Here is a 115,343-nt window from a genome sequence, read left to right as displayed (position 1 = left end):
CTAATTTGCTTTTCATAGTTATTTAGAAGCTATTTTTTATAGCTTTTTAATTTACTACTAATTACAGCATAATTAGCTTGATAAGTAATACGCTTCTCTTTAGCTATAGATCCTACAAATGTTTCTTGAGGAATAAGATTTAATAGATTAATTGACTGTTTCAACCTTGATTGAGCTTTTAACCATACTTCTATAGAATGAGGAGGATTTTGAACAATAACAGCAGCTTCATATGCTGAATCTTGAGCAGTTTTTAAGTTATCTGCTGCTTTCTGTTCGATTAAAATTCTTTGACTAATAATAGAATGATTTTCTTTATAAGCAGTAAGTTTATCTTTTACTTTAATATATGTAGGTGAATTTGGAGGAATTACTTCTAATAAATCGATTGCTTCCTGCCATTTAGATTCTACCTGTTGCCAAACCTCTACTGAATGAGGTGGATTCTGAGCAATAATAGAAGCTTCCATAGCTTTTTTTTGTGCAGCGTCTAGGTTATCAGAAAATATTTCATCATTTATATTAATAGTTTCTGAAGTTCCATTATTAGTAGTTTCTGAATTAGATATTACCTGTTCTGGATTATCAGAGCTTTGGGGTAATATTTTTTGAACTTCAATTTCTCCGATTTCATTTTTATTAGTAGCAACTGTTGGTTGATTTTGAAGTTGCTTTAATTTTGAACCAATGATGTTTAAGCTCACAAAACTTGCAAATATTAAAAATACTATTAACTTTAAGTTTTTCTTCAAAAACTCTTGTCTTAGTTGTTTTTTCTCTAACTGTTTCCTTAATTTGGGGTTTTTGAGGCACTCTTCTGCTAAAAGTTTTACCTTGTTATTTTGAGAAATAAGGAAATTAACTTTCTCAAAAAGAGATTGTAGTAATGAGCGTTCTAACTTTTTTTTACTTTCTCTTTTACTTTTATTGAATAAAGCATCTCCCATGTTACCCAAACCATCTCCAAGTAAGTTTTGACCTACTTCTGAAGCAAAATCTGATATAACAGGAATTGGTTTAGTAAATGCTATTACTTTAAATCCTAATGCAAATTTACCAAATCCAGTAGCAAATTTCCCAGTACGATCAACAGTATTACTAACATTCTCAACTACATTTTCAACTACATTCTCAACTATATTTCTAGATTCAAGTTTTTTAATTTCAGTAATTATCTTATATTTTATATGCATCAACTGATTTTCAATATCAATTAGTTTATTAGCCTGTTGTTTCATCAACTCAAAACTACCAAAAATTAACTTAGGGCTTTCCTGGAGATAATTTCTGTCAATTTGTAATCTATCTATTATCTGATTAAAGATTAATTGTTGGTCTTGAGAAAGTTCCAATAAGTTCTGTTGTTTAACGTCAGACATTTTAAAACCGTAAGTTAGTTAACAGTGGTAATAAAATACAATAGATAAAGAAATTAAAACATTGTAAATTATACTGAAAACTATTCTTTAGTATTTATGAAACACGTATTTTTACGGTTTACACTGTCTTTAAAAGCATCACCATTAAAATTAAGTAAAAGTACCTAGTGTCTATAAGCTCTTTTAAGTGGCATGAAATTGGGTTTAGGTCATCTAGTACCTAAAATGTTTTTAATATGGTTTTATGGCTTTTTATTGTGATAGCCTGGAACCATTGTCATGTGAGGCTTTCAGTCGTTTAGTTGTTCAATCAATTAAATATTCAGCCTTTCTACCTATCAGGACGATCTCTAAAAACCTTGATTTTTCGTTAGTCATCCTTACTTGAATCACTGCTATACCCAAATAAAGCTAACCAGTTACGTAATGAGTATTTATACTTAAGACTTAGTAGTTGTAAGTATTTATCCTTAAAAATTAATTTGAAAATTTTTGAATGATTAATACATCAATTTCTGTTTTGAGTCTATGAAACTGAAAACTTTATTAAATACTGATGTAACCGATTTAACTGATGTGTAACTAAGTATTATTTTCTATAATCTAGTCCTAGTAAGAGTTTCAAAGTTTTGTGTAACTGTAACTGGTGTAACTAATATTTTACTAACGTTTATTTATTTAAATAAGTTTCTATTTTTCAGTTACATGGTTACATGGTTACAAAATAGCTGAAACCCTTTAATGATAAGAGTTCCAGCTTGTAACTGAGTTGTAACTGAACAATTAGCTAGTTACACAAGAGCTAAGTTGGCTAGGATGCCAATATTTACCTGGTTGATCTTTACCTTTAACTCTCGTAGCTTTATCAGGTTTTTCTAATCCCATAGATTCCAAGATAGATGTAACACGAGTCGCATCGGAACGTTTCCAACTCTTAGGTTCTTTACCGATAGCTTGAACTAAAACATCAGATAACGTAAATGGCTCTTGTTGTTCTAATACCCAATTAATTACTAAGTCCTCCCACATATCGGATTCTTGATGATTCATGTTCATAGCATTACTAATCTGCTGTTCAGTTTCATTTAGATAGACAGGATAATTATCTTTATATGCTTTAACTGCTGCTGCCCATATTAAATCTCTATTTTGTTTGATCCACTCAATATCGATCTTTTGGTTAATGTCAATAACCCAGAATCTTCTATTTCCTGTTGGATCTACTAAAAACTGATCTTGATTAGTAGTACCTACAAGAATAAATGAACGTTTTACTGTAATAGGTTTGTCAGCGTAAGGTTTTCTGAATGTATCTTCTTGTTTAGTAATAAAGCTTTTTAATTTACTCATTGAATAAGGTTTGATCGTATCCTCGCATTCTCCTAATTCGAGCATCCATTTACTATTGCAGATCATTAATTCATCTTTACTATAGTTCTGAAGATTAATAGAACTAAAATATTCATTACTAGCTAGTTCTTGAAAGAAGGAAGTTTTAGAAAAACCTTGACTGCCTTTGAGTATTAGTACAGTATCAAATTTGCATCCAGGATCATAAACTCTAGCAACTGCACCTACTAAAGTTGTAGATAGATACTTTGCTTCTAAGTTGTGTGGATCTATATGTAACCCTTTTTCACTTAATTTCTCAAAAACTTTTTGAGAGTCTACATTTGGATGTTTTTTAATACAATCCTCTAAATAATCTTCTAGAGGATTAAAAGGATTATTCTTTGCACATAAGTAAGCTCTTTCATATACATATTTATCGATGTCTAAAAGAATGCTGTGGTTTTCCTCTACTTCTGCTCTAAATTCAGCAATCTTAAAAATTTCATTATCTAGATAAATATCTTTAGTAACGCTATGATATTTTAATCTAGAAGAGAAATGAGTTTCTATAATTTGTTTTGTCTGTTGATACTTGTAGTGATTCATAGCTGATATCATGGAAATGGTTAAAACGCATGAAACACATAAAACACATAAAATTACAACATTTAATAATTCCGTTGAGTATATATTCAACGGTTTTTTTATTTCGGAGTTCGATCTAGAACAGCTTTATATCATCAAAGGATTCTTTCTTAATATGTTCTAGAGCTAGTTTTCTTAGTAATTCCGATAGGCTAATACAAAGTCTTTTAGCAAGTGCTTCTAGGCTTTGATAGTCTTCCTTAGAAAGTTTAGTGGATACTATTTTGTTTAATGGATGATTAACGATTTTTGGCATTTTAATTTAACTTGGAATAATCAGAATAATCGGACACACATAAGGTGAATATGGAAATAGACAACTGAGATTTCTCAGCAGTGTAGTTTCTTATGCAGAATCTCTTTCTTTCCTTTACCTCTCCTGTCCAACAGCCTTGTCAGGGCAATACGTGCTTTCCGTTATCTAGGGATTGAAACCTTCCGGGTCACAACCGTTTACAGGAGCCTCTGGAGGATACGCTTTGAGATTCAGTTGTCAAGGTTCAGGAAGGTAAGCTATGAAGTTTACCTATCTTTAAGTATATCAAAAAAAATATTTTAACTGCAAGTTGTCTATAGATTCTTCATTACATCTATAGTTAGAATTAATTAATATAAATTGAAATTTTGAATGTTTTCAAGAAGGTTTTCTCTCAAACGTTACAAACATCGTTCAGCTATTTCTGTATGCCTAAAACTCTAAAATATTGGCTATTTTGAGTAATAGAAAAGGATAGTAGCGTCTTGTACTATCCTCTCTAGCTTTTAGATATTAGTGAAATTTAGAATTCAGGGACTTGTATTTGTCGGATAGTACCCGCGTAATGCTTCATAATTACTTCCGGCGTATTACCTACCCATTTAGATACCTGTACAACGCTTACACTAGCTTCGAGAGCCATTGTGATGAAAGTATGCCTCGTGTTATATTGAGGGCGATATTCGCTAACTAAACCTTGCTTAACTAATCGTGTAACTACGCCATCGACTTGATTTCCATGTCTGTTTTTGTAACCCTTCCATGCGCGATTTAGGAAATTGTGATCGTCAATTTCTTTACCTTCAGGGCTAGGAAAAACTAATTGTTCAGGATCGCATTTTTCAGGCTTGATACTTTTTAAAAACTCTTGTAATTGACTATTACAAGGAAAAACACGAGGTTTTCCAGTTTTAGTTTCCTTTCTAGTACCTCGAACATAAGCTTCAGCAAAGGTAATCTTTTTACAATCAGGAGAAATATATCCCCATTGTAGTCCAATTGCTTCCGATGTTCGACATCCCGTTAAGAACAAAAACTTAACATAAGAAGTATAATAACTGTAATGAGTGTCGGTCTCAAACGCAGCAATTATTGCATCTCTTTCCTGTTTAGTAAAAGGTTTTATATCTTCTACCTGTTTAGGTATTACCTTGATTTTCTTAGCCATTCCTAAAAAGGGATTAGTAGAGATATGACCATACTCAACCGCCCAATCACAACAAGCTGCAATATTAATTAAGTATTTTCTAGCCGTTTCAGCTTTTAACTTACTGACTAGATAATCTCTGATTTCTAAAGCATTCTCTAGAGATTGTGACGGTAACTTCTGGATATGTGAACCAACAGCCTTATAAGTATTTTTTAGCGTGCTAGTAGAGACACTCTTAGCTTTATATTCAACATATAGCTCCCAAAGCTGCGCTAATGACAAGCCTAGTTTAGGTTTAATTGCTTGTACAACAGTTAGATGATTCTGTATTTTATATTTCTCTAATGAGAGATCCAGATGTCCTGTAGCGATATCTTCCTCAATCTCCCACGCCTTTACTTGGACTCTCTTGCGATTTTCTGGAGTATCCTGCAAACCTGTAGAAATGTATCGGCTATGAGCATCAATAACGCGAGGCAGCCGTAATCGCAGCTTTTCTCGAAATGACTCAATCCCTACTGTCCCTTTAGATGCCTTATTTTTCTGTGTAGCGTTTATCATGGCTATCCTTAGAAAAGTGCTTTACATAGCATGATAGCCAGTTGATAGCCAAAGTGCAAGGAATGTCTAAAAAATTAAGCAGACTTACAAACCTTTAAGTAAGCCTTAATCCTTCTATGTATTGCGTTTGAGCTTTATTTATTGAATGGGCGATACTGGATTTGAACCAGTGACCCCTTCCGTGTGAAGGAAGTGCGCTACCACTGTGCTAATCGCCCCTAGGTTTTTAAGTTTATCACAGGCATTCACAGCCAACAACCCTTCTAGATAAAGGAAGCAGTTATTTGATTCAGCGATCGCTGTCAATCATGTTAAGATTGCCCCACCCATTAAGCGCTGGTAACGATAATCTAACTCAGCTTTTAATAAGGGCGATCGCTCTAAGTTGGCATCTTGTGCCATCACTCTCTCGGCGGCATCCCGCGCGATATTCAAAACTTCCTGATCTTCCACCAAACTCGCCAAGGCAAAATCTGGCACCCCAGACTGGCGAGTTCCCAGCACTTGACCGGGACCGCGCAGCCTCATATCCATCTCGGCAATAAAAAATCCGTCTTGGGATTGTTCTAATACATTGAGCCGGTAACGAGCATCTGCGGTTTTGGTGCTGCTCATTAGAAGGCAGAAAGATTGAGCAGCACCGCGACCAACTCGCCCTCGCAACTGGTGCAACTGGGATAAGCCAAAGCGTTCTGCATTCTCAATCATCATCACCGTCGCATTGGGTACATCCACACCTACTTCAATCACGGTAGTGGAGACAATGATTTGAGTCTGGTTATCGCGGAACCGGGTAATTGCCTCATCTTTTTCCGTTGAACTCATGCGCCCGTGCAGCAATCCGACTTGGAACTGAGGGAAAATACTTTCTGAGAGGCGCTGATGCTCCTCCACTGCCGAACGCACATCCAACTTTTCCGATTCTTCAATCAGGGGCAAGACGATATATGCTTGACGCCCTTGAGCAACTTCGCGACAGATCAAATCGTAGGCATTGGTGCGTTCTTTGCCCGTGAGTACGGTCGTATGAATTGCTTGCCGACCCGGTGGCATCTCATCAATCTGGCTCACATCCAAATCCCCATGAACTGTCAGCGCCAAGGTGCGGGGAATTGGCGTGGCGGTCATGGTTAATACATGAGGTTGTTCGCCTTTTTGCTGCAACAACGCCCGTTGTTCGACTCCAAAGCGGTGTTGTTCGTCAATCACGACTAACCCCAACTTATGAAAATTGACTTTCTCTTGAATCAGAGCATGAGTCCCTACTAATAGAGGCAGTTCGCCTGTTTCTAGATGGGCATGAATTTGGCGGCGTTTGGCAGTTTTGGTGGAACCTGTCAGCAGTTCTACAGGCAAGTACAGAAGATTGAACCAACTGACTAACTTGCGATAGTGCTGTTCTGCCAAAACTTCAGTAGGAGCCATCAGCGCCGCTTGGTAGCCGGATTGAATCGCGGCGAGGATAGCAATGACTGCTACGACAGTTTTACCAGAACCGACATCGCCTTGCACCAACCGATTCATCGGGGTGGATGATTGCAAATCGTTGAGGATGTCGTTGAGTACCCGCTGTTGGGCACCCGTTAATCGAAAGGGCAAGACTTGGTGGAATTGTTCAATCAGCTTCCCTCTGGGAGCCAAGATAGCGCTGGACTGCTTTTGGCGTTGGGCTTGGCGACGGAGGAGGAAACCTAGCTGAAGGTAGAAAAACTCATCGAAGACTAAACGGCGACGGGCGGCTTCCTTGGCGGCGCTGTCGGCAGGAAAATGGATGTTTGCGATCGCATCCGACAACTTCATCAATCCATACCCATCGCGTAAAACCGCGGGTAAAGGATCTTTCAGATGGGTGGCGGCGGGGAGAGCAGCAATGACCGCCTGTCTTACCATATCTGCCGCTACGCCCTCTGTTAGGGGATACACCGGCACGACTCGACCAATGGTGTGGGAGTCAATCGGGTCTCCAGGGTTTGCCAAAACTTCCAGTTGTGGATCGTCCAAAGTCAGACCATATTGACTTTTTTTCACCAAGCCAGAAGCCGCCACGACTGCGCCTTGGGGATATCGATTTTTTATCCCTTCTTGCCAGCCGCGATTGCTGTAGCGAGAACCGGCAAAAAAGCGGCTGAGGCTGATTTGACCCGTGCGATCTTTCAGCACCACCTGCATTATGGTTAATTTCTTGTTTTTTGGGCTACTAAAGCAGGTACAGCGCTTCACCGTTCCTATCAATGTCACCGTTTCACCCGATTCCAGCTCAGAGATATTCACCTGACGCGCATAGTCAATGTGGTCGCGGGGGTAATAAAAGAGGATATCCCGCACCGTATGGAGATCCAGCTTGGCTAAATACCCGCCTTTTCTAACTCCCACATCTGGCAAACTGGTCAGCGGTTGGTCAAGAGAAATCGCTGCGTTGGACTGGACGAGGGGCGTGGTGCGCGGGGCTTGAGTATCGGGGGATGGGGGCGATTTAATTGTCTCTACTTGCTGCTGATTGTCTTCATTTCGCTGATGCGATCGCGATCGCGCTTGCCTCTCCATGACTTGTTGCATCTGATGGAGAAATCGGCGCGTTTCCAAGACCAAGTGTTGTCGCTGGGAGAGGGTGAGGTTCGGGTAACGGGCAAACTGAGACGCCATCTCTTGCCACCGATGTCGCTCTATCAGCGGCAAAAAAGATGGGGTTTTTCCGAACTCCAGACTTAAGAATTCACTGAAACGATATTGTTTCCCCATTAAGTCTGTAAAGCCCCGTTCTGCCTCGACTGAAAGGGCTTTCTGCAATCGCAGCCAATCCGGTGATTCTATTTGCATCTTCTCTCCCCTTTTTTGTTAATTGCTAGTAGCGAATGGCTGATTACCCGCCAATAGCCGTCCTCACCCGGATATTGTCAATCCTCACGACGATTCCCATTATTCTTCAAACCAACAGGCACGCCAAGCCGCTTCTGCCGCAGCCACAGTGCGCTCTCGTTGCTTCTTCTGAAATTCTCGGCGCAGGGTGCTAAGCCGTGCGCTGAGGGTCCGAATCTGGTTGCGTCCTGCCATTACCGTTGAATCAGCAAATTCAATCTCAGATAACCGCAGATGGATGGCGATAATCGGTATTAAAGGAGAGTTTTGTAAAGTCGGGAGATTTGACGTTTCTACCGGCTCATTTTCTATTTGAACCACAAATTTTAAAAGATTGGGGCGTCCCACCACAGGCTCACCAGATGGCTCCGCTCTAACAGCAGCTTCCAGAACAGCTTCCGGAAAGTTTTTCGGTAATATCCCCACTTCCTGTAGTAGACGATTGCTTTGGCAAGAAAGAGCGAGCAAGGTTTCGCTCATGGCGTTTTCCACCGCTTCCTGCCATCGAGCCAAATCCTCTGGGTTGTTTGTCGGGACGTTAGAAAAGGTAAAGCGACTGGTTGAGCGATCGCGATCGCTATTGAGACTTGGGGTGTCGAGAGTGTCTTGTGGTGCTAGCATCTCGATGGCTAAGTCATCAGTCGGGGTAGGGAAATCCTCTTCTGGAGAGGGTTCTTGGGATAGTCCCCCGCGCGATGTTTCAGCAGGACGGCTTCTTTCAAGGTTTCGCAGTTGGGGTTGAGCAAGCCTTGCCTGTTGCTGAAGGTTCTGTTGCAATTGTTGTCGTTCTCTAAGAGACAGACTCAGAAACGCTTCCGGATAGACTTGGGTGCAAAGATAATAACTCGCCACGATCAACTGCTGCCGCATGGCTTGTCCTAAGGCAGTCAGATAATCGTTGTAGGTATCGTGGAATTCTATAGCGATCGCTTTGATTGCTTCTTCCAGCGCTGCCATATCCCGCTCAATTTCCTCTACTCTTCTCGCCATTGCTGCTTACATCTGTCAATCGGGACGGTACGGGCGTACAGATGTACTTCCCTACTTTAGAATACCGATTCCTCGTCATTCGGTCATTCGGTTATTCGTCTATCGGTCAGAAGCAACAGACGAATCCCTATTGACTAACGACTCATAATAACGCGATGTAGAACTAACTTTGAGATCGGCCCTAAACCACTTCCCTGGTATCAAAGAGCCTCTAATCGCCCCTCTCCTTGCCGCCGATACCCTACTCCCCTATAACCTTTGAAATGCCTACCTAAAGAGCTTTAAAGCGATCGCCTTTGTGATAATTTATTCGTGAAACGGTATCCGATAGATAGGCAGTAGTGTCAGGGCGTGGCAAAAAAGCTACCGATTCTCCATTTCCCTCCCTGTCGGTTCGCTGAAATTCACCGATTTAGCCGCCTCTATTCTGATAACGCTGCTTCTCCAATCAACGGCAGCGTCACCGTAAAACTCGTGCCGACTCCGACTTCACTCATCATTGAAATCTCGCCCCCATGTGCCTCCACACACTTTTTGACCATCGCTAATCCCAACCCAGTGCCAGGAATTGTGCCGACGTTTCTAGCACGATTGAAAGGATGAAACAGCCGAGGTTGATCTTCTTTGGGAATACCAATTCCTTGATCTTGAATCTGAAAGATGACTGTTTTCTCGTGGCTTCTTAGTTCAAAACGCACTGTGCCGCCTTCCGGTGAATACTTAATCGCGTTAGCGAGTAAATTATCTAAAATATGCCGCAGTAGGGTTTCATCCCATAACGCCTCTCCCAAGTCCTCTTGACAAGTGAAAATAAGTTGATATTTGTCAAGTGTAAAGAGTTGCAACTCTTCGACCAATTTGTGACAGAATGATTTCAAATCAAGGGGAATCAGTTGGCACTGAAGTTGCCCTGAATCAGCTTTCCCGATAAACGTAATTTCATCTAATAGCTGAGCCAGATTTTTAATTGCTGAACGAATCAGTTTGAGATGAGTATGTTTTTTCTCATCGCTCAGTTTTTGATCGTAGTCTTGGAGCAATCCAGCAGAAAGGAGAATCCTATTCAGAGGATTGCGGAAATCGTGAGAAAGCATAGAAACAAATTCAGATTTAGACTGATTGATTTCTTTGGCTTTCACTAGCTCAGCCGTTCGTTCCTGAACTCGGATTTCTAACGCCTCATTAACTGTTCGTAATGTTTCCGAAACCTGCTTTCGCTCAATTGCATAGCACAAAGAGCGCACTAGCACCTCTACATTAACTTGGCGCTTAACCAGATAATCTTGTGCCCCCTGTCGGACTGCTTCTATCGCTAATTCATCGTCATTCGTATTTGTCAGCACAACAATCGGTAAGCCAGAAGCGTGGCTGTTTAGGGGAGCTAGAGAACACAAACCTTCACTGTCAGGTAGGGTCAGATCCAACAAAATTACATCAAAGCAATCTTCATTGAGTCGATTGAGCGCTTCCCTCAATCGTTTGACATGCACCAGACTAAACTGTTTGAACTTGGCTTGTTTCAGAAGCTCTTGCAGGAATCTGGCTTCTGCCAAGTTATCCTCAATCAACAAGATTTTTATTGAGCTTCCAGGCATAATTTTCTGGGATCTCCCCTCCCCTCCTGTTCCCGCTCGGCAACTGCTTGCATTTTAACAAGATACGAAAATTTCTTGTCATCATTCCGATGGCAGGGTAACAGTTTCCAGCCAAAACTCTTCAATTCCTTTAACAATTTTAAAGAGCTGGCTGAGGTTGCGGGATTTGGTGATGTAGCAATTTACGTGCAAGTCATAGCTGTGGAAAATATCATCTTCATTTTTAGAAGTTGTCAGCACTACTACTGGGATGCGTTTCAGCTTGGGGTCGGCTTTAATTTCCGCCAAGACTTCTCGACCATCCTTCTTCGGCAAGTTCAAATCCAGCAGAATCAGGTCAGGGCGAGGTGCATCAGCATACTCGCCCTCTTGGCGCAAGAAAGCCATCGCATCCACACCATCTCTGACTGTCACGACTTGGTGTGGAAGCGAGCTATTTTTTAAGGCTTCTTGGATTAAGCGGATATCGGCTTTATTGTCCTCGACTAAAAAGATTGTTTTGTGGTTTTCTTCCGTTTCTACGCTCACGATCGCGTCCCCCTACTGGAATCGTAAAGTAGAATGTTGCACCCTGACCTAATTGGGACTCGACCCAGATGCGCCCTCGGTGACACTCAACAATCTTTTTGCAAATTGCTAAACCCATTCCTGTACCTTGATACTCATCCCGCGTATGCAGACGCTGAAAGATAACAAAAATGCGATCGCTAAACTGCGGATCGATGCCAATCCCGTTATCCCGTACTGAGAATAGCCACGCATCCTCTAGTCGAGAAGCTCCTACATGGATTTCTGGCGGTTGCTCGCTGCGGAACTTGATAGCATTGCCAATCAGGTTCTGAAACAGTTGCATCAACTGGGTGCTATCTGCCATAACCGTCGGCAAGGGATCGTGAGCGATCGCAGCTCCCGTTTCCGAGATGCGTCCTCGCAAATTAGCCAAGGCGCGGTCTAAAGCCGTGTCCACCCCTGTCATTTCAAACTCGATAGCCTGCATATCCACCTTAGAGTATGCCAGCACATCATCAATTAGCGTCTGCATTAAGCTGACTCCCTCAACAGTGAAGCCAATGAATTCCTTCGCGTCTTCGTCGAGTTGCTCTAGATAGCGCATCTCCAAAAGTTGCACGTAGTTCGCTACCTGATTGAGTGGCTCTTGCAAGTCATGGGAGGCGACGTAAGCAAACTTTTTCAGCTCAGCATTGGAACGTTCTAAATCTTGAGCTAATTGGGCAAGTTCATCAGCTTGGCGCAGCACAATGTTAATAATTGCCTTTCTGAGTTCAAGTGCAGCTTTAATTTCTACCTGTTTCCAGGGTAAAGACGTTAAGCGAACCGTTTCTTTCCACAGATCAAATGATTTGCGAGGACACAGACGAATATTTCCCTCTGACTGGTTTACTTCAAACGCCTTATTCGGATCGCCACCCCAATTCACGGTTTGAATCACTTCCGGTCGAAACCAAAAAACATAGTTATTCTTAGAAATCGGAATCGCTAATAAGCCACTGGCAACGTTTTTGAAGCTTTCTGCATCTGGATAAATCTGAGGTAAGGAATCGCTATAGAAGACTTCTTCCTCGACGTTATTCTTTAGCCATTGGACTAAAAAGTTGAGTTCTTCTTCTGTGGGAGTCTCACCAACCATCGTGCAATTCCCACCAAAGCACACGGCGGCACCTTTAGCGTTAGCAAGCTCCAGCAGATTCGGCTGGTGTTTAACTAAACCATCAATAAAGTTTTCTTCTTGAGACATATATTCAACCAAGGCTGATTGGATATATGCCAACTTCATGCGATAGCCGTAATCTTCAGTTTCTTCTCTGGTTGAGATTTCTGAAAAGATGACGCGCCCCAAGAATTCGCAAGCTTTTCGCAGCTCATAAGAAACATACTTGGGGGACTGATGATGGCAAGCAATCAGTCCCCAAAGTTTTTGATCTTTCATCAAAGAAATTGTCAGAGAAGCACCCACACCCATATTGTGCAAGTACTGGATATGACAAGGAGACGCGCTTCTGAGAATAGAGTTCGTTAAATCAAGCGGACGCTGATTAACTGGATTAAGAATCGGAAAAAGTTCAGCAGATTGAGAAGTGGCATCCGGGATTAACCTGATCCAATTCGAGGTAAATAACTTTCTAGCTGGTTTAGGAATATCTGATTCTGGGAAGTGGAGACCTAAGTAAGGCTCCATGCTTTCTAGTTTTTCTTCAGCGAGAACAGATCCATGCCCATCGTCATCAAACTTATATAGCATCACCCGGTCAAATCCGGTGACTTTTCGCACCTCTTTCACAATGATTTGACAAAAGTCACCCAGAGTTGATGTTTTTTCTAACTGGTTGATCGAGGCTCTGGCTAGATGATAAAAGCTTAAGAAGGGGATGTTTTCTTGGGAAATCGCAGGTTCTAATTCCAAAATTAAAAATCCATCTGCATTCCGGTGGAAAATGCCATCAAAGACTAAATACTCATCGCCTTTTCTTCTAGCCCAAATCTTGATAGGGTTGATAAAATCAAGATTTTCTTCTAATAGTCCTGCTTTAATTCTGTCTACTTGGAATGGGTCGAGAACTTCTTCTAATTTCTTTTGCAGCATATTTTCGGGGGAGATTCCGAAAACTGTGGATATATTGCTGCTAACTTGTAATATTGTTAACTCAGGTTCTGCGAGAACGAAAATTATTCCGTGAGGCTGAACTTTACTAGCATTATGAATGGGTGCTTCTTTCAAGCTAGTTATATTAATCCCTGGCACTTGTAAATTGATTTCCATTACGATCCTTCCTTTTTTCTGGAACTATCAGAAGTAGATTATCTATAGGATTGAATACCCTAAAAGGATTTCCCGCACCAGCTAAATGTCCCTTTCGTAGCGCTGTATTACTGGCAAATAATCAGCTCGATCCTGAACTCCAAGATACAATGCTTGTCTATTTAGGGGCTGAAAAATTTCGTTACTTTTCTAGTGAGTTTGCACTCCTCAACGGTGTTTCGCAGTGTCCCCTTAATCTGCTCGCGCTCAAAAGTCTAGCACAAGGATCGAGGCAACACTCCTAAGGAGGATGTTAAGAATTCCACCCAAACAAAAAGTTTTTCTGCTTTTAGTGTTTCTGTCTTTATAAAGGGTTTCCAAGGTGTTAATTTGTTGAGATATATAGAATGGGGATATCGTGCCTACAAGCGCTGAAAATCTCTTGAAAATAAAGATAAAAAAAGACAGGTTTCCATCATGGAAACCTGTCCTTCCTAGGGATTCAGCCAGAAAACTTGCTGATTAATTGCCGCCCATTTGAGCTGCAACTTCCTCAGCAAAATTGCTTTCTTTCTTTTCCAGTCCTTCACCGAGAATAAATCGGACGAAGCGACGGACTTGGATGTTTTCACCTAGCGTCGCAATATTTTGCTTGATCAACTCTTCCACCGTGATACTTTGGTCACGAATGTAGGGCTGATCGACCAAGCTCAACTCTTGCAGGCGTTTGTCAATTCGACCCTGAACAATCTTTTCTTTGATGTTCTGTGGCTTGTTGCCTAGGTCATCCCGGCCCATTTCGATTTCTTTTTCCTTCTCAACGATTTGAGCGGGAATGTCGCCAACCTTCACGTATTCAACGTTGGGACAAGCTGCAATCTGCATGGCTATGTTCCGCACCAGAGTTTGGAAGGCTTCGTTGCGGGCGACAAAGTCTGTCTCGCAGTTCACTTCCACCAGGACGCCGACTCGACCTCCGGTATGGATGTAGCTGCCAACCAGTCCTTCTGAGGCTTGGCGATCGCCTTTTTTCCCAGCGCTAACCATTCCCTTTTGACGCAGCCATTCAATGGCTTTGTCCATATCGCCATCGGTTTCTTTTAGCGCTTTTTTGCAGTCCATCATGCCGACACCAGTTTTTTGGCGCAGCTCGTTCACGAGTTTTGCAGATATTTCCGCCATTTCCTCAGTTCCTAACTAAGAATTGATGTTTCTAACGCTGAATTATCCCTCGGTTTCTTCTTCCTCTTCATCAGGAACCGAGTCGATTTCCTCGTATTCGATATCGTCTTCAGCGCCTTCGTAATCTTCGTAATCCTCTTCTGCTTCTGCGTCTAGCTGACCGTGACGACCTTCATAGATAGCGTCTGCCAACTTACCCACTATTAGCTTAATGGAGCGGATAGCATCGTCATTGGCTGGAACGGGAATATCCACTACATCCGGGTCGCAATTTGTATCCAGCAGCGCGACGATGGGAATTCCCAGTTTCTGGCATTCTTGAACTGCATTGTATTCCCGACGCTGATCCACAATCACCACGATGTCGGGAACTTTCCGCATTTGCTTAATACCGCCGAGGTATTTCTGCAATTTGGTCATTTCCCGGCGCAGCATCGAAGCTTCTTTCTTGGGCAGTAAGTCGAGGACTCCGGTTTCTTCCCGGCGTTCCAAATCTTTTAGGCGCTCTACCCGTGTTTTAATTGTCGTCCAGTTGGTGAGCATTCCCCCCAACCAACGTTGGTTGATGTAGTAAGAACCACAACGAGCGGCTTCTTGAGCCACAATTCCTGCGGCTTGACGCTTGGTACCGATGAAGAGAACCTTCTTGCCCTGTTCTGCGGCGGTTCGCATATAGGTGTAGGCATCTTCCATCAGCTGGGCAGTCTGAACCAAGTCGATGATGTGGACGCCATTGCGGGACGTATAGATGTATGGAGCCATTTTTGGGTTCCACCGGCGGGTCTGGTGCCCAAAGTGAACACCCGACTCCATCATCTGAGCCAAAGAAACAACTGACATATTTATTTTCCTTTCGGGTTAATCCTCCATCCAGGCGTATTTCCAGCGGAAACACCCGAAACCCTGAATGTGCGGAATGTACGAATTTAGACAACTCTTCCAGTTTATCAGAGTTATAAGGACTTTGATGGGAAAATTTGCAGGAAAAACATTGAAAAATAGGCTAGCACAGTTGCAGTAGCCGATTTCTAGACATTTGGCAAGGAAAATATTAAAAGATTAGCGATCGCGCAAAATAAATCGCTCGCATCCTTAGCAGTGCAATCATGTAAATTAGGCTTTTTGCCTCGCTTCGGCGTAGGCTGCATAAACACCTTGAACGTTGTACCAATTAAGGAAAATTCGAGCAATTTCTAAGGCTAATTGGGGTTTACCTTGATTAATCAGCCATTGTAAAAAGGGTGCCATTGTGCGCTCGTTGAGTCTGCCACCGATGGAAAGAAGACCCCAGAGGATGCGGTGAAGGAGGGTCATTTGAATCATCATTTTGACATCCCAGGTAGGGTGCTTTTGATAGAATAAAACGCCCATCCGTCCCCGTTGGATTTCTCGATCGATCATGGGGGGAATTTGTTCTAAAGCAAAGGGGGGGTGCCAGTGATAGCCGACTGCGGCTGGACATTTAATCAGTTTTAAACCCAATTGTTTGAGCCTGATGCCGAGTTCTAAATCTTCCCAGCCGTAAAGTTGAAAGCGGGTGTCAAATAATCCAGCTTTTTCGAGCCATTTACGAGCGATCGCTACATTCCCCGTAGCAAAGTAAGCAGCGGAAAAATCCGTGATTTTGTAGGGTTCGGAGGTGGGATTCTCGAAGTTATTGGTATTGATCACCCAACCGTAAGTAAAGAGGCGATCGCTTCCCAGGTTCTTTTCTCCCTCAACTAAGGCGTCGGCGTGTGCTTGGAGAAAATGCTCGGTAACTACTAAGTCGCTATCAATAAAGATAATCGTGTCACCCTGAGCCTGTTCTACTCCCAGATTACGGGCGGCGGCTGGCCCTTGATGGTCTTGCAAGAGCGATCGCACGTGAGGAAATTCAGCGGCGTGTTGGGATAACCACTCCAACGTGCCATCCGTCGAACCATCATCCACCAGCACCACTTCATAGCCGCTGACGACGCTACCAGCACTCAACTGCTGACGTTCCATTGCTCTGAGGCATTTTTCTAGAATCGGCTTGCGGTTATAAGTTGGAATGACAACGCTAAAAAACACGATTTCCCCCGGATGACAACACTTTTAGTATCTCTCAAAGAACTGTAAGCCAATGAACAGAAAGCATTTTCATCTATCCCTTGGTGCCCCAGATGACTATGGCTGTAGATTAATCTGTGCTATTCCTGACAAGACTTGGCATAGATTAGTTGCATAATAAGAACTCGTTGTTTTGCGGAAGTGAGAGATCAATGGGTCGTGCTACCAAAGTTGTGCTGGCATATTCAGGGGGAGTCGATACCTCCGTCTGCATCCCATACCTGAAGGAGGAATGGGGAGTTGAAGAGGTAATTACCCTGGCGGCGGATTTGGGACAGGGAGACGAACTAGAGCCAGTCCGGGAAAAAGCGCTAAAATCGGGTGCTAGCGAATCGCTGGTTGCCGATGCTACAGAAAGTTTTGTCAAAGATTATGCGTTTCCAGCGATTCAAGCGAACGCTCTCTATGAAAATCGCTATCCCCTCCAGACTGCTTTGGCACGTCCGCTGATTGCCAAACTTTTAGTCGAAGCGGCTGAAAAATACGGTGCGGATGCGGTGGCGCATGGCTGCACGGGGAAGGGCAATGACCAAGTTCGGTTTGATGTATCGATTGCAGCGCTGAACCCAGATTTGAAGGTGTTGGCACCAGCGCGGGAATGGGGGATGAGCCGAGAGGAAACCATCGCTTATGGTGAGCGTTATGGGATTCCTTCGCCCGTGAAAAAGAAATCTCCCTACAGTATCGATCGCAATTTATTTGGTCGCAGCATTGAAGCGGGACCCCTAGAAGATCCTTGGACGGAACCGCTAGAAGAAATTTATGCGATGACCAAAGCGATCGCTGACACGCCCAATGAGCCAGAATACGTTGAAATTGGCTTTGAAAAAGGCATCCCGATCTCCCTCAACGGTGAAGCTTTGCCGCCTGTCGCGCTAATTACGAAACTCAACGAAATTGCCGGAAATCACGGCGTTGGGCGGATCGATATGATCGAAAACCGCCTAGTGGGTATCAAATCGCGGGAAATCTATGAAGCCCCGGCTTTAATGGTTTTAATTCATGCCCACCGCGACTTAGAAAGTCTCACCTTAACCGCAGATGTGACCCACTACAAGCGCGGTATCGAAGAAACTTATACTCAGCTAGTTTATAACGGTCTTTGGTATAGTCCGCTCAAAGCCGCCCTGGATGCCTTCATTCAACAAACACAGGAGCGGGTATCGGGAACGGTGCGAGTTAAACTTTTTAAGGGCAACTCGATGACTGTGGGGCGTAAATCTGAGAAGTCCCTTTACAGCCCAACGTTAGCAACTTATGGAGCTGAAGACCAGTTTGACCATAAAGCTGCTGAAGGATTTATCTACGTTTGGGGATTACCGACTCGCGTTTGGTCGCAAAAAGCGAGAGGTTAGTTTGAAAGTTTTGAGTTTTGAGTTTTGAGTTTTGAGTGAGAAAACACATTCTTTTCATTCAAAACTTAATCGCTCATTACTCAAAACTTTTTCTAATCTCCCTCGATTGAACGCTTGGCTTCGCGGGACTCTAGCCACAGAGGAACGGCAATCCAGGCAATCAACAGGAATAACGCGATTAAACCAAATTGAGCGACCCACACAACTAATTGTTCCAGGGGTACCAGTCGCCCTGCGAAAAAGGACAACGTGACCATTACCGATGCCCAAGCAGTCGCCCCAGCTATGTTATAAGCCATAAACTTGAGGAAGGGCATTTGGGCAATTCCAGCGAGAGGACTGGCGACAATTCGCAGCACAGCCAGGAAACGACCGAGAAACACTGTTTTTCCGGCGTTCTCGCTCACTTGTTGCTTGAGTTGTAAGAGTTTTTCTTCGCGGATGCGGAAAAATCCCCCAACTTTCACCAGCAGGGGCCAGCCGCCTTTTCTGCCAATCCAGTAACCGCAAGTACCACCGACAACTGCACCAGCGATCGCACTCCCTAGCACGAACCAGTAACTCAGTTCCTTACTTCCCGCCAAGAAACCCCCGGCGAGAGTAATCGTTTCACCAGGGATGGGAATGCCAAGATTTTCCAGCAAAATCCCCAAAAAAACTGCCCAGTAACCGTAGTGGTGGGCAATTTCTTTGATATTTTCTACAGATACAAACTCTAAAGACATTTATCTGGGTCTTTACATAGATTCATACTTCTATCATAGTGGCTCGATCCGCTCAGGGTGTCAATCAGGGCGGGAAATCTTGAGATTGTTATCGAGACGGCTACGAGCGAGGATTTTGCCCCTAGCACTCAAGGGCGATCGCACTCCTCTTCATCGGCAAATAGGCAGCCCAATATCTTTCTTGAGGAAATAAGGATTAAACAGGCGAGTTTACGTCTTTTTCGATTTGCTGCTTCGCCTTAAAAAACATTTTCAGCAGGTATACCGACGGACAGATGCCAAATTTTAATTTTATTCTTATTAAGACTGTTAAAAAGTAATGCTCGTCAGGACTCAAACCAAAAACCAGTTGTGAGTGAATTTGCAACTGTGGCTGAGTGAGGACTTCTCTAGCTTTACCCTTGAGGAGAGGAACTCTAAGATAGAGGTATTTTGTTTCTAATATTATTTTATGTCTAAAGACTCAATAAAAGTGCTTTTAATTGAGGATGACGAGGATGACTATATTCTGACGCGCGATCTCCTCTCAGAAATTGAGCGAGAAAAGTTTGATCTCGAATGGGTAGATAGTTATGATGCTGCTTTAGAAAAGATTCAGATGCATCAACATGATGTCTATTTAGTGGACTATCGTCTTGGCGCACACAACGGCTTGGAATTGTTACAAGAAGCCATTTCAACTAATTGTAAAGCGCCGATCATCTTGCTGACCGGGCAAGGAGATCGGGAAGTAGACTTTGCAGCAATGAAAGCGGGAGCCGCCGATTACTTAGTTAAGGGGAAGATGGACGCGCCGCTATTAGAGCGGGCGATCCGCTACTCGATCGAGCGAGTCAAAACGTTAGAGGCGCTGCGGGAGAGTGAATCGCGGCTAGAGAATATTCTTGGCTCCCTCGATGACAGCGTATGGTCGGTTTCAGCCATCACTAGGGAGCCGATTTACATCAGTCCGGCGGCGGCGGAAATTTATGGTCGTCCAGTCTCCCAGTTTTTCGAGCGCCCGAACCTCTGGCTGGAGGTGATTCACCCAGAGGATCGAGAACGAATAGAAGCGATGACGCAAGCGTTACTCCAAGTCGGTGCAGCAGACGAAGAGTATCGTATTTTCCGACCGGACGGGGAAGAGCGTTGGATTCGCAATCGCGCTCATCTAGGGCGTGACGCGAATGGGAATGTCATCCGAATCGATGGTTTGGCTGCCGATATTACCAAACGCAAGCAGGCAGAAGAAGCCTTGCGGTCAGCTATGCGCGAAAACAGCCAGCTAGCGGCGGCGATCGCTAACCTGACAACTGGAGTTACAATCACCGATCCAACTTTACCTGACAATCCAATTATCTTTGTTAATCCTGCTTTTACTGCCATCACCGGCTACTCGGCGGCGGAAGTGATGGGTTCTAATTGCCGCTTTCTACAAGGGAAAGATACCGATTTCACTGTTGTGAAAGTGATGCGAGAAGCGATCGCATCAAAGCAACCGATTATGTGTGTAGTCCTGAACTACTGCAAAGATGGGACACCGTTCTGGAATGAACTCGCCATCAACCCAGTTTTTGATAACGAAGGGAAACTCATCAACTTCATCGGGTTGCAGAACGACATCACGGTTCGCAAGCAAACCGAAGAGGCAATTGAACGACTGCGCCACCAAAACGAACTAATTCTCAACTCAGCGGGTGAAGGAATTTATGGTTTGGATATTCATGGAAACGCCACCTTTGTTAATCCAGCTGCTGCGAGAATGCTGGGATGGGAAGTTGAAGAACTCATTGGCAAACCCTTGCATTTTATTTGCCACCATTCAAAAGCCGATGGCGCTCCTTATCCGCGAGAAGCGTGTCCAATTTATGCAGCCTTTAAGGATGGCACAGTTCAACAAATAGAAGAAGAAGTCTTTTGGCGAAAAGACGGTACGAGCTTTCCCGTTGAATACATCAGCACCCCCATTCGAGAAAATGGTCAGTTGGTGGGTGCAGTCGTTACCTTCCAAGATATTACCGAGCGCGTAGGGGCAGCTACCAAGGCCGCCCAGACCCAGGAGGCTTTGCGTGAGAGTCAAGAACGTTATGAACTCGCCGTTTCTGGTGCTAACGACGGACTTTGGGACTGGAATTTAAAAACAAACGAAATTTATTTTTCTCCCCGCTGGAAATCCATGCTGGGCTGCGAGGAGAGCGAAATTAGCAATACGCCTGATGCCTGGTTTGAGCGAGTGCATCCTGAGGATATCGAGCAGTTGAAAGGGCAGATTTCTTTACATCTGGAAGGGCTGACCCCCCATTTTGAGAACGAACATCGCATACTACACAAAGACGGAACATACCGTTGGATGCTAATCCGGGGGATGGCTGTACGAGACACGAATGGGAAAGCCTCTCGCATGGCTGGCTCTCAAACTGACATCACCGAGCGCAAGCAAGTTGAGAAACAACTCCTCCATGATGCTTTTCATGACGTGTTGACAGGCTTACCAAACCGAGCCTTGTTTAGGGATCGGTTGGGACAGGCAATTGAACGGTCAAAACGAACCAGTGACTATTTCTTCGCCGTCCTTTTTCTAGATATTGATCGCTTCAAGGTGATTAATGACAGCTTGGGACACATGATTGGCGATCAATTGCTGGTAGCGATCGCGCAGCGGTTGAAAGCTTGCCTGCGGGGTGGAGATACAGTTGCACGGTTAGGTGGAGATGAGTTCACCATCCTGCTCGACGATGTCAAAAATATCAATAACGCCACTGACATTGCCGAGCGCATCCACTTAGAACTTATGCATCCTTTCAGCCTTAACGAGCAAGAGGTATTCACAACAGCAAGCATCGGCATTGCCATCGGGGGCGGTTCGCAAAGCGCCCCAGCAATCGGATATGACTGTCCGGAAAATCTCCTGCGCGATGCTGACACCGCAATGTATCGTGCCAAATCGATGGGTAGAGCGCGTCACGAAGTCTTTGATACCACCATGCATACCCGCGCGGTGGCACTCTTGCAACTGGAAAACGACTTGCGGCGTGCGATCGAGCGGGATGAATTTCAGCTTCACTATCAACCCATTGTGTCATTGACAACTGGCAGGCTTGACGGGTTCGAGGCGCTTGTACGCTGGCAGCATCCGGAGCGCGGTTTAATCTCTCCAGCGGAATTTATTCCCATTGCCGAAGAAACAGGTTTAATTGTTCCCATTGGGCTGTGGGTACTCTACAATGCATGTTACCAAATGTATGATTGGCAGCAATTTTATCCAGAATTACTATTAACAATCAGTGTTAATCTTTCCAGCAAACAGTTTTTACAACCAGATTTAGTCAAGCAAATCGCTCAAATTTTGCGGGAAACTCGCCTGGATGCCCGAAGTTTGAAGTTAGAAATTACTGAAAGTGCAGTTATGGAAAACGCAGAATCGGCAATCAAAATGCTTTTCCAACTAAAAGCTTTAGGCGTGCATCTGCATATTGATGACTTCGGCACTGGCTATTCATCCTTAAGCTATCTGCATCGGTTTCCCATCGATCAGTTAAAGATTGATCGTTCTTTTATTAGTAGAATTGGGGCGAAAGACGACAGTTTAGAAATTGTCCGTGCTATCGTGACCCTGGCTCATACTTTAGAGTTAAATGTGACAGCAGAAGGGGTGGAAACAGCCGAGCAACTCTCCCAACTGAGAGAAATGGAATGCGAATATGGGCAAGGATATTTTTTCGCTAAACCCTTAACTCAAGAGTCAGCAAAAGAATTAATTGTTACAACACAGCAGCTTACCACCGATTTTAATTATTTTGCCTCAATCTTTGCAAAACCTCAATAATCTTATGTGCGCTGAGTAGATGACTGAAATTTAGTATTGCTTAATGTTAGGTTTTGCCAAGGCGAAACCTAACTAGGAATTCTGCAAAACTATATTTTATAGTGTTGAGTTTTCCGCTTCATTTTCCTTTAGTGGCAATTCAACAATCTCAAACCAGTATTTTCCCAAAGCTTTCATCACAGAAACTAGAGATTCAAATGTGACTGGCTTAGCAATGTACGAGTTTGCGCCTAAACCGTAAGAACGATAGATGTCTTCCTCAGCCTTTGATGTAGTCAGCACGACGACTGGAATAGGTCGCAGTTCGGGATCGGCTTTAATCTCCTGGAGAGCCTCCCGCCCATCCTTTTTAGGCATATTCAGATCCAGCAGAATTAAACCTGGACGGGGCGATTTTCTTAACTGAGTATACTTACCCCGATGGTAAAGATAATCCATCAGATCCTCACCATCTACAACAAAGTGTAGATCGTTAGCGAGTCGGCATTCTTCTAATGCATCCTTTGCTAGCAGCCGATCGTCTTCATCATCGTCAGCCATCAAGATGGTAATTAATTTTCCAGCTTTATTCACAGCGTTTTACTCACACCAAATTCCAGTACTTTCGCATAATTTGCAGTCGCGAAAAAAGGCTTGCTTTCTGAGATTGATCAGCAAAAATCTAAAATTTAAAATTCCAAAATCTATCACCTAGATTGCTTAACAGGTAGCGTGACAATGAATGTCGCCCCCTCCCCTAATATGCTTTTTGCTGTGATAGTACCACCATGACGCTCGACTATTTTACGGCAGATCGCTAAACCAACTCCCGTTCCTTCATACTCGTTACGACCGTGCAGGCGTTGGAAAACTGTGAAGATCCGATCCAGATACTTTTCGTCAAAACCAATGCCATTATCTTCAACCATAATTTGACACATGGGACGAGCTGATAAGTCTTGTGTCCAAAGCTGCTCGTCCTTCTCTAGTAATTGACTCCAAATCTTGACGACGGGTGCTTCTTCCTGACGCCGAAACTTCAGCGCATTGCTAATCAAATTCTGTAATAATTGCCGCATCTGCGACGGATCAGCATCAATTGTTAGCAGCTCGCCAATTTCTACTTGTGCGCCTACCTTCTGGATATGCACCTCCAAATCAGACAAGACCTCTTGTAGCACGTTGGTGATATTGACACGAGTAAAAGGCTGAGCTTTGCTTGTCACCCGCGAGAAGGCTAGGAGGTCATTAATAAGAGTTTGCATCCGTTGCGCCGCTTTTTGCATCCGCTCCAGGTAGTCCTTCCCCTCATTAGTTAGGGATTCTCCGTATTTGAGTTTGAGGCGATCGCCAAAGGCTTGAATTTTCCGCAATGGTTCCTGCAAGTCGTGGGAAGCGACGAAGGCAAAGTCTTGCAATTCCCGGTTGCTTTGTTCCAATTTGAAGGTATAAGCTTTTAATTTTTCCTCTGTTCGCTGTCGTTCGGCAATTTCAGCTTCAAGTTCTGTATTAATGATTAATAATTTTTGAGTACGTTCTTGCACCCGTTCTTCGAGCATTTCGTTGGTGCTTTTGATTTCCCAAAACTTTTGATTAAGGGTCGCAGCCATTGACTTGAAGTTGCGAACTAGAGCGTCCAGTTCTGTCACCGAACTATTAGGCCAATCGATCAATTCTTGCTCTGAAAGTTTATGAGGCAGATTTGTCGTTACTTGCGCTAGTTTTGAGAGGGGGCTAACTAAGCTGCGGCTTAGAAGGGTTGCAAAAATGAGCGCGATCGCTGAAATTAGCATCAAAATCGCTAAACTATTGGTATGAACGCGCTCTATATGGCGGACGTCTGGTGTCGCAGACAATTCTGCAATGAGAGTCCAAGGAAGTTGGCTATCAATCGGAGTCTCTTGCACAAAGAACGAATTGTTCCAACGCACCATGACAAGCCGACTGCCACTTATCGGTAGCCACTGATAAGTCATCGGCGCAATTGGACGAATTTCGCCATCCTTACGACGATCAAATGTTTGCATTGCTACTCGCTCAGACAGAGTACTAGCAATTACAGATTTTCTGCGATCGACGAGAGTAATTTGCAGTCCCCGCTCGTCAACATTTGATTTTAGGAGTTCGTCAATACCGTTCAAATCAAGTTCTGCAATGACTAAACCACGGAAGCGATTATCTCTTAGCACGGGTACGCTGAGAATTACCTTTTGTCCGTTCACTACATCCGATAGAGTAGGTTGCAGAGTATTATTTATTTCCTTAAAGTAGGGTTTAACAGCAAGATTCAATCCAATAGTGGACTCTCCCGCTTCATTCTGTCGTGGTGAAGATGTAATTGCTTTACCTTCGGCATTGACTACATAAATCTCATGGAAATCTGGAAATGTCCGTCTAGCAAATTCTATACTTGACTGCAATGCATCCAATTTGGTAGGCTCATCAGCAGCAATCTGAGCAAATTCTTGAACTGCCTTTAGATGTTGCTGATGCCAAGAACGCATTTCAACAACTAAATCTATAGAAGCCGCCTTGAGTTCTGCATTAGCTGTTGTCTTGATGTTATCAATTACGCGGCGGCTGTCTAAAACCATAAGAATTAGAGTAGGAAAGAAGACAAAAGCTACTAACAAATTAAAAACCGTTTGTTGCAGAGAAAGCGTGCTAACTGCTTGAGGACGACCTAGCCATTTATGAATCGGTAAATGAGTCAGCATCAAGCTAGCAATTAAAGCATTGAAAATCCCGTTTACAGGCTGCTTTAACAAGATAATCAACGCTTGTGTAGTATCTACGTGCAAGATAATGGCATAAAATAGCCAAATGAGAGGCATCCCGATGAACAGCCAGAAAATTCCGTCTAGCAGCACGATATTCTGACGTAGACGATGAAACAATAAACTAACAAAGAATGCTTCAGCGGTAAAGGTAATTACCGTGTAGGGATGATGCCAAATAAAATAGGTACAAATGCCAGAAATGAAGCCTGCAAAAGTACCCCAACCTGTACCGTACAAAAATACTATAATCCAAACGGCAATGCTGCCAAATAGGAAATCTATATCGAAAAATAATGACCAACGGAAATAATTACCTAAATATCCGGCGACGATTAAAATACTTAGTCCAAAAGCGGCTTTGTTTCGGGCGTAAAACGGTGTTATTTTTGGGAGATAAGGACTTAAATTCATAACTACGGCTTGTTTTTCTTGATTGATGTTGAGCCAGATAAATTCTGTTAGAGCCAGTCGCTTTACTCACAAACTGGACTTCTTATTACCTCCCCTTTTTTGAGTGTAGTGGTGAGTGAGGGCGGGGATATAGGTAAGATGATATGTATCTTCGCAAAACTAAAAAGGCATAAGAACTATTAAAGATTCCTAATTATCATGGCTAATATTTCATAAATTAATTCAGATTAATATGCTAATTATTAAGAAATGTGGTTTAGAGCGATCGCTTACCTAATCCCTACTACCATCTCCACCCGTTTCTCACCAGTTCTCTTCATTTTTGCCTACTTGCTAAGGGATCATTGCTGCAAGAAGATAAAAAAGCATTAGTTTATTAATTACTGCAATAACTCTAAAACAGCTCAGATTCTTAGCCAATTGTTACGCGGGTCGTCTGTATTTGAGCAATTATTGACAAGTCAACGATTTCTCTGAGTAAGTTCGACTCTATGCAGTCGCCTGAATTGCCTAAATGCAACAAAACGGCTACTGAGGCAAGCAGTAGCCGTCGCGTTAAAGTTTGTAAAACAGCGTAGCTTAGCGCAATCTGATTTAGATATTTTCAGGTTGGCACTAACTCGCCGGGACGCAACCGCGCCCATTTGCCGGTTTCCCGCTTAAAGCTGAGACAACCCACAACATCCCATTCCATCTCAATCATTTCCCCCTCGGTGCGGATATTGACATTGATGGTGGGTTCAGTGGCTTCAAAATCGGGATCTTCAGTTAGATGAGGCACCTGATGCTGCATTTCTACCGCATGATAGGTGGTGCAGCGGTCTACGTATTGGCAGTTAACACAAATACACATAGGACAGCCTCCAGAGGCTTTTCTGTTAATCTAGCTCAGTCAACACGTCTATTAATTACCTATTGGGTTGATTTTTATTGCAATGTGTCTTTGAGGCGAATAAATTCACAGACACACAAACGCTTGTTCCTGTGCGTGGACTCGGAAAATTATCTAAATGGGGTAAGTATACAGATGCACTTAAACACAGACACCTCTACCCTATCGCCAAAAACTTGGCCTTTTAGCCTGGAATTGCTCCCGGAACCCGCTTATATGGTGGGGGGTGCTGTGCGAGATGCTTTGCTGGGACGCCGCCGCGAGTACCGGGATCTAGATTTTGTCTTACTGGCAGATGCGGTAAAAACAGCGCGGAAGATTGCCAGTCGCTACAAAGCGGGGTTTGTGTTGTTAGATGCCCAGAGACAGATTGCCAGAGTCGTATTTGAGCAAGCAACCGTTGATATTGCCCAAGCCGAAGGGTCAAATTTAGAAATCGATTTGCAGCGGCGCGACTATACAATGAATGCGATCGCTTACAATCCTTACACTGGCGAACTCATCGACCCTCTTAGTGGCTATGCAGATTTGCAACAGGGCATCATTCGGATGGTTTCCCCCAAAAATCTGCAAGATGACCCTTTACGGCTATTAAGAGCGTACCGCCAAGCTGCCCAACTAAATTTTACGATTGAGTCGGATACCCAATCAGCAATTCGGCAACTTGCACCTTTACTGGGGCAAGTATCGGCAGAACGAGTGCAAGCAGAGTTTGCCTATCTCCTTAACACTTCTGAAGGCACTCCTTGGATAATTACTGCCGTTGAGGATGGTTTACTCGCAACTTGGTTTCCCAGTGCCTCAAGTCCCCAACCTCTCCCGAACCTTCCCCTGCAAACGGAGGGAACAATCGCGAGGTTAATAACTCCACCTCTTAGCCCCCTCCCCGTTGACGGGGAGGGGGTTTGGGGGAGAGGTTCCGAAAATGTCTCTACAATCTTGCCAGCAGTTGAACGTTCAGCGGTATTGCTGGGAGAAACATGGCATGAGTTAGCAATCTTTTTATCTAGCTTGGTAGGCGATACCTTAAAAACTTCTTGGTTGGGCATTGCGAAGCTGGCGATATTGTTGTCACCCGTGCCGGAAGCTGCTGAAACCCAATTATTGAATTTAAAATACAGCCGCGCTGAAATTCGCGCCATTACCACTGCACTCAAATTATTGCCGCAGCTGCAACCATCCCAGATGTCTTTAGGAGAGCAGTATTTGTTTTTTCGAGAAGCCGGACAGGTTTTCCCAGTCATCCTCGTTCTGGCTGTAGCCACTGGGATATCTGTCGCAGAATTGACACCCCTCATCAACCGCTATCTGACTCCTGACGACCCTGTTGCTCATCCCGCGCCCCTCATCACCGGCAAAGATTTGATCCAAACTTTCAATCTCCCATCTGGGCCACAAGTTGGTAAATTTCTCACCGCTATCGGACTCGCACGCGCTGAAGGTAAAATCTCTACTCCCGCAGAAGCCATAAAATTAGTTTCGCAACTACTGGAAGAGCCGTAAAACTTTTACAATACTTTTTGAGAATTATTTGGGCGTTATGAGTGGTTTGGTGAAAAATTTGATGTCTTGCAGACTCAAGCAAAAATGTAGGGTGCTAGGAGCAGCACCCTACAGTTCTTGTTGCTAAGGCGATTATTTGTGCCTTATCTTATCTCAGCAACTGTACCTAACGTCCTACTGACGAGTTAGGTTTAGGAGTTCTTTCGGGGACGCCAATAAGTCAACCGCCACGAAGAAAATTTTGCCTTGAGGATCGAGTAAGAACCGCCACGCAATGTTCATGCCAACGCTGGCACCGAACCAAGGAGTTTCTACTTTGCCTGTGACTTTATGCTGGGTATAGCCATCTTCTATGCGCTCAGAGACGCCTTTCTGTGGCATCATCTTGAGTCCCTGACATTCTTCGCGCATATATGCAGAAATCGCTGCACGACCGACAATTGGCTTCTGGAAGGGCGGTTGCAATGCTCCCTTTTCCGCAAATAGAGACACAGCCGCCTCAAAGTCAAATGCGTTCATGTTTTGAATATAGTTCAGCACTGTAGGCTCACTGATGCCATCAATACTGATCTTCGGACGAGAAGCTAGGGCGGTGGGTGCTATATAGGGATCTTCGGGTTTTGCGTAATCGTTGAGAGCCGGATCAAATCCCATGTTGATGACGGTATTCCGCAAAACTGTAATTTGCTGACCCGGATCGAGTTTCTTGATGGTTTCTAGGACTGCTGCGGCTTCAGGCGTCATTTGATATCCCGTTGGGATGGGAGCGACAATACCCTGTGCCATCAACTCTCCTAACTCATACCAAAAACCCAACTTGGTATTGACGCTGAAAGAAGAATAGGAACGGCTGATGGGAGTGTCAGCACGGTTAGCAAGATCCTCCATCACTTTCGTTTGGGCGGCAGCTGGCATCTGCTTAATTTGGGCTAGTAAACCTTCCGCTAGTATCATGCGGGCGGCTCCTGTGGCGGCGCGAGTAATTGAAACACCCATTTCGGTGTAGGCAAACCAGAGTAATGCCAGTTGATCGTCAACGCTGAGCTTATCGAAAGCTTCCGTGGTAGCTGGAACCGCATTAGCAATCTGAGTTCCAGGGAAAATGCCCTGTGCGGACTCAATCGTATAAGTCGTGGATGAAGTCATGGATGCATTATTTAGATTCGTTAAAACTATTAATCCAGAAACTTCTGGGTTACGAATCTTTGTCTCCTGTCTTAAAACATATAACAAAACATTACAAAATGTAAAGTTTTCTTTACATTGGGGGAGACAGAGGTCGCACCATCTAAGGCTGCCAAGAATCGGATTTATCCATACAGGGCCTAGGGTTGATGGCAATTTCCATCCCCCAAATGTTATGAAACGGTTTGTAAATACTGGTGTTTGATGAACGCTCTCGCCTTGAAAATCACTAGCAGCTAATGGCAGACAAGCAGCGATCGCTACTTTGGGCAGTTTGCTCTTTTGCCGTAACAGAGTTGTATTTGGCTGTGTAACGTTAAAACGGGCAATGCTAAGAGATCGCTTCTAAAAAACTTTCGCCGGGTAGCGATCGCTGCTTATCTTAGATAATTTGCCGCCATGCCCTAGCATTTGAGAGTAGCTGCTCAATTAAAGGAGCCTTTGCCTGGACGTAGCCTTCTCGATCTAGCCGGAATTGTACCGCTAACTCGCGCTTCAAAGCATCGTATTGCTTCGCTTTCTCTGGGTGCGCCCTGAGAAAATCGCGGAAGATCAGCTGGTTTTCCCAAACCTGATTTCCTCGTTTCACCAGATGGAGATGGTGAGTGCGGGGCATCCCTTTGCGAAAGAAGTGCCGTCCTGGAACACCCAACTCACCTTGGTAGAGATAGCCGAGTGTTTCGACAGATGTAATCTGATCGACGCTGGGTGGTAACTCCTCCAAGCCTACGAGAATATCAATGATTGGTTTAGCTGCTAATCCTGGCACTGAGGTACTGCCAATATGGTGGATGTCCAAGACAGCATCACCGAGGGCGTGGAGAATTTGGAGTTTTTCCTCCTCAAATTGGATAGGCCAATTGGTATCGTAATCAACCACTTGGATAAAATCTTGCATCGGTTTAAATTAACTCCTTAGCGATCGCTCCTACCGGATATTTGCTGGAGGGCTTCTAAAAAACTTTCCCCCGGCAAGCTTCGCATTTCCATCTGTTGATTAATCTTGACGGCGGCGGCTAATCCAGAATTCATCGCCCCTTCTACCAAGTTTCCCCCGCACCAATCGCCACAACAAATTAGGGGCAATGGTGTCCCAGCGTCCAGCCAATCTTGATGCAAAGGACGACTGGGGAAAGCATAGCGCCAGCGATGAATTTGAAACCATTCGGGAGAATCCAGCCACGGAACGAGTAACTGGGCGGCGCGAGATAACATCTGGCTTGCCGCTGGGTTTAAATCTTCGGCGTCCAGGTAACGGTTTGCAAATTCAGCGGTGCTGTGCAAAACAAAGACTGGTATCTGGGGATTGGGGCGTTTGCTGCTGTCTAAACCAATCCACGCTAAGTCAGAGTCCTGTGTAACATCTAGGTGTAACGGGAAATTTACCGTCTCTGCATTACTTAAATCTTGCTGTCGAGAAGCTGGATAACCCGCCATTACACTGAGACAGGGGTCAAACTCCACAGCGCGTAAACTATCTAGAAATTGAGTTGGTATGGTTTTGGCTAAGGGTTCCAGTAGCATCAAAGCTTGAGGCGCTGGAATTGCCACGACAACAGCTTTAGCAATTAATGGGTCGGCTTTCGGCTCAAAAGTGAAATGCCAAGTTTTCTCATCAGTTGGGGTAATTTCTTGAACCCGTTGATTCAGCCGCATTTCTAAACCTGTGGCGAGGAATTTAGCGATCGCATTCATCCCCATTGGTGCCACATAACGGGGACGGATCGAGGATGAATTCGGCTTTGCTGATTCCCCGCAAATAGTATCCGTCCAGGCTTGAACAATCCCCCAATTTCCTTCAAAATCGCTTTGCTTCACCCGCAAAACATCAATAAACTTCTCAGTTAACTGCCCTTGGGGTTCTAAATAACGCAAGCCATGATCGGCACAAGTCCCCTGCAATCGGCGCGTTGCCACCCTTCCCCCAACGCCACGAGATTTGTCAACGACGACCACTTTATATCCAGCTTGGTGCAACTGTTGAGCAACGGTCAGTCCCGCGATACCCGCACCAATTACGGCGACATCAAACACTACGGATAACCCTCAGTCTTCAAGTATATAGAAGTAGAATAAGGGACAGCACCGAATCTGGGGTCTGGGAGGAATTGAAGTTGGACGAGCTGAGAGCCGCGCTGGAATTAGCCACAGAAGAAGAGTTACAGCAACTGACAGATATTCTATTTCGCCGCAAATTTAACCCCTTAGATTACGTTCAGACACCTGACCCGATCGACATTCAAAGCCAAGATCACGAAGATTGGTTGGATGCGATCGAGCAGAGATTTCGCTTTTTAGCGGCGGATGGAGTGACAGTTTTGCGAGGACGCACGGGTGAAGTCACTTATCGACAAATTTTGATCCAAGTTTGTCGATATCTAAAAATTCCCTATTCTGCAAAACTTTCGACAACTGATTTAGAAGCAGAAGTATTTCTCAATCTGATGGGTCGGGCGTGGAAACAAATGCCTCGACACGAACAGAAAGCGTTAACTGCCAGAGTACAGCGATCGCTAGCAAAGTCTCAACTCTCCGAACCCCTGCCAGTGCAGTTGCAACACGACCCAATGGCTTTACTCGTTAAGGGCGGTAGTGCCCTTGCCGTTAGTTCCATTGTCCAGCCGCTGCTGCTACAACAACTTGCCCGTCAGTTTGCGATTCATTTTGCTAGCTATCAAGTCGCCAAAGAAACTGTTATCCAAGGCAGTGCTGCTGCTGCTGCACAGTTCCAAAATTACGTGGTACTGCAAACAGCTAAGCGTGGGATGGCGATGAGTGCTGCCCGTTATGGTGCCATCCGCAGTGTATTTGCGTTGGTGGGACCTGCGATGTGGGCGTGGTTTTTTGCTGATTTGGGCTGGAGAGCGATCGCGACCAACTACGGTCGGATTATCCCTATTATCGTTGCCTTAGCGCAAATTCGCCTAACTCGTGCCGAATGCTGGGAACCTGCTTAGGAGTTAAAAGTCAAAAGTTAAAAATTAAAAATGAAGAAATCCCCGTTTTTAATTTTTAATTTCCCATTTTTAAGTCGGCATCCCGACCCCAGCTTGCAAGCATCTTGGAACTATGCTCAACTGGGGTTCCTAATTTTTCCCTTGATTCCTATTCTGGGTGCTATTGGAATATTTATCGGATTAGTCGGCACCTGGAGAAAAAAATATCCCACAATTATCCGACGCCCTCTCAATCGCGGATTCGCTATCTTTTGCGCCTGGGTAATTATTTCAGCTAGCTTCGCCCCTTTTCCTTTAGAAGCCTTGCTGGGATTGTTTAATTTCCTCCCCTTTTTCATCTTTTTTGCTGCCTATAGCGAACTCATTCAGACACCAGCACAACTGCGACGGTTAGCTTGGATTTTGGTGCTACCTTCCGTACCCGTGGTGATTCTTGGCTTCGGACAGATATTCATGGGTTGGGCTAGCCCAGCGCTATTGGAAGGTATTGTAGGCTGGGCGCTGCAACCTAAAGGGAATCCCATCGGGCGGATGGCTTCGGTGTTTATGTACGCCAATATTTTGGCAGCCTATCTGCAAATTGTGTTTATTCTGGCGCTGGGATTGTGGATTGAAGAAAGCAAAAAGCGATCGCCCCAATCTCGCCGCTTACGTACCGCCACGCTAGAAAAAAGAGCGGAAGCAAAAGCTAAAACAAAATATATTTTTCCCTTTCCGATTACCTGGCGAATCGGGTTTCTAAGTGTAGCGGTAATTGGAAATGCTGCTGCACTGATTTTGACGAATTCCCGCAATGCTTGGGCGATTGTTGTTCTTAGCTGTCTTGCCTTTGCCTTCTATCAAGGTTGGCGTTGGCTAATCGCAGGAGTGGGGGCGATCGCTACTAGCATCCTCTGGGCAGCTTTTGGCCCTTCACCTGTGCGCGAATGGCTTCGCACGATTGTCCCCTATTACTTTTGGGCGCGACTCACCGACCAAATGTATCCAGATCGACCCGTGGCGTTGTTACGGACAACTCAGTGGCAGTTTGCTTGGTCGATGACTCAGCAACGTCCCTGGACTGGCTGGGGTTTAAGGAATTTTACGCCACTTTACGAGGCACAGATGAAAGTCTGGCTGGGACATCCTCACAGCTTGCTGTTAATGCTAACGGCTGAAACTGGCATCCCCGCAACCATTTTCTTCTGCGGTTTAGTTGGCTGGGTGATGGTTCAAGCTGCCCTACTATTGGCAGAGATGAGACTAATCTCGTCTCCACAAAATAGGTTAATTCTTTTCAGTTATTTAGTCGCTTTTGGTGCCTGTACATTATTTAATGTAGTAGATGTAAGTATATTTGATTTACGGGTGAATACCTTGGGATGGTTGCTATTAGCAGCCATTTGCGGAGCAGTTTATCAAAAGAGAGCGATCGCTACTAATTTTATAGAGAAATCACGATCGTGAATTATAACTATATTACCAGGCAAGAAATAATTATTAACTTTGTCGAAATTGGAACAGAAGTTTGCACCTTGATTGAACAACAAGGAGCTATAGAGACACATCAGTTTATTAGGCAAATATCTAAAACACTTGCAAAAAATTACACAGCAGTTATGGAGTTGGTTAATATTATTACTGATGAACAAGAAATGATAGATAGTTTTAAAATTACCGAAGGTGCACCTAAAATTTATCAATGAATTCAAAGCAAGCTGGGTCAATACAATTGTTATTGGGAAGTTTTTAATCTGTTAGAGGAAAATGAGGTTGTTGTAGGCGATTTAAGGGACGATTTAAGGGATATATATCGATATCTCAAAGAAGGTTTTGTTGCCTTCGAGCGAGGTCACGTTAACTATGCAATCTGGCATTGGAAGTTCCATTTTATTGTTCATTGGGGCGACCATCTAGTGGATGCCCTGCGCGTCCTTCATCGGATAAATAGCAACCATTTAAACACTGATTAGCACCTACCGCAGCACAGGAGAAGGGCGATCGCATCCTTTCCCCATCTCCCTCTATACCCTGCGACGGCAAGCTTTGAACGCAATAACCCCAGGATTATGATTCGGCGGAGCAATGTGGGGGGACCTATGCGATCGCTTAGAATAATTGAAACGCACTCAAAACCCAGGCAGAGTGAAGCTGCGGTGACTCAAAATAGGGAAAATCCGAATAATGAAGGTCGCCGGATGCCGTATCAAACAACCTTGGCGACCAGTCATTACGCTTTGCTAGGGCTGCACCCCTCGGCGTCCCCGATCGAAATTCGACGGGCATATCGAGAATTAAGCAAACACTACCATCCCGATACCACAGAATTACCTGCTAACATAGCAACCGCTAAGTTCCAGCAGCTCAATGAAGCCTATTCCACCCTCAGCAATCCACAACGGCGACTGGCTTATGACCTAAAAATTGGCTATTCCCGCATTAGCGTAATTCAAGCACCGCCAAACTTGAATTCTTCGGTTTCCCAAGCAAAAAAGGCATATTCTTCCTCAGCCTATTTAGATCCAACCGATCGCCCCCTCTCTCCAGGAGAGATTTTTGTCCTATTCATTATGGGTTTAACCTTTGTGGGTTGCCTATTGTTAGCGATCGCCATTGGCTTAACGCGAGGAGAAGCCGCCTTCCAAGTTTCCAGGCTAGAAACCCTGCAACCAGTCGAGCAGCAGGCGACTCCTCATCTTCCTGTTCATCCTCATCATCTATCTAAACCTGTGGCATCTGGGTCGCGCCTTGCCCCACTCATCCCTCAAAACAAGCGAGTTGATTCAATCTACTTGCCGGATGACAGATAATTTGGGACAATCCGCCCCTAACCAAATTAAAACGACCTATGACTCTTCCCACTGCTGATACGCCTCTCTATAACCATCCCTTACCTGATATTGAACAGTGGCTCAAAAAGATGGGATGTCAACAAGACCGAACTCAGCTGCACTGTTGGCACATTGCTAGACCTTTTTGGAAAGCAGAGCTGTCTCTAGATGTGGAGGAGCTAACCGTGCGCTATCTAGAAGCGGGTGAAGGCGGACGAGATATCCTGCGCTCCTTCAAATATTCTCTGACTCGCCAAGATGTAGAAGACGCCGTCTTTGCAGGCCCTTAGAAAGTAGTTTTGAGTTTTGAATCTTAAATTCCAGAAATCAGTCAAAACAGAGACGCGAGCTATCGCGTCTCTACAAATTTACTTATACTTTGCCAATCTTCATACTTTGCCGAAACGGCGATCGCGCTGTTGATAGGCACACAAAGCCCGGTGAAACTCCGCCCGGTCAAAATCAGGCCACAGCGTTTCTGTGATATAGAGTTCCGCATAAGCTAATTGCCACAGCAGGAAGTTCGAGAGGCGCATTTCCCCGCTGGTGCGAATCAGCAGGTCGGGATCGCCAACTTTGGCAGTATAGAGGTGGCGTGAAAACAAAGCTTCATCAATTTCATTAGGCTGTAAAACACCTTCCTGCACCTGAGTTGCGATCGCTCGACAAGCTTGCAGAATTTCCTGGCGTCCCCCATAATTAGTTGCCACAGTAAACTGAATGCTGGCATTGTGCTGAGTTTCAGCCATTGACCGCTCAATTTCTACCTGGAGACTTCGCGGTAAATCGGCTAAATTTCCCATAAAGTTGATTCGCACATTCTCCTGCACCATTTCCCGGAGTTCCTGCCGCAACACCCCCTCAAACAAGGTCATTAAAAAATCAACCTCTTCCAGCGGTCGTTTCCAATTTTCCGTAGAAAACGCATAAGCAGTCAGCGCTGGAATTCCCCAATCCTTACAGCAGCGCAGTAAATCCTTCAGCGCATAGACCCCCCGCCGATGACCCATAATTCGAGGTAGCCCTTGGCGTTTGGCCCATCGACCATTTCCATCCATGATTACTGCCACATGTTTGGGCAGGCGGTCTCGATCGAGGTCAGCAGGCAAATTTTGTAAGACAGTTGATTTTGAAGTCATTTCTTGTCACGAGAACCCGGTGGTGGAAGACGAAGCAAACGCGAAACCAGTGCCTTTCCCCGATCGCTAATCTGACGTCCCAAACTGCGTAGACCGGGGGCGACGGCCCTCTCTTCGCTTGACGTGGAGAATCGCGTCTCTAAGAGTTCTTTCAGTTTACTGCTGGTTAGGGGGCGATTCAGTCCCCCCCTCTCCGCTAAAGAAATAGAGCCGGTTTCTTCAGATACAACGATACATAGGCAATTTTCGACCCGCTCCGTAATTCCCATTGCTGCCCGGTGCCGCGTCCCCAGTTGCCGCGATGCCGTCCGCTCAGAAAGGGGCAAAATCACCCCAGCGGCAACAATGCGGGAGCCACTAATGAATATTGCGCCGTCGTGCAGGAGCGTAGATGTTTGAAAGATAGTTTGTAGGATTTCCTTAGAAACCTCAGCATTTAATTTGACGCCTTGAACGGAAAAATCCCGCTCATCAATTGGCCCGGTCGTTTCCAGTACGATCAAAGCACCCGTGCGGTTTTGGGACAATTCTTTGACCGCATCCACAATTTCATCAATAACACTATCTGCTTTGGGAATCGCTCGTCGGGAGGGTTGCAGCAACTGCATCAGTTCTCCCCTGCCCAATTGTTCGAGAAACCGACGAAATTCTGACTGGAAAATGACAGCCATCGCCACAGCCGAGCCAACTACCAACTTTTCCAGGACAAAACTCAACAGTACCAGCCCCAGGCGATTACTCACGGCTGAGGCTAGCATTAAGACAATCAAACCCCGTACCATCCACAATGTGCGACGCTCCCCGATAAAGAGTAGCACCAGATACGTGAGGATGAGAACTAAAACAATATCAATGCTTTGAAGCAACAAGGTCGAAGTTCCGGGAGGGTCTTGACCGGGACCCAAATTCATTGAACCTTATCAGATTTGCTGAAGTTTGCTGGATACGGGCGAGTTTAAAGGCAGAAGGCAAGAATGTAAAAAGCAAGGAGAGCAGTTAGCTATTGGCTTGAATTATCTGTTTAGAGTCTAAATCTAGTGTACCTGTGGTTACGTCCCAGCTAAACAGTTAATAGCTAATTACTGTTTCTATTTTTTACTTTCTTTTTCCCTTAAAGCTCGATTTTAGCTGAAGCGCCCCCTTGGGTACTAGCGAATTAGGTAGTGAGTCGTAGGATTTTCCGATGACTGACATCTTGCATCAATCGACTATATAGCGTATATAGCGGTTTTCCATTGCGTTCAACACACATGGTAAGAGCGTTTGCGTGAGCTGTGCGCCCCTACATAGCCCTCATGTCAAAGAGCATGAGGGCTATGTATATGTATTCCCCTGCCCTCTCCTTGACGAAAGGGGAGAAAAGCCTCCCTCCTTTGAGTGAGAAGAGACTAAGCGGCAGGGATTTTAGTTGACGCATTGGTGCAAAAAATTTCCAATCTAACTAACTACTAATCGCTCAGGTAGACGATCCTGCCGAATTACATCCTGGTAGGTTTCCCTCTGCAAAATCAGATTAGCTTCTCCTCGACCTACTAAAACCGCTGCTGGACGAGACAGGCGATTGTAATTAGAAGCCATGCTGTAATTGTAGGCACCTGTGCCCATGACGACGAGAATATCTCCCGGCTCAGTTTTCGGCAGCGATGCTTCTTTGATCAGAATGTCTCCAGATTCGCAGTGTTTACCGGCAAGGGTGACAGTTTCTGTCAAGGGTGCCGACATCCGGTTGGCAACAACGGCTCGATACAGGGATTGGTAGGTGATGGGACGGGGATTGTCAGACATTCCGCCATCAACGGATAGGTAGGTGCGGATGTCTGGAACGACCTTTGATGAGCCTACGGTGTAGGCGGTGACGCAGGCAGTCCCAATGAGCGATCGCCCTGGTTCGCACAATAATCTAGGTAAGGGGATTTGTTGAGATTGGCAGGCTGCGGTAATGGCATCGCTGACAGTTTTTACCCACTCGTCAATACTGGGAGGATCGTCTGATTCGGTGTAACGAATTCCTAAGCCACCCCCGACATTTAACTCTTTGACGGGCAGTCCATTGGTGGCTGCTTTTTTAAACCACTCCACTAGAACCCCTGCGAGATCGTGATGGGGTTGGCGCTCAAAAATTTGGGAGCCGATGTGGGCGTGCAACCCGATACAATCCAAAGTTGACTGCTGGCTGATAAAAGCAAAGACTTCCTCTAATTGGTTAGGATCGAAGCCAAATTTGCTATCGAGGTGTCCGGTGCGGATGTATTCGTGAGTGTGGCACTCAATGCCGGGGGTGAACCGCAGCATGATCCGGATTTTGGATTTTGGATGATTAGAGGGGTTAACCTCTGATTCCTTAGGCGCTTGTCCCGATTCCAAAGCCGCGAGGGTGCGTAGCTCTAACCAGTTGTCCACTACAACCGTGCAGCCGGTTTCAACCGCTAGAGTCAGTTCTTCACGGGATTTGTTATTGCCGTGAAAATAAATTTTGTCGGGACTGACGCCAGCTTGCAGCGCCGTGTAGAGTTCGCCGCCAGAGACGACATCGATCCCCAAGCCTTCACTCGCAGCGATCGCGCAAACGGCTAGACAACTCCAGGCTTTAGAAGCATACAGCACCTGAGATTCACCGCCATAATAGCGGCTTAAACCATCCCGATATTGACGACAAGCTGTCCGCAGCGTTTCTTCGTCCAAAATATAAAGGGGCGAACCAAATTGCTGCACGAGTTTCGTAACGTCACAACCCCCAATTTCCAGGCAGTCGCGGCTGTTAACCCCAGATGTCAGGGGCAAAAGTTCCTGATTGGGTGAGCGATCTACACTGACGTGATGATTTGCGTCTGTACAGGTTGTAGGGGTAAGCGGTAAATATTGCCGTCCAGAATTTTGAACCCCGACTGGTTGAGTCGATAACATGATCTAATAGTTGTCCTTGGATGCTTAACAGGCGTGAATGCGTCTTGTTTTTCAGTCTACAATTGAAAACTGTGACTTTTTTGCAACTTCAGCCGCTGACAGCAGAGCAGCTCTTGGCGGTAGTGGAACTAGACCAACTGTGTTTTGGTCAACTCTGGACTCTAGACGGTTACAAGCGGGAGTTAGAAAGTCCCAATAGTGACTTGCTAGTTATAGAAGAATTTAGCGGCAAGGAACGAGAGGTAATCGGTCAATCCACTCAGTACGTGGGGGAAAACGCCGCCCCGACTGCATTGAGTCCGGAAGGAGATCCGCCTCTAGAGCGATCGCTCGTGGGCATCGGATGTCTCTGGGCAATTTTAGAGGAGGCACACATTACGATTTTGGGAGTGCATCCCAACTATCGGGGTCAGGGCTTGGGGCAGGCACTGCTTTATGCCTTGCTCAAAAAAGCCTGGAAGCGCCGGTTGGAGTGGGCAACGCTGGAGGTGAGAGCATCGAATCGACCTGCCCAGTCTCTCTACGAGAAATTTGGGTTTCAGGAAGTTGGTAGGCGTCGGCGCTATTACAAAGATACGGGCGAAGATGCTTTGATTTTGTGGCGTAGCGGTCTTCAAGCACCCGAATTTCCGCAAACCTTAAGCGACTGGCATTCCTCAATTGGCGATCGCTTCCGTTACTCTCATCGGCAGTTCTTGGAAGCCGATGAAGTTAAAGGATAGAAGGTTGACGGTTATAAGGTTCGGTTATAAGGTTGTAGGGGACATAGTGGTTCAACTGGCGTTTTTTGCCAATGTGTCAATTTACTCACTTTTTTGCCCCGTCAATTTTCTAACTTTAGATAGTAGCGAGAGACTAGCGATCGCTGAGTTCTACCAACAAAGTCAGAAAAATCTTGCGGGATAGATTTCATCTATCTTCAATGTGACAGCCGGATAAAAACCCTATGCTAGAATCACCATTACAGGCACGCAGCAGGGGAAACGAAATCCGCCATGTTTGAACGCTTCACAGAAAAAGCCATTAAGGTAATCATGCTGGCCCAGGAAGAAGCTCGTCGCCTGGGACACAACTTCGTCGGTACGGAGCAGATCCTCCTGGGTCTAATTGGAGAAGGAACCGGCGTCGCCGCCAAAGTCCTGAAATCTATGGGCGTCAACCTCAAGGATGCTCGGATTGAGGTGGAAAAAATTATCGGTCGTGGTTCTGGCTTTGTGGCGGTAGAAATTCCGTTCACCCCCAGAGCCAAGCGCGTCCTGGAGTTATCTCTAGAAGAAGCTCGCCAACTAGGGCATAACTACATAGGGACGGAACACCTGCTACTGGGTCTGATCCGAGAAGGAGAAGGGGTTGCTGCCAGAGTGTTGGAAAACCTAGGGGTTGACCTCACGAAAGTGCGGACGCAAGTGATTAGAATGCTGGGAGAGACGGCAGAAGTCTCTGCGGGGCAAAGTAGCGGGCGCACCAAGACCCCGACATTAGATGAGTTTGGCTCTAACCTGACCCAGATGGCATCAGAAGGCAAACTCGATCCAGTCGTCGGTCGGGCGAAAGAAATCGAACGGGTAATTCAAATCCTGGGACGCCGCACGAAGAACAACCCAGTGCTGATTGGGGAACCCGGAGTTGGTAAGACCGCGATCGCGGAAGGGTTGGCGAGTCGCATCGCAAACAACGATGTACCCGACATCCTGGAAGAAAAGCGCGTAGTCACACTAGATATTGGCTTGCTGGTAGCGGGCACCAAATACCGGGGTGAATTTGAAGAGCGCTTGAAAAAAATTATGGATGAAATCCGCAGCGCCGGAAATGTCATCCTGGTAATCGACGAAGTTCACACCCTGATTGGTGCAGGTGCCGCAGAGGGTGCCATCGATGCGGCAAATATCCTGAAACCCGCCTTGGCGAGAGGAGAATTGCAGTGCATCGGCGCAACCACGCTAGATGAGTACCGCAAGCACATCGAACGGGATGCCGCCCTAGAGCGTAGATTCCAGCCGGTGATGGTCGGTGAGCCGACGGTTGCCGAAACGATTGAGATTTTGTACGGGTTGCGCGAACGCTACGAGCAACACCACAAACTGAAAATCTCCGATACAGCCGTAGAAGCTGCTGCCAAGCTTTCAGATCGTTATATTTCCGACCGCTACTTGCCGGATAAAGCGATTGACCTGATTGATGAAGCCGGAAGCCGCGTGCGCCTGCTCAACTCTCAGTTGCCCCCCGCAGCGAAGGAATTGGATAAAGAACTGCGTCAGGTTCTCAAGGATAAGGATGACGCAGTCCGCAGTCAAGACTTCGACCGGGCAGGAGAACTGCGCGATCGCGAAATGGAAATCAAAGCCGAAATTCGCGCGATCGCTCAAAGCAAAAAGACCGAATCCGACAAACGCGATGATGTTTCCCCCGTCGTTACCGAGGAAGACATTGCCCACATTGTCGCCTCTTGGACTGGAGTGCCGGTGAACAAGCTCACCGAATCCGAATCCGAGAAGCTGCTGCACATGGAAGACACACTGCACAATCGGTTGATCGGGCAAGAAGAAGCCGTCAAAGCAGTTTCCAGAGCCATTCGTCGGGCACGGGTCGGCTTAAAGAACCCCAACCGACCGATTGCCAGCTTTGTCTTCTCAGGGCCGACTGGCGTAGGTAAGACGGAACTCGCAAAGTCTTTAGCTACTTACTTCTTCGGTTCGGAAGAAGCGATGATTCGCTTGGATATGTCCGAATACATGGAGCGCCACACGGTTTCCAAACTGATTGGTTCGCCTCCAGGGTATGTCGGTTACAACGAAGGCGGTCAGCTCACCGAAGCAGTGCGTCGTCGTCCTTACACCGTGGTGCTATTCGACGAAATCGAAAAAGCCCACCCGGATGTATTCAATATGCTGCTGCAAATCTTGGAAGACGGTCGCCTGACCGATGCCAAGGGACGCACAGTAGACTTCAAGAACACGCTGTTGATTCTTACCTCCAACATCGGTTCTAAGGTGATTGAAAAAGGTGGAACGGGGCTTGGCTTCTTCGATACCCAAGAGAACGAAGCAGAGGCACAATACACCCGCATTCGCTCGCTGGTGAACGAAGAACTGAAGCAATACTTCCGCCCAGAGTTCTTAAACCGTCTCGATGAGATCATCGTCTTCCGCCAATTGACGAAGGACGAGGTGAAGGAAATCGCCGACATCATGCTCAAAGAGGTGATCGGACGGTTGAGCGAACAGGGAATTATCTTAGAAGTCACGGAACGCTTCAAGGATCGTCTGGTGGAAGAAGGATACAACCCCAGCTATGGTGCCCGTCCGCTGCGTCGCGCCATCATGCGCCTGTTAGAGGATAGCTTGGCTGAAGAAATCCTCAGCGGTCGCGTCTCAGATGGAGACACGGCAATTGTGGATGTCGATGAAACCACGAAGGAAGTGAAAGTGCTGCAAGGTCAGAAGCGAGAATTGCTTCCCCAAGCGGCTGAAAGTTAAAGATTAAAAATTAAAAATGAATTTGTCATGATTCATTTTTAATTTTTAGTGTTATACGGTAGAGAAGCAATAGTTTCTCTACCGTTTTTGTATGTAGCGGGCGTTTGATTAGAGTATTGCCTAATTTCAAGAAAGCTGAAAAATCAACAATAAGCTTCTTGCAAAAATACCGAACTTTTAATTTTCAAACACAGATGAACTCAGATGTAGAAGCGAAGCGGCTTCCCGTTACCCGAAAGATAGGGTAAGCTTTCGGAATGTCTAATGAAAGCAAAAATTCTATTGAAAAAGAGTTCTCTATTTTTAATTTGTAATTGATTACCGTGTCTTACCTTGCCCGCATTCTGGTTTATCCAATCAAATCTCTAGATGGTGTTTCCGTTACTAAAGCAACCATCCTTAAAAGTGGTGCATTACAGTATGACCGAGAGTTTGCTATTTGTGACGATCAAGGTCGATTCGTGAATGCCAAGCGCAATCCGAAAGTTCACTTACTGCGGACTTCTTTTGACATTGATACGGATACTGAGAAGATTACTCGTGTTTGCTTAGAAGTCCAAGGAACAGAACAAACCCACATTTTTCACATCGATCGGGAACGGACTGAACTAGAAGCTTGGTTGAGCGACTATTTCGACTTTCCCGTAAAACTCTGCCAGAACTTAGTCTCTGGCTTTCCAGATGATACCAATGCTTCCGGGCCAACAGTCATCAGTACCGCCACGCTGGAGACAGTTGCCTCCTGGTTCCCTCCCCTGACGGGGGATGAATTGCGGCGACGCCTGCGGGCAAATCTGGAAATTGGGGGCGTCCCGGCATTTTGGGAAGATCGGCTGTTTGGGGCGGAAGAGGACGTGGTGCCGTTTCTGGTGCGAGATGTGCAGATAAATGGGGTCAATCCCTGTCAGCGTTGTGTGGTGCCGACACGAGACTCTCTAATGGGCGAGGTTTACCCTAATTTTCAAAAGTTATTTGTGCAAGCGCGGAAAGAAACTTTGCCCAGTTGGGTAGATTCATCTCGATTCAATCACTTTTACCGACTCTCGGTAAACACGCGCATCCCTGAATCGGAAGCCGGTAATATTTTACAGGTGGGAGACGAAGTGGAAATTCAAACACTTAAAAACTAAAAATTAGAGATTATATGGCAGAGACAGGAAACAAAGATCAACAGCATCCCCTCCAAGGACGCGATCGCCAACTCGTTAACAGCCTCTTAACCGGGGAAATGAATGATTTCAATCTGGCGGAACTCGCCCGTCTACGCATTCGTTATCGTGGCTTTCCAGGGGCAAGGGAGATTCAACAAGACCTAGATACGATTCTCCGCCAGTGGAACTTGACGGAAGATGCCCTCTTTGAAAGAACTCGTCAGATTCATGCCACGAGTGTTGTCTATAAAAGTCGCAGCAAGCGGCAAGATGAAGAAGATTGGAATTAGCGTGCTAGAGCAAATCTCGTTTGGATACAGTATCTTTAAAACCCAAATGTTTTTGCGCGAATGCTTCAGCCCTACATAATTCCAACAGGTGTAGGTGATGCATTGCCTTGTAAGGACGGGGGAATCATTGAAAGCCTCTCTCCTTCCAGGCGAGAGCATGGAACTGAGGCTTGCTAATTCTTATTTTCAGAGTCAGCTAGTGGCTGAATAGATTCTTCCTCCCAGTAAGCAGAAGGTAACGCCTTTCCCATTGGTTCGCGCTGTACAGACTTTAACTGCTTCTTTTGGGCGATGGGTGTCAAGGAAGGCGATGCAAGGGGGAGCAAAGAATTATTCTGCTGTGTTCCGATCCCGGTTCCCTGATTGACTGCTGGCAATCCAGGTTCTAGAACCTCAGCCACTTGAACTTGCTGCTGTAGGTCTTCTGTCGAAGACACCAAATTGCTGAGTCCATTCACCAAATTTCGCAAATTGTTACGGAAAGCTTCATCTCCTGTCAAATCATCCAGGTCAGATGTAATTTTCTGAGCATTTTCAAACGTCATCCGCGCTGAGTCTAAAGTTTGTTGCAATACAACCAAATTCGTTGGACTGTTAAGAGCGGTGGAAAGATCGCGAAAGTTAGCAGATGCTTGCGCTGCATTGATGGACGCCTGCGCCGCATTTGCAGACACGAGTTCTAAGTTACGCCGTAGTTGTCCACCTCCAAACTGGTTGACTTGCCCTGTTAGGTTACTTGCACTCAGGCGCAGCTGTTCGCTGGCTTGGCTAAAGTTGTTCAAGGTACTGACGAGAGTCGAGCGGTTGCCTACGACCAGACTATTCATATTATCGACGAGCCGATTTACCTGGGTGGCAGTCCCGCTATATTGATTCGCAGTCCTAGAAATCTGATTGGCTGCCAAAGCAACTTGATTGCTGGTTTGATTGGCAGCACTCGTCACTGAATTGGCTGCGACTGAGAAGTTTTTAATTTCTTGTTGCACTGAGCGACTCAAACCCGTGAGTTCGCGGGTAAGTTGAGATACCCCAACGGCGGCGACGCTGGTATTTTTAGCAACTGAGTTGAGGTTGGCAAAGAATGCGGGGTCGCTGTAGAGATTGGCGATGCGGGTAGTGCTGCGAAGCAGTTCATCAAAACTGACACCAATTTGACCTTGCAGACGATCCTCGTCACAAACAATCAGGCTAGACTGGCATTGCGGATCGAGCGGATTGGCGACCTTCGCGTCTGGCTGGAAGGGCTTCAGGGGAGTAATGTCAATCGAAGTTTCGCTGAGCAGACCGGATTGATTTGCTTCAACGACGACATCACGGGGAATCAGTAAGTCAGCCGGTGCAATTTCCATCACCACATCGACGCCATTCGAGCCTGGGTTGATGGCAGTAATTTTCCCAACATTGACGCCGCGATAGCGGACGGGTGCGCCAGCTTGCATCCCGCCAGCATTGACAAATTCTGCCACGACTGTGTAGCTACGGCTACCGGGGTTCAGCCCGCGTATCCACAAAATCAGACCCCCAAACAAGAAAAGGGACAGCAGGATTAACAAACCGACGGAGCCTTCTCGAACCGTTCGCGATCGCATCTGTTCTCCTCATACCATTAACAATTAAGAATTAAAAATGCTTACATTAAAAATTCTGCCTTTTTTAATTTTTAATTTTTAATTGATTCTAGCCGATGACGTGAATTGGGCCGGTTACACTTCCACTAAAAAATTGTTGAACGATAGGATTTTGGGTGGTATCAATCTCGCTGACGGCACCTTCCCACTGTACCTGTCCCTGATAGAGAAATATCACTCGGTCAGCAGTGCGGCGAATGGTGCTTTCTTGGTGCGTCACCATGACATAACTGCTACAACTGTCTGGTATTTGCTGCAACTGACGAACTAAATCTTCAATCACTGTGGAAGCAATGGGGTCAAGACCAGCAGTAGGCTCATCATAGAGTAAAACTTCTGGGTTGTCTTGGGGATGGTCTGGATTGGACATAATCGCACGGGCGAAACTCACCCGCTTTCGCATTCCACCCGATAATTGCGAGGGGTAGCGATCGCTAACCCCTGGCAACCCAACCATCTCTAGCTTTTCCTCCACCAATTCTCGTATCCGCCGACGTGACAGTTTAGAACGCTGAAACAGCAGAAAGCCGACATTCTCTTCCACCGTCAGCGAATCGAATAAAGCCGCTTGTTGGAACACCATCCCAATTCCAAGGGGATCTTCGGCATCTTCGATTAAGCCGCGACGTCGCTTTCCCAGGATATAAACTTCACCAGAATCAGGAGCCAGAAGTCCCGCAATAATCCGCAAAATCGTCGATTTACCAGTCCCGGAGGGGCCAATAATTGCCAGCGCATCGTCCCGATAAATTGTCAGATCGACCCCATCTAAGATGACATTGTTGCCAAAGGATTTAGAAATTCCCTTTAGTTCGATGAGTGGCTCTGCCATAGGAAGATTGGGGATTGGTAAAAAGTTTTGAGTTTTGAGTTTTGAATTAAAGAACTCTTTTATAACTCAAAATTCAACGCTCATAAATTAAAACTTTTAATTTTAATTTATGGGCGTTGAATCGAAAAACTCTCTAATCACTCAACACTCAACACACTCTCAGTCCTGATTACCGAACACCCTGACGAACTCCATTCGCTGTAGCTGTGTTGGTTTCTGCTGAGGACGCTTCCAGTCCAAAGACGCGACCAAACACTTTTTCCACCTTGTAGCCGGAATCAATGGACTCCAAGGGGTCTTTGCGGAGCCGGTGACGCAGACACAGGGTGATGACGCGGTGGATATCGTCTACGGTGACTTCAGTGCGTCCTTCTAGGGCAGCGATCGCGCGAGCGGCTCGGTTCGTAACCATATCGCCCCGTAAGCCGTCTACATCCAACTCCGAACAAACTTCGGAGATTTTCACCCGCAAGTCATAGTCCATCGTCACCGAGGACAGGCGTTCTTGAGCGCTGACGAGCTTTTGTTGCAATGCTTGTTGCTGCGGAAGATATTTTTCCAGAAACTTCGGGGGATTTTGGTCAAACTCAGCCCGTTGCTCTACAATTTCCACTCGCAGCGCCGGTTCCTTCACCGTGCGAATTTCTGCGTGCATTCCAAAGCGGTCGAGCAGTTGAGGTCGCAGTTCGCCTTCTTCCGGGTTGCCGGAACCGACTAGCACAAATCTCGCCGGGTGACGGATAGAAATTCCTTCCCGTTCGACGGTGTTCCAGCCGCTTGCCGCTGAGTCGAGCAGCACATCGACTAGGTGGTCGTCAAGTAGGTTGACTTCATCCACATAGAGAATGCCCCGGTTGGCTTTCGCGAGGAGTCCGGGTTCAAAGGCTCTGACTCCTTGGGATAAAGCTTTTTCAATGTCGATAGTGCCGCAGACGCGGTCTTCTGTCGCACCGAGCGGCAGGTCAACCATTGTCACTTTTTTGTGGGCGACGGGAATTTCTTCCTGTTTCGCCAAGCGATCGCGCACGCTGTCGCTCATCAAATCGGGGTCTCTTGGATGACTATTAAACGGGTCATCGGCAACGACTTCGATTTCTGGCAACAGGTCAGCCAAAGCCCGGATCGTGGTGGATTTGCCCGTTCCGCGATCGCCCATAATCATCACGCCGCCAATGTAGGGGTCAATCACATTCAGCAGCAAGGCCAGTTTCATCTCTTCCTGACCCACGATAGCAGTGAAAGGAAAAACGACACGGCGTGCCGTAGGGGACGCTGAGGCTGTCGGACTCACAGAATTGTTACCCATCTTATTATTCACCGCCTTTCATTGTGCCACTTTTCGCTTCATCCGAACCGAAAATTCCGAATCCATTGAAGATGAGTGAATTCAGAATTTTGCTAAACGGCATGGGTTCAATTTTTCTGAAGCGATCGCATTTTTTAGGCAAATCTTCGTCTAAAACATTTTTCAAACGATGTCAATCCCCCCTCACCTGTAGCACCCACATCCTGACTACCGCCTGACTACCGGATGATGTTTACGCGGGAGCGCTAGGAAGCCGTTTCAACTCCTGTAGCACCTCTGTAGCTGACTGGTAACGAGTCACAAAGTGGAAGTGCACCATCTTATCCAAAATCTCGGCAAATTCGTCTCGCACTGAGGCAAATTCGCGCCAATTAATGTTGCCGGTGTTCCGGTCAGTTTCCAGCTTACTAGGCGGTATCCCCGTCACTGCCTCCACCCCAATCATGCCCAAGGCGTAGATATCACTGCTGAACCTAGGGTGTCCGTCGTATTGCTCAGCCGGAGTATAACCACGGGTGCCGATAGCAATGGTGCGGTTTTCCTGTTCGCTTTCTTCTTGGGGCTGAATCTGTTTCACGGCACCAAAGTCAATTAAAACTAAGCGACCGTCTTTTTCTCGGCGAATAATATTACTCGGCTTAATATCCCGGTGGATGACTTGGTTTTCATGGATAAATACCAGAATTTCCAGAACCCCGCACAGGATTTCCACCACTTGCGCTTCCGGTAGGCGCTTATCTATCAATAGTTCATCGGTGAGCGGATGACCTTTAATAAATTCTTCAATTAAATAGAATTCTTCGTTTTCTTCAAAATAGGCAAGTAACTGCGGAATCTGAGAATGGTGCCCCAAGCTTTCCAGAATGGCGGCTTCTGTAAAAAATAGCCGTTTTGCCAATTTCAAGAATTTTTCATCCCGAAGCGCAGGCATTAAATGCTTAACCGCACACTGGGGCTTACCGGGTCGCATGGTATCTTCGGCTAAATACGTATGACCAAACCCGCCCGAAGCCAGAGGTCGAAGAATCTTGTAGCGTCCCATCAATAGAGACGGTCGCAGGGAGTCGCCGTACTTTACGGGAGAGGAATCTAATAATCGCTGGCGCTCCAGTCGCTCAGGTTCTGTAATTACATCTAAGCTAGGCTGCCACGGCTGAGTCTCATCATCATCATCATAATCATCGCGATTAGGCAGAACTGATAGGGGAGCTGGCGCGATCGCAGTTGCTACCTCTGCTTCTTCCTCAGTCTGTGGTTCCTGATTCTTCTGTTGGAGAAGTGCTTGCATCTGTGCCAGGTTGAATTGCTGTTCCTGAACCAGAAGCGCGATTTTTTTCTGATTTTGTTCGGCTTGGTGAGCGCTATAAGCCACGACACCAGCAGCCGTTCCCACCAACGCGATCGCAGAGGGAACCACTGGCACCCATCCCGCCTGGGTAAACAGCACCCAACACGACCCAAACAGGACACCCAATGCGGCTCCCTGTCCCAGTAACAAATGCCCTGGATGCCGCAGTCGCAAAGCCATAACGCCGCCAGTTACAGACCAACCCAATACCCACAAAGCTTCTCCCCAATCCGACCAGAACCAAAATAAACGACGCCCATCCAGGACAGCACTGAGCATCTGGCTTACCAGATGGGCATGAGTGACAACTCCAGGCATTTTCCGATTTCCCTTCTGTGCGCCACTGTAGGGAGTATAGAAGGCGTCATCAATACTGGAAGCAGTAACCCCGATGAGAACGATGCGGTCTTTTACCCAGCTAGGGTCAAACTGACCGTTGAGGACTTGACTCATCGTTACCTGGTTAAAAGGACGGTTGGCAGAGCGGTAATTGATGAGGATTTGGTACCCCCGTGCATCCAGACCTTGATATCCTCCATCATTAGGCTCCAGAGGTTTGAAGACAGTGTTGTTCCAACGGAGAGGTGGGGTGTCTGAAGCAACGATTCCTTCTTTTTCCAAGTAACGTTGAACCAGTTGGAAGCTAAAGGAGTTCGGGTTAGGGCAAGGCTTGTGAACGGAGGGAGAGACAAATAACAAACCCCGACGGATAACGCCATCAGAATCAGTCTTTCCGATATCGGCAAAGCCAGCCTGGTCTTCGGCAATTTTGGGTGGTGGAGGAGTGCCGGGGCTTTCCGAGTCTTTGACGGCACACACCGGAACGATGCGGCGATCGCTACTCATCAGCTTGGAGAATGCCGCATGACCTGGTTCTACTGGCAAATCGCGATAAATATCTAGCCCGACAGTACGCGGCTCGTTTGCCAGCAGTTTTGCCAGCATCTGATGCATTCGTTCGTCAGACAGGGGATATTGCTTGTAGGTTTGGATGTCTGCTTCGGTGACAGTGACCACCAAGATCCGGGGATCTGGCTCTTCGGCTGGTCGTAACCGCATCATCTGGTCATAAGCACCTAGTTCCAGCGTCTCCAGCAGACCTTGTTGCCGGACTCCCAGCACTAAGAGGGAGACCACCACACTGACCACCAGTGCTGGTTGTCCCAAGATTAAGGCAGCAGTGCGTCTTAGGTGCGATCGCACTGTATGGAAATTCCCCTTTGAAAGCCGATCTATCACAGGAACGTTGTCAGGTTAGAAAGTAAAAAGCTTAATTAAAAGGTTGGAATGGTTAAAACTTACCGATCTTAACAAGCGATCGCTACGACGTATGGGAATACTTACAGCGTACAAATTTGCTTGCGTTACCCTAGCCCTGCTGTCCGATAACAGCCTGCTTTTGCCACTTCAAGCCTGTATGGCTTTTAGAAATAAATGCCTCCTGTCCCTATTTGCATTCTAGTGTTCGTAACTGACTGTGAGTATCGCTGTGCCGTTTCGATCGATCGGTTATTTTGCTTTAGTCCTTTGTCACTCTAGTCCTTCTCTACCATATTTAAGTCTTGGCGGTAACTTTCTTAAGTGGTTATTTTGCGTGTTCTTTCGCTTGAGGTACATTCATCGCTAGTTTCGGAGTTGGCAGATTCTTTAGCAATTGAGCGTGCGAGGGGAGAGACGGCAAAGTTGGTAGTAGACAGTAGAAAAATAGACTCATTGCTTCTAGTTTTTCCTCTAAAAGAAGGATTTTTCAGCTAAAATCGGTCGCATTGCTAGGAATAACGATAATTTTTGTCTGCTCCTGAATTCGGATTTTTTATTAGACGTTAATCTATACTCTCTTCTGGCTTTGTTGACGGCTAAGCTTTTTACAGTTTCAATTTAATAATTCAGCCAATATTGAAACAAAATTAACAATTAAAAATAATTTCCTTGGAAGTATAAGCGTATTTTATAAAAATAATCTTACCTATTTTGTCCTCATGCAGGCGGATAAAATTCACACTCCTCAATTCTCTTGATTTCAGCGCAAAGCTGGCTTTCTCCCCAATAGTTTGGGGAAGACTGCGAGAAATGGTAGTCAATAGGGCAAGATGCTTTTTTTCGCAGAGTTCTAGCTACTTAAATTGAATGCCACTCACTTAAGAGTTTCCGGTTGGGTTTCGCACAAAGACGAAACCCAACACCTCCCTTAGTTTTTGTTGGGTCACTCTCTCTTGAAGACTCCGTCTACATGACCTCAAACCAACCTACAATGATAGATAAGCTGGGTGAGAGGATTTATTAATCCGTGTCCGATGCTTCAGAGCGAATTAGGTGTACGTTTTGTTCCCAATTAACCCCATCAAAAGGCACAATGCGAAAGCGAGACACCACATCCTCATCCAGACAACGCACGTTGACATCAATAGATTCGGGATGGGAACGGGGACGATAAAAAGGGTGAATCCCACAAATACGGCAGAAGGTGTGCTTAGCAACACCCGTGTTGAAGGTGTAGGTTGTCAATAAGTCTGCACCGCTTAGCAAGGTAAAACGTTCGGACGGCACAATTAGATGTAAAAATCCCTTCTTCCTACAGATGGAACAGTTGCAGTCATCTGCCTTATGTTCGTCAACGATTACCCGAAAGCGGACTGCGCCACAGTGACAGCCGCCTTCGTAGGTAATTGGTTCTTCTGTTTGTGCGCTCATATTAGTCATTCACGGTTAGCAGAGTTTGGTTGATTTCCAGTTCCTAGTCTATTGTTAATGGCTATTTTCTAGCACTTCTCTCGCAAATAATGGTTAAAGTGTAGAGAAAAGCGTGGTTCGCTACTTTTATGACCGCTCTACAACTATAATAAATTAAACATAAATATATATTTCTTTATGAGCTTAAAAGTAAATATTGTTTAGTATAAACAAAAACCAATTTTAAAATCAGTTAGGAAATTCTAACGTAAAAGAGCCATTACTTAGGTTTTCTCAGGAGGTAATGTTTTTTATCGAGCTGCAATGAGTTATTATAATTGCTGGCTCAAATATCTATGATAGACATAGCCTTTTTAGAAAGCGAACGATTGAGTTGGTATAGCATTTAACATTACATAGCCATAACTGAGGCATTCAAACCCATCAAACAACTTGCTATTTAGTCCATTAAATTAGTTTTTTGATAAACAAAGATAAAAAATTTAGTCCCTCTATCTCTATGAAAAAAAAGGGGTAAGAGATTACAAAATGGACGCAAATCACCAGCCAATTGGGCATGACTATTTACAAGGTGAAGGTGCTTCTGGAGAGTTACAACAAACTATTGCAGGTGCAGATGTAGAACGTCCCCAACTTGAGGAAGAACTGCGGAACACGAGAGCTGAACTAGAAGCATACCGAACACTGTACAACAAGACTCCCTGTATTCACTTTACTTTGGATTCAGAAGGAGTCGTTGTTGGGGTTAATCAGTTTGGAGCGGCTCGTCTTGGTTATAGCGTCCAAGAGTTGGTTGGAAAAACAATTTTCAGCACTTTTGCTCCTGACGAGCGAGAAAAGTTAAAAGCTGAGTTTGCTCAGTTTTTGCAACAACCAATTCAAGAAGCATTTGAGTTGAGTTCAGGGATCGAGTCAAACGCTTTGGTTACTAGTTGGGAATTGCGCGCCTGTTGCAAAGACGGCAGCATTTTCTGGGTAAATGTTACCGCTAGCATTGTACAAAGAACGAATACGGATAGAGTTGTCCTCCTGGTTTGCGATGACATAACTGAGCGCAAACAAGCACAGGAACGTCTACATTTACTGGAGCAGGTTCTCCGTGATTGCTGCAATGGCATTGTCCTTACCGACTCCAATCAACCAGATAATCCAATTATTTATATCAATCCAAGTTTTGAGCGTTTAACAGGCTACTCTGCTGAGGAAATCATAGGGTACAACTGCCGCTTCTTGCAGGGCGCTGACACTGCTCAGCCAGCACTTGATGAGCTACGAATGGCGATTAGGGAAGCTAGAGAATGCCATGTCACCTTACGCAACTATCGCAAAGATGGCACCCTTTTCTGGAACGAACTCTATCTTTCCCCAATCGGGAGTCCACAAGGGAATCTAATCGGTTTTGTGGGGATTCAGACTGACATTACCGAGCGCAAACAGGCAGAAGAGGCACTAAGCAAAAGCGAAGCAAAAAATCGCGCTCTTATAAGTGCCATCCCGGATTTGATCTTCCGAATTAGCAAAGATAGCACTTATTTGGACGTCAAAGCAGCTAGAGACTTTGATACGTTCTTACCTGCTCAGGAATTCTTAGGTAAAAAGTTAGACGAGGTTTTGCCTATAGAAGTCGCTGAGAAAGCCAAATACCATGTGGAGCAAGCACTTTCTACGAACGAAATCCAAATCTTCGAGTATCAGCTTCCCAAAAATGGCAATTTGCACGATTACGAGGCGCGGCTTGTTGTCAGTGGGGAAGATGAAGTTTTAGTCATTGTGCGCGATATTAGCGATCGCAAAGCCGCGGAAGAGTCACTAAGACAGCAAACCGAGCGGGAACGACTGCTGAGGGCGATGCTAGAACGCATCCGTCAGTCTTTAAATTTAGACGAGATTCTCAACACGACGGTGTCTGAAGTCCGGCAATTTCTCGCCTCCGATCGAGTGATCGTTTTCCGCTTTCAGCCGGACTGGAGTGGAGTCGTGGTAGTGGAGTCTGTCGCCAACGGTTGGACTCCAATCCTGGGAACAACAATCCACGATCCTTGCTTTGAACAAGTCTATGTCCAGTACCAACAGGGTCGCACTAAAACTATAGAAGATATTTATACAGCCGAGTTGAGTCAGTGTCACATCGATTTACTACATCGGCTTCAAGTTAGAGCCAGCTTGATAGTCCCGATTCTGCAAGGAGAGGAATTGTGGGGACTGCTAATTGCTCATGATTGTTCGCAACCCCGACAGTGGCAACAGTTGGAAATTGATTTGCTTTGTTCATTGGCAACCCAGGTAGCGATCGCAATTCAGCAAGCCGAACTCTACAACCAAATGCAACAGCAAGCTCAGCGCGAGCAAGCATTGAATCGGTCTATTTCTGCAATTCGTAGCTCTCTAGAATTAGAAGTAATTTTTGCCACAGCCACAACGGAAATTGGTCAGCTTTTGCACATCGACCACGTTTCCATCCTGCAATATCTTCCGCAGCGGCTGGTTTGGCTGAATGTGGCACTTTACTATCAAGGTTCCAGTTTGTCGAGCAGGCTGGGTATGGAATTTCCAGATGTAGACAATTTGTTGGGAAGGCAACTCAAGCAGTTACAAGTGGTTTCCATTCACGATACTCAGACTATCGAGGATGAGGGGAATAAGCCTCTAGCAGAGGCTTATCCGGGTGCTTGGTTGTTGGTACCGATACACTTTCAAGGAAACCTCTGGGGAATCTTAACACTATCGATGGAAGGTCGTCCTCGCTACTGGCAAGACTCAGAGGTAGACCTGGTTTGTGCCTTCGCGGCTCAACTGGCGATCGCGATTGGGCAATCCACCCTGTTTAAGCAGGTGCAGCAGCTGAACGCCAATTTAGAACGCCAAGTGCAACAACGCACAACCCAACTGCAAAAAGCGCTTGGCTTTGAAGCCGTGCTAAAACGCATCACCGACAAAGTCCGCGATAGTCTCGACGAAAGCCAGATTTTACAGGTAGCCGTTCGAGAGTTAGCGCTTTCATTTAATATGGGCAGCTGTCATGCTTCGCTCTACAACCTGGAGCAAGAAACTGCCACAATCTGCTACGAGTACGCCACCTCAATGCCTTCCTCGCAGGGTCAAGTGATGCAAATGGCAGACTTCCCGGAAATTTACGCTCCTCTACAACAAGGTAAATGTTTCCAATCTTGTTCAATCAGTCCCGACTTTGTCCGGAGTAAGGTGGCGATGTTGGCTTGCCCGATATTGGACGATCAAGGAGTGCTGGGGGATTTGTGGTTATTCCATCGCCCAGACTATACCTTCAAAAAACTAGAGATTCGGCTGGTGCAACAAGTGGCGAATCAATGCGCGATCGCAATCCGTCAAGCCCGATTTTATCAAGCATCCCTAGCACAAGTAGAGGAACTAGAAAAACTCAATCGGCTCAAAGATGAATTCCTCAGTACCGTTTCTCACGAATTACGTTCGCCCGTATCCAACATGAAAATGGCAGCTCAGATGTTGGAAATCACCCTCAAGCGCGAGGGTGTCTTGGATGCCAAAATACCAAAACCCCCTACAGAGGTCAGCAAAGTCAGTCTCTACTTGCAGATATTGCAGAAGGAATGCAAACGGGAAACCGATTTAATCAACGATTTGCTTGATTTACAACGCCTAGAGGCCGGGACGCGACCCTTGGATTTAGACGTCATCGAACTTCATCTCTGGTTGCCCCAAATTGTAAAACCTTTTCAAGAGCGTGCCCAAAACCGCCAACAAATCTTGCAGGTTGACATCCCCTCTCAATTACCTCGCTTAGTCTCTGATTCATCTAGTCTGGAACGCATCCTCGCAGAGTTGCTCAACAATGCTTGTAAATACACTCCCCCAGGAGAAAAAATTGTCCTTACCGCCGAAGCGAAATCGGGAACCCTTCAATTGAGTGTCAAAAATTCTGGAGCTGAAATTCCTCAGAGCGAACTAACCCGTATTTTTGATAAATTTTACCGAGTTCCCAATGCCGATCCCTGGAAGCAAGGCGGAACTGGCTTGGGACTGGCACTGGTGAAGAAACTGACAGAGCATTTAGGAGGCGAAATCTGGGTTGAGAGTGGATCGGGTCAAACCGGCTTTATCATAGAGCTACCGATTAATTTTGCTTATAGTTAGCTTTCCCCGACGCCTTTCCCAACCCCAAGAGAAACACGAAGGCATCCCATCCCTGCGGTGTGGCAAATCTAGCGATTTTGGTTTGGATGCAATACGGATTAATATCCCGTCCGCAGAAAGGGGTTCAATATCCCCGCTGGGTGAATAGCGAGGGGTTGAGGGCGAAGTTCCAAGTGTATTGCACGCCAGAGTGAGAACCGCTATCAAGTACGGATGTCAATTTGTCGCTTCTTAAATCTCTACAATTTTTTTTTAGCTGGACAACTGACATGATGTGGTTTTGAATGTAAGAGCATATACGAGGTCGTAACAAACGCCCTTCCTATCCCATCTACTTCAGTTGCTAATTTAGTTGCTAAGTTAACCCGATTTGAGTAGGGTGTTAAGTTATGATTCTCGGAGTGCATCAGTTGCGACTATTTGTGGTTCAGTTACCGTTGAAAAGCAAGAGCGATGAGTGAAAAGAGTACAGCATTTCTGGCCGGGGCTGCCTTCGCCGGAATTGCAGCTTTCGTCTTGCTTAGAACTGGCGGGAATCCCAGTCAAGCTAACCTGCCGACTTACCTGCCCTCGCCACCGCAGCCAGGACAACCCTATGGCACGATGCAGCAGCTGCCGCCTCCGCCTCCGACTGCGGCTGGTGTCTCGCCGGATACGACTCCCTATTGCTTACAGCAGCAGAGCGAAACTCAAAGGCTAAAAGATCGGCTCGAACAGCAACAAAGTGAAACCGAGCAGGTGAAAGCCCAGCTGCGGAATCAGCAAATGGTGATTGAGGCTCTGACTACGCAGGCAAAAGCAAATGTCTATCCTCCGCCGGTCAACCCAACCCAAGCCTTGCCTGCTGTTCAAGAGCAACAGCCGTTAAATCCCATGCTGACAGGCATCCTCTGGGCAGTAGGAGGCATGGTTCTCACTGTCATTAGTGGGGTTGTGCTGGCAGCAGCCTTTGCTTTGCTGTCGCAACAGCAGCGTCCTCCCCGGACAGTACAAGTGATTCACCCCATCCAACCCCCCCCGCCAACCTTATCTCACAGACGGCGTTCTGAGTTTCTGCCCCCGCAGCTAGAAGGTAGGCGGAATGACTCCATCGACTACGACAGGTAGACAAACGTTGACCGCTTCTGAGCTATCTAGCAGGATGTTGTGTCATTGCCGCTAGGGTTGAAGTGCGGATAAATCCGAAGCCAGCAGATGGTCAATCAATTCAATTACCCCAGCACCGCGATCGCCCTTCGTGACAAAATCGGCAATCTCTTTGAGCATGGGCAGGGCGTTGGCGACGGCGACGCCACACTCGCACAGGTTCAGCAAGGCGCTATCGTTTTCGGCATCGCCAACGCCTACGGTGTTATGCGGCGATAATCCCAGTTCGCTCAATGCCACGCTTAACCCAGAGGCTTTGTATCTTCCAGGCAATTGAACGCTATAGTTGCTTTGATTTTAATGGGAATAGGCGGCGTTACTGCTCTTACAGGTAGAGATAAGTTAGTTTTATCAATTTAAATTGCCTGACTTAGTTGTTGAATTTCTCTACTGGCGTATTTCAAGGGTTGTTTTTGACAGGTTCTAGCCCGCACTTGTAGTAAGCGATCGCCCAATCTTCTTGCGCCTTCACAATTAAGACGCGCACGGCTGACTCGTCGCTAGCAATGTCTTCATCTATCGGCGATCGCTCATTTTTTCGAGTCGAGTTTTAAACCCAAAACTGCCGAGTGAAGTCAGCATCGCCCCAATGTGCCTGAGAAGCGAATGGATATAGACATCTAACGCAATTGAGCGCGTTAGTTGCCTTTTGCAACGGCACTCTGAATCTAGGGCAGATATCCCGATAAAAAAGTGCCACTTGAGGGACACCTGGCAATACTTTTTCAATCGCTTCAATTCCCTTTAAGTTGGCTGGGTAATAGAGTAGGGTTAAGCCTCAATGAAATATTTTTTAAAATGTCAGCTTGACTTTCTTCTCTAGTCATTACAGCGTCTTGCTTGCGATCGCTTCCCTCGTTCCAGGCAAACTTAAACGAGACGTAATTTCAGCCGCTATGCATCAACGAGTTTGTTTAGTTGATAGCAATCCTTATTCATTCATGAACTAGGATTGCACTAATTACTCCTTTTTGACATTCAATATGATATTTTGAGGCTTTTAAATACCTTGAGAGCGACAAGAGCCGACTTCCTTTGCATCCCTCTTAAGTTCTCTTCGCCAAGGATATTTTTTCAAAGAGGTGCATATCAAACGGAAAATGCTATAAATTCAAACTAAATCTTTAGGATAGAAAAACCAGTCCCTCTTTTTTTTGTCGTCAGCTAAAAGCCTTAATAGATAACAACTATTGGGCTTGCATCCTCCAGCAATGGGTGGATGATTGAAAATTCTCAACATATATTAGGGATATGACAATTCTGTAGCTATCTATGAGCTACTGCATCAATCCCTGCTGCCCCAAACCTAACGATCCAGCCAACGCCAACAACCGTATTTGCCGCAATTGTGGCTCAGAGTTGCTGGTACAAGGGCGCTATCAGGTCATGCGCCTACTGAGTGACAACAGCGGCTTCGGCAATATTTATGAAGCCTACGAGGGCGCAACCCCCAAAATCCTGAAGATCCTCAAAAAAGATCACAACACGAATGCCAGAGTCGTCGAGCTATTTCAGCAAGAAGCCATTGTATTAAGCCAGCTGAATCATCCCGGCATCCCCAAAGTTGAGCCTGATGGATACTTCCAGTTTTATCCCAGAAACAGCCGAGAGCCAGTGTATGGCATCATCATGGAGAAAATTGATGGTCCCAACTTAAAAGAGTGGATGCAACAACAGGGCGATCGCCCTCTCGATCAGCGGCTAGCTCTTGACTGGTTAAAACAGCTCGCTGAGATTTTACATCTTGTCCACCAAAAAAACTATTTCCATCGTGATATTAAACCCGCAAATATCATGATGCGCTCTACAGGGCATCTGGTATTAATTGACTTTGGCACCGCCAGAGAGATGACCTATACTTACCTTGCGGAAGTCGGCGGCGCAGGCAGTGTCACGAGGATTAGTTCTGCTGGCTATACACCTCCAGAGCAAGAAAAAGGTCATGCTGTACCCCAGTCAGATTTCTATGCCTTGGGCAGAACTTTTGTTTATCTGCTGACTGGCAAACTAGCAACAGATCGCGCAATTTATGAACCTTTAACGGATAAATTTAATTGGCGCAATCATGCACCGGGTATTTCACCCTTACTGGCAGATTTTATTGATAAACTGATGGCTCCTACCGCAGGAGCGCGGCACAAAAATACTCAAGAAATTTTAGATGAACTCGCTAAAATTTCACAGTCTTTATCTAGACATAAACCTTCTCCTAATTTTAGTCTGATTGGTATCGGGGCAATTGTTGGGATACTTCCACCTTGGAAGCCTTCATTAGCCCCAACGATCATTGTTAGTAAGAAAAATAAAAATAAATGGTTGGTGGGGGGAGCCGTTGCTTGCTTGGTCGGATTAGGAGGATATGGAATTTGGAAACTATCTTACCAAGACGCGCCCAAAGTTATCGCTTATGAAAATCTTTCGGGAGTTAAAACGCTTCATGGACATGAAAGCCAGGTAAATTCTCTGGCGATTAGCCCGGATGGACAAATTTTAGCTAGTAGCAGTGCCGATAAAACAATTAGAATTTGGAACAAGTCTACAGCCAAAGAGATTCGCCTCATAAAAGGGCATGATAGCTACGTGAATTCTCTAGCGATTAGCCCAGATGGAAATACATTAATAAGTGGCAGCGCCGATAAAACAATTAAAGTTTTAAATGTCTCCACTGGTCAAGAAATCCGTAGATTAAAGGGACATTCTAACCCTATTAATTCTGTTGCGATTAGCTTTGATTGGCAGACTCTAGCCAGTGGCAGCGCCGATAAAACAATTAAAATCTGGGATATTTCAACGGGTAAAGCAATCCGCACGCTTCAGGGTCATTCCCAACCTGTTAATTCCGTTGCAATTAGCCCAGATGGGCAGACTTTAGCCAGTGCTAGTGCCGATAAAACAATTAAAATCTGGGATATTTCTACTGGCAAAGCAATCCGCACACTTCAGGGGCATTCTCAACCTGTTAATTCCGTTGCGATTAGCTCGGATGGGCAGATTTTAGCCAGTGCTAGTGCTGACAAAACGATTAAGATTTGGGATTTAAACACTGGGAAACAAATTCACACCCTCACCCGGCATTCTAACTATGTGAATTCGGTTGTGATTAGCTCAGATGGACAAACTTTAGTCAGTGGCAGTGCGGACAAAACAATTAAAATTTGGAATCTTTCAACGGGTGAAGAAATTCGCACGCTTACCGGGCATTCTAGCTGGGTTAAATGTATTGTGATTAGCCCGGATGGGCAGACGATTGCTACTGGCAGTGGTGACAGTACTATCAAAATTTGGCAGGTGCCGGTCGCAGATGCCCGATAACTCACGGGGGTGTTGGCGGGGGCGGCTATTAGATGTTTATCGGCTTCCTTTGTGCGATCGCGCTACAATCTAGCACTATAGGAACTTGTTAACAGTATTTTATCGATATTTTCCTAGATATAAATTAATTTTTTATAGTTTATCTGTCTTTATATAGATAATTATTCAAAAGTTAAATCATTCTTCATGGTTTAGCGCTAAATCAACTATAGCAGTTCTCACTTGAGTGCAGTATAGACTCGGAACCTCACCCCCAGCCCCTCTCCGTGAACGGAGAGGGGGGAATATTGAGGAATATTGAACCCCTCCCTGTGAACGGGGTGCGGCAGGGGTGGGGTTAAACCGTACTACATCCAATAGAGAATTGCTATAACCTCAGAAATAAATTATGAATATATTTATTTTTATAATAGAAACTGTGTCATCTAGATACTGACCATAGATAGAGTCAAAATTATGAATTTTTAATTAAAATCAACAACATTTTGTAAGCGGAAAACAGGAATGAATTTTCAAACATCGGTATCAACAGCATGGGGGAAAATTCAGGCAATGATCGATGGCCTGATTGTCATGCTGCCTAATATTGTGTTAGCACTAATCGTCTTTGCGCTATTTTTTTTCGCAGCAAGAGCGATTAAGGCAACAGTTAGAAGGCTTACAAGAAGGCATCGGCAGGCTCGGAATCTGGGACTAGTGCTAGGCCGTTTGTCGCAGGGGATTGTTATTTTAGTCGGTCTATTTGTATCATTATCCATCGTCATCCCGACATTCAAGGCAGGAGATTTGGTGCAACTGCTGGGTATCAGTGGGGTAGCAATTGGTTTCGCCTTCCGCGATATTCTCCAGAATTTTCTGGCTGGTATTTTAATTTTGTTGACCGAGCCATTCCAGATCGATGACCAAATCGTATTTAAAGACTTCGAGGGAACGGTTGAAAACATCCAGACGCGAGCTACGACCATTAGAACCTATGATGGTCGTCGCATCGTGATTCCGAATTCTGAGCTGTTCACAAACTCGGTAACGGTGAACACTGCTTTCGAGAATCGCCGCCTTCAGTACGACGTGGGTATTGGTTACGGCGACGACATTGACCGGGCGAAACAACTGATTCTAGAAGCGATCGCTAGCGTCGATGGTGTTTTGGAAGATCCAGCTCCCGACGCCCTTGTAGTGGATCTAGCTGACAGTACGGTGAATATCCGCGCCCGTTGGTGGGTACAGCCGCCGCGACGTGCAGATATTCTCGATAAGCAGGATCAAGTTCTCGCTGCCATTAAGAATAAGCTCACGGCTAACGGCATTGATATGCCCTTCCCGACTCAGCAAATCCTGTTTCACGACCAAACTGAAGAGACAGATGGCGATCGCGCTCGTCAGCGTGAAGGATGGCCCGCTGGGAAACAAGAAGTGCCAAAACCCCGCAGTATCGGCGGTTCCCTCCGGAAGCTAGCAGAAATGCGTGCCCAAAGAGATGGAAATGGCAGCCATAGAGACGAGAACCCCGATCGCCCTCATAGAACCGACAATAATTGATGAGAAATAATTGATGAAAAACATCAAGCTGAGCAAACTGTGGGACTCGCTCCACTCTAGCTACTGGTTTGTGCCAACCCTGATGGCGCTCAGCGCGATCGCCTTGGCATTCGGAATGTTAAGCCTCGATCGAGCAGCCAAATCTGATCCGATAGAGTCGTTGGGCTGGATCTACACCGGCGGGCCAGATGGGGTGAGAACGCTGCTTTCAGCCGTTGCTAGTTCGATGATTACCGTTGCGGGTACTGCCTTCTCGATTACAATTGTTGCCCTCACCCTCGCTTCCTCCCAATTCGGCCCGCGACTGATGCGTAACTTCATGCAGGATACGAGCAATCAAGTCGTCTTGGGCACGTTTATCGGTACGTTCATCTATTGCTTGCTGGTACTGCGAACCGTGCGGGGAGAAGATTACGATGTGTTCGTACCGCAAATCTCCGTCACGATCGGCATGGTGCTAGCGATCGCCAGTATTGGCGTCCTGATTTACTTTATCCATCATGTCTCAACCTCAATGCAGGCATCCCATATCATCAGAGAGGTTGGCAGAGAGTTGGACAATGTCATCGATCGCTTATTTCCGCAGAAGATCGGGCAGGGTAAATCAGCACCAGAGCAGTGGTCGGTGGCGGAAATCCCCGCCGGGTTTGAGGAGGAAGCGACTCCTATCTTGGCGAAAGAAAGCGGTTATCTTCAGGCAATTGATGACGAGCTGTTAATGAAGATCGCCACCTCAAAAAACCTCCTCCTGCGTCTGAAATATCGCCCCGGCAAGTTTATTGTGGAAGGAAGCGAACTGGTGATGATTTGGCCTGGGGAACGGGTGAATAAAAAACTCACCCAGCAGTTCAACCAAGCATTTATTTTTGGCGAACAACGCACTGAACAACAGGATGTAGAATTTCCCATCGATCAGTTAGTTGAAATTGCCGCTCGCGCCCTTTCTCCTGGCATCAACGATCCGTTTACGGCGATTCAGTGTATTAACCAGATGACCGCTGCACTTTGCCGTCTGGCGGAGAAAGATTTTCCCTCGCCCTACCGCTACGACAAAGACAACAACCTGCGAGCGATCGCAAATCCGGTGACGTTTGCAGAGTTAATTGACGCCGCCTTTAACCAGATTCGACAATACAGCAAATCGGATGTAGCAGTGAAAATTCGATTACTCAAAGCGATCGCTCTCATCGCCACCCACACCCGCAACCAGAAAGACCGGGCGGCGCTGCTACGTCATGCCCAAATGATCGAGCGCAGTAGCTGTGAGGAAGTATCGGAGGAATTAGACCGAAAGGATATTGAGGAGCGATATTTGGCAGCGGTGAAAGCGCTAAAGGAGTTTTAAATGACGCTGCTCATATTTAGCTTGAAATTTAGCTTGAAAATAACTTAACTTTCCGATTGCGGCGCTTCCAGAACGCTGACATCAATTAAAGGGGTAACGTTAAACCCTTTGTCAAGTAATTGCCTTTGAATCGTCTGCGTCATGCGAGAGCGAATCTCTTCCGAAGACTCAGTAACACCCGCCTGACGCTGAACATAAACCGTACCCAACAACGTGTTCTGACCTTTGATATTCGAGGAGGTGAACCGAACATTGGCTTCCACCAGTTTCGCCAAACCGCTATCATTCACCACCTTCTGGATTTGGGCAACGGCACGCTGTTCGCGGCTGCTGCGCTGAAGTTCCGGGGAGCTGGAAAACTGCCAAGTCAGCAAGCCCAAGAGCGCTACAGCAGTCGCTGTAAAAGCAGACGGAAATATCCAGCGCTTGCCACGGTTATAGCGGGCACCTTGAGCAGACAGACCATAGGCGCGGAACATCAGGGAGGCGGAGAGATTAATCCCAACCAGTTGTAGCAACAGCACAAAGACGCCGTTTACAGCCATATCCCAGCGACCCATTGCGCTTGCCATCCCCACCATTCCGGCAGGCGGTGCCAGCGAAGCCGCAACCAGCATTCCGACCGCCGCCCCAGAGACGAGGCTACTTCTTTCCGATTGGACAAGATTCAGAGCGCCTGCCGCACCTGCGACCAGTGGCAGCAGCACGGCTACTGCCGAAACCGTACTGGTTGTGTTCATGGAGGATGTCACCACTTCCTGTCGCAGAATCAAGGTGAGTGCCCCAGTGACTAGGATTGTTACCGCCAGGGCTGAAAAGTATCGTAAAAGGCTCCGTCCGAGAAGTTCTCCATCGCCGCGTGCCGTAGCGATCGCTGTATTCATCGCTGGCCCTGCAAACGGTGCAATCAGCATGGCAGCGACGAGAAGATAGCTAGTATTGGTGAACAAGCCGATCCAGACCACCACACCCGCCGCCGCGGCATATCCCAGAAACCCTTTCCACGAGCCAACGCTTTGCAGCCCTGAGAGGAAAATTTCGATGGGACTGCGTGCCTGCACATCTGTTACCTGCTGCGCTGCTTTAAAAGGCGGTGGCTGCAAGGCGATGACTCCACGCGGAAGCAGCGTGACGTGCAATTTTGGCACCGATTGCAACTGTTCGAGTAGTTCCTCAACCTTTCCATTCGCCACGTGGACGATTACCACGTCTAACGATTCATCAGCTCCAGTCGCTTCAAACTGGGAAAGATTTGCTCCGTCACAAGCTTGGGCGATATCCAGAACTGTTTTCCCACACCCACGGGGAACCTGTACAAGTAGTTGGCGCATTGCGGCTGGCTATATTAAGTCTGCGTCCCTTGTACCATCTCGCACAGTATGGAAGTTCGCTCTCTAGCTAGAGGAATATTTCACTACTTTTCTACTAATCTCTGCTGGGGTTTTCTATGCACCTGGATATTTGCCCACAGTCTGACCGCTGTACCCTTGGCTCAGCTTTACGGCAAGCGCTTTCAAAACCGCTGTAGGAGTCATTAAAAATCTTATGAGCAATCTGAGTCCATCTGAAAAACGGGAACTCAAAAAAGAACAAGGTGAGGTTCTGCAACAGTTGGAAGACTGGCTAGAAACACCCATGCTATTGCTCGGCTTTGGGTGGCTGGCGTTGTTGGTCGTCGAACTGATCTGGGGCTTAAATCCCCTGCTGGAAATCATCAGCAACTTCATCTGGATCGTTTTTATCCTAGACTTCGCCTTACGATTGGTTCTGGCTCCTTACAAATTTATCTATCTCAAGCAAAACTGGCTCACAGCCCTCTCCTTACTGTTGCCAGCGTTGCGCGTCTTCCGAATTACCCGCGTGTTTCGCTTACTGAGAGCCAGCCGGGGGCTGCGACTGGTACGTGTCATCAGTTCTCTGAATCGCGGTATGCGATCGCTCCGAGCCAGCATGAGTCGTCGTGGTTTTGGCTACATCATCGCGCTGACGCTGGTGGTGACGCTGGTGGGAGCCGCAGGGATGTATGCTTTTGAAAGCAATACCCCTGATGGGCGCGGACTGAATGACTACGGTGCTGCACTGTGGTGGACAGCAATGATTATGACAACGATGGGATCGGAATACTGGCCTCAGACTCCAGAAGGTCGGGTACTCTGCTTGATCCTATCGTTGTATGCTTTTGCAGTGTTTGGCTATGTAACGGCAACCCTCGCCACCTTCTTTGTCGGACGCGATGCGGAAGACGAACAAGCAGAAGTAGCAGGTGCTAAATCTATCGCCGCGTTGCATGAAGAAATCGTTGCATTGCGGGCTGAGATTCAGGCGCTTTCCCGTCAGAAACCAGAAGCATGATATGAAATTGAATTAATTGCTTCGTTTATAGTTTGTTAGTAATGACTAATTGGGGAAAAGTTTTAAGTCTTGAATTAAAAAACTTTCTTCTAACTCAAAACTCAATACTGCAAACTCTCTTTACCCATGACCCATTTATGAGGAAAAAGCAATGCTGAGTAGCAATTGGCGAGGGTATAGAATCGCCGCTTGGGTTGGACAGTTTTTACTCGCGATCGCGATCGCCGTTGAATTGTATCACCGGAACTGGGTGGGTTCATTTACACTCGCCTGCTTCCTGGCTGCTTCGTTTCTGTTTGTGACCCTGGAAAATCAACTGCCAACGTTGTTTGATTTTCTGTTTGTTATCGCAGCCTTGATCAATGCGGGTGGCTGGGTTTGGGGTTTATTTTACCCACCGGGACCCTACGATGAAATTGCTCATGCCTTTACAACCTTTTCCATAACCCTGGCGCTGAGTTTTCTCGTGTATGAGTCAATGCTGACTCCGTTCCGCTACCACCGACTGCTGTATATCTTAACGATCTCTAGCTTCGGAATCGCCATCGGCGCTCTTTGGGAGATATTTGAATGGGTGGTGCAAGTGATCAATGACCTGGATGACACCATCGTGGATCTGATTATGGACACCATTGGAGCTTTAACGGCAGCACTGGTAAGCGTGTGGGCGCTACAAGAGCGAGTCCATCCAAAATCAACTGTCGAAGATCAATCAGTATCGCCAAAGCGCCGCCGTTAAAAATTTTTAATGAGTTGTAAGCTATGAGTCATTAGTCATCAGCAATAAACCAAAGACCCAGAGGTGGGGGAAATTCTTACTGATTATGCACCCACTTGAGCAGCCCTAGAGCAGTGACAACATTTACAAAGTGACCGGCAATCCCATTAAAATTCGCTAACACCACAAAAACATCAAGCGCCCGAATGATTTTGTAGGGGTCGGTGATTGCCACACCTGGAGGTTGGGATACAGATTTTGCTAGTAAGACTCCCATACTCGCTCCACCACCCAACAGACATAACAAAATCCCCACCAAACCTGTAATTAACGCTAGTCGCAGGACTTGAACGGTATCGGCTTTGGAGGGATGCACAGCCGAATTAGGATTTGCTAAACCTTTAGCGATGCGAGTGTAGCGGAAAGCTAAGAAGACACCGAATAACAGTGCGAAAAGTCCACAAATTGCCCAAAATATACCGACTCCTAGGGCAGGATTTGCTTCATTGGCAAAGTTACGACCAGAGATAGCAAATAATAAAGCGATGCCAGAAGCAACTGCCAATCCTAATTCGACCCAGAAGGCAATCCAGCCTACCAGACGAAAAATATTGGAGATTTTTTGTTTAGTTGGGGAAGGTGAGTGGGTGTCTGAGTGAGTTTGCATATCTGTCTCATGTTGCAAAAAGGAGCTGATACCCCACACCAGAACACTACCTCTACTGGCTCTGGTTATACGCCCACCTAGAGAGAGAACCGATCCCTTGCCTAAAGATGAAAATTTATCGGTCAATCAACTTGTTTAAAACTTGAAGAATCAGAAAAATCGGCTAAGGGGAGGACGCCTTAGTGCCCAAATCCTATCAAGCTAAAGAGCAAGGGCACTGATTTCAGAGCCGCTATTGACGAGTGGCGTGTCTTTTTAGTCAAGATATTCATTCTAAAAAATATTCCCTCTTCTCAACTAAGATGCTGTTGGCAGTTGCAGAGTCTTCGGTATTCAATCCTGATGTACGCTTCCTGTCTGCAATCCTTGCAGTCGGTCTGGCTCTGGTGCATCTCTACTCCGGTAAGCTGCGCTTTCTGGATGCCACCCCTCGCAGTATCTGGCTTTCTATCGGGAGTGGCGTATCTGTCGCCTACATTTTCGTCCATATCCTCCCGGAACTGAGTCAGGCACAGGAGACAGTTAAGGAGACGTTGGACGGGGGGTTTGCCTTTCTGGAACACCACGTTTACCTGGTGGCACTCATAGGCGTCAGCGTGTTTTATGGACTGGAGCGAGCTGCTACACTGTCGCGCCAGCGCAACCAAAAGGCGGGAAATGGAGATGTTACAGAAGCTGGGGTCTTCTGGCCGCACATCGCTTCATTCGCCGTTTACAATGCTTTGATCGGCTACCTGTTAATCCACCCGGAGGAACCGGGTTTTCAAAGTCTTTTTCTGTTTTTCTTCGCAATGGCTTTGCATTTCATGGTCAACGACAACGGCTTGCGCGAACACCATAAGGATGCCTATCACAAGAAGGGGCGCTGGATACTGGCGGCGGCGATTATCGTGGGATGGGTCATTGGGAGCGGAACCGAAATTCACGAGGCAGCGATCGCTGTCTTGTTTGCCTTCCTCGCCGGAGGAGTCGTCCTGAACGTGCTGAAGGAAGAACTCCCGGAAGATCGCGATAGCCGCTTTTGGGCTTTCGCTCTGGGTGCAGGTATCTATGCTGCGCTGCTGCTGGAACTGTGAAGCGGTGCCGATCTTTGTTTGCAACCAAAGCGTCTTTGCAGATCGTGCCGATCCTCAACGCAGATTTCGCGTTAAGCTTTGCCCGTAGTTGGATCGAGGGGGGGAATCAACATGACATCGATGCTGTCCTAAGCCACTACGCGGATGACTTCGAGCTTGGCTTCTCCTTTGATCCCATCGATTGCTGAAGAATCTAGCGGCGTTCTACATGGCAAGGCGGATGTGAGAGCCTACTGGAAGAAAGGGTTAGCGCAAATTCCTGACCTTCATTTTGAACTCAAAGAAGTCCTGACGGGTGTAGATAGCATCACGCTCTATTACTGAGGGCATCGGGCATGGTGGCTGAAATGCTATGGTTTAACGGTACTGGAAAGGTAAAGAAAGCTTGGGTTTGTTAGGCCATTAACATAACAAGGAAGGGTGAGTTGTGAGGCATGGGAATCTCCCATCAACTGATTAATCGATCTCAGGAAAATGTAACCTATCTTGAGATTGGCGATCGCACTCTTGGAGATGAGGTCGAATTCCCAAATGACGATCTCAAAGCAACACAATTGCCGAATGGGCTTTAACGCACAAAGATGGTCGCGCTTATTAAGGTCACTGCCTAACAACCGCGCTGCATCATAACGTTCCGCGATCGCATTTTATCCTTCAACAATAATGCGATCGCTCGATCGAGTCACGTTTGGTTTCACGTTACCTACTGATTCACAAGTAAGGATGTGACAAGCTCAACCCAACCTACAGCGAGGGGCGATCGCACTTGAAAATATACGGAAAAATTCAGCTTATCCTTCAGAAACCGCCTAATATACAGAACAATTCTACCTATCTACTTAATTTAGAATCATATACGGAAAAATTCTGCCTATCCGCCAGAACTAGATGAATAGGCAGAATCTTTCTGTCCATTAATAGTTAGACTGATAAAATCATCTGATTGAATATATAACTAGAGGCATAGCAAGTTTAAAGGTATGAATCTGTAATGCCAAAGGAAGAACTCAAGCCAAGAAAAATTTGTGCTACTCTGCCTGCATTAGGAACTTATACTGTTCCTTTCTACAAAGAATCAGCAAAAATTTTGGCACTATTAGGTGACAAAGAGTTAAATCGGCTATCAAAAATAGCTCATCTGGGTACGGCAGCCACAGTATTTACCGGAATTAATCACTCACGTCTTGAATACATGCTCTTGCAATGTGCAATTATTAATCTTTTGCCAAAATTTAATCTTGGGACAGAACAATTTGCAATAAGTGGGAAAGTCAAACTTGCAGGTGGAAATTCTCAGTTTTCATCGGGCGAAGAACTATTAAAGTGTTGGTCTATTTTTAGCAACATAGGACATACTCAATATACTTATGGAGTTGAGAGAGCTTTGTTTTCTTATTTACGCCGGAACAAAGATTCTAAAAAGTTTTTTTTGTCAATGATTCGTCAAGCTGAGCTTCAAGAATGGAGTAAGAAAGTTATTGAAAACTATCAGGATTCCAACTTTCATTGGATTTTGTCTATTTTGAGAATCTCACAGTATATTCCTCTTGGAAATCGGGATAAAGGATTATTTAATCAGTGTCTAATAAATTTATTATTACCTCTTGAGAACTTGAATTTTAAGTCACATAACGATCGCTACAAAATGTATCGTCTTCGCAAAATTTTTGAGCAAATCAGATTGCTTAGCTTGGTTACACTTGATTCTTATTATTCTCATCACCCTGTGAGGTATCAAATTTCTACAGCAATCATGGATCTAGAGAATCTATTTTTAGACCAGGAAACAGGCTTTGAGAACCTTTTAATTCAGACCGCTAGTTGGTTAGCTGATGAATTATATATGCATCCTAATTCGGCAGCTACTCTTCGCTACTATGAAATTCAATCGTCGCAGAAGTTTAATAAATATTATGAAAAATTCTTTAAATCAGTAGATGAATTTAAAGGGTTTATGAGCAACTTTATGAATGATGGCTTTGGTCAACCTTCAAATAATCATCTAAAGATATTTTTAAGAGTATCTCTGTCAGAAAAACAAGCTGCAATCTTTCGTAATAAGGATACTTATGATATTAGAAATATTTTAGAAAAACAGATAACAAAACCTAGAAAAACTCGAATATCTGTTCTTAAAAATCCCTTTTCTAAAAATCTTCATATTGATTTATTTTACGATTACTATGAGTCTAGTCCTTATGATATAGGACAGTTATGTTGTGGATTTTATAAGTGGTTTATTCGGACAATTAAAGTACACGCTGCTTCAAGCCTTGAAGAATCTTTTTCAAAGGAGATAATAAAAAAATTTCCACCACGCTTTAAAGAAGAGTTTAGACTTATGATTTTAAGGCAGAATATGGAGGAATTCCAAAATATTTTCTCTCAGATGTTGAGCAGCGTCATAAAGTATTTGATTCCTGAAGATTCAATAGGATCTATAGTTGAATTTATACCATCGTCAAAATTGAAACAGCCTTTCCTAACCAGACTAAAAGATGATGATTTACAGTTTGACAATATCAAAATTAATCTTGAAAACTCTATTGTTGACAATCCTTTTAAGCTACATGCTGATCGTATTCAGGAACTAAAAGCAATTAAGCACGTCGTACAATATTCTCGTTTTCCCTTATTAATAGTATGTGCCGATAAATTTATTCTAAGAAATTCGGGGGGAAGACATGTTGCTGAATGGGATGGAATTATACTTGAAATTTCACAACAAAAGGCTTGTTTAAATATTATTGAAGCCAAGAACAAGGGTACGGATCATCAAAACGAGAAAGAGGCATTTGATCAATTAGCCAAGTGCAGGAATTTTATTAAATTGAAACACAAAAGCATGGAAACTAACAGAGTTAGAATTCCTGCTTTAGGAGCAAAGCTAAAAATTAGCTTGTGTTAGTAATTTGGAAATGCGAAGTTTTGTTTTTGAGTACTGCTATGAAAATCAGTCTAACACGACATTGGAGCCAACCGATGAGAGGTAATCGGTGAGCGCCACAAGTTGTCTGCGACGGCTCAACTTTACCGTTAGATCGCTTGTATGCAACATAAGCTACAGGTTGTAATCAAATAAAGACCAATCATTAGAGGTTTTAATTGGAACTTCTAGAGATTGCAGGTACAACCAAGACTTGGAGAGTGAAGTGTGACTGCTAGATTCACAGTTTGAAATCTAATTTCGCGATCGCATTCCCGTGTGCCGAAGGCATCGCATTCTATCCTTCAACTTACTCCTGAGAAGAGAGGAAAGTTTTAGAACTCACAGCTAAAACCCAATCAAATTGTCTACCAATTTGAAGCATCTGAATTTTTTCGCGTTACAGCTACGGGATGCTGGGAATTTAGGCGGCTAACAATCACAGGAGATTTGTTGTGAGGTCTCGAAGACTGCAATCATTGTTTTGCGATCGCTCGTTCGTTCTCCGCTTTTTGAGCATCGCCCTTGTCGTTTCAGTCTTGCTGTTCAGCGCTAAGGCAAGCTTATTTGAGACTTCTGCGATCGCGCAAATCCCAATGCAGCCTACGCCATCGAATCTCTGTAGCACTTTGGCTCAGAGCGATTTTTCACCCGTACCTGCTCGCTCCTGATGTCTTTGTGCAACGCCAAACAAAAATTGGGGTCGTTCTAGAAAATATCCTAGAATTCCCCCAATTTTTAGAACGCTCAATGAGCAATTAGCGAATTATGCGATCGCTGCCATCTTCACATCGTTATTCGCCAGAACCTCTTGCAGTTCCTCAGCGTCTACCGTTTCCTTTTCAATGAGCATTTGAGCCAATTGATCCAGGATGTGGCGGTTATTCACCAGCACTGCTTTGGCACGATGGTAAGCTTGATCCACCAAATTGTGGACTTCATCATCAATCGTCGCCGCAGTTGCTTCCGAGAAATCCCGCTCGGCGGCAATGTCGCGTCCCAAGAACATATTGCCTTGCTGACGACCTAAAGCAACTTGTCCCAAGCGATCGCTCATGCCAAACCGCATCACCATTTGACGCGCCACACGAGCCACCTGCTGCAAGTCATTCGAGGCACCCGTTGTTACTTCTTCTTCACCGAAGATGATTTCTTCAGCAAGCCGACCGCCCAAGGCGACTGCCATCTGATTTTGCAGATAAGAGCGGCTGTACAAACCAGAATCCATCCGGTCTTCACTCGGTGTAAACCAAGTCAAACCACCCGCACGACCGCGAGGGATGATGCTGATCTTTTGCACCGGGTCATAATCTGGCATCAATGCACCAACGAGAGCGTGACCCGCTTCGTGATAAGCCACCAAGGTTTTGCGCTTTTCGCTCATCACCCGGTCTTTCTTCTCTGGGCCAGCTAGCACCCGGTCGATGGCATCATTGATTTCATCCATCGAGATTTCGGTCAGGTTGCGACGAGCCGCCAGAATCGCTGCTTCGTTCAGCAAGTTGGAGAGGTCAGCACCCGTGAAACCAGGGGTACGACGAGCGATCTTCTCAAGATCCACATCCTTCGCCAGCGTTTTGCCACGGGCGTGAACGTTGAGAATCTCCAAGCGACCGGCATAGTCGGGACGATCCACGACCACCTGACGGTCAAAGCGACCCGGACGCAGCAGTGCTGCATCAAGTACATCTGGGCGGTTCGTAGCAGCGATGATAATAATTCCCGTGTTGCCCTCGAAACCGTCCATCTCGGTCAGCAACTGGTTGAGGGTTTGCTCCCGCTCATCGTTACCGCCGCCTAAACCTGCACCCCGCTGACGCCCCACGGCATCAATTTCATCGATAAATACGATACAGGGAGCATTTGCCTTGGCTTGTTCAAACAGGTCGCGCACGCGAGATGCACCGACACCGACGAACATTTCTACAAACTCAGAACCAGAGATAGAGAAGAAAGGCACACCTGCTTCCCCAGCAACTGCACGAGCGAGCAGCGTTTTACCCGTTCCCGGAGGTCCAACTAGCAGCACGCCTTTGGGAATTTTTGCTCCAATGGCGGTGAAGCGGTCGGCGTTCTTGAGGAAGTCAACGACTTCATTCAGCTCTAGCTTGGCTTGGTCAATGCCAGCGACATCCCCAAAAGTTACTTGGGTTTGTGGCTCCATTTGAACTCTGGCTTTGGATTTGCCAAAGTTCATCGCTTGAGAGCCTGGGCCACTCTGAGCGCGTCGTAGCAAGAAGAACAATCCAACCAGAAGCAGAACGGGGAAGAAGAGACTGCTCAAGGCGCGGAACCAGAAGCTGTCATCGCTCTGGGGCAAAACTGAAATGTCTACACCCTTGGTGGACAGAATGCTAATCAGGTCTGGGTCATTAGGCAGGTTAACGACGATCTTGCTGCCGTCTTGTGCTGTAACAAGCGCCTTAGTGCGGTCGGCACTAAGACCAACTCTTTCAATCCGACCGTCTTGAACTTCCTGAATCAGCTTGCTGTATTTCCAGGTTTCCCGACTTTGGGGTTGTTTGTCTAAAAATGCTGTTCCTAAGGCGATTACAACTATTGCTAGCAGCGCATACAGCCCTGCATTTCTCCACCGTTTGTTCACCGAGTTTCCTCCTAAGCTCTAGGATATGGGGACGCTTTGAATTTTTATTTGTATTAACTTATGTTAACCCGTCTCAGAATTCCTTGACACGGTTGGTTCATAGAAACCTTCAACAACGTCATCTATCTTCATCGTAACCGTCGCCACAAAAACAACCATCCTAGCCGGAACAATCTACTCCCACACCCTAGAAATGGGGCTACACAACATAGTCCCCCACCCTAGAAGGGTGGGACTGGGACTACACAGACAAAGCCTGCCTACGCAGGCTTTGTCTCCTAGCCTGTAAAGACAGGGTTCGTTTGTGGAGTCGCGACTTCAGTCGTCGAGCTTTTTACGCTCAGGGGGAAGCTTGATGGGTTTGGTAGCGCTGAAATAAGCTCTGCAATTGCTCTAGGCTGCTGTGTAACGGGTCAAACGTTAAAGTACCTTCTTGGCAAAGAACGGTATGGATCGGAACGACTTGCACCACGCAATTACTATAAGCAAGAACTGACAATCCTTTCACAAAGTCAGCATCCCAAGGTACTTGCCCAGGGGTTAGATTCTGACTTGCCAGCCAGTTGATCAGTTGCGATCGCGCGATTCCCGGCAAAATTCCAGCATATAGAGGCGGCGTCCACCACTTACCATCCCGCCATCCCCAAAGATTGCCCGTACTGGTTTCTAACCAATTTCCCTTATCATCGACCAAAATTGCTTCTGTCGCTCCCATCTGCTGAGCTTTTCCCCATGCCAGCCAAGCAGGCAGGTAGTTCCCCGTTTTATGTTCGGGAATTGAGCGGCAAAATAACGGCTCTGCCGCTAGCCAACTTTTAACACCATATTTTTGTCTTTCTGTCAAATCATCGGGAAAAAACCGCCCGCTAATCCACTCTCGCCCATCGGGAAATAGAGTAATTCTGAGAACGGGGAAGTGTGGGATTAACGCTTCTGCTTGTTGCCGTAATTGTTCCCAGTCTGGCTGCTGCCAGTCAAACGTTTGCACGCTGCAACAGAGGCGATCGCAATGTCCCTTCCAGTTAGTCAGTGGGCTATCCAACGACTGCTCGTAAACCCGCAGCGTTGTAAACACTTTCGCTCCATAAAGCAATCCCGGATCGTCAATCGCTAATTCCAGGGTTCCCGACTCAATCAGGTTGCCGTTATACCAGTACATCTCATCACCTTTGGGTGAATACAATATACTTCAAAATACTACAAGAAGGCGACTAACGCTACACAAACGTCCTTTTGTACGTGCAACGCGAGACTTTTGAAACCCGCTTCGGTCGGGTTGAGTCTGTATAGATGCGAATCCTCTTCCCCCTTTTTACAGGCTGTATAGTGACTTTTTATTGGACGTGGAGACAGATCAGATTAGTGTCGTTAAAGAGGAAAAGCTAAACCTAGCTTGCTTTTTCCGCTCAATCTAAATTGGCAATGCTGATGGTCAAATGCTAGATCGTTGAGTAATCTTTCTCTGTAATCCTGCAATCGGGAAAGTTTTGCTCAGTGACACGAAATTGTCTCGACGCCATTTAATTTGGCACTGTACATCAACGTTGAAGAGGTGACTGATGAGCAAAGATGTCCTGAGTTTCCAGAATAGTTTCAACTCAGGTGGGAAGGAGCTATTAAACCGAAATTTATTAATAATTGACGTGATTAGGTCGATTCCATCTTCATGACGATGAACCTTGTGTCAAAAAAAGCTAATAATACAAATTACTTATTGTTATGACTTTTAATAACTCTACCAGGACTGACAAAAGAAATTCCTTGGTTGGATGCAGCACTAATCATAACGGCTTCAACGACAGGCTCAGAAACTTTCTTTTTAGCTATCCACTCAACAATAAAGTTAGCTCCTAACCCCCCAGTGGTGTCAGTTCTCGCTACAACAAAATCTGTAGAAGCTAGAGAACCAAGTTCCACAGGGCGATCTAAATAGTGCTTGATTAATTTTCCCTCTGTATCATAGTAGCGCACTGAAGTGACAATGATGGGATTGCTCAAATCCGTATTGCGAATACTAAGAGTGGCTGATAAATATAAAACTTCCTTCTGGTTTTCGTAATAAATATGAGAATAGATAGGGACATAGATAGTTTGCCCCATCGCTATCTTACTATTTTCATCCAACGTTACCACCCTAAGTTGGGGTTGAGTCACTTGACCCATATTAGATTGTGGCTTCTGTGGAATCCCCGGTAAACTGCAAGAGGCAAGGACAATGAGTGCTAGGGTCGAAGAAAAATACAAATAAAGCTTCATTAGAGGTAATTGTTAGATTATTAGAGATAATTGTTAGATTTTACTAACTGTGATTAATTTTCGATGCTACCCGGTACCCTGGCTTTTAAAGTCAGGGTATTTTTTATATTTTGGTTCCAATTGGGGCTAAAAAATTTTGCCTTACAAACGACTGTTTGTGTACAGTGCCAAGTTAAATGATGTCGAGACAATTTCGGGTCACTGAGCAAAACTTTCCTGATTGCAGGATTACACAGAAAGATTAGTCAATAAGCTAGCATTTGACTATCAGCGTTGCCAAATTAGATTGAGCCGAAAAAGCAAGCCAGGCTAAGCTTTGACTCTTTAACGACACTAATATGTCTCCACGTCAAATAAAAAGTCGCTGTACAACTACTGGCGATAGCTATACTTCAAGATGCTACAAAAAAGCGACAAGCGCTACACAAACGTCCTTTGGTACGAGCAACGCGAAACTTTTGAAACCCGCTTCGGTCGGGTTTAGTCTGTATAAATGCGAATTCTTTTCGCCCTTTTTACAAGCATTGGGATGCTCCCGATCAAAACGACCATTCATGGTTTGGATCGTTTAGTGCTGCTTTGACAGAAGCTAAGTTGGCAATATCTTTAAAAGGGCTTGACTTTGCTATTTCCGTAATTGAGTTCAAGGCTAGAGCTAATTGCTCGTTATTGCCTGTTGTAATTGCTAGATCGACGACACCGAACAAAGCGCGAAAGTTTTCTGCACGTTCATCAAACGAACGGTCAAGGTATGCCATTAGCACGTCGCGCTGGGCATTAATATTGGCTATTGTTTCTTTTTCCCAAGCTTCGATTTCACAGCGCTTAGTCTGTTCCTGCTCTGCAATAATCTTGTATTCGGTATAGCCTGAGACAATTTGCTGTAAGCATTCAGAGACGATTTGCGGTAAGCATTCAGATGGATTTAGCATTCAGAGACGATTTGCGGTAAGCATTCAGATGGATTTATTGCCTTGTTTAATGCAACAGCGATTTTTTGGACTGACATAGCTAGTTTTCTCCAAGGGCACAGTACTTCGCTCTGATAGATGCAGTCGCAGGATTCAGATGCCCTTCCTTATCTAAGACAGGGGTTTTCATGATTTCTGCAAGTGCCGTGACTAGAAGTGCTACCTGTTGAAATTTGCCAGAATCTCTGTTTTTGTCAAATAATGATTGAGATTCAAGTTCGTTCAGACTCAAAACAGCGCGGTTGTTAAGAGATTCAAGCAAATTCCTTAACTCATTAATTCGCCGTTTGACTTGTTGCATAAAGTCTTTTGCAGCCTTAATCTTTGCAATCGCACTGTTGACTTGAGCTTCGTACTCCCGTGCCTTTGTCAAAGCTTTCTCACCCTCACCAGCCAGCACAAAACCACCAATCAGGACAGCTGGGCCAACAGTGATACCACCAAGCACAATAGAACCAAGAGCCATACCTCCGCCACCAGCCGCCAGCGATCCGCCGCCTAGCCATGCTAAAGTCGCATTCCAAGCAGCGGCACCACTAAGACCCCCTATAAGTGTTCCGGTACTTGCAACTCCCACAGAAGTAGCAAGACCCATTGCACCGCCGTATCCTGCTGCTGCTGCCCCAACAGCCTTAGCGCCGCCGATGAAAAATTCCTGAGCCTCAATCGCTGCAGTTTTATACTCCTGGAGTTGTTGAATTGAAATTCCTTCCAACCCCTCCAAAAATTCCTTTTCACTTTTTTTATTCCGCTGACCAATACGCTCAATAAAAGCAACAAAGCGTCCAATTGTACGCATCATGATATGAAGCTGAAGTTGACCATACTCTTCTGCTAGCTTGTTAGTAGCTTCCCAGTCTGCTTTCAACTCACTGACAGCTTGTTCATAACGTTTTTGGGCACGTTCACCAATTTCCTTGGCTTCATTCATGTTGCCAATGCCTTCAGCCGCTTTGACTCCACCGAAAGCGGCAGTCGCTAAAGCAACTGCACCTAAAATAATCGGTATAACAAAGATCATAAAACACTCCTAAACTTAGGTTTTCGGACGCTAAGATATTTCCTGATAAGAATTTAGATTGGCGACAGGAATTTAATTCAGCAACATCAAAACCATAAGAATAAACACAGAACTATGCCATCCGAATAAACACTGGCATTTCTTGCAGAGGATTATGTTGGAAATGTGAAGATGTCAGTAATGAGCACCGGGGCATCATAAAACCCAAAAATTTACTGCATAAATGCGCGATCGCAATTGCATCTGTCTGACAACGCGATCGCATCCCCAACTAGGAAACTACATTCAAAGAATTTCTAGCCAAGCTAGCGATTGTCGCAGCGAATGCCGCTGCCTCGACAGGCTTCGTGACGTGCTGCTGGAAGCCTGCCAAAATCGCACGCTCGCAATCCTCGCTTCTGGCATACGCCGTCAGTGCTACCGCTGAAATCTGTCCTCCTTGCTCTGGCGTCATTGCTCTAATTTTGCCGATCAACGTGTAGCCATCCTCATCGGGCATCCCAATGTCGCTCACTAAGACATCTGGTTTTACCTGTTGCAGCGCCTCAAGTGCCTCCTGTACCGATGCTACTGCTGTTACCCTCGCTCCATACTGTTCAAGCGCGATCGCGAGAAAATCTCGGCTATCAGCCTCGTCATCTACAACCAACACCTGTAACCCTTCTAGTACAGTGCTGAAGCTCGATGAAGGCTGTGTACTAAGTGGGGCTTCTAGCTCAGGCTTGAGTCCTTTCAACTCAGTCTTCATCATCAGCGGCAGTTTCACCGTAAAGATTGCCCCTTGCCCCTCCCCAGGGCTGTCAACACAGACAGTTCCGCCGTGTAGTTCGGTGAGGTGACGAACAATTGCCAAACCCAAACCAAGCCCTGTTTGCGATCGCGTGCTGGTACTATCAGCTTGACGGAAGCGCTCGAAGACATAGGGCAGAAAGTCAGCCTCGATTCCTTTGCCTGTATCGCTCACCTCAATCTGGGCATAAGAATCAGTGCAATCGAGCTTGATTTCCACTCGTCCCCCGGAGGGTGTGAACTTGATCCCATTCGAGAGCAAGTTCCAGATAATCTGCTGCAAGCGGTTTGGATCGCCGACAACCAAACCAACGGCGGGATCGAGTACCGATTCCAGTCGAATGCTTTTAGCTGCTGCGGCTAGATGCACCGTCTCTATCGCCGCTTGAACAATTGAGATCAGATTAACCGGGCACACATTCAAGGAAAGTTTGCCTCGAATCATCCGCGACACATCCAGAAGATCCTCAATCAACTCTGCCTGTAACTTAGCGTTGCGCTCAATGGTTTCCAGGGCGCGAGCAGTCGTTGCTGCATTCAACTTCTGAGTGCGAAGCATCCCCGACCATCCGATAATTGGGTTGAGGGGCGATCGCAATTCGTGAGAAAGTACCGCCAAAAACTCGTCTTTCATACGGTTCGCCGCCTCTGCCTCGGCGCGTGCCGCTTGTTCGCTAGCCAACAGTCGGGCACGTTCTTCCTCCGCTCGCTTGCGCTCCAGTTCTGCCGTCGCACGGGTGGCAAAGATTGTCAGCAGCGATTCTGCCAGATGGGTATACTCCAACGGTTTTCGAGCCATCACCCCCACTAATCCCAACACTCTCCCTGTGGAGCCTAAAAGCGGAGTTGCGATATAGCTATCAACGTCCATCTCGGCAAGCAAAAGATTACCAGGAAATTGCGCTTGGAGATTGCGGGGATAGCAGCATAGCTTTCCTTGCTGAATCACCTGTTTGCAAGGTGTATTCAGCAGTGAATACTCAATATTGTCTGCAATCTCATGCTGGGCATAGAGAGCAATCGTGCTGACTTTATCTTCGTCTTTCCCCGCTAGTTCCCCAATAAAAGCGAAATCAACATCCAATGCCTTGGTGAGGTGTTGCGCCAGGGAGTAGAAAAACGCCTCCCCTGTCGCTGCCGAAACTCCCTTCGTCACCTCAATGAGGGCAGCATCCATCTGGGCAATTTTGTGTGCAGCCAGCCGCAACTCTAGCTCATCAACCACCATCGCCGCTAGGTCGGCAAGGGTTGCTCGCTGTTCTTCACTTAATTCATGGCGCGGCTTGCTATCTACAAGACAAAGGGTGCCAAGATTAAAGCCATCCTTCGCAATTAGGGGGGCACCTGCATAGAAGCGAATCCCCGGTTCGCTAATTGCATAGGGCTTACAAGCGAAGCGGGGGTCATTTCTGGTATCTGCAACGACGAAAACATCCTTAGACAAAATCGCGAAGCTACACATTGTTGCTTCACGATTAATTTCGCGGGTGTCAAAGCCGTAGCAGGATTTAAACCAGGCTCGAAATTGGTCAACTAAAGAAACTAGGGCAATGGGTACGTCAAAAAGCCGAGCCGCCAGAGCCGTAATGCGGTCGAAGCTTTCTTCGGGAGGTGTATCGAGAATGTTGTAGCGACGCAGTGCCTCTAGGCGTTCTATTTCGTTAGGCGGCAGGGGAACAGTGGTCAAAGTACCTCCAGAAGACACTTCTTAAATATGGCTTGGGGCAGCTAAGATAGCTTTGCGTGCCTGTCAAAGAGCGCTATATTTTATAATTATTTAAATTTTAGGGTAATCTCAAGCAAAACCCAATAATTTACCACAATCCGGGTAAACACTACTGCAATTGTTAATACTTTTAGCAATTCCGAAGCGCGATCGCGATTGAAGCCGTCTAACAATGCGATCGCTTACCGGCTCCTAACCGCAATGGAACATTGCTGACACAATCGACGCCTAAACAGACAAGACTGTTTCAGAGACATTTGCTGACTATGCTACAACCTAAAAGAATTCTCAGGGATAAATCAAGTATTATCTTTTGGATGTAATTCAGCGTCTGAGTCAAAGTTAGAGGTTAAAGTTGAATGGATAAAAAGAAATGGCAGTGGTTTCAAGTTACCTTCCAGTTAAAAGGCTCGGTCATTCCAGCAGTCTTGCCTAGAACCCTTCTTTGTGGGTTATTTGGCTTAATTATTTCTGTTCTTTACCATTTTAAATTAGCTGTATCTTTGCCAATTTTAGCTAGCTTAATTCCTAATATTGTTTTAGGTTTATTACTGGTTTTTCGGACGAATACAGCTTACGAGCGGTTCTGGGAAGGGCGGAAATGTTGGGGTAGTATAGTAAACACTGTCCGTAACCTGGCTCGTCAAATTTGGGTTTCGGTTGACGAAAATGAACCGAAAGATAGAGAGTCTAAAATAGCTGCTTTACGGCTTCTAGTAGCTTTTTCAGTAGCGACTAAATTGCATCTAAGATCGGAGCCAGTCAACAGCGAACTCGAAGATTTGATGTCTGCGTCTCGCTACTTTAAGTTAAAGACAATGAACAATCCACCGCTTGAAGTTGCGTTTTGGATTGGAGATTATTTACAAGAACAACATGGTCGAAATCGCCTGAATGTTTATCAAATGAATTCTCTGCAAAACTTGATTAATATACTGGTAGACAATTTAGGAGCTTGCGAACGAATTCTCAAAACTCCAATTCCAATGGCTTATGTAATCCATCTCAAGCAGTTACTGTTAATCTATTGTCTATCTTTACCGTTTCAAATGGTTGGACAGTTGCATTGGTGGACTGGGCTAACGGTTGCTTTAATTAGCTTTACATTGTTTGGAATTGAAGAAATTGGGATTGAAATTGAGAATCCTTTTGGGCACGATGCCAATGACCTTCCTTTGGATGCGATTTGTGCCACGATGCGGCGCAATATCGAAGATTTAATTTCTCTAGCCCCTAGTGTTAGGGATTGGAAGACCACAAAAATTGATAAAGCAGGATAGGAAAAAAGCCTGCTCGCGATCGCAGAAGACGAATCCGATTTTACTGGATGTCTACAACAGAAACAAATATTCCTACTCGCCTTCAAAAGTGATAGGGAGATTCATTGTGGAGCATCCTCAAGGGAAATTGGGTCGCGCGATCGCTTCAATGTTGCTTAAGATACATGACGATTTTGAGAAGGTTGGTATCATGTTTAAGAAATTAAACTCTGCCCAAAAGGAAATCTTCAATGAATGGTGCATGGCTCATAAAATTTAGTGTAGTTTTATACTTTATAACAGCGGCTGCACTTCTGGCAGAATTGATAAATTTTCATCCATTTTCAGGTGCCCCAGTAGTGACTAGCGAAGAGCAAGTACAACCGATTGCTGTAGATTATCAACTTTGAAGGGTGACGCTCCAGGGAAATGCCATTAGAGAGGATGGTTATATATAAAGTTTTACAAAAAAGATGCGTTTCACTACCCACTCTGAGTTAGCGATCGCAACTTGATTCCATCATTCTTCTCTGGAACCAGGTAATAATACTTAGTACAGTTACCTTGCAGATTTCTGCAATAAAACCGTAAAACAGGCGAAAGAAATTCGCTGTTGTAGATTGGCACGTATCGGGATGCTCCCAAAGGAAAAGCGATCGCTTTAAACGAAAAGCGATCGCTTTTTTCTCACCTCAAGGAGTCATTAAACCAAAGCGGCTTGCTTCAACTGTATCCCGTCAGGTAACTTCCCGCTACGCAACCATTCATCCATTTCTGAAGGAATATTAGCGGATTTGAGTTGTTCCCGCAGTTCAGCGCCTTCCAAAACTTCTTTTTGCAAAAGCATCTGTGCCAGCTCTTCCAGTAAATCCCGATTCTTGTCTAAGATTTCTAAAGCCATGTGGTGCGCTGCATCAATCGTTTCCTTCACTTGGCGGTCAATCTGCTCAGCCACCACGGGACTCACTGAACGACGCGGATTGCTGTAACCCTCGATGAACTGTTGCTGCGGCTTCTCAAACGCCACGGGTCCCAATTCATCGCTCATACCGTAGAGAGTAATCGCCCGTTCCGCCAAATCCGTTGCCTTTTGGATGTCATCACTCGCACCCGTAGACACCTTTCCAAAGATTAACTCTTCCGATGAGCGTCCACCTAAGAGAGTGGCGATTCGACCGCGAATTTCATCTTCTACCATCAAAAAGCGGTCTTCCTCTGGCATCTGGAGCGTGTAGCCTAGGGCACCGACGCCACGGGGGACGATAGAGATTTTCTCGACTTTACCAGCTCCCGGCATCAAAGCCGCGATAATCGCATGACCGACTTCGTGATAAGCGACAGTCTTTTTCTCAACATCATTCAGAACGCGGGATCTGCGCTCCAATCCAGTGACAACACGCTCAATTGCTTCGTTGAAGTCTGCCATCATCACAGCGTCGCGGTTCTGACGTGCTGCCAGTAGCGCCGCTTCATTCACCAGGTTGGCTAAATCGGCACCGGCAAACCCAGGTGTGCGACCCGCGATCGCTACCAAGTCTACATCATCTGCTAACTTGACATTTCGGGAATGGACGCCAAGAATGGCTTCTCTACCCACTTTATCCGGGCGGTCTACCACCACTTGCCGGTCAAAACGACCCGGACGCCGCAGAGCTGGATCTAGCACTTCTGGGCGGTTGGTGGCGGCGACGATAATCACCCCGGTATTCCCATCAAAACCATCCATTTCGGTGAGCAACTGGTTAAGGGTTTGTTCGCGCTCATCGTTTCCACCGACAAAGCCTCCAGCACCGCCGCGAGATTTACCTAGCGCGTCTAGTTCGTCGATGAAGACGATGCAAGGGGCTTGTTTTTTGGCTTGTTCAAATAAGTCGCGGACTCGTGCAGCGCCGACACCGACGAATAGCTCGATGAATTCGGAGCCAGAGATACTGAAGAAAGGAACGCCCGCTTCACCCGCGATCGCTTTTGCTAAGAGTGTCTTTCCAGTTCCCGGAGGTCCCACCAGCAGCACGCCTTTGGGAATTTTTGCTCCCAATCGGGTGTACTTCCCGGCATTTTTCAAGAAATCCACAATCTCTAGCAGTTCTAACTTGGCTTCATCGACACCCGCCACATCACTAAACTTGATGCCGGTGCTGCCTTCTGAGTAAATCCGTGCCTTGCTTTTCCCAACCGTCAGCGCTGCGCCACCTGCGCCTCCACCCCGGTTCATCAACCATCCCCAAATTCCAAAGAAAATCAGGGGAGGAACAACCCAACTGAGGAGGGTTCCAATCCAGCCATTGTTGTTGGGTGCAGGTGCAGCAAACTTTACGTTATGTTCGCGCAGGATCTTGGGTAGATCCAGATCGATTGCCACTGGCGTGGTGACGAATACCTGATCTGGTGCGGCTTGCTCTCCCGTGGCATCGGATTTAAGCGCATACTCGATCCGGTCATTGCTCACAACTGCCTGCTCAACTTTACCGCTTTCTACCTGATTGATAAAGTCGCTGTAGGGTACCTGCGGCAATTGAGAGCCAAAACTCGGAATGATAAAGTTTAGCAGTAGAAGGATAGTGAACAAAATCAGGAAGCTGCCGCCAAACTGCTTTGTTCTAGAGGCTTTGGGCGATCGCTTATTATTATTTTCAACAGGCATTGTAGATACGAACCTCTTAAAAGTTATAAAGTTTGAAAGGTTGCTTTCAGATGTCTACTGAGTGAAAGCTAAATGTACTCTTGGCTTTAGTAAGCTTTTAGAGCATCGAAATTGGTAACAGGGTGAGGCTCTAAAAGCTATTGTAAAAAAGGGGATGCGATCGCCTGGGTTCGGTGTCTACCCCTACAAGCATCCGTATAGCCGTACTTTAGTCTTTGTTTATTAAGTTGTATGACAACTCAGGCTGGATTCATTCTTAAAGTGCTAGTCGCCTCAGCGGCACTGTCAATCTTGATTAAGTACGGTGGTCCCTATTTATCAATTCCAGCATCCCCAGCCCTAGTGCTGATGGTTGTGTTTCTGCCAACGCTGATTATGGCCGTGACCTTCTGGCAGCGATCGCGACAATATCGCCAACTGGACTAAGTTGTATTTTAAGTATCAATGAATACTTATCTGAGTAGAGCGGCTTACATAAAAACACTGAAACAGTTGACGCTTGGCAGCTATTCAAACCTTACTTTCAACCCATGCGAAAGTTGCCAAAATCGGCTAATCTAGCTGCATTAAACGGCAATTACAGCCTATGTCAGCTCGGAGTCAACACCTGTGAATCTAGGTCAGTGGATTGGCTTATTCGTCTTAGTCGTTTCTCTTTATGTTTTGTGGCAAATTCGGCAGGTGTTGCTGTTGGTGTTTGCCGCCGTTGTGTTGGCGACTGCCTTAAACCGATTGGCGCGGCGGCTGCAACGATCGGGAATGAAACATGGCATCGCGATCCTGGCGTCGATTGTCTTATTATTAGCTCTGATTGTTGGGTTTTTTTGGCTGATTGTGCCGCCCTTTACCGTCCAGTTTCAAGAACTCACAGAACGGGTTCCTAGAGGGTTTGAGCGCTTGAATCTTTGGGTAGATCGCCTCAGAACGGGTCTTCCTAGCCAGCTGACACCGTACCTACCCGATGTGGAGAGCATAAGCCAACAAGTACAGCCCTTAATCAATCGGCTATTGGGCAGTTCGGTCGCCTTTTTCTCCAGCTCTTTAGGGATTATCCTCAACGTTTTGCTGGTGCTGGTTTTAACCGGAATGTTCTTAGCAAATCCCCAAGCTTACCGCAAGGGATTTGTGCGGCTATTTCCTTCTTTTTATCGGCGGCGCGTGGATGGGATTTTGGACCAATGCGAGGTGTCATTAGGGCGATGGCTTGGAGGCGCTCTCATCAGCATGAGTGTAGTTGCGCTGATGAGTATGATTGGCTTGTCGGTTTTGCGAATCCCGTCACCGCTGGCTCAAGGGATTTTGGCAGGGGTGCTAAATTTGATTCCCAATCTTGGCCCGACGATTAGTGTCATTCCACCAATGGCGATCGCGCTGTTGGAGGCTCCTTGGAAATGCTTGGCTGTGTTCGGTCTTTACTTTTTTATTCAGCAGGTTGAAAGCAATTTCTTAACACCCTACGTTATGGCTCAACAGGTGTCGCTGTTGCCAGCCGTAACGTTACTTGCTCAAGTATTTTTCGCCACATTCTTTGGATTTTTAGGGTTGGTCTTGGCGTTACCGCTAACCGTTGTTGGTCAGATTTGGTTCAAAGAAGTCTTATTCAAAGATGTTCTCGATCAATGGCGCAGTCAGCGCGAAGCAGATTTTGATCCAGAGGGTATAGCAACGTCTCATGAAGCTGCTGAATTTGAGCGAGAAACTGTGGTGTTGCCGGAAGGGAAGTCATCCATTAATGACAAGCCTAATCTTGATAACGAGAATCAGGCGAATGTTAATGATGTGACTGGTAAAGGGAAGAAGTAGCGATAAGTAGCGATCGCTATTCTCAGTAACCTCCGATGAGAGAATAATAAGACTTTCTCCAATTGCCCTCTTGGAATACGACAACACTTGCAAGTATCTCGCTGAGAACTACCCAGATGAATTTGCCAAGTGGCTACTGTCATCTGAAGCTTCAGACATCCAGGTAATCAACACCGAACTCAGTCTGGAACCGATTCGCGCCGATTCTGTCATCTTCCTGCAAGTCGCTAACCAAATCTTGCACCTGGAATTTCAAACCTCGGCGCAATCAACTCCTCCCCTCGACTTCCGGATGCTCGACTACTACACGCGACTGAAGCGGCAATATGGGTGTGAAATTGTGCAGATAGCAATCTTTTTGCAAGCCACTACCTCAGAACTCGTCTTTCGACAGCAGTACACAGACACAAACACCAGACATCAGTATCGAGTCATCCGTCTGTGGGAAGAAGATCCCACTCCGCTGCTCGCAAATCCAGCTCTCCTACCACTGGCAACCTTAGCTCGTAGTGATTCACCCAGAGCTTTATTAGAGCAAGTCGCCGCTGGGGTCGCTAGAGGATCGAGAAAACCACCGAGCGACAGAATATCCTCGCTTGTGCAGGGGTTCTTGCTGGTTTGCGGTTTAAAAAAGATTTGATCCAACAACTATTCCGAGAGGCAATTATGCAGGAATCTGTTATCTATCAAGACATCCTCCAAAAGGGCGAGCAACGAGGTCTGCAACAAGGAGAGGTGGCGCTAATTTTGCGGCTGCTCAGGCTACGATTTGGTGACATCAATCCCGAACTGCAAGAACAGATTCGCGGTTTATCGATTCCTCAATTAGAGGGATTGGCGGAAGCGCTGCTGGATTTCTCCAGCCAAACTGATTTAGTTAGTTACTTGGCGGCGATAGACTCATCGGCAATCTGAACAGCAACACATACCGTTAACCTCCCAAAAGCGTCGCCCCACGAGGCATCGCAATAGTGGAAACTAGGGATGAGCAAAAGTCCGACCCTTCAACCTTCCCTATGCGAACCCTTGCCGAAATTAACGACAAAATCAGCCACCAGCGTGCAGTGGTGTGGACAATAGAAGAATTAAAAGCACGGGTGGCAGAAGTGGGAGTCACCCAAGCTGCAAAGCAAGTAGATGTCATTACTACTGGCACTTTTGAGCCGATGGAGTCTTCGGGGGCGATTATTAACCTGGGACACACCGATCCCCCAATTAAAATTCGCTCCTGTTGGTTAGATGGGGTTTTAGCCTACTCTGGCTTTGGGGCAGTGGATCTGTATCTGGGAGCAACCCAGATGGTGGAATATCGGAGTACGGGCGAACCCCTAGACGGCGAGGAATCTAGAGAACGCGGCGGCGGTCATGTGATTGAAGATTTAATTGCTGGGAAAACGGTGCAACTACGCGCCATTGGGCAAGGGACGGACTGCTACCCTCGTGCTTCCTTTGAGACAACCATCACCCGCGACACGATTAACCAGTTTTATCTATATAATCCCCGCAATCTATACCAAAATTTTATCGTCGGGGTGAATGGAGGCGATCGCCCGCTTTATACTTACCTCGGCCCGCTGCAACCCCGCCTCGCGAATGCCGTCTACTCAAACGCTGGGGCAATTTCTCCCCTCCTGAACGATCCAGACCTGCAAACGATCGGCATTGGCACTCGGATTTTCTTAGGCGGTGGCGTTGGCTATGTAGCGTGGGAAGGCACCCAACACTTCCCCTTACAAAAGCGGTTGCCAAATCGAACGCCTGTTGGTCCGGCGGCTACCCTTGCCTTAATGGGAGACGCCAAACAAATGAATTCTCGGTGGGTGCGCGGTTGTTACTTCAAAAATTATGGCCCTTCTATGATGCTAGGCGTTGGCATCCCGCTGCCCGTTTTACAAGAGCAAGTCGTCGCCAATTGTGCCGTGCAAGACAAGGAGATTGTTGCGCCGGTTGTCGATTTCTCGATTCCTCGGCGCGTCCGTCCCACTTTTGGTCTTGTGAGTTACGCCCAGCTCAAGACGGGACGCATCACAATAGAGGGCAAACCCGTGCGGGTTGCCCCCTTAGTCAGCCTATTCTTTTCTAATCAAGTAGCGCTGGAGTTGAAGCAATGGATTGAGGCGGGGACATTTACCCTCACCGAACCTGTTGCCCCCATTCCAATGGATCGCTCATTTTTACCCCAAGACCGATGGGGTTCTCAAATTTCCCTAGATTAGTCATTCGTCATTAGTCATTTGTTATTTGGCTGTAACTCATCACAGTGACTCATGACTAACCGCCAGTTTATTCTGGCGGCGGGGAAGAGCGCTTAACTGGCTTTGGCAAGGGTTCCTTGCGTTTGGGGGATGGGGGCGCGATCGCTGCGGGTCTTTCTCCGCTTGGACGCACGGGACGCTCTCGGCTTCCTCCTCCTGGCTTTCTGCTGGGAGGACGCCCACCTCCACCTCCTCGGAATGGCTTCTTGCCCGGAATCTTTCTAGGAGGCAGGCGACCAATATCCTGGCTCTCCTGAATTACCAGGGAGTTCCCCTGTCGCTGCACCTGCAAATCCATGAAATGACCGACTGCTTTGTCTTGGACAACACCATTGAGTTTCAACTTGAAAAACTTAGGCGTGTCTTCCTGCTTGCGGGGAGACTGCTTAATCTTGACGATGATGCCTTCTTCTTCTTCTCGCGACTGAAAAATCACTTCCCCACGAATCGAAAAATAGCCATCATTCGCCGCCGATTCGCTTTGAATATCCGTGGGTTCGGACGATTGGGCTGTTTCCGCTTCTGGGTCAGACGACGGCTGGTTCAGCCTTTCCGGCTCCCAAACGCCCACAATCTGGACGTGCAAGTTGCCGTCTTCTTGTCGCATCCGGGGATAGACAACCCATAAATGTTCCTGCTCTAAGTTCAGGTGATTTTTGACTAAACTCATCACCCGACCTAATAGCACGGCATCGATGGCTGTTCCATCGCTTGCCAGCAGCATTCCTCGCGTAAATTGCTCGTCGGAGGACGTGTACTTACCCTTTACTAGGCCAATGGCCCGGTATTGCATGGGTTCGCTAGGGGGAGGAATGGGTTGCTGTCGTGTGACAGCAGGATTCTCTTCAGTTGTTTGTTCCAAATCGCTGTTTGACGCTGTATCCGCTGGCGTTGGCGGACTGGATAGGGGTGGTGGTTCTGGCTTAGGATTGCCAGAAGACTGGGATAATTCGGAGAACCGATTCACAGAAGGACTCATAATACTCCTCGCGGCGGAGACACATCCCCTTGGGGGGAGTCAGTCAGCTCATTGTACTGAATGCGGTGATACGACTGGTAGATCCGTAATGTTTTTGCACTCAGCAAAAACACTTACACCTTATCAAGTTCGGTTCGATGCTGCCACTATTTTAAAATGTGGAGACAGTGATGCGGTTTGCCAAGTGTGACAGTGGAAAATAAGATTGTGTTTGATAATGGCAATAGAGTTCAGAGCAGTCGTGTGTCCCAAAAGCGCAATCGCTGGTTTATTAATCTAGTCCTAGGGCTAGGCGTGTTAATCTTTGTCGGATTATCCATCATTCCGTTGGTGGGTATTGTTTTTGACGGCAAAGAGCCTACTACTGGGGCAACCCCAACACCGACTCAGACGGCAGGGGTAGCTAATCAGGCGGAACTGGAAGCGCAAGCGAAAGGTTACGAACTGGTTTTGCAGCGAGAACCGCAGAATCAAACGGCGCTGCGAGGGTTGTTAGAAGCACGGCTAAAAATGCGCGATATCAAAGGCGCGATCGCACCTTTGGACAAACTGGCAAAGCTGAATCCCGATCAAAGCGAGTACGCAGTTTTACTTGCACAAGCTAAACAGCAAACAGGAGATCGCGAAGGGGCTGCCCAAACTTATCGCTCGATTTTGACTTCTAAACCGGGAGATATGAACGCCCTGCAAGGTCTTGTGAGTCTCTTGGTACAACAAAACCGTCCGGAAGCAGCGATTGGCTTGCTGCAAGACACGTTGAAAACTGCTCCCCAAGTGAATCAAGTTCAACCTGGTAGCGTCGATGTCACTTCGGTGCAGTTGGAGTTGGGCAAGGTTTACGTTGAGCAAAAGCGCTATCCGGAAGCGATCGCTATCTACGATGACGCCATCAAAGGCAATCGACAGGATTTTCGTCCGGTGCTAGCGAAGGCACTAGTGCTGCGAGAACAAGGCAAAATCGCCGAAGCTAAACCCCTATTCAATACGGCGATCGCTCTAGCTCCAGCTAGAGTCAAAGACCAAATTAAACAACTGGCGGCTGACGCACCCGCACCCACGGCTGCGCCCACGACTGCGCCCACGACTTCACCTACGACTTCGCCTTCTGTATCTCCCAGCCCTACGCCTTAACCTGGGTCTTAAGAATTAAAAATGCTTTCATCAAAAAACAGAATTTTTAATGCAGGCATTTTTAATTTTTAATTTCCTTCCAATAAGGCGATCGCTCCAAACAGCAAAAACAAGCCGCCCCCAATTGCTGTAATTAATCGCTCGGAAATTCGTCCGGCGATCATCCGACCCCCCAGAACAGCGATCGCTGCACAAATACTATGCCCCGCAATAGCCCCAGCCGTAACCCCTACAGCCGACTGGGACGCAGCTAGAGCAATTGTGGCAATCTGAGTGCGATCGCCCCACTCTGCTACAAATGTCAGCATAAAGGCTTCGAGGACAATCGCCCAAGGAGTTTTCTTTTTTGGCATTTTCGACTCAGCTTCTTTAACCGTGGCGATCGCTTCTTCGGCTTCTTCACAGTCTGGTCCTGCTGGCATCTGGCTTGCTTCGTACAATAACTTCACCCCGAAGCCAACAAAAAAAATAATTTCTGCAATATGAAGATAATGCTTGGGGAGTAGAGACGCCACTTGTCCCAAGAGAACCGACAGAACCGTCATTGCTGCCAATGCCGCCACAACTCCTGCAAATACCAGTCGTCGGGAGTGGCGCATTGCCAGAATTACCGCAATGAAAAAGGTTTTATCGCCTAATTCGGAAAAAGTGATGAATAATAAACCGGCAGTAAAAGCTGTCAGCATCCTCTCAAGCTCCTCAGAATGTTCTACCTATCGCATCTGAGTGAGCTTTCTGGAGGGTACATGGGACTTCACCAGCAGCTCACATCGGATGTGAACTCGGTGAAGGTCTCGCTCCCAAGGTTTGAAACTATTAGTTCAGCGACTAGGCGCTTATTTTTAGTTTCTTTCGCTTGTCACCTGAACCAGGCTCATCGCCAGTATGTTGATTCAGATGGGCTAGCATCATTCTTCGCTAGCAGCTACTCCCCTTCATTGTTAAGTAATTATACATCTAACTGTGGGTAGAAGAAATTAATAAATCTACATAAATTTGTTTGGGGAGTGTCATGGCAGGCGATCGCAATATATCCCCCATTCGCAGCCAGCACGCCTGTGGGCAGGTGGAAAGTCGGCAGGTTATGAACTTGCAAACTTTCCACCTAATCACTTAATACTTCCGTTCCTTTGGCTCAAACATAGTAATGTTTACCGGGCGATCGCGCAAATCGATCCCGGCTGGAGAATAGAAAGCCATCGTGTGCTTGAGGAAATTCTCATCGTCACGCTCAGGATAATCTTCGCGGTAATGAGCGCCTCGACTTTCTTGACGGTTGAGCGCCGATGTCAGAATCATTTGTCCGACAATAATCAAACTGCGGAGTTCCAGCGCCTCGATGACTTCAGTATTCCAGAGTTTACCTTTGTCATCCAGGTAAATATCCTGGGATTGCTGCTGAATCTGTTGCAGCTTGTTCAAACCTTCGCGCATCAATTCCTCGCTGCGGAAGACACCGCAATACTCAGTCATGCAGTCTTGGAAGGCTTGACGCACTTGGTTAATCCGGTACTGACCCGATTGTTCTAGTTGCGCTTGGATTTTGCAGTGAGCTTCTAGCAGATAGGGTTGCTCATCCAGTTCTGGCAGCTTGCGGTTTTGGACAAATTGCGCGATCGTTGCCCCCGTTTTTCTGCCATAAACCACACACTCCAACAGGGAATTACTGCCCAATCGATTTGCCCCGTGAACCGAGACACAAGCAGCTTCTCCAGCGGCAAAGAAAGCGTCAATTAAACCATCTGGGCCACTTTTCACCTGACCGCTGGTATTGACGGGGATGCCGCCCATTGAATAGTGAGCCGTAGGGCGCACGGGCATCGGTTGATCTACGGCGTCGATGCTGAGTAATCGGTGAGCTTCTTCCCAAGCAAAGGGAACCCGACTCATAATTTTTTCTCGCCCCATGTGGCGCAAGTCGAGATAGACAAAGGGACCACCGGCGCTGCCATTGGGATGAACGCCCCTTCCGGCGCGAATTTCTCGCGCGATCGCTCGTGAAGTAATATCGCGGGGAGCGAGTTCCATGCGACTGGGGGCATAAGTCGCCATAAAGCGATCGCCCTCAGCGTTGATCAAATACGCGCCTTCACCCCGCACAGCTTCCGAAATCAGCACTCCCACCGGATACAAGCCCGTCGGGTGAAACTGCACAAACTCCATATCTTCCAACGGCACCCCGGCGAGGGCAGACATCGCCAACCCATCCCCCGTCGAGGCGTAGTCATTCGAGGTGGTGTTAAATACCCTGCCATAGCCGCCCGTGGCGAACATCACCGCCTTCGCCCGCACAACCTCAATTCGCCCATCCAGAATCTGGTACATCACCACACCCTTCGCCTGGGCGTCTTCCAGAATCAGCTGCATCACGTACCACTCATCGTAGATGCGGACGCCGTGACGCCGGAGATTATTCACCAGTTCGTGCAGAATCGCGTGACCCGTCTTATCCGCTGCATAGCAAGTGCGCCGGTGAGAATGTCCCCCAAAAGCTCGCTGGGCAATCCGACCATCCGGCAATCGGGAAAACAATACTCCCATGTGTTCCAGGTCGATGATCGTGTCTGGAGCCTCGCGGGTGAGGATTTCCACCGCATCCTGATCCGCCAGGTAGTCAGATCCCTTTACGGTGTCAAAAGCGTGGTCTTTCCAAGTGTCTTCAGGGTCTACATTCTTCAGCGTTGCCGCCATACCCCCCTGCGCGGCGACCGAATGGGAACGAATCGGGTGAGTTTTGGCAATCAGCGCCACATCTAAGCTGGGTTCTGTGCGGGCAATCTCTAAGGCGGCGCGACACCCCGCTAATCCACCTCCCACAATCACGACATCGTGTTCAAGCATCTTTAAGATCCGCTCTTTGGAATTCTTACATCCATGCTGACGCAAATAAAAACTTCCCCACCACAAAGCGGGGAAGTTCTTCATAAATTTCTTTTTAGTCCTAATACCTGTTTTGGCGTCTCAGTCCTCAGTCCTCAGTCCTTAGCCCTCAGTTCTCAGTGTTGACCAAAGACTGATGGCTCTTCAACTAGTCACTTGGGCAGGGTTTTGGTTGGGTAAACTGCCACCAACGGTCTCAGTGGTGTCCTGGATATCCATTGCAGAAACCTCAATGTGGTTAAACAACGTGGTCACGAAGGCAAAGAGCAAGAAGGGCAAAGACAGCACTAGGATGAGTCCGACAGTCATTAGGGCGTAAATTTGCCGAGTGGTACTCCACAGCGCTAGTGCAGAGGCGAGACTAATGAAGATGACAATCAGCCAAACGATGATTTGCCCATAGATATCGCCAAAGGAGAGAGTACAGACGAAGCGATACTTTTGCATTTTATCCATGACGTTTCCCTTGCAACATTCCTTTAAAGTTCTAGGTTAAGGTTCTGACACGGGCTTGGCAGATTTCTAAATCTTTTTACAAGAGTTGCAATATAGCTTTACAATCTACCCCAGTGTGCCGAACGGTTGCTACTCACTGCGTTCCAGCCATAGCGATCGCTCTCGAATTTAAAATCATTATCCTTCCTAGCCGCATTCTAAGAATGATTATCGGAAGGTGATTCTTCTTTTTATAGCAAGAAAGCCCAGCTTTGAGTGTTTTAGCGCCGCAGCGACTCCGATTGAGCATTTTGTCGGTAATTTTCTAGCTAATTTTCAGCGATCGCTCTCTTGACAAATGAACTCTCGTTTAATTTATTAATTTTCTATATTGACGCCAGAGACCTTTTTTACCACAACAATTACGTAGAAAAACCTATCAATCGTTAAACATTGATATTCATTTCCAGTTGGCATACGTAATATTACGGCGATCGCTATGCGAATTGAGTATGTTTTCTAGAAAAATTACAGTTGTCGTGGCTATGGGCTGGGATTAAAAATTTTAATTACTAAACATAATTTTCTAGAATTTTGGCTTCTCAGCTTCTCTCGTCGAGAAAAAATGTAAAGGTTAATTGTATGTTTTTATACTCTACAAGTTTACAAAGTTGAGCGAAAATTAGGAACACGTAGTAGGAGCTATATGCTGCAATTTTTGCAGATTTTTTTGGATTCAAACTCTTTTATTCCACATGGACATTGTTACTTGTGGAAACCAGAGTTAGTAGGGCTGCATATCATATCAGATGTGCTAATCGCTCTTGCCTATTACTCTATTCCTATCACACTCTTTTACTTCGTTCACCAGCGAAAAGATTTACCCTATGCAGGGATATTTCTATTATTTGGAACCTTTATTATTTCCTGTGGTACCACTCATCTCATAGAAGTGTGGACGCTTTGGCATCCGATTTATGGGATAGCTGGTTTTATGAAAGCGCTAACTGCTGGAATATCAGTCTATACAGCAGCAAGCTTAGTGCCCTTAATTCCCAAAGCTCTAGCATTACCTAGCCCAGCTCAATTAGAGATAGCTAACCGCAAACTTGAAACCGAAATGATTGAGCGCAGGCACATTGAGGAAGAACTGCGAAAGTCGCAACAAATGCTGCAATTGGTAATGGATAACATCCCCCAATTTATCTTTTGGAAAGACAGAAGTTCAGTCTATTTGGGGTGCAATTGGAATTTTGCACAGCTAGTAGGGGTTGGCAAGCCAGAAAATATTGTTGGAAAAACCGACTACGATTTGTTGTTCACAGAAAAAACGGGCTTATTGCGGGATAGCGAACGGCGAATTATGGAAACAAATACGCCAGAATATCACAGCATTGAATCGGCTCTTAAGGCGGATGGTAAACCGTCTTGGATAGACAGTAACAAAGTTCCACTCCATGATGGTGAAGAAAACGTGGTCGGCATCCTTTGCACTTTTGAAGATATTACCGAACGGAAAGCTGCTGAAGAAGAGTTACGTAAGAGCCGAGAACGGTTTGATTTAGCAGTTCAAGGTTCTAAAGATGGATTATGGGATTGGGATATAGCAACCAACGAGACCTATTTTTCACCTCAATGGAAGAAGATGCTGGGCTATGAAGAGCATGAGTTGCCCAATCAGATTGAAGAGTGGGAAAAACGATTGCATCCCGATGACCGCGATCGCGCGATCGCGACCGTCCAAGCTTATCTCATGAATAGCCAAGCTTCTAATTACGAATTACAGCATCGCTTGCAGCACAAAGATGGCTCTTATCGGTGGATTTTAGCGCGGGGAGCAGCGCTGCGAGATGACAATGGCAAAGCGATTCGGATGGCGGGATCGCACACGGACATCACCCAGCGCCAGCGAGCCGAGGAAACTGCGAAAAAAGCCAAAGAAGAACTAGAATTCAGCTACAGCCTTGTGTGTGCGGTGATTGAAGGCACCCCGGATGCTATTTATGTGAAGGATCTTCAGGGTCGCTATTTGATGATCAACTCAGCGGGTGCGAATGTTTTTGGCAGACCGGAAGGGAAAATTATTGGCAAGGATGATACCGAATTACTGCCCCCAGACTTGGCATATCCAGTCATGGAGACTGACAGCCAAATCATGACGACGGGCGTGACTCAAGTTGTCGAGGAAACGATACTCACCACAGGGATTACCCGGACATTTCTTTCCACAAAAAGCGTCTACCGCGACCCCAAAGGAAAGGTTATCGGTTTAGTTGGCGTAGCGCGGGAAATCACCCAGCGCAAACAAGCAGAGGAAGCACTCAAGAAAGCCAAAGAAGAACTAGAAATCCGCGTTGAGGAGCGTACCTGCGAATTAAGAGCTGCCATTGGGCAATTGCAAAGCGAAATTGCCAACCGGGAAGAGGCAGAGGCGGCGCTGAAGGCGAGTGAGCAAAGATACCGCCATTTGGTCGAGACTTCCCAGGATTTGATTTGGTCGGTGGATAGACAGGGGCGATTTACATTTGTGAACTCTGCGGTTAAACAAATGCATGGATACGATCCCCAAGAAATGATCGGGCGTTTGTTCACCGATTTCCAGCCACCGGAACAAGTGGAGCAGAACTGGCAGATACATCTGCGCCTGCTGGAGGGTGAGCCGTATTTCCAATACGAGACGGTGCATCTGCGTAAAGATGGAACGCCGATTCAGATGAGCTTCAACGCGATCGCATCTAAGGACGACGCCGGAAACATCCTCGGCACCACGGGCACTGCGAGGAACATCACAAGTGCCAAACAGGCTGAAGCCGCTCTGAGGGAGAGCGAACAGCAGCTTCAAGCAATTCTGGCTTACTCTCCAGCCGCTATCTACGTCAAGGATATTCAAGGTCGTAATATTTTGATGAACCGGAAGTGTGCCAACTTGCTCAACGTGGATGCAAAGGCAGTCAAAGGGAAGACAGAGTTCGAGTACTTACCTTATGAGGTCGCTGAGGCATTGCAAACCAACGATCAAAAGGTACTTGCGGCAGGGATTCCTTTAGAAAGTGAGGAAGTGATTCCTCAAGACGACGGCTTACACACCTACATTTCGATGAAGTTTCCGCTTTACGACGACAATGGTATGCCTTATGCAGTTTGCGGCATTTCCACCGACATCACCGAACGCAAACAGGCTGAAGTCGCTCTGCAACTATCGGAAACTCGATTCAGACAACTCGCTCAGCAGGAAGAACTACTCAACCGTCTAGCTAACCAGATCCGGAACACCCTCGATCTAGATACGATTCTAGAAACCGCCGTCGGGGCGATCCAAAGGCGGATGGGGATTGAGTCATGCACCTTCGCTTGGTATCGCCCCCATTCCTCACCCCCCGGATGGGAGGTTGTTAAGGAAGCGAGAACTTCCACCGAAGCGAACTGGCTTGGCTTCTATCCGGTGGGATTTTTTCCAAAGTTTGAGGAAAAAATGCTGAATTTAGAAATGTTCCGCCTGGATGAAGTGCAAACTCCGGACGATCCAGTCATTCCGCAAACATTACTCGTTGCAGGCACTCGGTCAGCGCTGGCGCTGCCAATACAGACACCGAGTGGCGAACTGGGTGCCTTGGCTTGTCATCGCCGGAACCAAGTGCAACCTTGGACGGACAGCGAGGTGGAATTACTCTCGGCGGTTGTCAACCAGCTAGCGATCGCGATTAACCAAGCCGAACTTTACAACCAGCAGCTTGATGCCGCTAGCACTGCCCAAACTAAAGCCGCTCAGCTTGAACACGCCTTGCGCGAACTGAAGCAAACTCAAGCTCAACTGATTCAAAGTGAAAAAATGTCCTCTTTAGGACAGTTGGTTGCGGGGGTTGCTCACGAAATTAACAATCCCGTTAACTTCATCTCCGGCAATCTCTCTTACGCTAATGCATACGCTCTCGATTTACTACGCCTGCTTCAGCTCTACCAGGAACACTATCCCCAGCCACCCGCCGCCATTCAAGCTCAGGCGGAAGAAATCGACCTGGTTTTCCTACTCGAAGACCTGCCTAAAATCCTATCTTCTATGAAGGTAGGAGCTGACCGCATCCGCGAAATAGTCCTGAGTTTACGAAACTTCTCTCGTCTTGATGAGGCAGAGATGAAGACTGTCGATATTCATGAAGGCATCGATAGCACGCTGCTAATCCTGCAAAATCGTCTGAAAGCCAAACCGGATCGTTCGGGTATTCAGATCGTCAAAGAATATGGCAACCTACCCAAAGTTGAATGCTATGCGGGACAGATTAATCAAGTATTTATGAATATTTTGACGAATGCGATTGATGCCCTCGAAGCAGTTCATTGCTCGCCGTTCGCCGTTCGCGGCAATAAACTATCAACGATGAACCCCGAAGAATCTCCAACAATTTGGATTCGGACTTCTACGGTGCAACCCAATCAAGTCAGGATTCAGATTGCTGACAATGGCCCAGGAATGACGGAGGAAGTCAGCAGTCGGTTATTCGATCCGTTTTTTACAACTAAGCCGGTCGGTTCTGGGACAGGTTTGGGGATGTCAATTAGCTACCAAATTGTAGATAAGCATAACGGTCAACTGAAGTGTATTTCAGCACCGGGACAGGGTGCAGAGTTCTTAATTGAGATTCCAATTGAGCAACAAAAAAGTCAATTACTGGTGAATCAAGAAGTATAAAATGTTAATTTCTGCTGTATAGGACATTGCACACCCCCAAAAAATAAGAGCGATCGCTGTTTGCATCAATCTCTTAGCTTTTAGAGTGGATGCTATTTGGACTATAGCGTTATCATAAAAAACATTCAATTGTCATAACTCAGTCGGATTTGTCTTCCCGTGCAAAGTAACTTTAACAGAGATTCTGACTCTAGTCCTGCTATACAAGATAGCGATCCGGGTTTGCGAGCATTTGCTAACCGTCTTGCCAATAGTATCGAGCGAGATGTTTTAGTTCAAAAGACGACCGACGAGCTAAGAGATTTGCTTCAAGTCGATCGCGTCGTTTTATATTACTTTTATCGCCAATGGAAAGGGCAGGTTACGTTTGAGTCCTTGAGGTCTAGAGAATACTCGATCTTCGGCTCAACAGGCCCCGATGATTGTTTTAATGATGAATATGCTGCCTTGTACCAAGCAGGAAGGGTACGAGCGATCGCAGATATTGAATTAGAACCGATTAACCCTTGCCACCGCGATTTTCTCCGCACGATGAAGGTACGCGCTAATTTAGTGGTGCCAATTCTCAATTCTGTTCGGTTGTGGGGATTGCTAGTTGCTCATAATTGTCAGGATGCTCGTACCTGGACATCATCGGATCTTGAAGCAATGCAAAAAGCAGCAGAAACTTTGGCAACGGCTCCTTCAATCCGAGATAGCTAAGTTGTGCTATTTCTTCAATGATTCGTGAAGGCGAAATCCCCGATTTCGAGCGAGAAACCGGGGATATAAACCACTGGTATCTCAAAACTCATATCGGATTCTTATAAAAGTAACTGTAAAGGGGATTGCTTTACCTAATTTTAGGCAATTTATGCTTGCAAAATGGTGGGGTAACAACTTTTTAGAATGATTGAGCGATCGCGCTCATTGCCTACTCGATAAATCGCCAGGTAAATTCCCTCTATTTCAGCTTAAATTCATCAAACTTTACCACCTCTGAGTCCAGTTTTCGCGTATCAAAACGGTAACTGCTCACCGTACCCGTTCCCGTGTCGAAGATGCTAAATGCCGTAATCTCATTACTCGCCACATACGGTAATGGCTTCCCATCTTCACCCATTAGCGGCGCAATGGTTGGTACTACTGCCTCTAACCCATTTGGATCGCCCGTTACGATATCATTCTCTTGATACTCTTCTGGTACAGGTCGCTTCTTTTCGCCCAGCGCCGCACCGTAGGAGTTGCCGACATTCGAGGTTTCTAAAAAGTGCATCCCGGTAGAACTGACAAAGCGATTCCACAGGTGCGAGTGCCCATAAAATACTAACTGCACATTAGCAGCCTCTAGCAACGGCTCCACATCTCGGATAATGTAATCTGCTTCTCTAGGGTACTTGTAACGCACCGATTTAATATTGCCATTCGCATCTCGGTCGATTGTCTGCACCGGATCGGTATAAGGAGGGACAATGTTATCCCCCAGTGAATGTGGTGGGTGATGAAACATCACAACTTTATACTTTGCTTGCTTAAACTCCGGGCTATTCAGTTCTTTTTCGAGCCAGGTGTATTGTTCGCTACCCTTGGCAATTGGCTCAAAGATGTGCTGCCCATATCCCCACTTTTCCGGGTTATTTAAGTGTTGTTCTCGTTCGCGGTATCTTCCCTTTGTCTTCTCCTCTAATCCCCAGTAACGCCACGCATTGGTCGCGTAAAGCACCACCAACCGCACATCACCAAATGTGACGGCATAATATTTTTTTCCACCCTCCCTACTTTCGGGTAAAGTAAAAATTTCTTCGTAAGTATCGGTATTAAAAGAATTATCTTTTAACGGTTGAAGAGACGCCAAATTGCGCTTCGTGTCCTCACCGGGGTTTAGTTGCTCTGCCTTTTTTTCCTCTGCCTTTTGTGCATAAATTTTCTGAGCAGCCCAACGAGGATAGGAGTCATCGAACTGATCGTTTAAGCTACTTTCCATCGAGAAGCGTCCCATCACCTCATGATTGCCAATCGCTGCAAACATGGGGGCGTTTTGAATTATCTGTCCGCCCCGATAAACCGTCTTGACACCGTTGTGTTCAAGTTCATTGTGTTCAAGTTCGTAGTTGCTGCGACCTTGGAGGCAAGGAAAGAAGGCACCCCCCCGATTATCATCAAACCACTCGGAGGCACGGTCGGGAATGTTGACTAAGTCACCGACAAAGAAGACAGCGTCTACTTGCCCGACGGTCTCAACGACCTTCTGAAGATTGGCAGATGTCATCGGCTTGAGCTGGTGGTCGGAAGTCAGCAAAATTTTCAGTGATGTGCCCGGTGTGGGTTTGGGGGCGAGCGTGAATACCTTACTGCTAACGCTCGTACCATCTTCCCGCAGGCTAGTGACGCGATAAGAAACTCGCGTGCCAGGAGTTAACCCAGTCACCTCTGCTTCGTGCCGCCAGATGTCTCGGCTGGTCGGCTGCTGGTAAATCTGACCGTCTTGAGTCTGATTTCCTACCCGCGATTGACTATCCTCACGAGTGCGGCTGAGTTTGGTGGTACTGGCGACGACACTGCGAGCGAGATTCTCACCGTAGGCGACACGATGCTCACCAGCAAACTCAGTAAACCACACGACTCGCACGCTTGTTTCGGTCGGCAGTTGTAGAAAGGGATCGGTTAGCAGCTGGGGTTGAGATGTCATAACTGGCTGCTTAGTTAATAGGACAATTATTAGGGTAAGCGATGTCACAACCAGAAAAATAGCTGCCGTCAGCAGAGAGCGGCTGGTTAAACGTCTGAGCATAAGCGATCGCTCCACAGCAATAACCGCGATACAGGCTCCCTACACATTAAGCCATGAGCTTCTATGACTTAGCTTCTATGACAATGATGAGCGATTTTTTATCTCCCTCAGGAGAACTCGCCCCTTTCAACTTAACGGATTCTGCCGGACTAATCGGAGTGGCGGGATTCGAACCCACGACCTCAGCTACCCCAAAGCTGCGCGCTACCAACCTGCGCTACACCCCGGCACAGTCTTATATTCTATATCAGCTTTTTTAAAGCTGTCAAGATGCAATCAGAAAACCTTTAACATTTGAGCCGCTTGCATCAAACCCGGTACTGCTGCCTCATTCCAGCTACCCTCACCCCGCCGTCCCGTGTGGAGAATGAAGCGAAGGCTGTAAGCATGGGGGTAGCCCTCCACTTCCATCCAAAGTAAGTCGCTTTCAGTTTCGCAGGCGATTTTCTCCTCATCCATCAACTCAGTCGCGATCTGGCTCATACTTTCTACCAATTGCGCCAGCAAGCGACAAAACTCATTTAACTCTGCCTCTGTCAGCTCTATCGCCCAATCATCCCCACCAACTAACCCTTTAAACTCACTCGTGTTAGGGTTCCAGCCAATGCGCCAGCCAACTCCACTTTTGATGAGACGTTCCATAAAAGTCATTAAAAATCAAAAACTAAAGCGCTTTTCTTACATTTTTAGTTTTTAATTTTTCATTACTTGAGTAACTGAGCATCTCCTGGCTGAGGCAGTGCTAGCCCTCCACTGGGTTTGGGTGCTGCCTGTGGCTGAGGTGAAGCGCTGGGAGAAGGTACGGGTGCCTGCTGCTGAGAATTGGGAGTGAATAGACTCACGAGGACTTGAACTAAGGCGTCTCGTTGCGCTCGATTCAGACGTTCAATGACCGCGCGATCGCTCTGCATGGGATTTTTCTGCAACGTATCATAACCCGGATATAGCGACTCCTGGATTAGTTCGTTTGCGCCCAGATAGTCCGCCAAGGTCAGTTTCCAGTCCAGCCGATAATTGGGCGGACGTGATTTTACATAAACGTGATACCGGATGATGCGCCCCACTAGGGTATTTTCCGATGCCTGCTTGCCAGTTTCCTTGCTGATGTATTGATTTTCTAGCGGCAAATCCGGTAGGCGTTGATAAACTTGCCGCCAGACATCCTGAGTTCCGTACATCTGGGCAATCGCAGGCTGTTCGGAAAGATGAAAAAGCGAGGATGAAGGATTAAAGATGCTTCCCCAAGGAAATAAAAACAGCGCCGTTAGAGAGGCAACGGCAAAACGTAGCATTCGCTTGGGAAATTTTCTGGTTTGTCGCTTCATCTTGCTTGTTGTTTTTTATCTAATCGCCAATAATTTCCGGTTGCGTTAGCTCATCGGACATTTCCAGAATCGCCCGCAGCACTGGCTTCATCATCGGATCGTCAACATTATCAAAGTCTTCATAGCGACGGCGCTTAGCGCGATTCGCTACTTGAACGGTAATCCGGTAGCGATTGGAGGCAGCACTCACCAGCTCTTCAGCCCGGAGTAAAACTTCGGTTGTATCAAACTTGAAACGCTTTTGCATCACGTTGGATTAGTTGTTAATTGTTGTTCGTGAGTAGCGGCGCACAGTCGCGCGACCCTCCTGTCACCTTGCACCCTTCAGTCTAGCAGGAGTCCCCAATTTTTGTGGCTGTTAGCACCGCCCGGAGATTCACTGAAGAATTTCTTTCAAGACAAAGAATCGTTTAATATTATGTAGATTCTTATCAATCTATCTATATCATTCTGAAAATAAGTTCGGGATTACAGTCCATGCAAACCCTTGTCCCTCCTACGATTAAGCCGTTTCCTGAAAGCGATCGCCATCCTCTGAAGCTTGTAGCACTGGGAGACAGTCTTGTTTATGGATTCGGCGATCCGGAAGGTGGCGGGTGGGTAGAGCGGCTGCGGCGTCGCTGGATGCTGCCGGATAGTCCGGGACACGTTCTCTACAATTTGGGTGTCCGGGGTGACGGCATCAGCCAAGTGCAACAGCGGTTAGAGCAGGAGTTTCGCCATCGCGGTGAGCTGAGAAATCGCGTACCCGATGCAATTATTCTATCAGTCGGGGTCAATGATTCGGCTCGGTTGGCTCGACCGACTGGGCGGAATTTTACCGACTTTGAAGTTTTCAAAGCAGAAATGGATTTGTTGCTGGAGCGATGTACTCAGAGCGCAACTGCAACGCTAACCCAAAGATTCTGTCCGGTACTCTTTGTGGGGATGGTGCCAGTAGATGAAGCGAAAATGCCATTTCTCGACTGTTTTTACTACAATCACGCCGATCAATATCGCTATAAAGAAGCAACGCGGCTAGCGTGTCAGTCGCGACAGATTCCTTATCTGGATATTTTCGAGCTGTGGATGAATCGGGGTGAAGATTGGTGGCGATCGCATCTTACCGAAGACGGACTCCACCCAAATGTCGCAGGCTATCAGGCATTACTCCAAGATGTCCTTAACTGGGAGCCTATGCAACAATTGGCGAACGACCGTTTAGCGACAGCCTAAGCTGTCTCGCGTAGAAACACCCGTTACTGGGTTCACACCTTCTGCTCGCTGACAGAGCTGAGATACTTCGTAGCGGTCAATTAGCGCATCCGTAAAATCTGCGCCCGTAATGATGGTGTCGTAGAAGCGAGTCCGCGTCAACGTCGCTTCCGTTAAAATCGCGTTGGTTAAATTAGCCTCGTCCAACGTTACTCGGTCTACCAAAGCCCCAGTCAGGTTTGCTCCTTCCAGATTTGCTTTTAATAACACGCCCTTGGTCAGAATCGCATTGGTAAGGTCAGCTCCCTGGAAGTTTGTTCCTCGCATTTCAGCCGCGACAAATACACCACCGACTAAATCAGCATTCGAGAAATCTCGATTTTCCAAATTAATATTGGTGTAATTAATTGTCCCTGCCTGAGCCAAAGCAGGAGTAGCACTCAACATCACCCACAGCCATGCCAAAGCTAATAGCAAGATACCGCTAAGCACGCGCACCACAAAACTTTTAATAGCTTTTGAAGTTAAAGGTTGCATAGGATTAATCAAAAATTTAAAAAGCAAGTTATTCTTTTTAAGGTTCTCCAGCTTCGTCTGCAATCAAAGATAAAAATAAGGCAGCTTTTCAATTTTTTATTGTACATTTTTCATTGTATCGAGCCAGTCTTCACCCACTCGTAGGGTAATCTCAGATTCCAAATCACCGATAGAAGCCGCTTCAATATGACCGACGCCCAGCACTCTTTTCAAAGCCGCTGCTTTTGTTAAATCGCCTTGCTGCACAATAATTTGAGTTTGGCGTTCGCGGTCGGGCCAATCATTGACAACATAAACATTTACAAATCCCTTCGCCGCCAGATATTCAGAAACACGATAAGCGATACCAGGCTGCTCGGTGGCATTTTGGATTGCGATTCTCAGGGTGCTAAGAGAACGGCTTTCCTCTACAGAGGCAAGAGTCGTTTCTTGCCCAAAATATTGGCGCATGATGCGATCTCTCCCCTCGGAATCCAGAATCCAATAGCTGGCAATGTACTCCTGGGGGTCGCTGAATCGACCGGGCAACAACACCATTTTGAAATCATCTTGCTCCAAGTTGATGCCAAAATTTGCCAGCGCTAGGGTTTCTTCTAAGCTGAGATTCGTGTCAACGTACTTCCACATCACCCGGATCAGTTGAGGCAAGCGAGGCAATACGGCTGGGTTCGTCAGACGCTGCCGCAACGACTTGAGAAGGGCTTGCTGTCGCTGCACCCGACCAATATCGCCGTTCTTGTCATTCCGGAACCGCGCAAACTGTTCTGCTTGGTCGCCATTGAGAGTTTGCCAGCCTGGGGAAAGATCGATTTTGAGTTTTTGGGTTTCGTCTACATAGGACATTGGGCGAGGAACAAATACCTCAATGCCGCCCACCAAATCCACCAACTCCCGAAAGGCGTCGGTGGTCACTCGCACGTATCGATCGATCTGCACGTTGTTTAAGGTGCGGCTGACAACTCGTGCAGATAAGGCTGCGCCCCCGTTGACATTTGCCTGGTTGATCTTGTTAAAACCAACGCCTGGAATTTCCACTCGCGTATCTCGTGGAATGGAAAGCATTTTCACAGAATGGTCGATCGGGTCTAACCGCAACAGCAGCATCGTATCGCTGTTGCCAGTGAAATTATCCGGCGAATTATCTGGTGAGTTGTGGAGGCGGTCAATTCCCATAACCAGGATATTGACGGGTCGCGCCAGACGGTACTGAAAACCTCTACCCCATCCCTCAGTCGCGGTCTTTTCTCCTGGAGTCTGGGAGGCAACGATCGGCGACAAAGGGGTAATCAGTGCTAAAGTTGCTCCCACTGTGGCAGAAACTGTTGCTGTGATGATAAAGACAGCGATCCATAACAAGCGCCGCCCCAAGTTGTTTTTTTGGGGCGAAACCTCATTTGCCACATCGCTTGTCTGCGATTGGGGTGAGGTGTCGGAATCGTCATCAACGGCATCTGTACGGGGTGCCTGCTGATTGCTAGAACCTTTAGACGTTTCGTGGTCTGGACTGGTTTGAGACTGTTTGATACCTTCTTCCACGTTTACCTCATCACCACAACCGCAGACTATATGTATCTTTCTGGAGACTTATTTCCAAGGTGGATTATAACTTTAGGTTCTCCATCTCCCAAAGGAAATGACATTGCAGCGGTGCCTTAAGCTTGTTTCTACAGGTTGGTTTCTACAGAAATTTGGGAGAAGTTGCACGAGGCGTTTGATCGGGAGCAAGCACAAAGGTTAAACAGCGATCGCGATCGCGTCAAGGTTAACATAGAGCCGAAAAGAATCGCTAAAGCCAAAAATGAACCAATCGCTAATACCTGTCATTCTCGCCGGTGGTAAAGGGGAACGCTTCTGGCCTCTCAGCCGCAAGCACCGACCCAAGCAGTTTTTAAGTTTGGATGGCAGCGGTAAGAGTTTACTGCAAGCAACTGCCGACCGGCTGTTATCTCTGGCTGGAGGCTGGGAGAAGCTATGGGTCGTTACTTCGGCTTTGCTGGCAGATGGGGTGAAAGAACAACTGCCCCAGCTACCCGTGGAAAATTTGCTCGTTGAACCAGAAGGACGCGATACTGCCCCAGCGGTCGCCTGGACAACGCTGGAAATTGCTAAGCGGTATGGAGAAAACGCTGTTGTGGGCTTTTTCCCCGCCGACCATTGGATTGCAGACGAGAAGGCTTTTCAACAAACGCTGGAAGCCGGTGCTACTTTGGCAGCAACTCAGCCATCGATTGTGACATTGGGGATTAAGCCGAATTATCCATCTACGGGCTACGGTTACATTGAGCAAGGAGAAGAAACTGGCAAGGTTGGGGAGTTTCCCACCTACCGCGTCAGCCGATTCACCGAAAAACCCGACCGCCCGACGGCAGAGGAGTTTTTGGCAACGGGTCGATTCAGCTGGAATAGCGGAATGTTCATCTTCCAAGCTGGGGTCGTGCTAGATGAACTTCGCACTTACGCGCCGGAAATGATGGATCTTCTCGAAGAAAAAGGGGTTGCAGCTTACTCTCAGATGCCGAAGAAGAGTATCGACTATGCGCTGATGGAGAAGACTCAGCTGGCTTATGTGCTGCCAGTGTCCTTCGGGTGGGACGATTTGGGAGATTGGAACGCCATCGAACGGTTGCTGAAAGGCGATAAGCCCAATGTAGAACTGGCGACTCACGTGGGAATGGATACCCAAGGGGCGATTCTCTACGCCGAGGGTGAGGATGAGGTAATCGTGACGATTGGGATGGAGGATGTGGTGATTGTACGCGATCGCAATGTCACGCTGATTGTCCAAAAAGACCGCACCCAAGAAATCAAAAAGGTTCTTGAGTTGCTACGAACCGATCCGAAGCTTGAAAAGTTGCTGTAATCTACCCTCCAACGGAAGGCAGAAGTTGGAAGTATGAAGTATTAATAAGAGGGATGATGGCTAATGGCGAATTGCGAATTGTTCAAGACCCATTAGCCAGACTTCCATGATTCCATTAGCTATCCCTTAAAACCCGTGTTTTCCTTAACCCAAACCACTTCTCGCCAAAGAGAAATCCTTGAGGTCGTCTTCCGCAACGGTTGGGACTACATGAGACGGCTCTTGACCGGCGGCAAAGCTGATGAACCGAGGCTGCCGACTCCCGCCGTCCTTCGCAACATCTTAGTGGATTTGGGTCCCGTCTATGTCAAGCTGGGGCAACTGCTCTCGACTCGCCCTGACTTACTCTCGGCGGACTACATTGAAAAACTGTCAACGCTTCAATCTGAGGTACCGCCCGTGCCTTGGTCAGAAGTTGAAGTGGTGATTCGGAAGCAATTGGATCGTCCGATGGAGGAAGTTTTCAGCACCATCAACCCGGTGGCGGTTGCTGCTGGTTCAATTGCTCAGACGCATCGCGCCACCTTAGCCGATGGGCGGGAAGTGGCTCTGAAGGTGCAGCGACCGGGAATTGATGCGATTATCTCTCAAGATATTTCCATCATTAAAGGTTTAGCCGATTTAGTTGCTCGCACCGATATTGGGCCAGATATCGATATTGTCGCTTTAGCGAACGAATTTTCTAATGCTTTGCTGGCTGAGCTTGATTTTACCCAAGAAGCTAATTTCACCAACCAGCTACGCCGCAATTTATCGACCAGCCGCTGGTTTGACCCGAAGCAGGTGGTGATTCCGGAAATTATTTGGCAGTTAACCACCCAAAAGCTATTGGTACTGGAATGGCTAGATGGGGTACCGTTGCTAGAGGCAAATTTCGAGCAAATCAACGACGGTAAAAGCCCCAGCGACCAGCGGCGAGACATCACTCGGCTACTGTGTCGCGTTTTCTTTCAACAGTTGTATCTTGACGGCTTCTTTCACGCTGACCCGCATCCAGGCAATATTTTTTATCTGAGAGATGGTCGCGTAGCGCTGCTTGACTTTGGGATGATCGGGCGACTAGACCCCCGGACTCAGCAGATTTTAACGGAGATGCTGTTAGCGATCGCAAATATTGATGCCCGTCGCTGTAGTCAGTTGACTTTGCAATTAGCTGAATCGGCTCAACCAGCAAATTTAGCAAAGTTAGAAAGTGACTTTGAAAAGCTGTTGCGAAAGTATTACAACCTGAGTCTGTCACAAATCAATTTGAGTCAAGTTTTTTATGAAGTGTTGCAAGTCGCCCGCGACAATAAAATCCGGTTGCCTAGCAATATGGGATTATATTCAAAAACGCTAGCAAATTTAGAGGGAACAGGGCATTTATTTGACCCAGACTTAAATCTCATCGAGGAAATTAAGCCTTTGATGACCGATTTATTCCGGCGTCAATTATTCGGGGATGACCCGTTACAAGCTTTGCTGAGAACAGCTTTAGATATTAAAAGTTTGTCTTTGGAATCTCCCCGCCAAGTGGAGTTGCTGCTCGAAAGAATCACTTCTGAAACGTTGAAGTGGAATATCAAGATGCCAGACATCGTTCCATTTCGTCGCAGTTTGGAGAACTCTGCTAACCGCCTTTCCTTTAGTGTTGTCGTGGGTTCCCTAATTATCGGAGCGGCGATTATCTCCAGCAATGCTCAAACAGGAGGGGGGCTATCTTTATTAAGCAATGGTTTATTTGCTGCTGCTAGCTTCCTGGGTTTGTGGCTAATTGTAAGCATCCTACGTTCTGGGCGTTTGAAGTGATAGAGTTACTGTTGTCTGGGAAGTAAACTTTTTTTATCACGAATCAAGCTTAATAGGGCAATCCTATTTAAGGTATGAGAGCCTAACAGTTTTAAATCCCCGAATTCTTGAAGAATCCGGGGATTTCGCATTTCGGAATTATATAGAACTGCTAGATCAAGGCTATCTGCTCACCGATGTTTACAAACAGCCTCTAAAAGTCGGAGAATGGGCTATTAATTTAAAGTCACATACTTCTATTGATCAAAATAAAAGGCTCTCCTCTTTTGCTCGGCATCTTTCTGGTGTCGCTGACGCTACGCATCCTGGCAATTACCGTTCCCATCAATTCTGATGAAGTGCTGTGGATGACTCGCGGTAGCACCTTTATACAGAACTTGCTGGAGGGAGATTTAACTGGCACCTATCGCCGTCATCATCCAGGCGTCACCAATATGTGGGTGATTGGCAGCAGTATGTTAGCGAATTGTCGGTTGCAAAAGCACTTCCCAAGTTTGCTAGGTCTGAATCAGCCACTAGACCTGGATGCCTGTTTCAACCAAGTTCAGTTCCCCATCCTCTTCTACGTGCTGCCGCGCTTGCTACAGGGTGCGATCGCTTCAGCGTGTATGGTAAGTTTTTATATCCTCACGAAGCGGCTGTTGGGGCAATCCGTCGCGCTATGCTCTCTTAGCCTACTGCTACTAGAACCCTTCTTTTTAGCTTATCAGCGCTACCTCACTACTGACGCGCTGATGGCGGATTTTAGTATTTTGGCGTTGCTGCTGTTTTTACTTTACTTGCGGAGCGATTTGCTAAGCGCATCAGCGCCGCTACGCGATCGCTACCGCTATCGTCGCCAGTTGCTTGTCGCCTCTGGGGTATTTATGGGACTGGCGACAGCGACAAAAGTGACAGCTTTATTTATCTTGCCTGCTGTTGCCCTCTGGATCGTGCTAATTGAGTCGGGAATCTGGCGAACCCGCTTTCCTCAAAGGGGTTGGAAGCGGCAGTTGGCGGATTTCAGGTGGTGGGGATTGAGCATTTTAGGGACAATCGTTCTAATTTGGCCTGCGATGTGGGTGTCCCCCTCCTATGTTGTGGCGCAGATTTATAAAGGTCTGTTGAAAGAGTCAGCCAGAGGCGTACTTTTCTTTTTAGGGCAAATCACTGATTCGCCGGGACTACTTTTTTATCCGCTAGTGCTGGCGTATCGTCTCTCTCCCGTGCTGCAAGTGGGGTTTCTGGTATTTTTAGCGATATTGCTAATCCCCAAGCTGCGGCGTCACCAAAAGAAGATGCCGGAAGTAACAGCACTCGCTTTAATTCCCTTGTGCGTGCTGCTGATCCTCTCAGTCAGCGACAGTAAGATTGACCGTTACATTAACCTTTTCTTGCCAGTGCTAGCACTGCTATCTGCGGTTGGCTGGCTAGAAATGATGATTTGGGTCGGACGCGGCGCGGAGGCACTGCGGCGTCGCTTCGGTAAATGGGGAATCAACCGAGGCGTAACCACAGCGATCGCGCTTTTCGGATTACAACTTATCGTCCTTGTACCTTACTATCCTTATTACCTAAGCTATTACAACCCTTTGCTGGGCGGTTCGCGTGCTGCCAAACATATATTTATGATGGGTCAAGGCGAGGGTCTGGACTTAGCCGCTAAATGGTTGAACCAGTCACCGAATGCGAAAGAAATCAAAGTCGCCAGTTGGTATAGTTCCTCATTTGCCGCCTATTTTCACGGTCAAACTTTACCGATCGAAAAAGATATCCTGCCCGATCCCCAGCCTTGGACGACAGCGAATCGCGTGGTATTGTACTACAACCAATTCCAGCGTCAGTTGCCAGAACCAAAAGCGATCGCTTACTTTGCCCCTCAGCAACCGTTATATGCGGCACGATTGCACGATATTGACTATGCACGAGTGTATCCTGGCCCGGTGCCTTTACTGGAGGATTTAGAACGCATTCAGGTTCCGCTTTCTTTGTCTTTTGGCAAGCAGGTACAATTGCTCGGTTATGACCTGAATACTTCTAAACTCTTGCCCGATGAAGCGCTGGTAGTGACATTCTACTGGAAATTTTTAGCACCGATGCCCCCTGATATGACCATTAACATCAGTCTGCGCGACACGCAAGGAAACCTGCAAAACCGTTCCGATGCACGTCCGCTGGATGGTTATTTTTTCACAGATCAAGTAACTTCAGGGACAGTCTTACGGGATGTCCATAAACTTACAGTTACACCCGGTACACCACCTAATCGCTACCGTCTTGAGGTAGGGTGGTATTCGCCCAGCAACGGACAAGCATTGGAAGTCCGTGATGCGGTCGGAAATTCCCCAGGAACCCAAGCAATCATTGGTGAGGTCGAGGTAATAAGGTCAGATACATAATATAAACGCTTGACTAATTTCACCTATTACATAAAAACCTACATAAGGTTTGTCTGCTAGCTATTTAATTGGGAGCATCTCTCTTGTGAAAATTTATATAACCCATCCTCAGCTAGGATTTCTCCCTTTCTCCTTTCTCCCTCCCCGTAAACGGGGAGGGTTAGGGTGGGGTTCCGAAGTGCAATTACTTTTTAAAATGTATTAAAAATATCCTCTCCATTTACCATTAGCTTCTCATTAATTATTGATTTTAGGCGAGCGCCGCCTATAAAATTGAAGATTTTATTAAACATGACCCATTTAAAGAATATCTTTTTTCATTTACTCATACTATTTCTCTATGTTGGCTTCGTACTTGCCATCAGACCAGTTCAACAAGCCTTTGAATTTGATTATGACGAGGGATTAAATTTAATAAAAGCGCTTTTATACTCCCAAGGCTTTTCTCTATATACGCAGATATGGAACGATCAACCACCTCTATTCACCGTCTTTTTATCCTACTGGTTTAATATATTTGGATATTCAGTTTTTGCGGCACGGGTGTTGGTTATACTCTTTTCAGCACTTCTAATCTGGTCTTTTTATCAAATTATACGCTTCTCTTTAGGAAGAATACCTGCCTTTGTCGCTACAGTATTACTCTTCACTTCATGGTTATTTCTTAGACTCAGCATTTCCGTGATGATTGGGATTCCCTCTTTATCTCTGGCAATGCTCTCTGTTTATTTGCTAACTCTCTACAAACGGCAGCGTCGTAAACATTTCATTATTTTATCAGGAGCCGTTTTAGCAGTATCTTTGCAAACGAAACTATTTACTATATTTCTGGTTCCTTTAATGATTTTTTATCTGCTGGATTTTAAACTCCGAGAACCGGAGGGAAGTAAATCAAAAAACTTCTTTCCGTCCTCTGTTTTATCTCCTCTGCTTTTATGGTTAATTTTTATTGCAGTTATCTATCTAGGAGTTAGCTTAATTTTTCAAGCTTTTAATTATGAACAGCTAGTTCAAGCACACTTGGGAGAGAAAGTTCAAGGTCAATCAACAACCTTTAATAATATTGAAAATTTACCTTACTTTCTTTATCAAGACTATGACTATGTATTTTTGGCATTCATTGGTAGTCTAGCAATTTTATTTAAAAAACAAAGAGAGGGGATTTTTCCTATAACATGGCTAGTGACTGCTAGCCTAATTCTCCTCAAGCATAAACCTGTTTGGTATCACTACTATCCTTTACTGGCGATTCCCATCTGCTGGTTAGCTGGCTATGGAGTTGCTTTAGTAATTAATTTTTTTCCAGAAGGGTGGAATTCTAATCCAAAATCTTTAAACTTCAAAAAGCTAATTTTTCCCCTCTTAGCCACAGCACTTTTGATTGTCTCTATGATTGCGATTCCTGCTAAGCCTAAAGGAAGACCACCCAAAAGTCTTGAAGTTATGAATCTAGTGTTGAAACACAAGGATTCCACTCAATGGATATTCACGGATCGTCCCATATACGCTTTTTATGCGGGTTTGCCGGTTCCTCCAGAACTTGCCGTTATGTCAGATAAACGATTTAAATCGGGAAATTTGACTTTCGATGATATTATTGCTGTTTTGAAAAAGTATCGTCCCGAACAAATTGTCTTGGGAAGATGGATTGAAACATTTAAGAGTAACAGTCAATTCAACACTTACATCGACGAAAATTACTCAAAGACTTATCAAGATGACAAAGGGACGGTAGAACATTATTTATTAAAGAAATCTTCCAGTTAGGGAAATTGCGACTGTGGCTCGAAAAGAGATGATAGTGGATTCTCAAACGCAGCGCTACCGTATTTAATGACTGGGACTTTGCCATAAAGCGAGATATCTGCGAACCACTCCGGCTTATTTTGCAAGTCAATCTCGATCAGTTTAAACTCTACACCTTTCTCAAGCAGCGCCAACCGCGTTCGATGGGCATAGGGACACACGCTTGCGCTGTAGATTTCTACTTCAGCCATGACTTTATCGTTTGCTAGTTATAGCTTGATTGTCACTTTTTCAGCTGAGTTTGTGGGTGGTTGGAGACGATGCGATCACTCCTTTGAATTGGTGGTGTGTGCCCTAGAGCTTTATCTACTTTCTGTAGCATGATTGTCTATCTGCATGTTACGATTTTTGTAACTCAGATACACCCAGTACCTGCTTAAAAAATTATGCGTCTTAAATCCATCTTTGTTCGCTTCTACAAATCGTTCAATTACGACTATATTAGGAAGCTCGACCCCAGAGTAAAGCCTAAACCTTGGGAGATGATGGATGGGATGTGGTACCCGTATGTTCAAGTTCCGATTGATCCCAAAGTAACAACAATTGTAGGGGCAAACGAGTCTGGCAAGTCTCACCTGCTAAGTGCTATTGAAAAAGCAATCTCTGGTGAAAAAATTAAACGTGAAGACTTCTGCCGCTATTCACAATTTTTTACAGTTAAGCAGGGTGAGTTAAAGTTTCCTGATTTCGGCTCTGAATGGTCAGATTTATCTGAAGAAGACCAAAAAAAAGTTCGCTCTGTTTCTGAAATACCAGAAGCAACTATCTTTGATCGTTTTTTTATATTTAGGAATAACAAAGATTATTTGACTCTATATTTACCTGATACAGAAGATAAGTACACTGTCTACAAAGCAGGAAACAACAAGAATAATGTAGAAAGTTTTCCTTCAATTCTACCACACCCCTTCAGGATTGAAGCAGATATTGCTCTTCCAGATAGTGTACCGATTAAAAAAATAATTGAGCGCATAAAAAAACCAGAGGGAACAAAAACAGAGGGGACAAAATATGAGTTTTTGGAACGATCTCAAAGAAAGAAAATTCGTGAACTGTTAGAGACTTTGCATAAAAACTCGGATTCGTTTATAAAACAACAATCATTAGTTAACCAGGTAGATTCTGAATTTAGTAAAACTATAACATCACTCATTACTGCTTTAAAAAGCTCTGCAATGAGTGAGCAAGAGTCTGAGAAACGAGAAAAAGAATTTGACCTAGCTTACAAGCTAATTTGTAAAGTTGCCAAAGTTGACACTGAGGTTCTGTCTAATCTTGCTGATTCCATGCTGGAGGGAAAAGGGGGATATACTGAGGGTCTTTTGAAAATGATCAATAATCACCTAGCAGAAAGCCTTAACTTTCCTAGTTGGTGGGTTCAAGACCGTCAGTTCTGCTTGCTATTGTCAGCTAGAGATCATGACCTAGTTTTCACAATCCGTGACCGAACTGGAACTCAGTATTCATTTGCAGAACGTAGCAGCGGACTCAAATATTTTCTGAGCTACTACATTCAGTATCGTGCTCATGAGCCACATGACACAACTCCTGAAATCCTTTTGATGGATGAACCAGATGCTTACTTATCTAGTCAAGCTCAACAGGATCTGTTGAAAATATTTGAGGCTTTCGCAAATCCTCAAGATGCTAGGCATCCAGTTCAGGTAGTCTATGTTACTCACTCTCCTTTTCTGATTGACAAGAATCACTCTCAACGGATCAGAGTTCTAGAGAAAGGTGTGGAGGAAGAGGGAACAAGGGTTGTTAAAGATGCCGCAAAAAATCACTACGAGCCGCTCAGATCGGCTTTTGGGGCTTTTGTAGGAGAAACAGCGTTTATCGGCAACTGTAACTTAATGGTAGAAGGTCCCGCTGACCAGATACTAATTGCGGGAGCGGCAACATACCTGCGCTCTCGCAATGTATCCAAACGAGAAATGTTGGATTTAAACAATAAACTTAATCGGAAATAAGAGGTTGTAGAGAAAAGTGGGATCGTTTCTATTCCTTTCACCCTAAGCTGTCACCAGCTAGCGATAGCTGAGACGGAAGTTGTGCAATCCACAA

General features: G+C 46.3%; 85 protein-coding genes, 2 tRNA genes and 3 pseudogenes. 39 read left to right on the top strand and 51 right to left on the bottom strand.

Annotated features, from left to right (window positions below; genetic code table 11):
• Window positions 1-29: 29 nt before the first annotated feature.
• From NC996_RS10165 to NC996_RS10110, 12 genes are all read right to left on the bottom strand, one after another.
• A complete protein-coding gene (locus tag NC996_RS10165) occupies window positions 30-1,379 on the bottom strand; it encodes a hypothetical protein (protein WP_190682644.1) in 1,350 nt (449 codons plus the stop codon).
• Between the two features lie 783 nt (window positions 1,380-2,162).
• Window positions 2,163-3,317 carry a virulence-associated E family protein gene (locus tag NC996_RS10160; protein ID WP_190682641.1) on the bottom strand — a complete coding sequence of 385 codons (1,155 nt, stop codon included), beginning with the start codon at window positions 3,315-3,317 and terminating at the stop codon, window positions 2,163-2,165.
• An 818-nt stretch (window positions 3,318-4,135) separates the two neighbouring features.
• Window positions 4,136-5,323 (bottom strand): tyrosine-type recombinase/integrase, encoded by a 1,188-nt coding sequence (locus NC996_RS10155; protein ID WP_190682634.1) that lies wholly within the window; start codon window positions 5,321-5,323, stop codon window positions 4,136-4,138.
• A 146-nt stretch (window positions 5,324-5,469) separates the two neighbouring features.
• Window positions 5,470-5,541 (bottom strand) — tRNA-Val (locus tag NC996_RS10150).
• An 88-nt stretch (window positions 5,542-5,629) separates the two neighbouring features.
• The gene (gene recG / locus NC996_RS10145) at window positions 5,630-8,140 is read right to left on the bottom strand and encodes an ATP-dependent DNA helicase RecG (protein WP_190682631.1); all 2,511 of its coding nucleotides are present in this window, start codon (window positions 8,138-8,140) and stop codon (window positions 5,630-5,632) included.
• A gap of 99 nt (window positions 8,141-8,239) precedes the next feature.
• A complete protein-coding gene (locus tag NC996_RS10140; protein ID WP_190412063.1) occupies window positions 8,240-9,169 on the bottom strand; it encodes a hypothetical protein in 930 nt (309 codons plus the stop codon).
• A gap of 422 nt (window positions 9,170-9,591) precedes the next feature.
• Complete coding sequence (locus NC996_RS10135; protein ID WP_190527664.1) at window positions 9,592-10,764, bottom strand: hybrid sensor histidine kinase/response regulator; 1,173 nt, start codon at window positions 10,762-10,764, stop codon at window positions 9,592-9,594.
• Window positions 10,765-10,845: 81 nt separating this feature from the next.
• The gene (locus tag NC996_RS10130) at window positions 10,846-11,292 is read right to left on the bottom strand and encodes a response regulator (protein ID WP_190412061.1); all 447 of its coding nucleotides are present in this window, start codon (window positions 11,290-11,292) and stop codon (window positions 10,846-10,848) included.
• Window positions 11,237-13,543 (bottom strand): ATP-binding protein, encoded by a 2,307-nt coding sequence (locus tag NC996_RS10125; RefSeq protein ID WP_190682629.1) that lies wholly within the window; start codon window positions 13,541-13,543, stop codon window positions 11,237-11,239. The genes NC996_RS10130 and NC996_RS10125 overlap by 56 nt, the downstream gene beginning before the upstream one ends.
• A gap of 501 nt (window positions 13,544-14,044) precedes the next feature.
• Window positions 14,045-14,704 (bottom strand): translation elongation factor Ts, encoded by a 660-nt coding sequence (gene tsf, locus NC996_RS10120; protein WP_190412059.1) that lies wholly within the window; start codon window positions 14,702-14,704, stop codon window positions 14,045-14,047.
• Between the two features lie 42 nt (window positions 14,705-14,746).
• Window positions 14,747-15,544 carry a 30S ribosomal protein S2 gene (gene rpsB, locus NC996_RS10115; protein WP_190412058.1) on the bottom strand — a complete coding sequence of 266 codons (798 nt, stop codon included), beginning with the start codon at window positions 15,542-15,544 and terminating at the stop codon, window positions 14,747-14,749.
• A gap of 273 nt (window positions 15,545-15,817) precedes the next feature.
• Complete coding sequence (locus NC996_RS10110) at window positions 15,818-16,759, bottom strand: glycosyltransferase (RefSeq protein WP_190682626.1); 942 nt, start codon at window positions 16,757-16,759, stop codon at window positions 15,818-15,820.
• A gap of 191 nt (window positions 16,760-16,950) precedes the next feature.
• On the opposite strand from NC996_RS10110, the gene NC996_RS10105 reads away from it, so the two are divergent.
• Complete coding sequence (locus NC996_RS10105; RefSeq protein WP_190412056.1) at window positions 16,951-18,153, top strand: argininosuccinate synthase; 1,203 nt, start codon at window positions 16,951-16,953, stop codon at window positions 18,151-18,153.
• Between the two features lie 92 nt (window positions 18,154-18,245).
• Here NC996_RS10105 and NC996_RS10100 read toward each other — a convergent pair whose 3' ends face one another.
• Entirely contained in the window at window positions 18,246-18,878 is a 633-nt protein-coding gene (locus NC996_RS10100) for a DedA family protein (protein ID WP_190412055.1), read from the bottom strand.
• Window positions 18,879-19,329: 451 nt separating this feature from the next.
• Between NC996_RS10100 and NC996_RS10095 the strand changes: the two genes are divergently transcribed.
• On the top strand, window positions 19,330-22,683 hold the full coding sequence (locus NC996_RS10095) for an EAL domain-containing protein (protein ID WP_190682623.1): 3,354 nt from the start codon (window positions 19,330-19,332) through the stop codon (window positions 22,681-22,683).
• Between the two features lie 96 nt (window positions 22,684-22,779).
• Here NC996_RS10095 and NC996_RS10090 read toward each other — a convergent pair whose 3' ends face one another.
• The 3 genes from NC996_RS10090 to NC996_RS10080 form a co-directional block, all read right to left on the bottom strand.
• Window positions 22,780-23,223, bottom strand: coding sequence for a response regulator (locus NC996_RS10090; protein WP_190430075.1), 444 nt, complete (start codon window positions 23,221-23,223; stop codon window positions 22,780-22,782).
• 146 nt (window positions 23,224-23,369) lie between these two features.
• Window positions 23,370-25,853: an ATP-binding protein gene (locus tag NC996_RS10085; RefSeq protein ID WP_242037448.1), complete on the bottom strand. Its 2,484-nt coding sequence runs from the start codon at window positions 25,851-25,853 to the stop codon at window positions 23,370-23,372.
• 604 nt (window positions 25,854-26,457) lie between these two features.
• Window positions 26,458-26,706, bottom strand: a complete 249-nt coding sequence (locus NC996_RS10080; RefSeq protein WP_190438801.1) for a Ycf34 family protein — start codon at window positions 26,704-26,706, stop codon at window positions 26,458-26,460.
• Window positions 26,707-26,880: 174 nt separating this feature from the next.
• On the opposite strand from NC996_RS10080, the gene NC996_RS10075 reads away from it, so the two are divergent.
• On the top strand, window positions 26,881-28,248 hold the full coding sequence (locus NC996_RS10075; protein WP_190682620.1) for a CCA tRNA nucleotidyltransferase: 1,368 nt from the start codon (window positions 26,881-26,883) through the stop codon (window positions 28,246-28,248).
• A gap of 174 nt (window positions 28,249-28,422) precedes the next feature.
• On the opposite strand, the gene NC996_RS10070 is transcribed toward NC996_RS10075, so the two are convergent.
• The 3 genes from NC996_RS10070 to NC996_RS10060 form a co-directional block, all read right to left on the bottom strand.
• On the bottom strand, window positions 28,423-29,394 hold the full coding sequence (locus NC996_RS10070) for an orange carotenoid protein N-terminal domain-containing protein (protein WP_190438806.1): 972 nt from the start codon (window positions 29,392-29,394) through the stop codon (window positions 28,423-28,425).
• 421 nt (window positions 29,395-29,815) lie between these two features.
• Complete coding sequence (locus NC996_RS10065; protein ID WP_190525499.1) at window positions 29,816-30,331, bottom strand: GrpB family protein; 516 nt, start codon at window positions 30,329-30,331, stop codon at window positions 29,816-29,818.
• Between the two features lie 17 nt (window positions 30,332-30,348).
• Window positions 30,349-31,467, bottom strand: coding sequence for an FAD-dependent oxidoreductase (locus NC996_RS10060; RefSeq protein WP_190682617.1), 1,119 nt, complete (start codon window positions 31,465-31,467; stop codon window positions 30,349-30,351).
• A gap of 80 nt (window positions 31,468-31,547) precedes the next feature.
• Between NC996_RS10060 and NC996_RS10055 the strand changes: the two genes are divergently transcribed.
• The 5 genes from NC996_RS10055 (at window position 31,548) to NC996_RS10035 (ending at window position 35,490) form a co-directional block, all read left to right on the top strand.
• Window positions 31,548-32,390 carry a YaaW family protein gene (locus NC996_RS10055; RefSeq protein WP_190412048.1) on the top strand — a complete coding sequence of 281 codons (843 nt, stop codon included), beginning with the start codon at window positions 31,548-31,550 and terminating at the stop codon, window positions 32,388-32,390.
• 30 nt (window positions 32,391-32,420) lie between these two features.
• Window positions 32,421-33,836: an O-antigen ligase family protein gene (locus NC996_RS10050; protein ID WP_190682614.1), complete on the top strand. Its 1,416-nt coding sequence runs from the start codon at window positions 32,421-32,423 to the stop codon at window positions 33,834-33,836.
• Window positions 33,833-34,075 carry a hypothetical protein gene (locus tag NC996_RS10045; protein WP_190682611.1) on the top strand — a complete coding sequence of 81 codons (243 nt, stop codon included), beginning with the start codon at window positions 33,833-33,835 and terminating at the stop codon, window positions 34,073-34,075. The genes NC996_RS10050 and NC996_RS10045 overlap by 4 nt, the downstream gene beginning before the upstream one ends.
• Before the next feature lie 492 nt (window positions 34,076-34,567).
• On the top strand, window positions 34,568-35,179 hold the full coding sequence (locus tag NC996_RS10040) for a J domain-containing protein (RefSeq protein ID WP_190525501.1): 612 nt from the start codon (window positions 34,568-34,570) through the stop codon (window positions 35,177-35,179).
• Window positions 35,180-35,217: 38 nt separating this feature from the next.
• Window positions 35,218-35,490, top strand: coding sequence for a DUF3143 domain-containing protein (locus tag NC996_RS10035; RefSeq protein ID WP_190412046.1), 273 nt, complete (start codon window positions 35,218-35,220; stop codon window positions 35,488-35,490).
• Between the two features lie 99 nt (window positions 35,491-35,589).
• Here the strand turns inward: NC996_RS10035 and NC996_RS10030 are convergent, their stop codons facing one another.
• The 3 genes from NC996_RS10030 to lysA all read right to left on the bottom strand — a co-directional run bounded on the left by NC996_RS10030 (window position 35,590) and on the right by lysA (window position 39,243).
• Window positions 35,590-36,339, bottom strand: coding sequence for an isoprenyl transferase (locus NC996_RS10030; RefSeq protein ID WP_190412045.1), 750 nt, complete (start codon window positions 36,337-36,339; stop codon window positions 35,590-35,592).
• Window positions 36,336-37,250, bottom strand: a complete 915-nt coding sequence (gene cdaA, locus NC996_RS10025; protein ID WP_190412044.1) for a diadenylate cyclase CdaA — start codon at window positions 37,248-37,250, stop codon at window positions 36,336-36,338. The genes NC996_RS10030 and cdaA overlap by 4 nt, the downstream gene beginning before the upstream one ends.
• A gap of 526 nt (window positions 37,251-37,776) precedes the next feature.
• Window positions 37,777-39,243 (bottom strand): diaminopimelate decarboxylase, encoded by a 1,467-nt coding sequence (lysA, locus tag NC996_RS10020; protein ID WP_190682608.1) that lies wholly within the window; start codon window positions 39,241-39,243, stop codon window positions 37,777-37,779.
• 71 nt (window positions 39,244-39,314) lie between these two features.
• Here lysA and rimI point away from each other — a divergent pair, with 71 nt between their 5' ends.
• From rimI to NC996_RS10000, 4 genes are all read left to right on the top strand, one after another.
• Window positions 39,315-39,965 carry a ribosomal protein S18-alanine N-acetyltransferase gene (gene rimI, locus NC996_RS10015; RefSeq protein ID WP_339380526.1) on the top strand — a complete coding sequence of 217 codons (651 nt, stop codon included), beginning with the start codon at window positions 39,315-39,317 and terminating at the stop codon, window positions 39,963-39,965.
• A gap of 273 nt (window positions 39,966-40,238) precedes the next feature.
• Complete coding sequence (locus tag NC996_RS10010; RefSeq protein ID WP_190438830.1) at window positions 40,239-42,719, top strand: ATP-dependent Clp protease ATP-binding subunit; 2,481 nt, start codon at window positions 40,239-40,241, stop codon at window positions 42,717-42,719.
• Window positions 42,720-43,042: 323 nt separating this feature from the next.
• Window positions 43,043-43,849, top strand: a complete 807-nt coding sequence (locus NC996_RS10005) for an MOSC N-terminal beta barrel domain-containing protein (RefSeq protein ID WP_190682602.1) — start codon at window positions 43,043-43,045, stop codon at window positions 43,847-43,849.
• 14 nt (window positions 43,850-43,863) lie between these two features.
• On the top strand, window positions 43,864-44,160 hold the full coding sequence (locus NC996_RS10000) for a DUF3288 family protein (RefSeq protein WP_190682599.1): 297 nt from the start codon (window positions 43,864-43,866) through the stop codon (window positions 44,158-44,160).
• A gap of 173 nt (window positions 44,161-44,333) precedes the next feature.
• Here the strand turns inward: NC996_RS10000 and NC996_RS09995 are convergent, their stop codons facing one another.
• From NC996_RS09995 to NC996_RS09970, 6 genes are all read right to left on the bottom strand, one after another.
• Window positions 44,334-45,749, bottom strand: coding sequence for an MlaD family protein (locus tag NC996_RS09995; RefSeq protein ID WP_190682596.1), 1,416 nt, complete (start codon window positions 45,747-45,749; stop codon window positions 44,334-44,336).
• Between the two features lie 88 nt (window positions 45,750-45,837).
• Window positions 45,838-46,620, bottom strand: coding sequence for an ABC transporter ATP-binding protein (locus NC996_RS09990; protein WP_190429226.1), 783 nt, complete (start codon window positions 46,618-46,620; stop codon window positions 45,838-45,840).
• A 169-nt stretch (window positions 46,621-46,789) separates the two neighbouring features.
• Complete coding sequence (gene bchI / locus NC996_RS09985; protein ID WP_190531894.1) at window positions 46,790-47,911, bottom strand: magnesium chelatase ATPase subunit I; 1,122 nt, start codon at window positions 47,909-47,911, stop codon at window positions 46,790-46,792.
• A gap of 19 nt (window positions 47,912-47,930) precedes the next feature.
• Window positions 47,931-48,092, bottom strand: coding sequence for a hypothetical protein (locus NC996_RS09980; protein ID WP_190429225.1), 162 nt, complete (start codon window positions 48,090-48,092; stop codon window positions 47,931-47,933).
• Between the two features lie 66 nt (window positions 48,093-48,158).
• A complete protein-coding gene (locus NC996_RS09975; RefSeq protein ID WP_348259988.1) occupies window positions 48,159-50,477 on the bottom strand; it encodes a CHASE2 domain-containing serine/threonine-protein kinase in 2,319 nt (772 codons plus the stop codon).
• Window positions 50,478-51,554: 1,077 nt separating this feature from the next.
• Window positions 51,555-51,965 carry a GFA family protein gene (locus tag NC996_RS09970; protein ID WP_190412114.1) on the bottom strand — a complete coding sequence of 137 codons (411 nt, stop codon included), beginning with the start codon at window positions 51,963-51,965 and terminating at the stop codon, window positions 51,555-51,557.
• A gap of 528 nt (window positions 51,966-52,493) precedes the next feature.
• Between NC996_RS09970 and NC996_RS09965 the strand changes: the two genes are divergently transcribed.
• On the top strand, window positions 52,494-56,096 hold the full coding sequence (locus NC996_RS09965; RefSeq protein ID WP_190682592.1) for a GAF domain-containing protein: 3,603 nt from the start codon (window positions 52,494-52,496) through the stop codon (window positions 56,094-56,096).
• A gap of 453 nt (window positions 56,097-56,549) precedes the next feature.
• Window positions 56,550-57,203 (top strand): heterocyst differentiation related protein, encoded by a 654-nt coding sequence (locus tag NC996_RS09960; protein WP_190682591.1) that lies wholly within the window; start codon window positions 56,550-56,552, stop codon window positions 57,201-57,203.
• Between the two features lie 51 nt (window positions 57,204-57,254).
• Here the strand turns inward: NC996_RS09960 and NC996_RS09955 are convergent, their stop codons facing one another.
• Window positions 57,255-57,515, bottom strand: a complete 261-nt coding sequence (locus NC996_RS09955; RefSeq protein WP_190682588.1) for an HAD hydrolase family protein — start codon at window positions 57,513-57,515, stop codon at window positions 57,255-57,257.
• A gap of 999 nt (window positions 57,516-58,514) precedes the next feature.
• Between NC996_RS09955 and NC996_RS09950 the strand changes: the two genes are divergently transcribed.
• From NC996_RS09950 to NC996_RS09940, 3 genes are all read left to right on the top strand, one after another.
• A complete protein-coding gene (locus NC996_RS09950) occupies window positions 58,515-60,554 on the top strand; it encodes a serine/threonine-protein kinase (protein ID WP_190682586.1) in 2,040 nt (679 codons plus the stop codon).
• A gap of 504 nt (window positions 60,555-61,058) precedes the next feature.
• Window positions 61,059-62,093, top strand: a complete 1,035-nt coding sequence (locus tag NC996_RS09945; RefSeq protein ID WP_190682583.1) for a mechanosensitive ion channel family protein — start codon at window positions 61,059-61,061, stop codon at window positions 62,091-62,093.
• A 13-nt stretch (window positions 62,094-62,106) separates the two neighbouring features.
• On the top strand, window positions 62,107-63,438 hold the full coding sequence (locus NC996_RS09940; protein WP_190682581.1) for a DUF2254 domain-containing protein: 1,332 nt from the start codon (window positions 62,107-62,109) through the stop codon (window positions 63,436-63,438).
• Window positions 63,439-63,482: 44 nt separating this feature from the next.
• On the opposite strand, the gene NC996_RS09935 is transcribed toward NC996_RS09940, so the two are convergent.
• Complete coding sequence (locus NC996_RS09935; RefSeq protein WP_190682578.1) at window positions 63,483-64,769, bottom strand: DUF389 domain-containing protein; 1,287 nt, start codon at window positions 64,767-64,769, stop codon at window positions 63,483-63,485.
• Between the two features lie 214 nt (window positions 64,770-64,983).
• Here NC996_RS09935 and NC996_RS09930 point away from each other — a divergent pair, with 214 nt between their 5' ends.
• A complete protein-coding gene (locus tag NC996_RS09930) occupies window positions 64,984-65,790 on the top strand; it encodes an ion transporter (RefSeq protein WP_190682574.1) in 807 nt (268 codons plus the stop codon).
• 151 nt (window positions 65,791-65,941) lie between these two features.
• Complete coding sequence (locus tag NC996_RS09925; protein ID WP_190528059.1) at window positions 65,942-66,529, top strand: hypothetical protein; 588 nt, start codon at window positions 65,942-65,944, stop codon at window positions 66,527-66,529.
• A gap of 76 nt (window positions 66,530-66,605) precedes the next feature.
• Here the strand turns inward: NC996_RS09925 and NC996_RS09920 are convergent, their stop codons facing one another.
• Window positions 66,606-67,175, bottom strand: coding sequence for a DUF3611 family protein (locus NC996_RS09920; protein WP_190412026.1), 570 nt, complete (start codon window positions 67,173-67,175; stop codon window positions 66,606-66,608).
• A 302-nt stretch (window positions 67,176-67,477) separates the two neighbouring features.
• On the opposite strand from NC996_RS09920, the gene NC996_RS09915 reads away from it, so the two are divergent.
• From NC996_RS09915 to NC996_RS09895, 5 genes and pseudogenes are all read left to right on the top strand, one after another.
• On the top strand, window positions 67,478-68,251 hold the full coding sequence (locus NC996_RS09915) for a hypothetical protein (protein ID WP_190528079.1): 774 nt from the start codon (window positions 67,478-67,480) through the stop codon (window positions 68,249-68,251).
• A 144-nt stretch (window positions 68,252-68,395) separates the two neighbouring features.
• Complete coding sequence (locus NC996_RS09910; RefSeq protein ID WP_199302445.1) at window positions 68,396-68,575, top strand: nuclear transport factor 2 family protein; 180 nt, start codon at window positions 68,396-68,398, stop codon at window positions 68,573-68,575.
• A gap of 113 nt (window positions 68,576-68,688) precedes the next feature.
• Window positions 68,689-68,849 (top strand): annotated as a pseudogene (locus tag NC996_RS09905) (cupin); the annotation flags it as partial.
• 393 nt (window positions 68,850-69,242) lie between these two features.
• Window positions 69,243-71,159, top strand: coding sequence for a hypothetical protein (locus tag NC996_RS09900; RefSeq protein WP_190682571.1), 1,917 nt, complete (start codon window positions 69,243-69,245; stop codon window positions 71,157-71,159).
• A 473-nt stretch (window positions 71,160-71,632) separates the two neighbouring features.
• Window positions 71,633-71,848: a hypothetical protein gene (locus tag NC996_RS09895; RefSeq protein WP_190675927.1), complete on the top strand. Its 216-nt coding sequence runs from the start codon at window positions 71,633-71,635 to the stop codon at window positions 71,846-71,848.
• Between the two features lie 95 nt (window positions 71,849-71,943).
• Here the strand turns inward: NC996_RS09895 and ftsH3 are convergent, their stop codons facing one another.
• The 6 genes from ftsH3 to NC996_RS09865 form a co-directional block, all read right to left on the bottom strand.
• Complete coding sequence (gene ftsH3, locus NC996_RS09890) at window positions 71,944-73,782, bottom strand: ATP-dependent zinc metalloprotease FtsH3 (RefSeq protein ID WP_190412024.1); 1,839 nt, start codon at window positions 73,780-73,782, stop codon at window positions 71,944-71,946.
• A 340-nt stretch (window positions 73,783-74,122) separates the two neighbouring features.
• Window positions 74,123-74,941, bottom strand: coding sequence for an aminotransferase class IV (locus NC996_RS09885; protein ID WP_190682568.1), 819 nt, complete (start codon window positions 74,939-74,941; stop codon window positions 74,123-74,125).
• A gap of 548 nt (window positions 74,942-75,489) precedes the next feature.
• The gene (locus tag NC996_RS09880) at window positions 75,490-76,038 is read right to left on the bottom strand and encodes a DUF3124 domain-containing protein (protein WP_190682565.1); all 549 of its coding nucleotides are present in this window, start codon (window positions 76,036-76,038) and stop codon (window positions 75,490-75,492) included.
• Between the two features lie 539 nt (window positions 76,039-76,577).
• Window positions 76,578-76,970 carry a hypothetical protein gene (locus tag NC996_RS09875; RefSeq protein ID WP_199302871.1) on the bottom strand — a complete coding sequence of 131 codons (393 nt, stop codon included), beginning with the start codon at window positions 76,968-76,970 and terminating at the stop codon, window positions 76,578-76,580.
• Between the two features lie 79 nt (window positions 76,971-77,049).
• Complete coding sequence (locus NC996_RS09870; RefSeq protein ID WP_190682562.1) at window positions 77,050-78,030, bottom strand: hypothetical protein; 981 nt, start codon at window positions 78,028-78,030, stop codon at window positions 77,050-77,052.
• Between the two features lie 271 nt (window positions 78,031-78,301).
• Complete coding sequence (locus NC996_RS09865; protein WP_199302881.1) at window positions 78,302-80,506, bottom strand: ATP-binding protein; 2,205 nt, start codon at window positions 80,504-80,506, stop codon at window positions 78,302-78,304.
• A gap of 398 nt (window positions 80,507-80,904) precedes the next feature.
• Here NC996_RS09865 and NC996_RS09860 point away from each other — a divergent pair, with 398 nt between their 5' ends.
• Both NC996_RS09860 and NC996_RS09855 read left to right on the top strand, forming a co-directional pair.
• Window positions 80,905-81,825 carry a bestrophin family ion channel gene (locus tag NC996_RS09860; RefSeq protein ID WP_190682556.1) on the top strand — a complete coding sequence of 307 codons (921 nt, stop codon included), beginning with the start codon at window positions 80,905-80,907 and terminating at the stop codon, window positions 81,823-81,825.
• A gap of 230 nt (window positions 81,826-82,055) precedes the next feature.
• Window positions 82,056-82,214: a hypothetical protein gene (locus NC996_RS09855; protein WP_190412018.1), complete on the top strand. Its 159-nt coding sequence runs from the start codon at window positions 82,056-82,058 to the stop codon at window positions 82,212-82,214.
• Window positions 82,215-82,507: 293 nt separating this feature from the next.
• Here the strand turns inward: NC996_RS09855 and ftsH are convergent, their stop codons facing one another.
• Window positions 82,508-84,448 (bottom strand): ATP-dependent zinc metalloprotease FtsH, encoded by a 1,941-nt coding sequence (gene ftsH, locus NC996_RS09850; protein WP_190412017.1) that lies wholly within the window; start codon window positions 84,446-84,448, stop codon window positions 82,508-82,510.
• 231 nt (window positions 84,449-84,679) lie between these two features.
• Between ftsH and NC996_RS09845 the strand changes: the two genes are divergently transcribed.
• The 4 genes and pseudogenes from NC996_RS09845 (at window position 84,680) to NC996_RS09830 (ending at window position 88,467) form a co-directional block, all read left to right on the top strand.
• Window positions 84,680-84,874: a hypothetical protein gene (locus NC996_RS09845; RefSeq protein WP_190528038.1), complete on the top strand. Its 195-nt coding sequence runs from the start codon at window positions 84,680-84,682 to the stop codon at window positions 84,872-84,874.
• 183 nt (window positions 84,875-85,057) lie between these two features.
• Complete coding sequence (locus tag NC996_RS09840) at window positions 85,058-86,251, top strand: AI-2E family transporter (RefSeq protein WP_190428982.1); 1,194 nt, start codon at window positions 85,058-85,060, stop codon at window positions 86,249-86,251.
• A gap of 70 nt (window positions 86,252-86,321) precedes the next feature.
• Window positions 86,322-87,166 (top strand): annotated as a pseudogene (locus NC996_RS09835) (DUF4351 domain-containing protein).
• Between the two features lie 101 nt (window positions 87,167-87,267).
• Entirely contained in the window at window positions 87,268-88,467 is a 1,200-nt protein-coding gene (locus NC996_RS09830; protein ID WP_190682553.1) for a homocysteine biosynthesis protein, read from the top strand.
• A 67-nt stretch (window positions 88,468-88,534) separates the two neighbouring features.
• On the opposite strand, the gene NC996_RS09825 is transcribed toward NC996_RS09830, so the two are convergent.
• Window positions 88,535-89,485: a hypothetical protein gene (locus NC996_RS09825; protein ID WP_190682550.1), complete on the bottom strand. Its 951-nt coding sequence runs from the start codon at window positions 89,483-89,485 to the stop codon at window positions 88,535-88,537.
• A gap of 192 nt (window positions 89,486-89,677) precedes the next feature.
• Between NC996_RS09825 and NC996_RS09820 the strand changes: the two genes are divergently transcribed.
• A complete protein-coding gene (locus NC996_RS09820) occupies window positions 89,678-90,616 on the top strand; it encodes a tetratricopeptide repeat protein (protein WP_348251725.1) in 939 nt (312 codons plus the stop codon).
• 68 nt (window positions 90,617-90,684) lie between these two features.
• On the opposite strand, the gene NC996_RS09815 is transcribed toward NC996_RS09820, so the two are convergent.
• From NC996_RS09815 to NC996_RS09800, 4 genes are all read right to left on the bottom strand, one after another.
• Window positions 90,685-91,302 (bottom strand): TMEM165/GDT1 family protein, encoded by a 618-nt coding sequence (locus NC996_RS09815; protein ID WP_190682545.1) that lies wholly within the window; start codon window positions 91,300-91,302, stop codon window positions 90,685-90,687.
• 263 nt (window positions 91,303-91,565) lie between these two features.
• Entirely contained in the window at window positions 91,566-91,721 is a 156-nt protein-coding gene (locus NC996_RS09810; protein ID WP_190412009.1) for a hypothetical protein, read from the bottom strand.
• Between the two features lie 8 nt (window positions 91,722-91,729).
• Complete coding sequence (locus NC996_RS09805) at window positions 91,730-93,457, bottom strand: succinate dehydrogenase/fumarate reductase flavoprotein subunit (RefSeq protein ID WP_190682728.1); 1,728 nt, start codon at window positions 93,455-93,457, stop codon at window positions 91,730-91,732.
• A gap of 183 nt (window positions 93,458-93,640) precedes the next feature.
• A complete protein-coding gene (locus tag NC996_RS09800; protein ID WP_190412006.1) occupies window positions 93,641-93,952 on the bottom strand; it encodes a hypothetical protein in 312 nt (103 codons plus the stop codon).
• 709 nt (window positions 93,953-94,661) lie between these two features.
• Between NC996_RS09800 and NC996_RS09795 the strand changes: the two genes are divergently transcribed.
• Both NC996_RS09795 and NC996_RS09790 read left to right on the top strand, forming a co-directional pair.
• Window positions 94,662-98,618, top strand: a complete 3,957-nt coding sequence (locus tag NC996_RS09795) for a PAS domain S-box protein (protein WP_190682542.1) — start codon at window positions 94,662-94,664, stop codon at window positions 98,616-98,618.
• Between the two features lie 159 nt (window positions 98,619-98,777).
• Complete coding sequence (locus tag NC996_RS09790; protein WP_190439575.1) at window positions 98,778-99,320, top strand: GAF domain-containing protein; 543 nt, start codon at window positions 98,778-98,780, stop codon at window positions 99,318-99,320.
• Window positions 99,321-99,561: 241 nt separating this feature from the next.
• On the opposite strand, the gene NC996_RS09785 is transcribed toward NC996_RS09790, so the two are convergent.
• The 5 genes from NC996_RS09785 to NC996_RS09765 all read right to left on the bottom strand — a co-directional run bounded on the left by NC996_RS09785 (window position 99,562) and on the right by NC996_RS09765 (window position 102,960).
• Window positions 99,562-101,388, bottom strand: a complete 1,827-nt coding sequence (locus NC996_RS09785; protein WP_190682539.1) for a metallophosphoesterase family protein — start codon at window positions 101,386-101,388, stop codon at window positions 99,562-99,564.
• A 153-nt stretch (window positions 101,389-101,541) separates the two neighbouring features.
• Window positions 101,542-101,615 (bottom strand) — tRNA-Pro (locus NC996_RS09780).
• A gap of 49 nt (window positions 101,616-101,664) precedes the next feature.
• Complete coding sequence (locus tag NC996_RS09775) at window positions 101,665-102,030, bottom strand: DUF1818 family protein (RefSeq protein ID WP_190682536.1); 366 nt, start codon at window positions 102,028-102,030, stop codon at window positions 101,665-101,667.
• 62 nt (window positions 102,031-102,092) lie between these two features.
• Window positions 102,093-102,713, bottom strand: coding sequence for a hypothetical protein (locus NC996_RS09770; protein ID WP_242037447.1), 621 nt, complete (start codon window positions 102,711-102,713; stop codon window positions 102,093-102,095).
• 19 nt (window positions 102,714-102,732) lie between these two features.
• Window positions 102,733-102,960, bottom strand: coding sequence for a DNA-directed RNA polymerase subunit omega (locus NC996_RS09765; RefSeq protein WP_190416141.1), 228 nt, complete (start codon window positions 102,958-102,960; stop codon window positions 102,733-102,735).
• A gap of 230 nt (window positions 102,961-103,190) precedes the next feature.
• Between NC996_RS09765 and NC996_RS09760 the strand changes: the two genes are divergently transcribed.
• Entirely contained in the window at window positions 103,191-103,928 is a 738-nt protein-coding gene (locus NC996_RS09760; RefSeq protein WP_190682533.1) for a GDSL-type esterase/lipase family protein, read from the top strand.
• Here NC996_RS09760 and NC996_RS09755 read toward each other — a convergent pair.
• The gene (locus NC996_RS09755; RefSeq protein ID WP_199302869.1) at window positions 103,914-104,444 is read right to left on the bottom strand and encodes a pentapeptide repeat-containing protein; all 531 of its coding nucleotides are present in this window, start codon (window positions 104,442-104,444) and stop codon (window positions 103,914-103,916) included. The genes NC996_RS09760 and NC996_RS09755 overlap by 15 nt on opposite strands.
• A 96-nt stretch (window positions 104,445-104,540) precedes the next feature.
• Entirely contained in the window at window positions 104,541-105,980 is a 1,440-nt protein-coding gene (locus tag NC996_RS09750) for an LCP family protein (RefSeq protein ID WP_339380519.1), read from the bottom strand.
• Window positions 105,981-106,242: 262 nt separating this feature from the next.
• Between NC996_RS09750 and NC996_RS09745 the strand changes: the two genes are divergently transcribed.
• From NC996_RS09745 to NC996_RS09730, 4 genes are all read left to right on the top strand, one after another.
• Window positions 106,243-107,304, top strand: coding sequence for a mannose-1-phosphate guanylyltransferase (locus tag NC996_RS09745; RefSeq protein WP_190682529.1), 1,062 nt, complete (start codon window positions 106,243-106,245; stop codon window positions 107,302-107,304).
• Between the two features lie 135 nt (window positions 107,305-107,439).
• Window positions 107,440-109,092, top strand: a complete 1,653-nt coding sequence (locus NC996_RS09740; RefSeq protein ID WP_339380518.1) for an AarF/ABC1/UbiB kinase family protein — start codon at window positions 107,440-107,442, stop codon at window positions 109,090-109,092.
• 266 nt (window positions 109,093-109,358) lie between these two features.
• Complete coding sequence (locus NC996_RS09735) at window positions 109,359-111,470, top strand: glycosyltransferase family 39 protein (RefSeq protein ID WP_199302868.1); 2,112 nt, start codon at window positions 109,359-109,361, stop codon at window positions 111,468-111,470.
• A gap of 291 nt (window positions 111,471-111,761) precedes the next feature.
• Entirely contained in the window at window positions 111,762-113,237 is a 1,476-nt protein-coding gene (locus NC996_RS09730) for a glycosyltransferase family 39 protein (protein ID WP_190682526.1), read from the top strand.
• Between the two features lie 56 nt (window positions 113,238-113,293).
• Here the strand turns inward: NC996_RS09730 and NC996_RS09725 are convergent.
• Window positions 113,294-113,467: pseudogene (locus tag NC996_RS09725) on the bottom strand (glutathione S-transferase N-terminal domain-containing protein); the annotation flags it as partial.
• Between the two features lie 291 nt (window positions 113,468-113,758).
• On the opposite strand from NC996_RS09725, the gene NC996_RS09720 reads away from it, so the two are divergent.
• The gene (locus NC996_RS09720) at window positions 113,759-115,249 is read left to right on the top strand and encodes an AAA family ATPase (RefSeq protein WP_199302866.1); all 1,491 of its coding nucleotides are present in this window, start codon (window positions 113,759-113,761) and stop codon (window positions 115,247-115,249) included.
• Window positions 115,250-115,343 lie beyond the last annotated feature (94 nt).

Source organism: Trichocoleus sp. ST-U2, from assembly GCF_039961875.1.
Lineage (GTDB): Bacteria > Cyanobacteriota > Cyanobacteriia > Cyanobacteriales > FACHB-T130 > FACHB-T130.
This window is presented reverse-complemented; position numbering and strand designations above follow the sequence as displayed.

Excerpts from the sequence above, each read along its gene's own strand:
- NC996_RS10165 (WP_190682644.1), bottom strand. The coding sequence starts at position 1,379 with ATGTCTGACGTTAAACAACAGAACTTATTGGAACTTTCTCAAGACCAA.
- NC996_RS10160 (WP_190682641.1), bottom strand. The coding sequence starts at position 3,317 with ATGAATCACTACAAGTATCAACAGACAAAACAAATTATAGAAACTCAT.
- NC996_RS10155 (WP_190682634.1), bottom strand. The coding sequence starts at position 5,323 with ATGATAAACGCTACACAGAAAAATAAGGCATCTAAAGGGACAGTAGGG.
- recG (WP_190682631.1), bottom strand. The coding sequence starts at position 8,140 with ATGCAAATAGAATCACCGGATTGGCTGCGATTGCAGAAAGCCCTTTCA.
- NC996_RS10140 (WP_190412063.1), bottom strand. The coding sequence starts at position 9,169 with ATGGCGAGAAGAGTAGAGGAAATTGAGCGGGATATGGCAGCGCTGGAA.
- NC996_RS10135 (WP_190527664.1), bottom strand. The coding sequence starts at position 10,764 with ATGCCTGGAAGCTCAATAAAAATCTTGTTGATTGAGGATAACTTGGCA.
- NC996_RS10125 (WP_190682629.1), bottom strand. The coding sequence starts at position 13,543 with ATGGAAATCAATTTACAAGTGCCAGGGATTAATATAACTAGCTTGAAA.
- tsf (WP_190412059.1), bottom strand. The coding sequence starts at position 14,704 with ATGGCGGAAATATCTGCAAAACTCGTGAACGAGCTGCGCCAAAAAACT.
- rpsB (WP_190412058.1), bottom strand. The coding sequence starts at position 15,544 with ATGTCAGTTGTTTCTTTGGCTCAGATGATGGAGTCGGGTGTTCACTTT.
- NC996_RS10105 (WP_190412056.1), top strand. The coding sequence starts at position 16,951 with ATGGGTCGTGCTACCAAAGTTGTGCTGGCATATTCAGGGGGAGTCGAT.
- NC996_RS10100 (WP_190412055.1), bottom strand. The coding sequence starts at position 18,878 with ATGTCTTTAGAGTTTGTATCTGTAGAAAATATCAAAGAAATTGCCCAC.
- NC996_RS10095 (WP_190682623.1), top strand. The coding sequence starts at position 19,330 with ATGTCTAAAGACTCAATAAAAGTGCTTTTAATTGAGGATGACGAGGAT.
- NC996_RS10090 (WP_190430075.1), bottom strand. The coding sequence starts at position 23,223 with ATGGCTGACGATGATGAAGACGATCGGCTGCTAGCAAAGGATGCATTA.
- NC996_RS10085 (WP_242037448.1), bottom strand. The coding sequence starts at position 25,853 with ATGAATTTAAGTCCTTATCTCCCAAAAATAACACCGTTTTACGCCCGA.
- NC996_RS10080 (WP_190438801.1), bottom strand. The coding sequence starts at position 26,706 with ATGTGTATTTGTGTTAACTGCCAATACGTAGACCGCTGCACCACCTAT.
- NC996_RS10075 (WP_190682620.1), top strand. The coding sequence starts at position 26,881 with ATGCACTTAAACACAGACACCTCTACCCTATCGCCAAAAACTTGGCCT.
- NC996_RS10070 (WP_190438806.1), bottom strand. The coding sequence starts at position 29,394 with ATGACTTCATCCACGACTTATACGATTGAGTCCGCACAGGGCATTTTC.
- NC996_RS10065 (WP_190525499.1), bottom strand. The coding sequence starts at position 30,331 with ATGCAAGATTTTATCCAAGTGGTTGATTACGATACCAATTGGCCTATC.
- NC996_RS10050 (WP_190682614.1), top strand. The coding sequence starts at position 32,421 with ATGAAGAAATCCCCGTTTTTAATTTTTAATTTCCCATTTTTAAGTCGG.
- NC996_RS10040 (WP_190525501.1), top strand. The coding sequence starts at position 34,568 with ATGCCGTATCAAACAACCTTGGCGACCAGTCATTACGCTTTGCTAGGG.
- NC996_RS10035 (WP_190412046.1), top strand. The coding sequence starts at position 35,218 with ATGACTCTTCCCACTGCTGATACGCCTCTCTATAACCATCCCTTACCT.
- NC996_RS10030 (WP_190412045.1), bottom strand. The coding sequence starts at position 36,339 with ATGACTTCAAAATCAACTGTCTTACAAAATTTGCCTGCTGACCTCGAT.
- cdaA (WP_190412044.1), bottom strand. The coding sequence starts at position 37,250 with ATGAATTTGGGTCCCGGTCAAGACCCTCCCGGAACTTCGACCTTGTTG.
- lysA (WP_190682608.1), bottom strand. The coding sequence starts at position 39,243 with ATGTTATCGACTCAACCAGTCGGGGTTCAAAATTCTGGACGGCAATAT.
- NC996_RS10010 (WP_190438830.1), top strand. The coding sequence starts at position 40,239 with ATGTTTGAACGCTTCACAGAAAAAGCCATTAAGGTAATCATGCTGGCC.
- NC996_RS10000 (WP_190682599.1), top strand. The coding sequence starts at position 43,864 with ATGGCAGAGACAGGAAACAAAGATCAACAGCATCCCCTCCAAGGACGC.
- NC996_RS09995 (WP_190682596.1), bottom strand. The coding sequence starts at position 45,749 with ATGCGATCGCGAACGGTTCGAGAAGGCTCCGTCGGTTTGTTAATCCTG.
- NC996_RS09990 (WP_190429226.1), bottom strand. The coding sequence starts at position 46,620 with ATGGCAGAGCCACTCATCGAACTAAAGGGAATTTCTAAATCCTTTGGC.
- NC996_RS09970 (WP_190412114.1), bottom strand. The coding sequence starts at position 51,965 with ATGAGCGCACAAACAGAAGAACCAATTACCTACGAAGGCGGCTGTCAC.
- NC996_RS09965 (WP_190682592.1), top strand. The coding sequence starts at position 52,494 with ATGGACGCAAATCACCAGCCAATTGGGCATGACTATTTACAAGGTGAA.
- NC996_RS09960 (WP_190682591.1), top strand. The coding sequence starts at position 56,550 with ATGAGTGAAAAGAGTACAGCATTTCTGGCCGGGGCTGCCTTCGCCGGA.
- NC996_RS09950 (WP_190682586.1), top strand. The coding sequence starts at position 58,515 with ATGAGCTACTGCATCAATCCCTGCTGCCCCAAACCTAACGATCCAGCC.
- NC996_RS09945 (WP_190682583.1), top strand. The coding sequence starts at position 61,059 with ATGAATTTTCAAACATCGGTATCAACAGCATGGGGGAAAATTCAGGCA.
- NC996_RS09940 (WP_190682581.1), top strand. The coding sequence starts at position 62,107 with ATGAAAAACATCAAGCTGAGCAAACTGTGGGACTCGCTCCACTCTAGC.
- NC996_RS09935 (WP_190682578.1), bottom strand. The coding sequence starts at position 64,769 with ATGCGCCAACTACTTGTACAGGTTCCCCGTGGGTGTGGGAAAACAGTT.
- NC996_RS09930 (WP_190682574.1), top strand. The coding sequence starts at position 64,984 with ATGAGCAATCTGAGTCCATCTGAAAAACGGGAACTCAAAAAAGAACAA.
- NC996_RS09925 (WP_190528059.1), top strand. The coding sequence starts at position 65,942 with ATGCTGAGTAGCAATTGGCGAGGGTATAGAATCGCCGCTTGGGTTGGA.
- NC996_RS09920 (WP_190412026.1), bottom strand. The coding sequence starts at position 67,175 with ATGCAAACTCACTCAGACACCCACTCACCTTCCCCAACTAAACAAAAA.
- NC996_RS09915 (WP_190528079.1), top strand. The coding sequence starts at position 67,478 with ATGCTGTTGGCAGTTGCAGAGTCTTCGGTATTCAATCCTGATGTACGC.
- NC996_RS09910 (WP_199302445.1), top strand. The coding sequence starts at position 68,396 with ATGACTTCGAGCTTGGCTTCTCCTTTGATCCCATCGATTGCTGAAGAA.
- NC996_RS09900 (WP_190682571.1), top strand. The coding sequence starts at position 69,243 with ATGCCAAAGGAAGAACTCAAGCCAAGAAAAATTTGTGCTACTCTGCCT.
- NC996_RS09885 (WP_190682568.1), bottom strand. The coding sequence starts at position 74,941 with ATGTACTGGTATAACGGCAACCTGATTGAGTCGGGAACCCTGGAATTA.
- NC996_RS09880 (WP_190682565.1), bottom strand. The coding sequence starts at position 76,038 with ATGAAGCTTTATTTGTATTTTTCTTCGACCCTAGCACTCATTGTCCTT.
- NC996_RS09875 (WP_199302871.1), bottom strand. The coding sequence starts at position 76,970 with ATGCTAAATCCATCTGAATGCTTACCGCAAATCGTCTCTGAATGCTTA.
- NC996_RS09870 (WP_190682562.1), bottom strand. The coding sequence starts at position 78,030 with ATGATCTTTGTTATACCGATTATTTTAGGTGCAGTTGCTTTAGCGACT.
- NC996_RS09860 (WP_190682556.1), top strand. The coding sequence starts at position 80,905 with ATGGATAAAAAGAAATGGCAGTGGTTTCAAGTTACCTTCCAGTTAAAA.
- NC996_RS09855 (WP_190412018.1), top strand. The coding sequence starts at position 82,056 with ATGAATGGTGCATGGCTCATAAAATTTAGTGTAGTTTTATACTTTATA.
- ftsH (WP_190412017.1), bottom strand. The coding sequence starts at position 84,448 with ATGCCTGTTGAAAATAATAATAAGCGATCGCCCAAAGCCTCTAGAACA.
- NC996_RS09845 (WP_190528038.1), top strand. The coding sequence starts at position 84,680 with ATGACAACTCAGGCTGGATTCATTCTTAAAGTGCTAGTCGCCTCAGCG.
- NC996_RS09830 (WP_190682553.1), top strand. The coding sequence starts at position 87,268 with ATGCGAACCCTTGCCGAAATTAACGACAAAATCAGCCACCAGCGTGCA.
- NC996_RS09825 (WP_190682550.1), bottom strand. The coding sequence starts at position 89,485 with ATGAGTCCTTCTGTGAATCGGTTCTCCGAATTATCCCAGTCTTCTGGC.
- NC996_RS09815 (WP_190682545.1), bottom strand. The coding sequence starts at position 91,302 with ATGCTGACAGCTTTTACTGCCGGTTTATTATTCATCACTTTTTCCGAA.
- NC996_RS09805 (WP_190682728.1), bottom strand. The coding sequence starts at position 93,457 with ATGCTTGAACACGATGTCGTGATTGTGGGAGGTGGATTAGCGGGGTGT.
- NC996_RS09800 (WP_190412006.1), bottom strand. The coding sequence starts at position 93,952 with ATGGATAAAATGCAAAAGTATCGCTTCGTCTGTACTCTCTCCTTTGGC.
- NC996_RS09785 (WP_190682539.1), bottom strand. The coding sequence starts at position 101,388 with ATGCTCAGACGTTTAACCAGCCGCTCTCTGCTGACGGCAGCTATTTTT.
- NC996_RS09775 (WP_190682536.1), bottom strand. The coding sequence starts at position 102,030 with ATGGAACGTCTCATCAAAAGTGGAGTTGGCTGGCGCATTGGCTGGAAC.
- NC996_RS09770 (WP_242037447.1), bottom strand. The coding sequence starts at position 102,713 with ATGAAGCGACAAACCAGAAAATTTCCCAAGCGAATGCTACGTTTTGCC.
- NC996_RS09765 (WP_190416141.1), bottom strand. The coding sequence starts at position 102,960 with ATGCAAAAGCGTTTCAAGTTTGATACAACCGAAGTTTTACTCCGGGCT.
- NC996_RS09760 (WP_190682533.1), top strand. The coding sequence starts at position 103,191 with ATGCAAACCCTTGTCCCTCCTACGATTAAGCCGTTTCCTGAAAGCGAT.
- NC996_RS09755 (WP_199302869.1), bottom strand. The coding sequence starts at position 104,444 with ATGCAACCTTTAACTTCAAAAGCTATTAAAAGTTTTGTGGTGCGCGTG.
- NC996_RS09745 (WP_190682529.1), top strand. The coding sequence starts at position 106,243 with ATGAACCAATCGCTAATACCTGTCATTCTCGCCGGTGGTAAAGGGGAA.
- NC996_RS09730 (WP_190682526.1), top strand. The coding sequence starts at position 111,762 with ATGACCCATTTAAAGAATATCTTTTTTCATTTACTCATACTATTTCTC.
- NC996_RS09720 (WP_199302866.1), top strand. The coding sequence starts at position 113,759 with ATGATGGATGGGATGTGGTACCCGTATGTTCAAGTTCCGATTGATCCC.